At 38.4% G+C, this 115,343-nt stretch carries 114 protein-coding genes, 3 tRNA genes, 1 pseudogene and 1 riboswitch (2 of these 119 cut by a window edge); of the genes and pseudogenes, 29 read left to right on the top strand and 89 right to left on the bottom strand.

Annotation, left to right across the window (positions count from 1 at the left end):
- Both rpoZ and gmk read right to left on the bottom strand, forming a co-directional pair.
- On the bottom strand, positions 1–211 hold the 5' portion of the coding sequence (gene rpoZ, locus ACT2CV_RS04900) for a DNA-directed RNA polymerase subunit omega (protein WP_464973673.1). It extends 53 nt beyond the left edge of the window; only the first 211 of its 264 coding nucleotides appear in the window; the start codon lies at positions 209–211; its stop codon lies off the left edge, out of view.
- Between the two features lie 60 nt (positions 212–271).
- Positions 272–898, bottom strand: a complete 627-nt coding sequence (gmk, locus tag ACT2CV_RS04895; protein ID WP_464973672.1) for a guanylate kinase — start codon at positions 896–898, stop codon at positions 272–274.
- Positions 899–1,216: 318 nt separating this feature from the next.
- Between gmk and gap the strand changes: the two genes are divergently transcribed.
- The 4 genes from gap (at position 1,217) to ACT2CV_RS04875 (ending at position 4,152) form a co-directional block, all read left to right on the top strand.
- Complete coding sequence (gene gap / locus ACT2CV_RS04890; RefSeq protein ID WP_464973671.1) at positions 1,217–2,236, top strand: type I glyceraldehyde-3-phosphate dehydrogenase; 1,020 nt, start codon at positions 1,217–1,219, stop codon at positions 2,234–2,236.
- A 111-nt stretch (positions 2,237–2,347) separates the two neighbouring features.
- A riboswitch (PreQ1 riboswitch) is annotated at positions 2,348–2,392 on the top strand.
- 2 nt (positions 2,393–2,394) lie between these two features.
- Positions 2,395–3,063: a 7-cyano-7-deazaguanine synthase QueC gene (queC, locus tag ACT2CV_RS04885; RefSeq protein ID WP_464973670.1), complete on the top strand. Its 669-nt coding sequence runs from the start codon at positions 2,395–2,397 to the stop codon at positions 3,061–3,063.
- 13 nt (positions 3,064–3,076) lie between these two features.
- The gene (gene queD / locus ACT2CV_RS04880) at positions 3,077–3,496 is read left to right on the top strand and encodes a 6-carboxytetrahydropterin synthase QueD (RefSeq protein ID WP_464973985.1); all 420 of its coding nucleotides are present in this window, start codon (positions 3,077–3,079) and stop codon (positions 3,494–3,496) included.
- A gap of 5 nt (positions 3,497–3,501) precedes the next feature.
- Positions 3,502–4,152, top strand: coding sequence for a 7-carboxy-7-deazaguanine synthase QueE (locus tag ACT2CV_RS04875; RefSeq protein WP_464973669.1), 651 nt, complete (start codon positions 3,502–3,504; stop codon positions 4,150–4,152).
- Positions 4,153–4,194: 42 nt separating this feature from the next.
- Here ACT2CV_RS04875 and pfkA read toward each other — a convergent pair whose 3' ends face one another.
- The 4 genes from pfkA to ung form a co-directional block, all read right to left on the bottom strand.
- A complete protein-coding gene (gene pfkA / locus ACT2CV_RS04870) occupies positions 4,195–5,160 on the bottom strand; it encodes a 6-phosphofructokinase (RefSeq protein WP_464973668.1) in 966 nt (321 codons plus the stop codon).
- Between the two features lie 127 nt (positions 5,161–5,287).
- Positions 5,288–5,890, bottom strand: a complete 603-nt coding sequence (locus tag ACT2CV_RS04865) for a 6-phosphofructokinase (RefSeq protein ID WP_464973667.1) — start codon at positions 5,888–5,890, stop codon at positions 5,288–5,290.
- A 1-nt stretch (position 5,891) separates the two neighbouring features.
- Positions 5,892–6,668 carry a peroxide stress protein YaaA gene (yaaA, locus tag ACT2CV_RS04860; RefSeq protein ID WP_464973666.1) on the bottom strand — a complete coding sequence of 259 codons (777 nt, stop codon included), beginning with the start codon at positions 6,666–6,668 and terminating at the stop codon, positions 5,892–5,894.
- An 8-nt stretch (positions 6,669–6,676) separates the two neighbouring features.
- The gene (gene ung / locus ACT2CV_RS04855; protein WP_464973665.1) at positions 6,677–7,345 is read right to left on the bottom strand and encodes a uracil-DNA glycosylase; all 669 of its coding nucleotides are present in this window, start codon (positions 7,343–7,345) and stop codon (positions 6,677–6,679) included.
- 123 nt (positions 7,346–7,468) lie between these two features.
- On the opposite strand from ung, the gene ACT2CV_RS04850 reads away from it, so the two are divergent.
- A complete protein-coding gene (locus ACT2CV_RS04850) occupies positions 7,469–9,286 on the top strand; it encodes an AMP-dependent synthetase/ligase (protein WP_464973664.1) in 1,818 nt (605 codons plus the stop codon).
- Between the two features lie 43 nt (positions 9,287–9,329).
- On the opposite strand, the gene ACT2CV_RS04845 is transcribed toward ACT2CV_RS04850, so the two are convergent.
- The 4 genes from ACT2CV_RS04845 to ACT2CV_RS04830 all read right to left on the bottom strand — a co-directional run bounded on the left by ACT2CV_RS04845 (position 9,330) and on the right by ACT2CV_RS04830 (position 10,524).
- Positions 9,330–9,611 carry a hypothetical protein gene (locus tag ACT2CV_RS04845; RefSeq protein WP_464973663.1) on the bottom strand — a complete coding sequence of 94 codons (282 nt, stop codon included), beginning with the start codon at positions 9,609–9,611 and terminating at the stop codon, positions 9,330–9,332.
- A gap of 11 nt (positions 9,612–9,622) precedes the next feature.
- Positions 9,623–10,198, bottom strand: a complete 576-nt coding sequence (locus tag ACT2CV_RS04840) for a DUF8095 domain-containing protein (RefSeq protein ID WP_464973662.1) — start codon at positions 10,196–10,198, stop codon at positions 9,623–9,625.
- Positions 10,199–10,346: 148 nt separating this feature from the next.
- Positions 10,347–10,423, bottom strand: a tRNA-Arg gene (locus tag ACT2CV_RS04835).
- Positions 10,424–10,447: 24 nt separating this feature from the next.
- Positions 10,448–10,524, bottom strand: a tRNA-Pro gene (locus ACT2CV_RS04830).
- Positions 10,525–10,693: 169 nt separating this feature from the next.
- Between ACT2CV_RS04830 and folD the strand changes: the two genes are divergently transcribed.
- Positions 10,694–11,542, top strand: coding sequence for a bifunctional methylenetetrahydrofolate dehydrogenase/methenyltetrahydrofolate cyclohydrolase FolD (gene folD, locus ACT2CV_RS04825; protein ID WP_464973661.1), 849 nt, complete (start codon positions 10,694–10,696; stop codon positions 11,540–11,542).
- A gap of 89 nt (positions 11,543–11,631) precedes the next feature.
- Here folD and ACT2CV_RS04820 read toward each other — a convergent pair whose 3' ends face one another.
- The 6 genes from ACT2CV_RS04820 to ACT2CV_RS04795 all read right to left on the bottom strand — a co-directional run bounded on the left by ACT2CV_RS04820 (position 11,632) and on the right by ACT2CV_RS04795 (position 19,071).
- Complete coding sequence (locus ACT2CV_RS04820; protein ID WP_464973660.1) at positions 11,632–12,972, bottom strand: anaerobic C4-dicarboxylate transporter; 1,341 nt, start codon at positions 12,970–12,972, stop codon at positions 11,632–11,634.
- Between the two features lie 140 nt (positions 12,973–13,112).
- Positions 13,113–14,150, bottom strand: a complete 1,038-nt coding sequence (holA, locus tag ACT2CV_RS04815) for a DNA polymerase III subunit delta (RefSeq protein WP_464973659.1) — start codon at positions 14,148–14,150, stop codon at positions 13,113–13,115.
- A gap of 12 nt (positions 14,151–14,162) precedes the next feature.
- On the bottom strand, positions 14,163–14,657 hold the full coding sequence (locus tag ACT2CV_RS04810; RefSeq protein WP_464973658.1) for an LPS-assembly lipoprotein LptE: 495 nt from the start codon (positions 14,655–14,657) through the stop codon (positions 14,163–14,165).
- An 11-nt stretch (positions 14,658–14,668) separates the two neighbouring features.
- Positions 14,669–15,367, bottom strand: a complete 699-nt coding sequence (locus ACT2CV_RS04805) for a DUF8095 domain-containing protein (protein ID WP_464973657.1) — start codon at positions 15,365–15,367, stop codon at positions 14,669–14,671.
- Between the two features lie 53 nt (positions 15,368–15,420).
- Positions 15,421–18,003: a leucine--tRNA ligase gene (gene leuS / locus ACT2CV_RS04800; protein ID WP_464973656.1), complete on the bottom strand. Its 2,583-nt coding sequence runs from the start codon at positions 18,001–18,003 to the stop codon at positions 15,421–15,423.
- A 120-nt stretch (positions 18,004–18,123) separates the two neighbouring features.
- Entirely contained in the window at positions 18,124–19,071 is a 948-nt protein-coding gene (locus ACT2CV_RS04795) for a LysR family transcriptional regulator (protein ID WP_464973655.1), read from the bottom strand.
- 114 nt (positions 19,072–19,185) lie between these two features.
- Here ACT2CV_RS04795 and ACT2CV_RS04790 point away from each other — a divergent pair, with 114 nt between their 5' ends.
- Complete coding sequence (locus ACT2CV_RS04790; protein ID WP_464973654.1) at positions 19,186–19,872, top strand: RraA family protein; 687 nt, start codon at positions 19,186–19,188, stop codon at positions 19,870–19,872.
- A 1-nt stretch (position 19,873) separates the two neighbouring features.
- Complete coding sequence (gltS, locus tag ACT2CV_RS04785) at positions 19,874–21,052, top strand: sodium/glutamate symporter (RefSeq protein ID WP_464973653.1); 1,179 nt, start codon at positions 19,874–19,876, stop codon at positions 21,050–21,052.
- 69 nt (positions 21,053–21,121) lie between these two features.
- Here the strand turns inward: gltS and ACT2CV_RS04780 are convergent, their stop codons facing one another.
- Genes ACT2CV_RS04780 through ACT2CV_RS04770 form a run of 3 tightly spaced genes read right to left on the bottom strand, consistent with a single transcriptional unit; the run spans position 21,122 to position 22,843 of the window.
- Positions 21,122–21,412, bottom strand: a complete 291-nt coding sequence (locus ACT2CV_RS04780; protein ID WP_464973652.1) for a heavy-metal-associated domain-containing protein — start codon at positions 21,410–21,412, stop codon at positions 21,122–21,124.
- Positions 21,409–21,762: a hypothetical protein gene (locus ACT2CV_RS04775; protein WP_464973651.1), complete on the bottom strand. Its 354-nt coding sequence runs from the start codon at positions 21,760–21,762 to the stop codon at positions 21,409–21,411. The genes ACT2CV_RS04780 and ACT2CV_RS04775 overlap by 4 nt, the downstream gene beginning before the upstream one ends.
- Positions 21,737–22,843: a transglutaminase-like domain-containing protein gene (locus ACT2CV_RS04770; RefSeq protein ID WP_464973650.1), complete on the bottom strand. Its 1,107-nt coding sequence runs from the start codon at positions 22,841–22,843 to the stop codon at positions 21,737–21,739. Before ACT2CV_RS04770 ends, ACT2CV_RS04775 begins: the two co-directional genes overlap by 26 nt.
- 247 nt (positions 22,844–23,090) lie before the next feature.
- On the opposite strand from ACT2CV_RS04770, the gene ACT2CV_RS04765 reads away from it, so the two are divergent.
- Entirely contained in the window at positions 23,091–23,426 is a 336-nt protein-coding gene (locus ACT2CV_RS04765; RefSeq protein WP_464973649.1) for a helix-hairpin-helix domain-containing protein, read from the top strand.
- Positions 23,427–23,456: 30 nt separating this feature from the next.
- On the opposite strand, the gene purN is transcribed toward ACT2CV_RS04765, so the two are convergent.
- The 9 genes from purN to ACT2CV_RS04720 all read right to left on the bottom strand — a co-directional run bounded on the left by purN (position 23,457) and on the right by ACT2CV_RS04720 (position 35,045).
- On the bottom strand, positions 23,457–24,095 hold the full coding sequence (gene purN / locus ACT2CV_RS04760) for a phosphoribosylglycinamide formyltransferase (RefSeq protein WP_464973648.1): 639 nt from the start codon (positions 24,093–24,095) through the stop codon (positions 23,457–23,459).
- Positions 24,096–24,152: 57 nt separating this feature from the next.
- Positions 24,153–25,190: a phosphoribosylformylglycinamidine cyclo-ligase gene (gene purM, locus ACT2CV_RS04755; RefSeq protein WP_464973647.1), complete on the bottom strand. Its 1,038-nt coding sequence runs from the start codon at positions 25,188–25,190 to the stop codon at positions 24,153–24,155.
- Positions 25,191–25,279: 89 nt separating this feature from the next.
- Complete coding sequence (gene dnaE, locus ACT2CV_RS04750; protein ID WP_464973646.1) at positions 25,280–28,756, bottom strand: DNA polymerase III subunit alpha; 3,477 nt, start codon at positions 28,754–28,756, stop codon at positions 25,280–25,282.
- A 73-nt stretch (positions 28,757–28,829) separates the two neighbouring features.
- Complete coding sequence (locus ACT2CV_RS04745; protein WP_464973645.1) at positions 28,830–29,399, bottom strand: Crp/Fnr family transcriptional regulator; 570 nt, start codon at positions 29,397–29,399, stop codon at positions 28,830–28,832.
- A 58-nt stretch (positions 29,400–29,457) separates the two neighbouring features.
- Positions 29,458–30,828 carry a sulfatase-like hydrolase/transferase gene (locus ACT2CV_RS04740; protein ID WP_464973644.1) on the bottom strand — a complete coding sequence of 457 codons (1,371 nt, stop codon included), beginning with the start codon at positions 30,826–30,828 and terminating at the stop codon, positions 29,458–29,460.
- Between the two features lie 34 nt (positions 30,829–30,862).
- Complete coding sequence (locus ACT2CV_RS04735; RefSeq protein WP_464973643.1) at positions 30,863–32,353, bottom strand: tripartite tricarboxylate transporter permease; 1,491 nt, start codon at positions 32,351–32,353, stop codon at positions 30,863–30,865.
- 21 nt (positions 32,354–32,374) lie between these two features.
- Entirely contained in the window at positions 32,375–32,830 is a 456-nt protein-coding gene (locus tag ACT2CV_RS04730) for a tripartite tricarboxylate transporter TctB family protein (RefSeq protein ID WP_464973642.1), read from the bottom strand.
- Positions 32,831–32,895: 65 nt separating this feature from the next.
- Positions 32,896–33,855: a tripartite tricarboxylate transporter substrate binding protein gene (locus ACT2CV_RS04725; RefSeq protein ID WP_464973641.1), complete on the bottom strand. Its 960-nt coding sequence runs from the start codon at positions 33,853–33,855 to the stop codon at positions 32,896–32,898.
- A 104-nt stretch (positions 33,856–33,959) separates the two neighbouring features.
- Positions 33,960–35,045, bottom strand: a complete 1,086-nt coding sequence (locus ACT2CV_RS04720) for an anaerobic sulfatase maturase (protein WP_464973640.1) — start codon at positions 35,043–35,045, stop codon at positions 33,960–33,962.
- Positions 35,046–35,172: 127 nt separating this feature from the next.
- Between ACT2CV_RS04720 and ACT2CV_RS04715 the strand changes: the two genes are divergently transcribed.
- The 3 genes from ACT2CV_RS04715 (at position 35,173) to ACT2CV_RS04705 (ending at position 38,734) form a co-directional block, all read left to right on the top strand.
- A complete protein-coding gene (locus tag ACT2CV_RS04715; protein ID WP_464973639.1) occupies positions 35,173–35,988 on the top strand; it encodes a sulfite exporter TauE/SafE family protein in 816 nt (271 codons plus the stop codon).
- A gap of 140 nt (positions 35,989–36,128) precedes the next feature.
- The gene (locus ACT2CV_RS04710) at positions 36,129–36,260 is read left to right on the top strand and encodes an ESPR domain-containing protein (protein WP_464974046.1); all 132 of its coding nucleotides are present in this window, start codon (positions 36,129–36,131) and stop codon (positions 36,258–36,260) included.
- Between the two features lie 41 nt (positions 36,261–36,301).
- Positions 36,302–38,734, top strand: a complete 2,433-nt coding sequence (locus ACT2CV_RS04705; protein WP_464973637.1) for a hypothetical protein — start codon at positions 36,302–36,304, stop codon at positions 38,732–38,734.
- Positions 38,735–38,887: 153 nt separating this feature from the next.
- Here ACT2CV_RS04705 and ACT2CV_RS04700 read toward each other — a convergent pair whose 3' ends face one another.
- The 20 genes and pseudogenes from ACT2CV_RS04700 to ACT2CV_RS04605 all read right to left on the bottom strand — a co-directional run bounded on the left by ACT2CV_RS04700 (position 38,888) and on the right by ACT2CV_RS04605 (position 57,532).
- Positions 38,888–40,336 carry a catalase gene (locus ACT2CV_RS04700; RefSeq protein WP_464973636.1) on the bottom strand — a complete coding sequence of 483 codons (1,449 nt, stop codon included), beginning with the start codon at positions 40,334–40,336 and terminating at the stop codon, positions 38,888–38,890.
- A gap of 154 nt (positions 40,337–40,490) precedes the next feature.
- Positions 40,491–41,696 carry a BaiN/RdsA family NAD(P)/FAD-dependent oxidoreductase gene (locus ACT2CV_RS04695; protein ID WP_464973984.1) on the bottom strand — a complete coding sequence of 402 codons (1,206 nt, stop codon included), beginning with the start codon at positions 41,694–41,696 and terminating at the stop codon, positions 40,491–40,493.
- Positions 41,693–42,541, bottom strand: coding sequence for a TPR domain-containing protein (locus ACT2CV_RS04690; protein ID WP_464973635.1), 849 nt, complete (start codon positions 42,539–42,541; stop codon positions 41,693–41,695). The genes ACT2CV_RS04695 and ACT2CV_RS04690 overlap by 4 nt, the downstream gene beginning before the upstream one ends.
- Before the next feature lie 62 nt (positions 42,542–42,603).
- Positions 42,604–42,999 (bottom strand): annotated as a pseudogene (nrfF, locus tag ACT2CV_RS04685) (heme lyase NrfEFG subunit NrfF); the annotation flags it as partial.
- Between the two features lie 7 nt (positions 43,000–43,006).
- On the bottom strand, positions 43,007–43,534 hold the full coding sequence (locus ACT2CV_RS04680) for a DsbE family thiol:disulfide interchange protein (RefSeq protein WP_464973634.1): 528 nt from the start codon (positions 43,532–43,534) through the stop codon (positions 43,007–43,009).
- Positions 43,527–45,443 carry a heme lyase NrfEFG subunit NrfE gene (gene nrfE / locus ACT2CV_RS04675; protein WP_464973633.1) on the bottom strand — a complete coding sequence of 639 codons (1,917 nt, stop codon included), beginning with the start codon at positions 45,441–45,443 and terminating at the stop codon, positions 43,527–43,529. Before nrfE ends, ACT2CV_RS04680 begins: the two co-directional genes overlap by 8 nt.
- Before the next feature lie 79 nt (positions 45,444–45,522).
- The gene (nrfD, locus tag ACT2CV_RS04670) at positions 45,523–46,461 is read right to left on the bottom strand and encodes a cytochrome c nitrite reductase subunit NrfD (RefSeq protein WP_464973632.1); all 939 of its coding nucleotides are present in this window, start codon (positions 46,459–46,461) and stop codon (positions 45,523–45,525) included.
- Positions 46,458–47,141 carry a cytochrome c nitrite reductase Fe-S protein gene (gene nrfC / locus ACT2CV_RS04665; RefSeq protein WP_464973631.1) on the bottom strand — a complete coding sequence of 228 codons (684 nt, stop codon included), beginning with the start codon at positions 47,139–47,141 and terminating at the stop codon, positions 46,458–46,460. Before nrfC ends, nrfD begins: the two co-directional genes overlap by 4 nt.
- A complete protein-coding gene (nrfB, locus tag ACT2CV_RS04660; protein WP_464973630.1) occupies positions 47,138–47,761 on the bottom strand; it encodes a cytochrome c nitrite reductase pentaheme subunit in 624 nt (207 codons plus the stop codon). Before nrfB ends, nrfC begins: the two co-directional genes overlap by 4 nt.
- A gap of 74 nt (positions 47,762–47,835) precedes the next feature.
- The gene (gene nrfA / locus ACT2CV_RS04655) at positions 47,836–49,302 is read right to left on the bottom strand and encodes an ammonia-forming nitrite reductase cytochrome c552 subunit (RefSeq protein ID WP_464973983.1); all 1,467 of its coding nucleotides are present in this window, start codon (positions 49,300–49,302) and stop codon (positions 47,836–47,838) included.
- Between the two features lie 366 nt (positions 49,303–49,668).
- Positions 49,669–50,631 (bottom strand): lipoyl synthase, encoded by a 963-nt coding sequence (lipA, locus tag ACT2CV_RS04650; RefSeq protein WP_464973629.1) that lies wholly within the window; start codon positions 50,629–50,631, stop codon positions 49,669–49,671.
- A gap of 66 nt (positions 50,632–50,697) precedes the next feature.
- Positions 50,698–51,354 carry a lipoyl(octanoyl) transferase LipB gene (gene lipB / locus ACT2CV_RS04645; RefSeq protein WP_464973628.1) on the bottom strand — a complete coding sequence of 219 codons (657 nt, stop codon included), beginning with the start codon at positions 51,352–51,354 and terminating at the stop codon, positions 50,698–50,700.
- 12 nt (positions 51,355–51,366) lie between these two features.
- Complete coding sequence (gene ybeD / locus ACT2CV_RS04640) at positions 51,367–51,666, bottom strand: DUF493 family protein YbeD (RefSeq protein WP_464973627.1); 300 nt, start codon at positions 51,664–51,666, stop codon at positions 51,367–51,369.
- Between the two features lie 76 nt (positions 51,667–51,742).
- A complete protein-coding gene (locus ACT2CV_RS04635) occupies positions 51,743–52,927 on the bottom strand; it encodes a serine hydrolase (RefSeq protein WP_464973626.1) in 1,185 nt (394 codons plus the stop codon).
- A 28-nt stretch (positions 52,928–52,955) separates the two neighbouring features.
- Positions 52,956–53,441, bottom strand: coding sequence for a septal ring lytic transglycosylase RlpA family protein (locus tag ACT2CV_RS04630; protein ID WP_464973625.1), 486 nt, complete (start codon positions 53,439–53,441; stop codon positions 52,956–52,958).
- Between the two features lie 57 nt (positions 53,442–53,498).
- Positions 53,499–54,620 (bottom strand): rod shape-determining protein RodA, encoded by a 1,122-nt coding sequence (gene rodA, locus ACT2CV_RS04625; RefSeq protein WP_464973624.1) that lies wholly within the window; start codon positions 54,618–54,620, stop codon positions 53,499–53,501.
- Positions 54,617–56,572 (bottom strand): penicillin-binding protein 2, encoded by a 1,956-nt coding sequence (gene mrdA, locus ACT2CV_RS04620; RefSeq protein WP_464973623.1) that lies wholly within the window; start codon positions 56,570–56,572, stop codon positions 54,617–54,619. The genes rodA and mrdA overlap by 4 nt, the downstream gene beginning before the upstream one ends.
- A gap of 12 nt (positions 56,573–56,584) precedes the next feature.
- The gene (gene rlmH, locus ACT2CV_RS04615; protein WP_464973622.1) at positions 56,585–57,052 is read right to left on the bottom strand and encodes a 23S rRNA (pseudouridine(1915)-N(3))-methyltransferase RlmH; all 468 of its coding nucleotides are present in this window, start codon (positions 57,050–57,052) and stop codon (positions 56,585–56,587) included.
- Positions 57,053–57,078: 26 nt separating this feature from the next.
- Positions 57,079–57,387: a ribosome silencing factor gene (gene rsfS / locus ACT2CV_RS04610; protein ID WP_464973621.1), complete on the bottom strand. Its 309-nt coding sequence runs from the start codon at positions 57,385–57,387 to the stop codon at positions 57,079–57,081.
- Between the two features lie 69 nt (positions 57,388–57,456).
- Positions 57,457–57,532 (bottom strand) — tRNA-Ile (locus ACT2CV_RS04605).
- Between the two features lie 179 nt (positions 57,533–57,711).
- On the opposite strand from ACT2CV_RS04605, the gene mltF reads away from it, so the two are divergent.
- The 7 genes from mltF to rplI all read left to right on the top strand — a co-directional run bounded on the left by mltF (position 57,712) and on the right by rplI (position 61,282).
- A complete protein-coding gene (gene mltF, locus ACT2CV_RS04600; RefSeq protein WP_464973620.1) occupies positions 57,712–59,136 on the top strand; it encodes a membrane-bound lytic murein transglycosylase MltF in 1,425 nt (474 codons plus the stop codon).
- Positions 59,133–59,486, top strand: coding sequence for a hypothetical protein (locus ACT2CV_RS04595; protein WP_464973619.1), 354 nt, complete (start codon positions 59,133–59,135; stop codon positions 59,484–59,486). The genes mltF and ACT2CV_RS04595 overlap by 4 nt, the downstream gene beginning before the upstream one ends.
- Before the next feature lie 24 nt (positions 59,487–59,510).
- The gene (locus ACT2CV_RS04590; protein WP_464973618.1) at positions 59,511–59,663 is read left to right on the top strand and encodes a hypothetical protein; all 153 of its coding nucleotides are present in this window, start codon (positions 59,511–59,513) and stop codon (positions 59,661–59,663) included.
- Between the two features lie 219 nt (positions 59,664–59,882).
- Positions 59,883–60,263: a 30S ribosomal protein S6 gene (gene rpsF, locus ACT2CV_RS04585; RefSeq protein ID WP_464973617.1), complete on the top strand. Its 381-nt coding sequence runs from the start codon at positions 59,883–59,885 to the stop codon at positions 60,261–60,263.
- Positions 60,250–60,576, top strand: coding sequence for a primosomal replication protein N (priB, locus tag ACT2CV_RS04580; protein ID WP_464973616.1), 327 nt, complete (start codon positions 60,250–60,252; stop codon positions 60,574–60,576). The genes rpsF and priB overlap by 14 nt, the downstream gene beginning before the upstream one ends.
- Positions 60,577–60,588: 12 nt before the next feature.
- Complete coding sequence (gene rpsR / locus ACT2CV_RS04575; RefSeq protein ID WP_005759927.1) at positions 60,589–60,816, top strand: 30S ribosomal protein S18; 228 nt, start codon at positions 60,589–60,591, stop codon at positions 60,814–60,816.
- Between the two features lie 16 nt (positions 60,817–60,832).
- Entirely contained in the window at positions 60,833–61,282 is a 450-nt protein-coding gene (gene rplI / locus ACT2CV_RS04570; protein ID WP_464973615.1) for a 50S ribosomal protein L9, read from the top strand.
- A gap of 48 nt (positions 61,283–61,330) precedes the next feature.
- Here the strand turns inward: rplI and ispH are convergent, their stop codons facing one another.
- The 13 genes from ispH to ACT2CV_RS04505 form a co-directional block, all read right to left on the bottom strand.
- Entirely contained in the window at positions 61,331–62,275 is a 945-nt protein-coding gene (gene ispH, locus ACT2CV_RS04565) for a 4-hydroxy-3-methylbut-2-enyl diphosphate reductase (protein WP_464973614.1), read from the bottom strand.
- A gap of 26 nt (positions 62,276–62,301) precedes the next feature.
- Positions 62,302–62,787, bottom strand: a complete 486-nt coding sequence (gene lspA, locus ACT2CV_RS04560; RefSeq protein WP_464973613.1) for a signal peptidase II — start codon at positions 62,785–62,787, stop codon at positions 62,302–62,304.
- A 77-nt stretch (positions 62,788–62,864) separates the two neighbouring features.
- A complete protein-coding gene (gene ileS / locus ACT2CV_RS04555; protein WP_464973612.1) occupies positions 62,865–65,687 on the bottom strand; it encodes an isoleucine--tRNA ligase in 2,823 nt (940 codons plus the stop codon).
- A 101-nt stretch (positions 65,688–65,788) separates the two neighbouring features.
- A complete protein-coding gene (gene tadA, locus ACT2CV_RS04550; RefSeq protein WP_464973611.1) occupies positions 65,789–66,292 on the bottom strand; it encodes a tRNA adenosine(34) deaminase TadA in 504 nt (167 codons plus the stop codon).
- A 2-nt stretch (positions 66,293–66,294) separates the two neighbouring features.
- Positions 66,295–67,146, bottom strand: a complete 852-nt coding sequence (locus ACT2CV_RS04545; RefSeq protein ID WP_464973610.1) for a thymidylate synthase — start codon at positions 67,144–67,146, stop codon at positions 66,295–66,297.
- Positions 67,147–67,155: 9 nt separating this feature from the next.
- A complete protein-coding gene (lgt, locus tag ACT2CV_RS04540) occupies positions 67,156–67,971 on the bottom strand; it encodes a prolipoprotein diacylglyceryl transferase (protein ID WP_464973609.1) in 816 nt (271 codons plus the stop codon).
- Positions 67,972–67,994: 23 nt separating this feature from the next.
- Positions 67,995–68,786, bottom strand: a complete 792-nt coding sequence (locus tag ACT2CV_RS04535; protein ID WP_464973608.1) for a sulfite exporter TauE/SafE family protein — start codon at positions 68,784–68,786, stop codon at positions 67,995–67,997.
- Positions 68,783–69,376: an RNA pyrophosphohydrolase gene (gene rppH / locus ACT2CV_RS04530; protein WP_464973607.1), complete on the bottom strand. Its 594-nt coding sequence runs from the start codon at positions 69,374–69,376 to the stop codon at positions 68,783–68,785. Before rppH ends, ACT2CV_RS04535 begins: the two co-directional genes overlap by 4 nt.
- Before the next feature lie 581 nt (positions 69,377–69,957).
- Complete coding sequence (locus tag ACT2CV_RS04525; RefSeq protein WP_464973606.1) at positions 69,958–70,785, bottom strand: class II glutamine amidotransferase; 828 nt, start codon at positions 70,783–70,785, stop codon at positions 69,958–69,960.
- Positions 70,786–70,976: 191 nt separating this feature from the next.
- Positions 70,977–72,326: an NADP-specific glutamate dehydrogenase gene (gdhA, locus tag ACT2CV_RS04520; RefSeq protein WP_464973605.1), complete on the bottom strand. Its 1,350-nt coding sequence runs from the start codon at positions 72,324–72,326 to the stop codon at positions 70,977–70,979.
- A 275-nt stretch (positions 72,327–72,601) separates the two neighbouring features.
- Entirely contained in the window at positions 72,602–73,234 is a 633-nt protein-coding gene (locus tag ACT2CV_RS04515; RefSeq protein WP_464973604.1) for a YchE family NAAT transporter, read from the bottom strand.
- Between the two features lie 69 nt (positions 73,235–73,303).
- The gene (locus ACT2CV_RS04510; RefSeq protein ID WP_464973603.1) at positions 73,304–75,283 is read right to left on the bottom strand and encodes a site-specific recombinase; all 1,980 of its coding nucleotides are present in this window, start codon (positions 75,281–75,283) and stop codon (positions 73,304–73,306) included.
- 123 nt (positions 75,284–75,406) lie between these two features.
- On the bottom strand, positions 75,407–76,225 hold the full coding sequence (locus tag ACT2CV_RS04505) for a glycosyltransferase family 8 protein (protein ID WP_464973602.1): 819 nt from the start codon (positions 76,223–76,225) through the stop codon (positions 75,407–75,409).
- A gap of 201 nt (positions 76,226–76,426) precedes the next feature.
- On the opposite strand from ACT2CV_RS04505, the gene argF reads away from it, so the two are divergent.
- On the top strand, positions 76,427–77,437 hold the full coding sequence (gene argF / locus ACT2CV_RS04500) for an ornithine carbamoyltransferase (protein ID WP_464973601.1): 1,011 nt from the start codon (positions 76,427–76,429) through the stop codon (positions 77,435–77,437).
- A gap of 94 nt (positions 77,438–77,531) precedes the next feature.
- Here the strand turns inward: argF and groL are convergent, their stop codons facing one another.
- From groL to argC, 10 genes are all read right to left on the bottom strand, one after another.
- The gene (groL, locus tag ACT2CV_RS04495) at positions 77,532–79,175 is read right to left on the bottom strand and encodes a chaperonin GroEL (protein WP_464973600.1); all 1,644 of its coding nucleotides are present in this window, start codon (positions 79,173–79,175) and stop codon (positions 77,532–77,534) included.
- A gap of 73 nt (positions 79,176–79,248) precedes the next feature.
- Positions 79,249–79,539 carry a co-chaperone GroES gene (locus ACT2CV_RS04490; protein ID WP_464973599.1) on the bottom strand — a complete coding sequence of 97 codons (291 nt, stop codon included), beginning with the start codon at positions 79,537–79,539 and terminating at the stop codon, positions 79,249–79,251.
- A 202-nt stretch (positions 79,540–79,741) separates the two neighbouring features.
- The gene (gene fis / locus ACT2CV_RS04485) at positions 79,742–80,041 is read right to left on the bottom strand and encodes a DNA-binding transcriptional regulator Fis (RefSeq protein ID WP_464973598.1); all 300 of its coding nucleotides are present in this window, start codon (positions 80,039–80,041) and stop codon (positions 79,742–79,744) included.
- Entirely contained in the window at positions 80,034–81,017 is a 984-nt protein-coding gene (dusB, locus tag ACT2CV_RS04480; RefSeq protein WP_464973597.1) for a tRNA dihydrouridine synthase DusB, read from the bottom strand. The genes fis and dusB overlap by 8 nt, the downstream gene beginning before the upstream one ends.
- Positions 81,018–81,190: 173 nt before the next feature.
- Positions 81,191–82,072 (bottom strand): 50S ribosomal protein L11 methyltransferase, encoded by an 882-nt coding sequence (gene prmA, locus ACT2CV_RS04475; RefSeq protein ID WP_464973596.1) that lies wholly within the window; start codon positions 82,070–82,072, stop codon positions 81,191–81,193.
- 57 nt (positions 82,073–82,129) lie between these two features.
- Positions 82,130–83,530, bottom strand: coding sequence for a multicopper oxidase domain-containing protein (locus ACT2CV_RS04470; RefSeq protein ID WP_464973595.1), 1,401 nt, complete (start codon positions 83,528–83,530; stop codon positions 82,130–82,132).
- 3 nt (positions 83,531–83,533) lie between these two features.
- The gene (locus tag ACT2CV_RS04465) at positions 83,534–84,262 is read right to left on the bottom strand and encodes a 1-acylglycerol-3-phosphate O-acyltransferase (RefSeq protein ID WP_464973594.1); all 729 of its coding nucleotides are present in this window, start codon (positions 84,260–84,262) and stop codon (positions 83,534–83,536) included.
- 146 nt (positions 84,263–84,408) lie between these two features.
- Positions 84,409–85,785, bottom strand: coding sequence for an argininosuccinate lyase (gene argH, locus ACT2CV_RS04460; protein WP_464973593.1), 1,377 nt, complete (start codon positions 85,783–85,785; stop codon positions 84,409–84,411).
- A 48-nt stretch (positions 85,786–85,833) separates the two neighbouring features.
- Entirely contained in the window at positions 85,834–86,607 is a 774-nt protein-coding gene (gene argB / locus ACT2CV_RS04455) for an acetylglutamate kinase (RefSeq protein ID WP_464973592.1), read from the bottom strand.
- Between the two features lie 10 nt (positions 86,608–86,617).
- On the bottom strand, positions 86,618–87,628 hold the full coding sequence (gene argC / locus ACT2CV_RS04450; RefSeq protein ID WP_464973591.1) for an N-acetyl-gamma-glutamyl-phosphate reductase: 1,011 nt from the start codon (positions 87,626–87,628) through the stop codon (positions 86,618–86,620).
- 98 nt (positions 87,629–87,726) lie between these two features.
- On the opposite strand from argC, the gene argE reads away from it, so the two are divergent.
- Complete coding sequence (argE, locus tag ACT2CV_RS04445; protein ID WP_464973590.1) at positions 87,727–88,866, top strand: acetylornithine deacetylase; 1,140 nt, start codon at positions 87,727–87,729, stop codon at positions 88,864–88,866.
- A 19-nt stretch (positions 88,867–88,885) separates the two neighbouring features.
- Here argE and ribF read toward each other — a convergent pair whose 3' ends face one another.
- From ribF to focA, 3 genes are all read right to left on the bottom strand, one after another.
- The gene (gene ribF, locus ACT2CV_RS04440) at positions 88,886–89,830 is read right to left on the bottom strand and encodes a bifunctional riboflavin kinase/FAD synthetase (protein WP_464973589.1); all 945 of its coding nucleotides are present in this window, start codon (positions 89,828–89,830) and stop codon (positions 88,886–88,888) included.
- 112 nt (positions 89,831–89,942) lie between these two features.
- Complete coding sequence (gene pflB, locus ACT2CV_RS04435; protein ID WP_464973588.1) at positions 89,943–92,255, bottom strand: formate C-acetyltransferase; 2,313 nt, start codon at positions 92,253–92,255, stop codon at positions 89,943–89,945.
- A gap of 110 nt (positions 92,256–92,365) precedes the next feature.
- A complete protein-coding gene (gene focA / locus ACT2CV_RS04430) occupies positions 92,366–93,229 on the bottom strand; it encodes a formate transporter FocA (RefSeq protein ID WP_464973587.1) in 864 nt (287 codons plus the stop codon).
- 255 nt (positions 93,230–93,484) lie between these two features.
- Here focA and hinT point away from each other — a divergent pair, with 255 nt between their 5' ends.
- From hinT to rlmC, 4 genes are read left to right on the top strand one after another with little or no spacing between them, the layout of a single operon-like run.
- Positions 93,485–93,835 (top strand): purine nucleoside phosphoramidase, encoded by a 351-nt coding sequence (gene hinT, locus ACT2CV_RS04425; protein ID WP_464973586.1) that lies wholly within the window; start codon positions 93,485–93,487, stop codon positions 93,833–93,835.
- Between the two features lie 2 nt (positions 93,836–93,837).
- Complete coding sequence (locus ACT2CV_RS04420) at positions 93,838–94,194, top strand: putative periplasmic lipoprotein (protein ID WP_464973585.1); 357 nt, start codon at positions 93,838–93,840, stop codon at positions 94,192–94,194.
- Positions 94,194–95,243 carry a beta-N-acetylhexosaminidase gene (nagZ, locus tag ACT2CV_RS04415; protein WP_464973584.1) on the top strand — a complete coding sequence of 350 codons (1,050 nt, stop codon included), beginning with the start codon at positions 94,194–94,196 and terminating at the stop codon, positions 95,241–95,243. The genes ACT2CV_RS04420 and nagZ overlap by 1 nt, the downstream gene beginning before the upstream one ends.
- 1 nt (position 95,244) lies before the next feature.
- The gene (gene rlmC, locus ACT2CV_RS04410; RefSeq protein WP_464973583.1) at positions 95,245–96,399 is read left to right on the top strand and encodes a 23S rRNA (uracil(747)-C(5))-methyltransferase RlmC; all 1,155 of its coding nucleotides are present in this window, start codon (positions 95,245–95,247) and stop codon (positions 96,397–96,399) included.
- 4 nt (positions 96,400–96,403) lie between these two features.
- Here the strand turns inward: rlmC and ACT2CV_RS04405 are convergent, their stop codons facing one another.
- On the bottom strand, positions 96,404–97,789 hold the full coding sequence (locus ACT2CV_RS04405; RefSeq protein ID WP_464973582.1) for a WG repeat-containing protein: 1,386 nt from the start codon (positions 97,787–97,789) through the stop codon (positions 96,404–96,406).
- Positions 97,790–97,804: 15 nt separating this feature from the next.
- Positions 97,805–99,376, bottom strand: coding sequence for a murein biosynthesis integral membrane protein MurJ (gene murJ / locus ACT2CV_RS04400; RefSeq protein WP_464973581.1), 1,572 nt, complete (start codon positions 99,374–99,376; stop codon positions 97,805–97,807).
- 239 nt (positions 99,377–99,615) lie between these two features.
- Between murJ and rpsT the strand changes: the two genes are divergently transcribed.
- Positions 99,616–99,879, top strand: a complete 264-nt coding sequence (gene rpsT / locus ACT2CV_RS04395; protein ID WP_464973580.1) for a 30S ribosomal protein S20 — start codon at positions 99,616–99,618, stop codon at positions 99,877–99,879.
- A 74-nt stretch (positions 99,880–99,953) separates the two neighbouring features.
- Here rpsT and galU read toward each other — a convergent pair whose 3' ends face one another.
- From galU to tpiA, 7 genes are all read right to left on the bottom strand, one after another.
- Positions 99,954–100,841: a UTP--glucose-1-phosphate uridylyltransferase GalU gene (gene galU / locus ACT2CV_RS04390; protein ID WP_464973579.1), complete on the bottom strand. Its 888-nt coding sequence runs from the start codon at positions 100,839–100,841 to the stop codon at positions 99,954–99,956.
- A gap of 59 nt (positions 100,842–100,900) precedes the next feature.
- Positions 100,901–102,265, bottom strand: a complete 1,365-nt coding sequence (locus tag ACT2CV_RS04385) for a phosphohexomutase domain-containing protein (protein WP_464973578.1) — start codon at positions 102,263–102,265, stop codon at positions 100,901–100,903.
- 10 nt (positions 102,266–102,275) lie between these two features.
- The gene (gene csrA / locus ACT2CV_RS04380; RefSeq protein WP_464973577.1) at positions 102,276–102,464 is read right to left on the bottom strand and encodes a carbon storage regulator CsrA; all 189 of its coding nucleotides are present in this window, start codon (positions 102,462–102,464) and stop codon (positions 102,276–102,278) included.
- 108 nt (positions 102,465–102,572) lie between these two features.
- Positions 102,573–105,197 (bottom strand): alanine--tRNA ligase, encoded by a 2,625-nt coding sequence (alaS, locus tag ACT2CV_RS04375; RefSeq protein WP_464973576.1) that lies wholly within the window; start codon positions 105,195–105,197, stop codon positions 102,573–102,575.
- Between the two features lie 67 nt (positions 105,198–105,264).
- Positions 105,265–105,744 carry a pantetheine-phosphate adenylyltransferase gene (gene coaD / locus ACT2CV_RS04370; protein ID WP_464973575.1) on the bottom strand — a complete coding sequence of 160 codons (480 nt, stop codon included), beginning with the start codon at positions 105,742–105,744 and terminating at the stop codon, positions 105,265–105,267.
- Position 105,745: 1 nt separating this feature from the next.
- Positions 105,746–107,023 (bottom strand): lipid IV(A) 3-deoxy-D-manno-octulosonic acid transferase, encoded by a 1,278-nt coding sequence (waaA, locus tag ACT2CV_RS04365; protein WP_464973574.1) that lies wholly within the window; start codon positions 107,021–107,023, stop codon positions 105,746–105,748.
- A 105-nt stretch (positions 107,024–107,128) separates the two neighbouring features.
- Positions 107,129–107,923 carry a triose-phosphate isomerase gene (tpiA, locus tag ACT2CV_RS04360; RefSeq protein ID WP_464973573.1) on the bottom strand — a complete coding sequence of 265 codons (795 nt, stop codon included), beginning with the start codon at positions 107,921–107,923 and terminating at the stop codon, positions 107,129–107,131.
- A gap of 183 nt (positions 107,924–108,106) precedes the next feature.
- On the opposite strand from tpiA, the gene ACT2CV_RS04355 reads away from it, so the two are divergent.
- Positions 108,107–108,544, top strand: coding sequence for a GNAT family N-acetyltransferase (locus ACT2CV_RS04355; RefSeq protein WP_464973572.1), 438 nt, complete (start codon positions 108,107–108,109; stop codon positions 108,542–108,544).
- Here the strand turns inward: ACT2CV_RS04355 and yggU are convergent.
- The 5 genes from yggU to ACT2CV_RS04330 all read right to left on the bottom strand — a co-directional run bounded on the left by yggU (position 108,536) and on the right by ACT2CV_RS04330 (position 113,191).
- Entirely contained in the window at positions 108,536–108,835 is a 300-nt protein-coding gene (gene yggU / locus ACT2CV_RS04350; RefSeq protein ID WP_464973571.1) for a DUF167 family protein YggU, read from the bottom strand. The genes ACT2CV_RS04355 and yggU overlap by 9 nt on opposite strands.
- Before the next feature lie 29 nt (positions 108,836–108,864).
- Complete coding sequence (locus ACT2CV_RS04345) at positions 108,865–109,434, bottom strand: YggT family protein (protein WP_464973570.1); 570 nt, start codon at positions 109,432–109,434, stop codon at positions 108,865–108,867.
- A 68-nt stretch (positions 109,435–109,502) separates the two neighbouring features.
- The gene (locus ACT2CV_RS04340) at positions 109,503–110,018 is read right to left on the bottom strand and encodes an MltR family transcriptional regulator (RefSeq protein WP_464973569.1); all 516 of its coding nucleotides are present in this window, start codon (positions 110,016–110,018) and stop codon (positions 109,503–109,505) included.
- Positions 110,019–110,103: 85 nt separating this feature from the next.
- Positions 110,104–111,255 (bottom strand): mannitol-1-phosphate 5-dehydrogenase, encoded by a 1,152-nt coding sequence (locus ACT2CV_RS04335; protein ID WP_464973568.1) that lies wholly within the window; start codon positions 111,253–111,255, stop codon positions 110,104–110,106.
- A 58-nt stretch (positions 111,256–111,313) separates the two neighbouring features.
- Positions 111,314–113,191 (bottom strand): PTS mannitol transporter subunit IICBA, encoded by a 1,878-nt coding sequence (locus tag ACT2CV_RS04330; RefSeq protein WP_464973567.1) that lies wholly within the window; start codon positions 113,189–113,191, stop codon positions 111,314–111,316.
- A 365-nt stretch (positions 113,192–113,556) separates the two neighbouring features.
- Here ACT2CV_RS04330 and ACT2CV_RS04325 point away from each other — a divergent pair, with 365 nt between their 5' ends.
- Both ACT2CV_RS04325 and ACT2CV_RS04320 read left to right on the top strand, forming a co-directional pair.
- Complete coding sequence (locus ACT2CV_RS04325; RefSeq protein ID WP_464973566.1) at positions 113,557–114,609, top strand: rod shape-determining protein; 1,053 nt, start codon at positions 113,557–113,559, stop codon at positions 114,607–114,609.
- Positions 114,610–114,732: 123 nt separating this feature from the next.
- On the top strand, positions 114,733–115,167 hold the full coding sequence (locus ACT2CV_RS04320; protein WP_464973565.1) for a hypothetical protein: 435 nt from the start codon (positions 114,733–114,735) through the stop codon (positions 115,165–115,167).
- Here the strand turns inward: ACT2CV_RS04320 and ACT2CV_RS04315 are convergent.
- On the bottom strand, positions 115,134–115,343 hold the end of the coding sequence (locus ACT2CV_RS04315) for a hypothetical protein (protein WP_464973564.1). The gene runs 222 nt beyond the window's last position; the window shows 210 of its 432 coding nt (coding positions 223–432); the start codon falls outside the window, past its right edge; its stop codon occupies positions 115,134–115,136. The two genes, ACT2CV_RS04320 and ACT2CV_RS04315, sit on opposite strands and share 34 nt — an antisense overlap.

Below are 115,343 nucleotides of genomic sequence, written 5' to 3'. Positions count from 1 at the left end.
CTTGACGCTCTTGCGCATTCATAATGTCATTGTTAATTAAACCTTTTTCAATCTCACGCAACGCAATCACTGTTGGTTTGTCGTTATCTTCTGGCACCAAAGGTTCACTTTGATGAAGTTGTAATTGTCTTGCACGACGAGCTGCAACTAAAATTAAATCAAAACGGTTGCCAATTTTTTCTACTGCATCTTGCACAGTAACACGAGCCATATTTTACTCCAATTCATTCGTATTTTTAAAATAAGGGGAAATATAATACTAAAGTGTGGTCTATTTTGCTAGCAATTCTGCGATTAAGCACTGATTTTCCCGTTGTTGATAATTCATCGTCAATTTTTCAGCAGTTAAAATCGCTTTTAATTCGCATAATGCCTGTTCAAAATCATCATTTACAATCACATAATCATATTCATTGTAATGCGAAATTTCACTTATTGCTTTTGACATACGATCGGCAATCACTTCCGCACTATCTTGACCTCGACCAATCAAACGACGCTCTAATTCAGTCAATGAAGGGGGTAAAATAAAAATACTTTTGACTGAAGGCACTTTCTCTCGAATTTGTTGCGCACCTTGCCAGTCAATATCAAGGAAAACATCAATACCTTGGGCCAAATTTTGCTCAATAGCTCGCAATGAAGTGCCATAATAATTGCCACCGAAAACCTTGGCATATTCTAAAAACACATTTTGTGCGATCAGCTGTTCAAATTCATCCACCGATACAAAATAATAATGTACGCCATCTTCCTCTCCAGGTCTGGGTTGACGCGTTGTATGCGAAACCGACACCATCGTTTTTTTCTGCTCGTCTTGTTTTAACAAAGCTGAAATTAATGAAGATTTTCCCGCGCCACTTGGTGCTGACAGAATATAAAGATTCCCTTGTGACATAATTTGCTCCCACTTATTTAATTTCACCATCTTATTATGCCTCATAAAAAGGATAAATTTCATCAAAAGTGCGGTGAAAAATATAATTTTTTTATAAAAAACTGGTTTCTTATTTTTATTCGTTAATAGATTTAAAATTTCTTGTTATTCATCCACTAAAAATTTGATATAGATCACAAAATCATTGTGTTGTATTATGTCTTTCCGTTTCGTTATAAACTGAAATCGTGCTATAATCTCGACGTGACAGCAAGTTGACTTTTAAAAGCGACAAACTGTAATAAATTTTGTTTAACTTTAAATATAGGTGAAAAACTTATGGCAATTAAAATTGGTATCAATGGTTTTGGTCGTATCGGCCGTATCGTATTCCGCGCTGCACAACTTCGTGATGATATCGAAGTTGTAGGTATCAACGACTTAATCGACGTTGATTACATGGCTTACATGTTAAAATACGATTCAACTCATGGTCGTTTTGACGGTTCTGTTGAAGTTAAAGATGGTAACCTAATCGTTAACGGTAAAACTATCCGTGTAACTGCAGAGCGCGATCCAGCAAACTTAAAATGGAACGAAATCGGTGTTGATATCGCAGTTGAAGCAACTGGTATCTTCTTAACTGATGAAACAGCTCGCAAACACATCACAGCTGGTGCGAAAAAAGTTGTTTTAACTGGTCCATCTAAAGACAGCACACCAATGTTCGTTCGTGGTGTAAACTTCCAAGATTATGCAGGTCAAGACATCGTTTCTAACGCTTCTTGTACAACTAACTGTTTAGCACCTTTAGCACGTGTTATCCACGAAACTTTCGGTATCAAAGATGGTTTAATGACAACTGTTCACGCAACTACAGCAACTCAAAAAACTGTAGATGGTCCATCTGCTAAAGACTGGCGCGGTGGTCGTGGTGCGTCACAAAACATCATCCCATCTTCAACTGGTGCTGCAAAAGCTGTAGGTAAAGTATTACCAGCATTAAACGGCAAATTAACAGGTATGGCGTTCCGCGTTCCTACTCCAAACGTATCTGTAGTTGACTTAACTGTAAACTTAGAAAAAGCAGCAAGCTATGAAGAAATCAAGAAAGCAGTTAAAGATGCAGCTGAAGGTAAAACTTTCAACGGCGAATTAAAAGGCGTTTTAGGTTACACTGAAGATGCTGTTGTTTCTACAGACTTCAACGGTGCAGTTGAAACTTCTGTATTCGACGCAGACGCAGGTATCGCATTAACTGATACATTCGTTAAATTAGTTTCTTGGTATGACAACGAAACTGGTTACTCAAACAAAGTATTAGACTTAGTTGCTTTAGTTCACAACTACAAAGGCTAATCTAAGCTTATTCTAATCGCAGACCGTACTGCAAAGTGCGGTCTGTTTTTATTTGATTTTATTGAAAACTTTGCTAAAATCCACCGCACATTTATTAATCAATAATTCAACATCTTCGTGGTTCGAAAACCTCCCACGTAAAAAAACTAAGGAAAATTATGCAACTCTTTAACCCAAACCGCGATCGTAAAGCGGTTGTTATCTTTTCTGGCGGACAAGATTCCACCACTTGTTTAATTCAAGCTATTCAAGAATATGGCACAGAAAATGTTGAAGCAGTCACTTTCCAATATGGTCAACGTCATCATATTGAATTAGAAAAAGCGCGTTGGATAGCGCAAGATCTCGGCGTGAAGCAAACTCTTATCGATACGAGTGTTATTAAAGCCATCACTCATAATGCGATGATGAGCGACAGTGAAATTAAGACAGATGATAAAGGCATGCCAAATACTTTTGTGGACGGCCGCAATGCCTTGTTTTTACTTTACGCGGCTATTTATGCCAAAGGGCAAGGTATTAGCGATATTATTACGGGCGTATGCGAAACGGATTTCAGCGGTTATCCCGATTGTCGAGACATATTTATCAAATCAATGAATGTCACGCTTAATCTTGCAATGGATTATAATTTCAACATTCGCACTCCGTTAATGTATCTTACCAAAGCTCAAACGTGGCAACTCGCGGATGAATTAGGGGCGTTAGATTATGTCCGTCGTTATTCACATACTTGCTACATTGGGGTTGATGGTGGCTGCGGGGAATGCCCAAGCTGCGTGCTGCGTGAAAATGGCTTAAATGAATATTTACAATCTAAAAAATAAAAGTGCGGTGAAAATGTTTAAAGTTTCTAAAGAATTTAGTTTTGATATGGCTCACATCTTGGACGGACATGATGGGAAATGCCAAAATTTACATGGTCATACTTATAAACTACAAGTAGAAGTCAGTGGTGATTTAGTTGCCGATGGTGCCAAAAAAGGCATGGTGATTGATTTTTCTGATCTCAAATCTGTTGTACAAAAAGCAATTTTAGACCCTATGGATCATGCTTTTATTTACGATACTACCAGCGAAAGAGAATGTAAAATTGCCAATTTACTCAATGAGTTAAATTCTAAAACATTTGGTATCCCAACACGCACAACCGCAGAAGAGATGGCTCGCTTTATGTTTAACCGATTAAAAGCTGAATTGCCTATTTCCGCTATTCGTTTATGGGAAACTCCCACTTCATTCTGTGAATACCGCGAATAATAACAATGACTTATTCTACATCAAATCATAAAGTGGCGCTGATTTCTAATCCAAGTTATCCAATTGTGGAGATTTTTGAAAGTTTACAAGGCGAAGGTTTCAATACAGGGATGCCTAGCATTTTTGTACGTTTTGGTAAATGTAATCTCACTTGTCCTTGGTGTGATACTAACTACAACCAATTTAAACAATGGACATTGCAAGCCATTTTACAAAAAGTGCGGTCATTTTCAGCAAAGAATATTATTATTACCGGTGGAGAACCGACCATTCAGCCAAGCTTATCCTTATTGCTTGATCAGCTGAAAACTGAAGGCTATTTTCTCGCCATTGAAACCAATGGATTAAAAGAGATCCCGCCACAAATTGATTACATTGCGACTAGCCCAAAGCGAATGTATCAAGAAAAATATCAACAACGTTGTATTCCTTTTGCCCATGAAGTACGCATTGTAGCTGATGGCGATGTACTAACATTTTGTGAGCAAATCGAACAGAAAATTCAGGCTAATCACTATTACCTTTCCCCTTGTGAAATCAATGGTGAAATGAATTTGTTAGAAACAATTAGCCAATTAGGGATGCTTAATCAACGCCCAAATAAACAAAAATGGCAACTCAGTATTCAGACACATAAGCTGATTGGTATTGAATAAAAAAATCCCACTAATAAGTGGGATTTTTGTTGCTGAATAGAATTAAACTAAACGTTTTGATACTTCTAATAATTCAGCTTTGAATGGACGACGCATATTATCAATTGCATCAATAATGTCGTGATGAACTAAATGTTCATTTTGAATACCAATACAACGACCTTTTTCACCTTGTAGTAATAATTCCACTGCATAGACCCCCATGCGAGAAGCAAGGATACGGTCAAATGCACAAGGTGAACCACCACGTTGAATATGGCCCAATACGGTTGCACGTGTTTCATTGCCCACGCGTGCTTCAATATCTTTTGCCAATTGATGAACATCTGTGATTAATTCTGTGATCGCAATGATTGCATGGCTTTTACCATTGGCAAAACTGCGCTCAATTTCTTCAATTAATTCTTCTTTATCAAAACCCACTTCTGGTGCAATCGCATATTCACAACCACCAGCAATCGCTGCGTTAATTGTTAAATCGCTACAATGACGCCCCATGATTTCTAAAATAGAAATACGATGGTGTGAGCTACTTGTATCACGTAAACGGTCAATTGCAAGTACTGCGGTTTCTAATGCGGTTTGATAGCCAATAGTATAGTCTGTACCAGGAATATCATTATCAATGGTGCCAGGAATACCAATACAAGGGAAACCATGTTCTTCAGTTAATAATTTAGCACCAGTATAAGAACCATCACCGCCAATAACCACTAATGCATCAATACCATGAGAACGTAAAATTTCCGCACATTTTGCACGCACTTCTGGCTTTTTAAACTCAGGAAAACGCGCAGAACCTAAGAACGTACCACCATGAGTAATAATATCAGATACACTAAAGCGGTTTAATTGAGTAATTTTGTTATGGTATAAACCTTGATAACCATCACGAATACCATAAACTTCTAAGCCTTCATGTAAAGCGGTACGCACAACAGCACGAATTGCGGCATTCATACCTGGTGCATCGCCACCACTTGTTAAGACTGCAATTTTTTTGATCATAATATTTACCTTTAAACTTAAATGAAATCCGAGAAAATCGTGTCGCTAAGCTTACACTATTCAGCGGTTAGCCTCTACTATATTTTAGCAGATTTTCATCATTTTTTGCTAAAAATCAAAGATTATTCTACCCTTCAGGCATTGCACATTGCCAATCCCATTTTAATTCATGTAAACGCGCCAATTCTTTATCTATGGCGTATTTTTTCAGATAACCAATGAGTTTAACTTTCCCCATTTGCATCAGCTTATGAGATTGTGGCACTTTCACTGAATATTGGAACTGCACGAATCCACAGCCTTTAACATCAGCACCTCGTGCTACTTCAACTTGCCAGTTCGCTTGATTTGGATTAGGTGAATAAATCACAAAAGCGTATAAATCATCCCCTTCTAAATTAAGATTAAAATGCTCAACACCATTAGTTCTGTACACTTTCTCTCTTAACTGAATACGATCGGATAATGCCATCTTTTCTGCATTACGATCATGTAATAATTCCACCGCACTTTTCCAATTTTGATTATTCTCTTTTTTCTCAAAATACACATAGCGTGCCATACTGCCTAAATCTTTTTGATTTCTTAACTGATAGCTCGACTCATGATATTTAATAACTTTCGGCACATTCAATTTTACCATTTCAGAAATCACTTCTGGCTTGCTTGACTTTATAGCGCAACCTGATAGCAATAAGATGGAAAAAAGTGCGGTGCATTTTTTTAACATTTTATTCTCCTCTATCACGTTTGAAGATCCATTCCTGTGCAGTTGATGACTCTTCATCGAACCAATAACCTTCTAAATTAAATGCTTTGAGCTGTTCCGGTTTTGTTAACGCATTTTGGATCATATAGCGGCACATCAAACCTCGGGCTTTTTTAGCATAAAAACTAATCACTTTAAACTTACCAGCTTTCGCATCTAAAAACACAGGTTTAATAATGTTTGCGTTCAACAAATGAGGTTTTACGACTTTATAATATTCATCAGAAGCTAAATTAATCAACACATTATCGCCTTGTTGATCTAATGCTTGTTGTAAATGCTCAGTTACGATATCGCCCCAGAATTGATACAAATCCTTACCTCTTGTATTAGCCAGTTTCGTGCCCATTTCTAAACGATAAGGCTGCATTAGATCCAAAGGACGCAACAAGCCATATAATCCCGATAACATGCGCAGATGTTGTTGCGCAAAGGCAATATCTTGTGAGTTCAACTCTTCAACTGATAATCCAGTATAAACATCGCCTTTGAATGCATAAATCGCAGCGCGTGAATTTTGCTCATTGTGTTCCACTGCCCATTCAGCAAAACGTGCGGTATTTAGTGTTGCCAATTTATCACTAATAGACATTAAAGAGGCAATCTGAGCTGGCGATAAGTCACGACAAACTGCCATTAACTCAGCACTATGAGCCGTCAACTGCGGTTGTGAAAATTCAAATTTTGGCACCGCACTTTCATAATCCAATGTTTTCGCGGGCGAAATAATAGCTAACATATCTATCCTCAAATATTATTCAAATGCCAATTAATTTCCGTCAATTGATGTTGACGCAAATATTCATTGGCTTTCATAAAATGACCGCACCCCAGAAAACCACGATGTGCTGAAAGTGGCGAAGGATGTGGCGCAGTCAATACTAAATGTTTTTTACGATCAATGAACCGACCTTTTTTCTGTGCGTGACTTCCCCACAATAGAAAGACCAAGTTTTCACGCTGTTCATTTAACACTGCAATGACACGATCAGTAAAAGTTTCCCAACCAAAATTCGCATGAGAATTGGCATTTCCCTCTTCAACAGTTAAAACGGTATTGAGTAGCAACACGCCTTGTTCTGCCCATGAAATCAGCGAACCATGATTAGGAATTTGGAAATCAGCATATTCTAACTGCAGTTCTTTATACATATTCTGCAATGAAGGGGGTGCTGGCACTGGTGGTCGAACAGAAAAAGCTAAACCATGAGCCTGATTTGGGCGATGATAAGGATCTTGTCCTAGAATCACCACTTTGACCTGGCCAAATTCTGTTAATTTAAAAGCATTAAAAATATCAGCCTGTGGCGGATAAACAACTTTTCCTTCAGAACGAGCTTGCTGTACCTTGGCCAAAATCTGTTGAAAATAGGGCTGCTCTTTTTCAGCACCAATCGCCATTTTCCAAGTATCCATTGCGCTTTCCTATACCGATTTCAATTGTGCTAAGTATAGTAATTTTCTTGTCTTTTCTCTAGCTTTTATTAGTAAAAGTGTTTATATTAGCGAACACTTGTACGCTAGAAACAGGAACAATACATGAACTTGGATTTTCATTTTATTCAACGAGTTCGACAACAAGCAAAAACTCAAGCCAAACGCACCGCACTTCGTTATAAAAAAGAGGGACAATGGCAAGATATTTGTTGGACAGATTTTCAACAACAAATAGATAATATCAGCTTAGCCTTAATTCACTCAGGTATTCAAGTTCAGGATAAAATCGGTATTTTTGCACAAAATATGCCTAACTGGACGATTGCTGATATCGGCGGTTTACAAATTCGCGCAGTCACAGTGCCGATTTATGCTACCAATACCGCAAACCAAGCCGCATTTATTGTCAACAATTCAGATATGAAAATTTTGTTTGTGGGTGACCAAGAACAATATGATCATATGCTTGAAGTCATAGAAAAATGCCCACGTTTAGAAAAAATTGTGGCAATGAAAGACAGCATTGAATTACACAATTGCTCAATTGCTTACCACTGGCAAGATTTTATTCAAAATACGTCAGAACAAGCAGAAGCAGAGTTACAACAACGTCTCACACAAATTAGTTTAGATGATCTCTTCACGATCATTTATACATCAGGTACCACTGGCGAACCTAAAGGGGTAATGCTCGATTATGCAAACTTAGCCCATCAACTTTGGGCACATGATCAATTACTTGATGTTACTCCTGAGGACGTGTCTTTATCTTTCCTTCCTTTCTCACATATTTTTGAGCGCGCTTGGGTAGCTTATGTGTTACATAAAGGTGCAACCAATGCGTATTTGGAAGACACTAACCAAGTAAGAGAAACGCTGGCGGAAGTTCGTCCAACGCTGATGTGTGCGGTACCTCGCTTTTATGAGAAAATTTACACCGCGGTTTGGGATAAAGTACAACAAGCACCAGCGTATCGCAGAAAATTATTTAATTGGGCAATCAAGGTCGGCGAAATGCATCTCCATGCAAAAGCTCAAAAGCAGTCGATTTCATGGTGGTTAAAAACACAATATCGCTTAGCGGATAAATTAGTACTAAGTAAATTACGTCAACTATTAGGTGGACGCATTAGAATGATGCCTTGCGGTGGCGCCAAACTGGAATCCACTATTGGTTTATTTTTTCATAGCATTGGCTTAAATGTAAAACTGGGTTATGGCATGACAGAGACTACCGCAACCGTTTCTTGTTGGAATGACTTAGTCTTTAACCCAAATTCTATTGGGACATTAATGCCTGGTGCAGAAGTAAAAATCGGCGAAAATAATGAAATTTTAGTCAAAGGCGGCATGGTCATGCGTGGCTATTATAAAAATCCACAGCAAACAGCGGAAAGCTTTACAGAAGATGGTTTCCTCAAAACAGGGGACGCTGGAGAATTTGATGCGGAAGGTAACCTTTATATTACAGATCGTATTAAAGAACTAATGAAAACTTCCAATGGCAAATATATTGCCCCGCAATTGATTGAAGGCACTGTTGGCAAGGATAAATTCATTGAGCAAATTGCAGTGATTGCTGATGCTAAGAAATACGTGTCCGCCCTTATCGTACCTTGTTTTGAGAGTTTAGAATCTTACGCTAAACAATTGAATATTAAGTACCAAGATCGATTAGAATTAATCAAACATTCTGACATTGTACAAATGTTTGAAAAACGCATTAATGATTTGCAAAAAGAATTGGCGCATTTTGAACAAATTAAGAAATTTACCCTATTGCCAAAGGCATTTAGTACAAAAATGGAAGAAATCACGCCAACCTTAAAATTACGACGCAAAGTCATTTTACAGCGTTATCGTGAACAAATTGAAGCCATGTACAATTCAAAGAAAAACAGCAAGAGCGACAATGAATAAAACAAAACCGCACTGAAAAGTGCGGTCTTTTTTTAATTAATTTTTAACGATAATATCCGTAGTGATAGCCAATAGACGGCATCAATACAACAGGATATCTGGATGAGCCTCTTGTAGAAACTTTTGGTTGAGAATCACTTGCGTTTATTGGCATATCAACCGCAGTTTCTTTTACTTGCTTATGCTGCACTGTTTTACCGCTATATACTTTTGCATTATAAGCTTCTACAGCTTTCATATCCAATGGCGCTTGTGGTTCACCGACAGTTTGATGGCTACTACAAGCAGCTAAAAATAGAGATAAAATAATAACAACTTTCTTCATTTTAAATACCTTTAATTTGTATGACAGACATCATTGGATAGCATATTACCTCTATCCTTTAAATTCTGTTCTGCAATTTTTCTACCTTTCAATTTATCTTGTTCTTTTAGACGATTTGATAAGGCTTCATCATTGACATTAAACACCGACGCATATTGCACTTTCCTCGCAATGCCCTTGTCATTCAACACTCCACCAGAAACATTAGCATAATATTCGTCTTTAGAATCATCTTTTATATAATAAGTCGCTGAGTCCGTTACTTCAACTCCTCTATTTTTGTAGCCATCACATACGCCTTCTCCAGCTAAAAAAACTGTATGAGTTTGACTATCCTCATTGATCCGATAAACTTCAAATTCAATACTATTTGCTAATTTATTAGCATCTTGTTGATTCTTAGGATCTAATGTTTTTAAATTATCCTCATTAATATAAATCTTTTTTGCATTATCAGCCTTAACTGGTGTTTGAGGAGTACTTATAATACCATCTTCTGAAATATGAATAGATACAGAATTATTTGCAATAACATTCAAACTGCAAAAACTAGCCAAAATGATAGCCACAAACAATTGATATTTCATAAATAAAAATTCCCTTATTAAGTTATGCACAAAATAAAAAACAATCCTATTAGAGAGATAAAATTACAACCATAGATCATTATATAATGACTTTTGGTCAAATTTAAAGCTAAATATATAAAATCGGATCAGTAAGAATAGTAAACAATGGCACGCCCTATTGGATTCGAACCAATGACCTACGGCTTAGAAGGCCGTTGCTCTATCCAGCTGAGCTAAGGGCGCATTTCAAATGGATATGATAAGAAGTGGTCGGCGAGATAGGATTTGAACCTACGACCCACTGGTCCCAAACCAGTTGCGCTACCAAGCTGCGCTACTCGCCGACGAATGTTGGTAATTATAGATGGCTTTCTGTTTCAGTCAATCATTTTTTTTGCTTTTTAACTCAATCGATTAAAATTATCTCAATTTAATAAATTTATTCGCATTTCCATATGTTTTCTGACAAAATAGCAAACGTTTCCGTAACTTCTTGAATGAAAGGTAAATCGAATGACTGCACAAGTAATTTCTGGCACAGAACTTGCTAAAAAGATCAAATCTGAAGTAGCGCAAAAAATAGAGAGCTATGTTACTCAAGGAAAACGAAATCCAGGTTTAGCCGTAATCTTAGTGGGTTCAGATCCTGCTTCTCAAGTCTATGTAGGCAGCAAACGTAAAAGTTGTGCTGAGATTGGTATTCAATCAAAATCTTATGACTTAGCCGAAAGTACATCAGAGCAAGAATTGCTGAGCTTAATTGATCAACTCAATAATGATGAAAGTATCGATGGTATTTTGGTTCAATTACCTCTCCCCGCTCATATTGATAGCACAAAAGTCATTGAACGCATTGCACCAAATAAGGATGTTGATGGTTTCCACCCATACAATGTTGGCCGTTTATGCCAACGTATCCCTACGCTACGTGCATGCACCCCCTACGGCGTGATGAAACTACTAGAAACTACGGGGGTAGATTTATATGGTCAACATGCAGTGGTTGTTGGCGCCTCTAATATTGTAGGGCGCCCAATGGCGTTGGAATTACTGCTCGCTGGCTGTACAGTAACAGTAACACATCGTTTCACGAAAGATTTAGAAAGCCATGTTCGCCAAGCGGATATTCTCGTTGTAGCGGTGGGTAAACCTGAATTTATCCCTGGCGATTGGGTTAAGTCGGGTGCTATTGTAATTGATGTCGGTATAAATCGTGGAGCAGACGGCAAACTCAAAGGCGATATTGAATATGATAAAGCCACTGAAAAAGCAAAATTCATCACACCTGTTCCGGGCGGTGTCGGTCCAATGACTGTAGCAATGCTAATGCATAATACCTTAGCTGCTTACGAAACCCATTAAGAACAAACAAAAAAACGCTCAATATATTGAGCGTTTTTTTATGAGAAGCGCGGTGAAAAAATTCAACGTTTTTTAACCGCACTTTTTGATTATTGAATAATTAATTCGGCAATCGCTACACCCACGACACAGGCTGTAATCACACCGATTAAACCAGGCATCATGAAACTGTGGTTAAAATAGTATTTACCAATCTTCGTTGTACCTGATACGTCAAAGTTAACCGTTGCAATATCCGATGGGTAATTAGGAATAAAGAAGTACGCATAGGTTGCTGGCATTAAACCCACTAAAATTGGCGCTGGAATACCTAACTCTAATCCCACCGGCAAGAGCATGACTGCAGTTGCTGCTTGGCTATTAATTACCACAGACACGACAAATAATGCTAATGCAAAGGTCCAAGGGTAAGTTTTCACCATATCCATAATTGCTGTTTTAAATGTTGGCATCGCGAATTGGAAGTAAGTATCACTCATCCAAGCAATACCAAAGATTGCGATAGCCGCAACCATACCTGATTTAAACACCACACCATTTGGTACAGTTTGTGGATTTGTTTTTGTCACTAACAAAATGATACCGCCAAAACACAACATCATCATTTGAATAATCAATGACATTGAAATTGGTTTAATTTTTTCACCGATACCAACCGTACGAATCTCAGGTAGCATTGCAATGATAGTAATCACTACGAAAGACAATAGGAAAAGATATACCGATTGTTTTGCTGAGGCAGGTAATTTTTCATTTAAAGTTGTACTTGTTGTATTTAAAATACGCTCACGCCAAACAGGATCTTGTAAACGACGTTGATATTCAGGATCATCTTCTAATTCTTTACCGCGACGAATACTATATAAAGATAATGCAATAGTACCCACAAACGTAGCTGGTACAGTCACACCAATAATATGCAGTAATGAGATATGCTCAAAACCTGGAATTTGAATGATCTTACCTAAATAGAATACTACTGCTGCTGATAATGGGCTTGAGGTAATTGCCAATTGAGAAGCAACAGAAGCGGCAGCCATCGGACGCTCTGGACGAATTTTATTTTTTAACGCAACGTCACCAATAATTGGCATGATGGAATAAACTGAGTGGCCCGTACCAAGCATAAATGTCATTAAATAGGTGACGATTGGACCTAATAAAGTCACGCGTTTTGGATTGCTACGCAGTACTTTTTCCGCAATTTGAAGCATAAATTTTAAGCCACCCGCGGCTTCAAGTACAGAAGCACAGGTCACTACCGCTAAAATAATTAGCATCACATCAACGGGTGCTTTACCAACTGGCATACGGAAAATGAATACTTCAATCACTAAACCAATACCAGAGACGACACCAAGGCCGACACCACCGAAACGGCTCCCTACATACAACATTAATAGTAGGAATAAAAATTCTAAATAGAGCATAAATATACCTTTAAAGAGTTAATTGATTCAGGTCGGGAATGATACTGAATTTATAAAAATTTACAATCTTTTTAACTAAAAGATAGGAAAATCTTTATCTAAATCAAACTTTAACTTAAATATAAAAGAATAAAGGAAATTTATGCACAGAATTGTGCAGAAAGTTCAGTTAATTGTGACCAAGAATCTGCGGAAAAGTCCATTTTGGTTTGGCGTTCAATTTCGGCTAGTTGTTGAATAATTAAATAGAGTCTTTGATAAGTTAGGCGTTGGAAAGCTGCTACATAAAAAGTGCGTCGATTTTGCCAGATCTTCATGCGATCAAAATTCTGGCGCAATTGCTCAACGGGTAACTTCTGAGTTAAATCAGCGATGGATTGTTGTGGTTTGGACAACTCAAGCATGATCATCAATTCACGTTGGAAAATACGTAGCAAGACGACAGGCTGCACATCTTCCATTTTCAGACCTTGCAACACGCGTTTTGCACGTTGAAATTTACCCTCTAACAATGCATCAATCCATTGAAAAGGGGTAAAAATAGAAGATTGCTCCACCACTTGTTGAACTTTCTGCAAACTCAGTTTTTTATCTTGATGCAATAAAAACAACAAATCTAAACTTTGTTTTAGGGCAAGTAAATTATTTTCATGGCTATAACATAGGAACTGAATGGCATCTTGTTCCAAATTCATTCCCATATTTTTGGTTCGGTGGGTAAGCCATTTGGGTAATTGTTCAATGGTTGGTGTTTGGCAGTTGACTAAGACTAAGTGCGGTTCAAATTCGAGGGATTTTTTTACCCAAGCTTGTTTTTCCGCTGTTTTAGGAAATTTCGCCATTTGGAAAACGAAAAGCAAATCTTCATTGATTAATGAAATCAATTCATCCAATTTACTTTGTAAAGCAACGGTGAGGTTTTCTGGCAGATTAAGATAAATAATCTGCTTATTAAAAAATAAACCTAAGGATTGGCAACGTTCAAGTAAATCATCCCAATCCGTATTATTATCAATATCGGCTTCGATCTTTTCATCAAAGCCTTGTTGATTAGCCACTTTCCAAATTAAATCTGCACTTTCACTCAGCAATAAAGGATCTTGCCCAACCAAATAATAAATTTGCTGTAACCTATTATTTAGTGAAGCCGCCAATTGCTCAGTAAAGATACGATTCATATTTGCCAATAACTATTGAACTTGGTGCTGTAACGCTACCATTTTGCTGATAATTTGACGAGCAGCTTGCTCATTCATATCACGTAAAATAATCTCTTTTTCCGCTGATTTTGCCAAAGCTGCACGTGGGTTATCAAAGAAAGTGCGGTTAACTTTTACAGAGATTGGATAAGCATCTTTATGCGGAAATTTCACGCTTGCCTCAACTTGTAAAAACAACATTTTCTCTGCTTCACGACCATATTTAAATACAGAAACGACGCTATCGTTGCTAGCAATTTTATTAATACGCAATACAGGCACATCATTTTGTTCCACTACAGTAATATTATTGACTTGTAGCTGTTTGCGCATTGCTAATGACATATCGCTATAAGGATCGCTACTTTCTAGTTTGATCACTTGCAAACTTTTTGGTACTAATTGCCCATTTTGGAAATGAAAACCACAAGCGCTTAGTAATAAAATGCCCGTAGTGATAAAAGCGACTTTAACTTGTTTTAACATAGATTAAACCTTTATTTACAAAGAATATTAAATAAAATACTGGCTTTTTCTAACACATTATCTTGTGCTATTTTTTTACCCTTTTTTTGTTCCGAAGTCCGTATTTCCTGCTGCAAACGATCATTATTACCCGTAAAACTTGGTGTGTAGCCAATTTCTTTTGGTGCGGACTGCGCATGCAATTTTACATTGATTAAACTTGTATAAAAATCTGTAAAGCTATTTTCAGGGTAATAATTGGTGGTCATAATTAAATCTACACCATTTTTTCCCTTGAAATCTTGGCAAACCGCTTGTTTACCACTGAATCTCGCATGCCCTAATCGAAATTGCCCAAACTCATAAAAATCAACTATTTTTGCCTTCGCTAAGTTTGCCAAATCATCAGGACGTTGAGGATTAAGGGATTGACCTTGCACATTAAAAATCGTTGCCATATATCCCTCGGCATTACGCAATAATGCAAGGTAGCCAATGCGTTGTTCCACACCTTCATTACGACTTACCGCATAACCTTGAAAATGCGTAAGATCGCGTTTTTCTGCGGGTTGCTCATATTCCATCGCAGTTGTTTCTTCTGCAAAACGCATTTGTTTGATGACACCATCAATATCTTTATAAGGGCGCCATTCAAACTCCTCTACACCACTCGTACAACCTAAAAGTGCGGTGCAAATAAGGCTAATTTTTGCGGTTCTAAGCCAATTCATAACAATATCCCGTAATAATGGGCGGAAGAGCTTTTCCTGCCCATTCTAACAAATTATTTTGCTACAAAGCTGAATAATTTGCCCGGCACATAAATGGTTTTCACAATGGTTAAACCTTCAAGGAATTTCTGTACATTGACATCAGCAAGTGCCACAGCTTTAATATCTTCTTCAGACATATCCGCAGGCACAGTCACTTTGCCACGCACTTTACCATTTACTTGAACCACGACGAGTTTTTCGTCTTCCACCATCGCTTTTTCATCGGCTTGCACCCAAGGTGCGAAGTCGATGCTGTCTTGGTTGCCCAAATTTTTCCACAATTCAAAGCAGATGTGCGGTGTGATTGGGTAAAGCATACGCACTACAGCACTTAAGGCTTCCGCCATAATCGCTTTATCTTGATCGCCTGTAAGTGGTGCTTTGGTCAATTTGTTCATCAACTCCATAATCGCTGCAATTGCAGTGTTGAAAGTTTGACGGCGACCAATATCATCACTCACTTTAGCGATGGTTTTATGCACTTCACGACGAAGATTTTTCTGATCAGCTGAAAGTGCGGTTGGATCTAACGCAGTTTTTGCAGGATCTTTTTGGTATTCAAACGCTAAATTCCATAAACGACCTAAGAAGCGTTTTGCCCCTTCCACGCCTGATTCTTGCCATTCCAACGTCATTTCAGCCGGAGAAGCGAACATCATAAACAGACGAACCGTGTCCGCACCGTATTTTTCCACCATTTCTTGTGGATCGATACCGTTGTTTTTCGATTTGGACATTTTGGTCATACCCGAATGCACCAACTCACGTCCTTCTTTATCAAAGGCTTTGACGATACGGCCTTTTTCATCACGCTCAAGAGTCACTTCCGTTGGGCTGACCCAAATACGTTCGTTAGTTGGGCTGGTGTAGTAAAATGCATCAGCAAGCACCATACCTTGACAGAGTAATTTATCCGCTGGTTCATCACTGCTGACTAAACCCGCATCACGCAACAATTTGTGGAAGAAACGGAAGTAGAGCAAGTGCATTGTAGCGTGTTCGATACCGCCGATATATTGATCCACTGGCAACCAGTAATTCGCTTCTTCGCTGTCTAACATACCTTGTTGATATTGTGGGCTGGTGTAGCGTGCATAATACCAAGACGACTCCATAAAGGTGTCGAAAGTGTCCGTTTCTTTTAACGCAGGTTGTCCGTTGTAAGTGGTTTTCGCCCAATTTGTATCGGCTTTGATTGGGCTCTTCACGCCGTCCATTACCACATCTTCAGGCAATACAATCGGTAAATCTTGGATTGGGGCTGGCACTACGTCGCCATTTTCAAGGGTTAGCATTGGAATTGGAGCCCCCCAATAACGTTGGCGAGACACGCCCCAGTCACGTAAGCGGAAATTCACTTGGCGTTTACCCACGCCTAGTGCGGTCAATTTATCCGCAATAGCGTTGAATGCACCGTCAAATTCCAAGCCATCAAATTCCGCAGAATTTACTAATTTACCGTATTCAGTAAAGGCTGCTTGGCTGAAATCCCACTCGCTGTTATCAAGCGGTGCGATCACTTGTTTAATTTGCAAATCGTATTTTTGTGCAAATTCAAAGTCACGCTGGTCGTGTGCAGGCACTGCCATTACTGCACCCGTACCGTAGTGCATTAACACAAAATTTGCCACCCAAATTGGCACCGCTTGTTTTGTGAGTGGATGAATAGCGTATAAACCGGTCGCCATTCCTTTTTTCTCCATTGTGGCTAATTCGGCTTCTGCCACTTTGGTGTTTTTGCATTCTTGAATAAATTGAGCTAAATCAGGATTATTTTCTGCTGCTAAAGTTGCTAATGGATGCGCTGCTGCCACTGCCACATAGCTCACACCTAAGAACGTATCAGGACGCGTGGTGTAGACCGCTAATTTTTCTTGGCTGTCTTGAATATCAAAGGTAATTTCCACCCCTTCAGAGCGACCGATCCAGTTGCGTTGCATCGTTTTCACTTGATCAGGCCAGTTCGGAAGGTGATCTAAATCACCTAAAAGTTGTTCAGCGTAATCCGTGATTTTGATGAACCATTGCGGAATTTCTTTTTGCTCCACAGGCGTATCACAACGCCAGCAACAACCTTCGTGCACTTGTTCATTCGCCAACACGGTTTCATCGTTCGGACACCAGTTTACTGTGGATGTTTTTTTGTACACTAAACCTTTTTTATACAACTCGGTAAAGAACCACTGTTCCCATTTGTAGTAATCAGGTTTGCAGGTGGCAATTTCACGATCCCAGTCGAAGCCAAAACCTAAGGATTGCAACTGTTTCTTCATATAGGCAATGTTTTCGTATGTCCATTTTGCTGGTGCAGTTTTGTTTTTAATCGCTGCCCCTTCCGCAGGCAAACCGAACGCATCCCAACCCATTGGTTGCAACACATTTTTCCCGTTCATTCGTTGGTAGCGAGAAATCACATCGCCAATGGTGTAGTTACGCACGTGTCCCATATGCAGACGACCTGACGGATACGGGAACATAGAAAGACAATAGTATTTCTCTTTTGAAGTATCTTTAATCGCTTTGAACACCTTGTTTTCAGCCCAAAATTGCTGAATGCGAGGTTCAATTTCGCTTGGATTATATTGTTGTTGCATAAAATCACCTTAAATTTAACCGCACTTGCGGTAAAAAACTAAATTAGAAAATGTGGTATAGGATAGCCTAAAATCGTAAAAATTGCATTAAGCTTCAAGTAATTTTGCTGATTTAATCGACTAAAATAAAATTGGCTCTTTCGCTAATTCATTGCTTTCAAACATCCATGGCTCAAAACGGCAAATATTATCATTGGAATTGATAAAATTTTGTAATGATTGTTCAAATTGGTTAATAGTCTCAATATAGCTCGGTTTAGCGTAACGATGGGTGAGTTGATAGCACACTCGCGGAGTTGGTGGTTCTTGGATTCGATAGCAAGAAATATCTAAATATTGGCGTAAAAAAGAAACTAGCGACATAGGAGCAATCGCCCAATGCTCTTTTTTTGTTAAATATCTTGAGATTAATGAGCCGGTATTCACAGTAATAAATGGGTGTTCATAAGGACTCCAATGCGCATCATGCCATTGTCGAAAATCAGGTCCCCATGCAAGAAATATCTCATTTTTCACAGACAATTCATTTGGATGAATAAAATCATAATAAGGGCTATTTTTGTTACAAATCAAGTACATCTGCTCACGATAAACAGGCTTAGAAATAATGTCGTTATATTTCATCTGACTAAAAACAAACCCAATATCCATTTGCCGACTTTCGACTAAATTATGAATTTCAGAAGAATGAAAGGTATGAATACCCAATTTAACATTTGGATGCTCTGTCGCGTAACGCTGAAAGAATGGTACAAAAGTAAAATTATTCACTAAATCTACACTACCAATATTTAACGTTTTAATATCCTGTATTTGCTGTAATTGCCTCGTATCTTTCCACAAAGACATCCATTGCTGAGCAATGGGAACAAACGCTTTCCCTTGGGAAGTTAATTCAATATTTCTTATTCCTTTACTGCGCACCATTAAACAAACATCTAATTCTTGCTCTAAAGATTGTAAGCGACTACTGATTGTTGATTGGGTGACAAACAAACTGTCAGAAGCGGCTGAAATATTGCCAAATTCAACAACAGTTAAAAAGGTTTTTATCTGATCAAATGTCATATCCCCTCCGAAAATATCGAATATATCGATATTATATATCTAAAATATTCGTTTTACTATAATTTACAAGCTTGCTATTTTTAAGCCGATTTTAAGTAAATAGTGGAGAAAAAAATGCAAAATCCTGGTTTTAAAATTGTGAAAGACTTTTCAAGAGTTGAAAAAGACAAAATTGAACAGCTGCGTAGCATTCCTGTCACTATTCTAGGTGACAGCTCAAATCGTACTGCTTGCTGTTCAAATAATATGTTTGCAACAAGCAAAAACCGCTTATTAGGTAGCGCTTATACTGTGCGTGTACCAGCAGGTGATAATCTGCTATTTTATTATGCGATTGAAAACGCTAAAGCTGGCGATGTCATCGTAGTTGATGGGGAAGGATATACAGGCAGAGCTCTTTGTGGAGAGATTATGGTTGAATATGCGAAACAACGGGGCATAGCAGGTATTGTCGTATATGGCGCAATTCGTGATAAACAAGATGTGAGTGATATTGGCTTACCCGTTTTTGCGTGCGCAACAAATCCAAATGGTCCATATAAAAATGGTCCAGGAGAAATCAATGTACCCGTCAATATTGCAGGAAAAACCATTTGTCCTGGCGATATTCTCGTTGGCGATGAAAATGGTGTAATCGCGATTAAACCAGAATATCTAGATACCGTTTTAGTTCGTTCTAAAGAAATTATCGAAAAAGAAAAACAAATGTTAGATGAAATCCGAACACATAAAAAATTAAATCTAAGTTGGTTACATAAAAAATTAGCCGATAGCCAATGCGAGTTTATTGAGGAAGCATAATATGACTATTACTTTTGATCTATTACAAACCGTAGGTTTAGCCGCAATTGTATTTTTATTAGGTAGCTATATCAAAACAAAAGTGCGGTTCTTTCAAATCTATTTTATTCCAGCACCAGTTATTGGTGGATTAATATTTAGTTTTCTCACATTTATAGTCTTAAAATTAGGCTTATTTGAGATTAAGTTAACTGGAACTTTACAAAATTTCTTTATGAACCTCTTCTTTACTTGTACTGGCTTTACTTGCAGTATTAATGTAATGAAAAAGAGTGGGCGTTTAGGTGCTATTCTTGCTATTGGCGCAGTATTATTCCTCTTTGTTCAAAATCTTGTTGGTGTAGGTTTAGCTTCACTCTTTGGTTTAAATAAACTACTAGGTGTTGCAATGGGTTCTATTTCAATGTCAGGTGGTATTGGATCTGGTGCAGCATTTGGTCCAACGCTAGAATCATTTGGTGCAGAAGGTGGAACAACCGTAGGTATCGCTGCAGCAACCTTTGGTTTACTATTAGGCAGTATTATTGGTGGACCTGTTGCTAAACGTTTAATCGCAAAACATAATCTGAAAAGTGAAGATCTCGCTGATGATAATCAAAAGAAATCAGAAATCTTTGAGCTAAACAGTAAAAATATGTTCAATAGTGTCGTAATGATTTTAATTGCTGCATTGATAGGATCCTATATTTCTATTTTATTAAACAAGACAGGATTAACATTCCCATACTATGTGGGCTGTTTATTTGGCGGTGCAATCATTCGTAATATCGCAGATTTAAATATTCTAAAAATTAGAATGAAAGAAATTGATGTGATTGGCGATATTTCACTTAATTTATTCTTATCAATGGCATTAATGACATTAAATATCAATAAATTATTAGATCTCGCACTCCCAATGATTGTGATCCTCATTGCGCAAGCTGTGGTAATGATGCTATGGGCATATTTCATCACATTCCGTACAATGGGTGGCAATTATAATGCTGCAGTTATGGCAGCAGGACATTGCGGCGTTGGTTTAGGTCAAACGCCAAATGCGATGGCAAATATGGCAGCAGTTATTGAGAAAAACGGTCCCGCACCAACTGCTTGGTTTATATTGCCTGTAATTACTGTTATCTTTATCAATATCAGTAATCCATTAATCATTACATTATTTATTAACCTATTCAAATAACTTAAAAGGGAGCATAAAGCTCCCTTTTTTCACATATAAAAACTCACCGAAAATGTACCGCACTTTTCCCTACTCTACAATCTCTGCGGAATAGTTGAGCTTATAAATGGCTTGTTTTAGGCTTTCATTATCAACGGAATTTTTAGCGAGAATATTCACATTTCGTTCTTTAATATTTGCTTTGGTATGCAGCACGCCTTCCACATTTCGTAGTTCTTTGTTCACCAAGTAAACGCAAAGTTGGCACGTCATTTCTTTAATATGCATAACCACTTTTTTCTCATCATTTTGTAACGTAGTGGCTTGGACAGAACCAATAAGCAAGCCCCACATTGTGAGCAGTTGAATTAATTTTTTCATTCTAAAAACCAAGGTAAAATTGTCGGGTACAGTAAGAAAAATAAAATAACGATAAACATTATCCAATATAAGACTAACAATTGGCGATGCGGAAGGTATTTAGTACAAATAATGCGCTTAGAAAATACCAATAACCAAAAGCCGTAGCCAAAAGCCCCCAAAGAGAGAATTAGCATGGGAATACGTAAATATTCATATTCGCCAAACCCAATCAACCACGTGGAAGAAACGCCAAATAATAAGTAAATGAGCGGTCCAATACAACACAGGGTTGAAGTTACTGCTGCAACGACAGCAGTAACACAGCTTACAATAAAACGTCGATTAGCGTTGTTTTGAGATAAATTCATATTTGAACTCTTTTGGATCGAATGAATTTAATGGGTCACCGCCAATTTCTGCATAAGGATAGCCAAAATTATTTAATGGTGCGATTTCTGGTAACGGGAAAAGATCGAAATCACGCGCATAATTAAAGCCAATCCAGTTCATTTCCCAGTTACCAAATAAATAATTCGCCACTTGCTGCACATCAGGATCTTGTACCGCTTTTTTCTCTGCTAAACGCATTTTAGCTACATCAGCAGAATCCACTGGCACCCAACCAAAACCCGCTAAATAAAATTCTGCGCGGCAATGTTGTCCACCTCTGACATCAGCAACACCTTTATCATCTGCTTTCCCAAAAGCCCCTTTTGAATATTTCCCCATTTTTATCGCTTGACCTAAACGGATACCAAACACTTCTCGAGCAGGAATTCCCGAAGCGCGAGCCAAAGCAACAAAGACAGAATTAATATCCGTACATTTACCTTTTAGTACGCCTGTGGTAAGAATTTTTTCTACATCTCCATCACCGCAACCTAACACTGAATTATCACGTTCCATATTGTTCACAATCCAACGATGAATCAATTCCGCTTTTTTCAATGGATTCGTTTCAGTACCGACAATTTTATCGGCATATTGCTTAACAATACCGTCAGTTTTTATATGATCCGTTGCTTGTAAATAAGGCAACACATCAACAGGATAAGTAATTTTTTCTGGTGTTTGATAAGCAGATAACGCCTTTTGTAACATAGGTTCGCGATCTTTCGTCTGCACTAACAAAGTCACTTTTAATTCACGTTTATCCGCATTTTTATCCCAAGTTGCAAATAAGGTTTTCGCACCATAGGCATTATTTTCTGTAATATAAGCCTGCTGATAATTGCCTTCAAACTGAATGGACTCCACTTCTTGATATTCATTATTAAAAGGCAAAGGCACCCATAATTTCATTTCGCCTTGTGATCCTTTCGGCACTTGGAGATCATAATTTTGTGTTAATTCATATTTATGTGAAGTCGTGTGATAATTTGGAAGCGTATCCGCTTGCACAAAGAGAGGTGCACATAAAAGTGCGGTGGATAAAAACCATTTTTTCATAGGAAAACTCCATGTGATAAATAAACAAACTTGCTATATTTTTATACTTTCTCGCAGTAAGAAAATATGTTTTAAGCATACGCTCAAATCAGCAAAATAGAAAGTGCTATTTTTGACGAAATTTTGTTTCCTTTTGTGATGTAAATTCCAAAAGTGCGGTGAAATAATTGCAAGATTTTATGCCTTCGACAAAAGTAACCTCGTTGAGCAAACTCAACAGTTCTATATTAATGAAAGGAAAAAATCTATGAAATTAATCAAAACCTTATTAGGTTCTGCCATTTTATTGGGAACCTTATTAAATAGCCAATCCTTGTTTGCAGAAACTCAGACGGCAAATTCTGAATCCAATAGCGCAGTGAAAACAGAAATGCCCATTGTCGTTGGAGAAAAGCTGAATATTAACACAGCAACTGCAAGTGAAATTCAAAAAGCATTGCTTGGTATTGGAGCAAAGAAAGCTGAAGCCATTGTGCAATATCGTGAGAAGCATGGCGCTTTTACCGCAGCAGAACAGTTACTTGAAGTTCAAGGTATTGGCAAAGCCACATTAGAAAAAAATAGAGATCGTATTGTGTTCTAAAAAACAAAATGGCGGAATAACCGCCATTTTTTATTCATTAGCATAACCGTTATCTGGTAGCTGTTGATTATCCAAATAAGCTTTACCATTAATTTGTTGTAAACGATCATCTACAAACCACTTAACCACCAATGGATAAATTTGCGTTTCTTGAATTTTGACCCGTTGTTCAATGTCTTCAACTGTATCTTCTGGAAAAATAGGTACTTTGGCTTGCAAAACAATTGCGCCACCATCCACTTCTTCATTCACAAAATGAACTGTCGTGCCATGTTCAGTATCGCCCGCCTCTAATGCACGCTGATAGGTATTTAACCCCGGATATTTTGGCAGAAGTGAAGGATGAATATTTAGAATTTTTCCGTCAAAACGTTGAGTAAATGCCGAGGTCAAGATTTTCATATAACCAGCTAAGACAATTAAATCCGCCTCAAGATGATCAATATAATCAGCAATCGCCTTATCCATTTCAAGATTATTGTCATAATCTTTACGCTCAAAAACTGCGGTGGGAATTTTTGCAGTTTTTGCTCTTTCTAAACCTAGTACACCCGCTTTATTACTGATCACCGCGCAAATTTCGGCATTGATCATTTTGGTTTCACAAGCGTCCATAATGGCTTGTAAGTTAATGCCCGTTCCAGAAATTAAAATAACAATTTTTTTCATAAAATTTACATAAAAATAGGGTGAGCCATATCTATAAATCACTCACCCTATATTTAATTAAGCAATAATAACTTGTTTCTCGCCTGCGTTTAATGGCTCAACTTGACCAATTAACCAAGCGTCTTCACCTGCTGCACGCAATACAGATAATGCTTTCTCCACATCTGCTTGTGGTAATGCAATAACCATACCAACACCACAGTTAAATGTGCGATACATTTCATAGGTTTCGATATTGCCTTTTTCTTGTAACCATTTGAAAACAGGTTGCCATTCCCAGCTTTTCTCATTAATCACTGCTTTCACGTTATCTGGTAATACGCGAGGGATATTTTCCCAGAAACCACCACCGGTTAAATGCGCAATCGCGTGAACATCAACATTTTCAATTAATTCTAAAACAGATTTCACATAAATTTTGGTTGGTGCAAGCACTTGCTCAGCCAAAGGTTTACCCGCTAATTGTTCTGTTGCAGGATTAACGCCTGCTACTTCAATCACTTTGCGAACTAAAGAATAACCATTAGAATGTGGACCGCTAGACGCCAATGCAATTAACGCATCGCCTGATTGCACTTTAGAACCATCTAAAATTTTTGATTTTTCTACCACGCCAACACAAAAACCTGCTAAGTCATAGTCACCTTCGTGATACATACCCGGCATTTCAGCAGTTTCACCACCAACTAATGCACAACCAGATTGAACACAGCCTTCAGCAATGCCTTTTACCACATCAGAAGCTACATCCACTTCTAATTTCCCGGTTGCATAATAATCAAGGAAGAATAAAGGTTCAGCACCTTGTACAACCAAGTCATTCACGCACATAGCAACTAAATCAATGCCGATGGTATCATGTTTTTTCAAATCAATCGCTAAACGTAATTTAGTACCCACACCATCAGTGCCTGAAACTAAAATTGGTTCTTTATATTTAGTTGGCAAAGCACATAATGCACCGAAGCCACCTAATCCGCCAATCACTTCAGGGCGAGTAGTACGTTTAACGTGCGGTTTGATACGTTCAACCAGTTCATTGCCAGCATTAATATCTACACCAGCGTCTTTATAACTTAAAGATTGTTTGCTCACAGTTCTGTCCTTTACAGTTCAAAATTTTGCGTATTATACAAGGTTACGTAATCGTTTGCGATAGTTTTATGTTGTACATTCAAGCTATTTTACTCAAACTCCAATTCCACTGCGTTATCACCAAGCAAGTCCACCAAAGCAGAAAGCAATTCATCTTGAGGATGAATACTCCATTGCACACCTAATTTCAGCAAAGCTCGCCCTTTTGGACTGTCGTAATACATATTAATCGGAATGGTTCCACCACTATAAGGCTCAATAATATCCTTTAATTGTCGGATAAAGTGCGGTGTAATTTGCGCTTGTTTTATACTTAGTGCCAGACTCTTCGCATATCGGCTGCGCGCTTCGTCTAAGGTTTCTAATTCGCGGACAGACATTCGCAAGCCTTGGGTAAACTCATCAAAACTCACTTGTCCTGAAACAATAACAATGGCATCTTTTTGTAGTTTCTCACCATATTTTTCCAACGCTTCGGCAAATAACGTAATATCGAGTTTGCCCGAACGATCATCTAAGGTCGCAATACCCAAACGACTGCCTTTTTTGGTTACCGCAAATCGAGAAGCGATAATTAAGCCACAGGCTTTGCTGGTTTTGCCTCTTTGATTTGGTGTTAAATCTGCCAAACGTGAGGAGCTGTAATGGGAAAGCTCTTTTAAATAAGGACTGATCGGATGGCTACTCAAATAAAGCCCAAGGGTTTCACGCTCGCCCTCTAAAATTTGTTTTTCACTCCATCGCGCCGTTTTCGCGTATTTACGTTCCACATCTTCATGACTTTCCGTCAACACGCCAAACATATCCGCCTGACCAATTTCCTCATCTTTTGCAAATTGATTTGAGGAATGTAACGCGTCTTCTAAATTCTTCGCCAATGCTGCGCGATGAGGACCTAATTTATCAAATGCCCCTGATTTAATTAAACTTTCAAAAGTTCGGCGGTTAATTTGTTTCAAATCTACACGCGCACAAAGATCAAATAAATCTTTAAAAATTCCACCGCGGTTACGTGCTGAAACTAAGGCTTCAATTGGACCTTCGCCCACACCTTTAATAGCACCAATGCCATAAACAATTTCGCCATTCTCGTTAACGCTAAAATGATGTTTACCCAAATTAATATCAGGTGGTAACACCTTTAATCCCATGCGCAAACATTCATCATAAAGCCCAACGATTTTATCAGTGTTATCCATCTCCGAGGTCATTACTGCTGCCATAAACTCTGCAGGGTAATGGGTTTTCAACCAAAGTGTTTGGTAAGACACCAAAGCATAAGCTGCAGAGTGCGATTTGTTAAAGCCATAGCCTGCGAATTTTTCTACCAAGTCGAAGATTTTCAACGCAAGATCGCCCTTTATTCCTTTTTTAACCGCTCCTGCTTCAAAAATGTCACGTTGAGCCGCCATTTCTTCTGGCTTTTTCTTACCCATTGCACGTCGCAGCAAGTCCGCTCCACCAAGCGTGTAACCTGCCAATTCTTGCGCAATTTGCATCACTTGCTCTTGATAAACAATTACACCATAGGTTGGATCTAAAATAGGTTTTAAACTTTCGTGTTGATATTCAGGATCTGGATAAGCAACTGGCTCATGCCCATGTTTTCGGTCAATAAAGTTTTGCACCATGCCCGATTCTAATGGACCTGGGCGGAATAATGCCACCAAAGCGATGATATCTTCAAAACAGTCAGGTTGAAGGCGTTTAATCAGATCTTTCATCCCGCGCGATTCCAACTGGAAGACCGCTGTGGTTTCAGCTCGTTTCAATAAAGCAAAGGAATCAGGATCATCCAATGGAATTGCAGAAATATCCACCGCACTTTTTCCTTCTTTGGCTAAACGTGCATTGATCATATCTAACGCCCATTTAATAATGGTCAGCGTGCGCAGACCTAAGAAGTCGAACTTCACTAAGCCCGCATATTCCACGTCATTTTTATCAAAATGCGTAACAGGATGTAACCCTTCAGAATCGCAATAAAGTGGTGAGAAATCCGTAATTAAGGTCGGCGAAATTACTACGCCCCCCGCATGTTTCCCTGCATTTCGTGTCACCCCTTCCAATTTACGCGCCATGTCTATTAAGGCTTTGACCTCTTCATCTGCATCATAGGCTGCTTGTAATTGTGGTTCAGCATCAAAGGCTTTGGCTAAAGTCATGCCGGGATCCGGTGGAATCATTTTAGAAATGCGATCCACAAAGCCATAAGGATGCCCAAGCACGCGCCCTACATCTCGAATTACCGCTTTCGCTGCCATGGTTCCGAAGGTAATAATCTGTGAAACCGCGCCACGCCCATAGGTTTCTGCCACGTGTTCAATCACGCGATCTCGCCCATCCATGCAGAAATCCACATCAAAATCGGGCATGGAAACACGTTCAGGATTCAAGAAACGCTCAAATAGCAAATCAAATTCTAAGGGATCTAAATCGGTAATTCTTAACGCATAAGCCACCAAAGAACCCGCACCAGAACCACGCCCTGGTCCCACCGGAATATCATTATCTTTCGACCATTGGATAAACTCCATCACGATCAAAAAGTAACCAGGAAAACCCATTTGGTTAATCACATCTAATTCCACTTGCAAGCGATCATCATATTCTTTACGTTTTTCTAACCGCACTTTTTCATCAGGAAAGAGCACTAATAAACGTTCTTCTAATCCCTCTTTCGCTTTTTTAATCAAGAAATCTTCAGTGCTCAGTTCACCTGTTGGGAATTGTGGCAAGAAATACTCGCCTAGACGAATGGTTACATTGCAACGTTGCGCAATTAACAAACTATTTTCCAACGCAGAAGGAATGTCCGCGAACAAATCGCACATTTCTTGCTCAGAACGGAAATATTGTTGCGTGGTATAGCGCTTCGGGCGTTTTGGATCATCCAAGGTATAACCATCATGAATTGCCACCCGAATTTCATGAGCTTCAAAATCGCTCGGTTGTAAAAACAACACATCGTTGGTAGCGACAACGGGAATTTGGTGGGTTTTGGCTAACTCCAACGCTGCTTGAATATAAATCTCATCTTCAGGATGACCAATTCGGGATAGGGTTAAATAAAAATGGTCAGGGAAAAATTCTTGATAAAAATGCACCGCACTTGTGACATCAGCAGCATTTGATTTTAATAGTTTTTTGCCAATATCACCATTTCGCCCACCAGAAAGCACAATAATGCCCTCTCGCAATTCAGCAAGCCATTCTTGATCAATATAGGGCAAGTCATCATAACCTCGCTGGTAAGCCTTTGATAATAAAAGCGTTATATTTTTATAACCCTCATTATTTTTAGCTAACAAGGTTAATTCAAATAATTCATCACCGCATAATGCACTTTTTACTAATACATCGGCACCAACAATAGGTTTAACGCCAGAACTCAAGGCTTCGCCATAAAAACGCACTAACCCACAAAAATTCGTAAAATCCGTTATTCCCAAGGCAACCATTTGATTTTGCACACAGGCTTTTACCAATGGTTTCACTTTGGCAATACCATTGATCATAGAAAAATCACTGTGAGTACGAAGATGAACGAAACGAGGGGATGACATGCTTATTCCTTGAAAATAAAAAGTGCGGTCTATTTTAGCGAGATTTTAAAACTCGGTCGAGTATCTCGCTCAGTTAATCATTCTGTAACAGACCTTGGCTTTTTAACTTACGACTAATACGAATGGCAGTTTCTGTCTCACAACCAGCAAATTCAGCAATTTCACGATAAGTCCAATGATAATTGGGGTAATTATCTGTTAAAAAACGAATACTCGAAGCGATACGTTCAGTGCTACGCTGATAAGAAACCTGTGATAAACGATGCTCTGCATCCTGTAATTCAATGGCTAATTGTTTAATCAAAAACGTGGCTAAATGCGGATTTTTTGACAGAAACTGCGGTAAATCTTGCGGTTTAATACGAATAATTTCCGCAGGTTGCAAAATACGGGCAGTACAATGATAAAAATGATCACCAAAGAAAGTACGGAAACCAAAATATTGATGATGTTGATAAAGGCGAACTAAACTTTCTTTACCATTTTCCAGCATATGATAAAGACCAATTAACCCGCTTTTAAGATAATAAAAATCCTGTGCTTGCTCCCCTTGGGAGTACACAATGAGTCCTTTATCAAGATGAATATGTGTTAATTGACAATTAATTAAGTTCTCAGGCTGAAGTAATTCAATCGCATCCATACTGTCTCCTTGCGAAGCTACTATACAATTTTTTCAATATGGATGCGATGATTATCCGCTAAATTTGTGATCCTGCTGGCAAAATTTGTGGTCGTTGTTCTTTAGCAATCACCATTTGATCACCCAATTTTTGACGCAATTCTATACGTACTGCTTCATAATTTGGATCACTCACAAGATTTGTTAATTCATAAGGATCTTTTTCTAAATCATATAAAAAGTCCTCTACATATAAATCACTGCCCGAGTGCTCACCACCATTTTTATTCGGTGCGGTAACCGCGTAAAGATACTTATCGGTACGTAATGCTCGCCCTACTCGACTTTCACTGATTTGAATAAAGACTTCATTTAAACGTTGCGGATTGGTGTTCTCAATAACTTGGTATAGATCCTCACCAACCATATTATCACCCACATCAATCCCCGCCATCGCTAAGAATGTTTTTGGTAAACTCGCGGTACTAACCAGTTGCTTAATCCGTTTTCCGCCCACATATTTTCCGCCTGTAATCACCAATGGCACATGGCAAGCGGAAGAATGGCAAGAACGTTTATAATCGTCGTAACCATTTAAATTAGCATCACGATTACGCGTCATAAAATGCGAACCATGATCGGAAGCAAACACAATAATGGTATTCTCGTATAACCCTTTTTCTTTCAATTTATCAATGAGTCTTGCTAAATTATCATCAAGACTACGACAACAACCGAGATAGTCTGGATACATTTCATCTGCATTGCCCTTTAGCACCGCCAAATCATGCGGAAGTTGATAATTTTTAAACCGCACTTTTGAACCATTAGGGCCTTCATAACAGTGGCGATCATTTTGATGATGTGGCTCAATATGTGAAATTGTCATAAAGAAAGGTTTATCGCCTTGATATTGATCGAGATATTCGAGCGCATAGTCCGTAATACAATCCACACGATAGCCTTTAAACTCACATTTATTCATATTTTCATCAAACACAAAGCCATCGTAACCATGGGAAGTAAACTCTAATACATCTGCTGCACGCCAGAAGCCTTTATAACCACCTCGTCGTTCAGGCGGAATTGCTGTAACAGTGTAATCAATAGTTGGCGTTTCTTCTAATTCCCCATCGCTCGCTAAATGCCATTTACCAATGTAAGCGGTGTCATAGCCATTTTCAGTAAAATAGTCAGCGACGGTTTTGATATCTAAAGGCAAAGCAACATTATTGCGGAAACAGCCTGTTTCTGTTGGATATAAGCCACTTTGGAAAATTGAACGACAAGGACCACATACAGGCTGAGAAGAAAAGGCTTCCTCAAATAATACTCCTTCCTCTGCCATTTTATCTAGTGTTGGCGTAATATCTAAAGGCTGTCCATAAGCACCAACAGTATCCCAACGTTGTTGATCGGTAAAATAAAATACAATATTCGGTCTGTTCATTATTTATCCTTATTGACACAAAGTGCGGTCAAAATTAGCGTAGTTTTTTATAATTGGTATAAAGAATACTAATGATGGTCAGTAAAATTAGTATGCAAAAAGCCAATGAGAATGGGCGTTCAAGAAAAATGCTCCATTCACCGTCCGAAATCATTAAAGAGCGGCGTAAATTTTTCTCTGTTAATGCTCCCAATACTAAGCCTAATAAAGTCGGCACCGCAGAGAAACCTAATTTATCCATAATGTAAGAAATCACGCCAAAGGCAATAGCTGTGCCCACATCAAACATACTTTCTTTTAACGAATAAGCCCCTGCAAAACAGAAAATAGCAATACATGGAATTAAAATTTGCTGCGGAATACGAACCACGCGAGCAAATAATTTCACTAAATATTTTCCTTGAATTAGCATAAAGATATTAACGAAAATTAAGCCAATCATAATGGCATAAACCGCTGTGCTATGGGTTGTGAATAGATTTGGTCCTGGTGTTAAGCCATTGATCATTAGTGCCCCTAACATCAACGCCACTGCGGCATCGCCTGGGATACCTAAGGTTAACAATGGAATTAGGGTTGTACCGGTAATCGCATTATTTGCACATTCCGCAGCAGCAATGCCCTCAATAGAGCCATTCCCAAATTCTTTTGGTTTTTTTGATACTTTACGAGTAAAGTCATAGCTTAAAAAAGACGCAATAGACGCCCCTGTGCCAGGGATAATTCCGACTAAAATACCTGATAATGATCCAATTGAAATCGGCTTAGTCAAACGTCCCCATTCTGATTTAGATAAACGTCCTTTATCCAATGGCAGATTTTGTGGTTTATCCTTATCTTGCTGATTAGTTAGTGCAATGCTTTTATGAATAATTTCAATTAAAGCAAATAAACCTATAAGGACCACCACCAAATCGAATCCGCTATACAAATTAATATTATCAAAGGCAAAACGCATAGTGTCGCCACTCATTAAATCCATACCAATAAAGGATAAAAACAAGCCAACACAACCTGAAATAATGCCTTTTAGTAGGCTTTCACCACTGACACCCGCAATAATGGTTAAGCCGAAAGCACAAATTAAGAAATATTCGGGCGATCCCATTTTCATCGCCACTTTGGCAACTTCAGGGGCTAAAAATAACAACACTAATGCACTGATAATGCCTCCCGCAAAAGAAGCATAAAGGGCAACATTTAGCGCTTTTTGTGCTTGTCCTCGTAAGGCTAAAGGGTGACCATCCATCATCGTTGCGGCAGCATGTGGTGTGCCAGGTGTTTTAATTAAAATAGCTGAAATCGATCCCCCGTAACTACCAGCACAATAGATCCCAAGTAAAAACATGAAAGAATGGATTGCATCGAGGGAGTAGGTAATAGGTAAAAATAAGACTAAGCACAGCATGACGGTTAAACCAGGTACAGATCCGAATACAATACCGAGGAATAACCCCAAATTCATGTAGAAAAAACTACCCCAATTGAAAAAAGCAGAAAAGCCAGACAGGATTTGATCAAGCATAATTCACTTCCTTATTTCCTTTTAAGGCAACGAAACATTGAGCACATATTGAAAGAAAACAGATACAGAAATAACAACACTGATCACAATGGCATAATATATCCAATTCTTACAACGAAAAAACAGCAATAATAAAATAGAGAAAATCATTGAGGCTATCATAAAAGGCAGCCAGTTTAACATTGCCCAATATAACAGCAATAAAGCAATAACGATCAAACTACGAAGTTCTTGATCAAATCGTAATTCCACCATTTTTACTGGTTGTTTACGAAACCACTTAACCAACTCTTTCACCAATAAAATGAAACTACAAATTCCCATTAAACCAATCACTAAGCGAGGGAAAGTTTGTGCCGTAATAACTTCCTCATCATCAGTTACCATAATTTGATAAGGTATTAATAACCAAAGGCTAATTGATAAAATGAGAAAAACGACTGCACCGACTAAATCTTGGCGAAAGCTAATTTTCATATCAACCTCTTAATAAAAAAGTGCGGTGAGATTTTCAGTTATTTTACACCGCACTTTATGCCTATTTATTTCACTAATTTAGAATATTTTTCCGCTTTTGACATGGTTGAATCGATATAATCTTTTACCCATTTACCATCGCGAATATCCAATCTTAAACCAATATTTTTTGCAGTTTGTTGTAATTTTGGATTTTCTAAAATGGTTTTAAGTGCGGTGTAATTTTTCTCTACAATCGCAGGATCAGTTCCAGCACGAATAAATACCGCGCAGGTATTGGTCATCCAAGTATCTAAACCATAATCACCCACACTTTCTAAGTTATACACTTCATCAACGAGTTTTTTCTCATCAAACGCAATGACTGGTTTTACGTTACCGGCTTTAACGAATTCACGTGCTAAAGAAGCATGTGTAGTTGCGAAAGTCACTTCACCAGAAACTACTGCTGTTAAGGCTTCATTTGCACCTTCATAAGGAATTAATTTGAATTTAGCGCCTAATTCAGTTAATAAAGCTGCAGTTTGTAAAGCTTCAGAAGAGTTGGTACCATTTACCCCTACTTTTACTGTTTTGCCTTTAGCAATATAGTCTTTTAAAGTCGCCATTCCATCTACTTTTGCTTTTGGATTCGCTAAGAACACAAAGGTAGAAGAATAAATATTAATCACAGGTACAAAATCATCAAATTTGTACGCGACTTTCATTGTGAGTGGCGCGATAGCAAAACTACCTTCACCACCTAAAATTAATTTATGTGTATTTGGTGCTTCTTTTACATATTCTGTTAAAGCCACAGCACCGCCAGATCCTAAAATATTATCCGCTAACAATGGCTGACCATATTGCTCTTTTCCGTATTCAGACATCGCGCGGTTAATTTGGTCAGCTAATCCCCCAACTGCCCAAGGGGTAATAATTGTAACAGGTCCTGTAGGCCAATTAGGTTGCGCTTGTGATGTGATCGCACAAAGTCCTAGTAACCCCACTAAACAACTCTTAATTGCAGTTTTCCAATTTTTCATAATAATCTCCCAAGTTATGATTAATTTCAGCTTTAGCATACAAATCATTTAGGCTAATGAAATATGATAATTGTCATATCTACGCTGTGAGCTAGATCACAAATTTAAAAACTTCTTTGCTTTAACTGTTGTGCAAGCTTCTGTAAATAAGGTGACATATAAGAAAGTGCGGTGTAATACGCCTCACATAATTGATTATGTGGTTCACCAAAACCCTGTACAGTACGATGTTTTGGGCAACCTCCATGACAAGCAAAGCGAAATTGGCATTGCTGACAACGCTCGGACAACTTGGATTTCAATAACGAAAACTGTTGTTGTTTCGTTGAGTTGGTAATATCTAATAAAGGTGTTTCAATTAAATTACCGATTTTATAATGTGGATAGACATAATGATCGCAGCTATAAATATCACCATTTTGCTCTATGACCATTTGATCACCACAGTCTTTGCGGAAAATGCATAAGCTCGGTTGAAAGCCTAAAAAAGCCATTAACCATTGTTCAATAAATTGCACACCAATTTTACCAATATCCTGTGGATACCATTGGTTAAAAATATCAATCATTAATTGCCCATAATCTTTCGCACTAGCTTGCTGAGCATAATCACCCATTAATGGAATAAATTGTAGATAGGTTGAGCCAATGGATTTTAAGAATTGGTAAATATCAGCACCATGCAGCACATTTTTTTGATGGATAACCGTTAAGGTATTAAAAGACACTTGATATTTAATTAAATTTTCCAGTCCTTGCATCACTTGCTTAAAACTGCCTTTTTGACTTTTAGTGACACGATAAGCATCATGTAGTGGTTGCGGTCCGTCAATTGATAATCCCACTAAAAACTGTTGTTCCTTTAAAAATTCACACCACTGTTGATCAAGCAAAATACCGTTAGTTTGTAAGGCATTATAAATTTTCTTTCCGTTCGCATATTTTTGCTGAAAATGCACCGCACTTTGATAAAAGTCTAATCCTGCTAGTGTCGGTTCACCACCCTGCCAAAGAAACGTAACTTCTTTTTGTGGTGCAAATTGCAAATATTGTTGAATATAACGTTCTAAGACTTCATCCGTCATTCGACGTTGATTTAAATGAGGTTTTTCTAAATAAAAGCAATAGTGACAATCTAAATTACAAATCGACCCTGTGGGTTTTGCCATTAATTGAAATGCCTTATTCATACTGCCTCCTACTCTATTTATCTCATCATATAAAAAAGATTTTTTAATAGATATGATAATGATCATAACCGAATAAGAACAGAAGTTGGCAGAATAAAAATCTCTTATTATCCACTGAGCATTTGTAATGGCATTAACGACCCTTTGTATTCTGATTGTTTGTGGTATCATCGTGAATATGGTGTCCGCCCTATTTGGTATTGGCGGCGGCGTACTCATGGTGCCGATTTTGCGCACACTCTTTCCACAATTCCCCATTCAAATGGTCGCAGCTACTTCATTAACCATTGTGATGGCAAGTTCACTTATTAATTTGCTTTCATTTCGGCGTCAACATATTCAAATTGATATAAAAAGTCTGCTATTTTGGTCGCTCGGCATGGTGATAGGCGTACAATTAGGTTTTGAACTCAGCTTTCTATTGTCTGATCTCGCAATTACTTTAGTGTTCACCATTACCCTTACACTACTTGCGCTAAAAACCCTTTTTATTAAAAGCAAAGCCAATCTCCACCAATATCAAGCAAACGCAAAAGAAAGAATATATGGTGCACTCACTTGTGCCTCTGGCGGCTTTGTTGCCGGCATTACAGGCATTGGCGGCGGCTCAATTATGGCGCCATTAGTTGCACAATTAAAATCCGTACAAACGAAGCAAATCGCCGTTTACACAAACTATATGATGGTGATTGGTGGAATTGGTAATTTATATGGTTATCTGTCAAAAAGTGCGGTCATTTCTGAGCCTATTTTCCCGCAATGGCAATATGGTTATGTCAATTTTGCAATTGTCGGTATTGTGACTTTTAGTTCATTTCTCACCAGCTTTTTCTCTATGAAATTACGGGGAAAATTAAGCCCTCATCTCACGACAAAATTATTAGGTGTAATCCTCTTACTAATTGCCTCTTACACCTTTATTTTACAGATGTATTTTAAATAAGCAGATAAATGGAGCATGGCATAGGTAAAACTGGTCTAACTTGTAGCCTGATTAACAATTATTTGATCTATATCGTTGATTAATTATACTAAATAAATAAACTCACTACAGTTTTCTACTATTATTTCTAGGAGTGTCTTATGTTAAATCGTAGTTATCGCATTATTTGGAACGCAGTGCAACAAACGTGGCAAGTGGCTTCCGAACTCGCCAAAGGCAAGGTAAAATCCCACCAATCAATCAATCAATCAAAACATTTAAACCGTCTTTAATCTCTCTTTCAATCCTTTCTATTTTTCTTTTTCCCCTTTCTGTGGAGGCTTATACCGCTTCAATTATCAATGAAAGAGCAAATAGCTATGTAACAGCCTTAAATCATGATGGTTCCATCGTGGGCACCTTTAATACAAATCCATTAGATACCATTTGGAGTGGTGCAAATTGGGCAAACAGAGCGGATCTTCCTGTAGCTCCAAATAAAAACCATAATAGAAACCGCACTTACATTGAGGCTCTTAATAAAAATGGTGATATTGCAGCTGGATCATCTTATCATCCTATTGGATTATATATTGGTCAGCAAGCGACTATCTGGATAGGTAATAATTGGAGTTTTGCAATCAATTTAGAAGAGGGTAGAAAGGGAGAATCTAACACTTCTTTTGTTTCTGCGTTAAGTGCGGATGGTCGAGTTGCTGCAGGATCACTTAGAGATGAAGGATCGCCAGTAGAATGGAATAGAGCGACTATTTGGTATGGAAAAAACTGGCAAGATCGAGAAATTTTAGGTTCAGGACAAGTATTTGCTCTCAATCATAATGGTGATATTGCTGGTGGACGCAGTTATGATCCTCAGAAAACCAATATGCCTAAAGTGGAGTATTCAACAGCAGCGATTTGGTCTGGTGAGTATTGGCAAACGGAAACCTTGCTCCCCACACCAAATAGTAAACCCAATTCTTTAGTATTTGCTTTAAGTGCTGATGGTCGTATTGCAGGGGGGATATTTGGTACTGTCTCACATCTTGAATCAGGTAAAGAGAAGAATGACAAAACGGGGGATTACTGGAAGAATGATCATCAAGCGATCCTTTGGGTGGGAGATAATTGGCAAACGCCCGTAACGCTCGGCACACTACGACAAGATAACCGAGGTGAATCAAGTGTTAGAGCATTAAGTGCTGACGGCTCTGTGGCTGCTGGCTATGCAGCAAATGAAGAATGGGAAACTTCTGCGACATTGTGGTCAAACGTCAATACTAGTAAATTTAACTACTATTTAGAAAGACCTGAAGATTATTGGCAAGTAAAAACCAATTTAGGTTCATTAAGACCAGATAAAAAAGGATATTCTGCCGCTTATACGTTAAGTGATGATGGAACTGTTGTAGGGGGAAGAGCACAGGCGGCTAAAAATGGACCAACCTATGCTACCTTATGGCGTGTTAAATATGATAATTTTAGTGAAAGAGTGTTAAGTGAAGTCTTAACCCAAGAAATTGCTGACTTTGGCATTAATGGCAGCGGTGTAACTATAGAACTTCCAATTTTTGATATTTCAACATTAAAACAACCAAGCACACTTCCAGAAGAACCAACAAATGGCACAACGAATCCAACAAATGGTGCTAATGATCCAACAACGTCAGTGGACAATACAACTACACCAACGACAGAGCCAACCATTCCCCAAAAAACAGTGGAAATGGGCAAAGGTGTAACGATTGAATTACCAATTTATGATATTTCTAAACTGAAAAAAGCGGCTGAGAAAAATCAAAGTAATAGTGCTGTTGCAAACAATTCTCCTACCTCTGATACATCCAAACCAAAATCACCAGTAGAAGTGTTAGGAGCGATTAATTTAGATTTCACCATTAACGCCTTGCAACAATTCGGGACAGATAGTATTAAACTGATGGCAATGCAACAACATGCTTTGAGCCGTTTGCAACAAGGTTGCCACACCAACCAAACTTTCTGTTATGACGTTCGTACGGACATAGCAAAAAGTGGTGAGACCAAAGATACCGCAGCAAGTTTTACAGCTGGTTATCACTTTGGTAATGGCTTAACGCTAGGCGTAAGCTTTGATCGCTCACTACGTCGCAATTTACCAGACACCTACAAACGCAATAGCAGTAATTTAGGTTGGGGTGTGTTTGGTCGTTGGCAAAGCGAAAATTGGTATGTACAACCAGCGGTGGCTTGGGATTACTACAATGCGCAAGTTAAACGCCCGGTTTATGACAACACAGAATCTGAACAACATGTTAGTCGAATCAAAGGTTTAGGAGCTAGTTTAACTATTGGACAAGATTTTGCGTTAGACAATGCAGAATTGGGTTGGTATGTATCAGGACGTTACAACCGCATTTCTCGCACAGGTTATACCGAGAAAAATCTATTATTCCCTGTGAAATTTGGTGATTTAAGCCTCACTGATACCACTGTGGCGTTAGGAACTAAACTTGCCTTACCAGTAACAGATAAGTTGAAATTCTTAGCCAAAGCGGAAGTTGAACAGCGTGTCGGTGGTAAGAATCCAACCTACACCGCAGCGGGGCAATATATCGGTAATTTCCGCTACGAAGGCAAGCTAAACAAAACTCGTGCGAAATTCAGCACTGGCGTGAGCTATGCATTTAGCCCTGCGTTCAAAGTGGAAGTTAGCCCTTATGTTGAACGTAATACATTCGGCAAAACTCGCTATGGCGGAATGTTATCGTTCAATGGAGAATTCTAATTTGCTCTGATTGGCAAAATTGAAAAAATACCCCGTTGTAAACTCACAACGGGGTATTTTTTGCGTGAAATTTGCAAGTTAAGTGATTTCAATTTGATTGGAGGACTCTAGTTTTTTTGCCCTAATGCTCCCCAAGCTTTTACTAATGAAATCTTACTTCGCTAATTTTGCACGAATAGCATTTGCTAATTCAGAACTTACTTTTTCGAAATGAACCATTTGTTTTTCAACGATTTCAGGGAAAGTTACACCTGATAACGCTGCAGCGAAGTTACCTGCCAAGCGGTCTTTTTCTTCAGCAGTGAAGATGTTGTAAAGTGCCGCTGGTTGTGAGTAGTAATCTTGATCGTACTCACGGAAATCAAAGTGTGCCGCTTCACGTTCAATTTGTAATGGTAATTGGTCGTGAGTTGGAACATAAGTATCGAAACGGTTTGGCGCGTAGTTCGGGTGGTTACCACCATTGTTGTCAACACGCATTGCACCATCACGATGAGTTGTGTGGTATGGGCATTTTGGTGCGTTAACAGGGATTTGGTGGTGGTTCACGCCTAAACGGTAACGTTGTGCATCTTGGTAAGAGAACAAACGACCTTGTAACATACGGTCTGGTGAGAAACCAATTCCCGGTACGATGTTGCTTGGTGCGAATGCCGCTTGCTCAACTTCCGCAAAGTAGTTTACTGGGTTACGGTTTAACTCTAACACACCCACTTCGATACAAGGGTAGTCCGCGTGTGGCCATACTTTAGTTAAGTCGAATGCATAGTTGTGTTTGTGTGCATCTGCTTCTGGCATAATTTGCACTTGAACAGTCCAACGTGGGAATTCACCACGCTCGATTGCTTCGTATAAATCTTGTTGGCTTGATTCACGATTTTCACCTACAACTTTAGCTGCTTCTTCGTTGGTGAAGAATTTGTGACCTTGTTGAGTTTTTAAGTGGAATTTCACCCAGAAACGCTCGTTTGCTTCGTTTACAAAGCTATAAGTGTGGCTGCCGTAACCGTTCATATTACGTAAAGTCGCAGGAATACCACGATCTGAGAATAAAATCATGATTTGATGCATTGATTCAGGGTGACGTGACCAGAAATCCCATGCTGCATTTGCATCACGTAAGTTTGTTTGTGGGTTACGTTTTTGTGTGTGAATAAAATCTGGGAATTTTAATGGATCACGAATAAAGAATACTGGTGTGTTGTTACCTACTAAGTCCCAGTTACCTTGCTCAGTATAGAATTTGATTGAGAAACCACGCACATCACGTTCAGCATCTGCTGCACCACGCTCACCAGCAACAGTTGAGAAACGTAATAAAACTTCAGTTTCTGCGCCTGGTTTGAATACTGCTGCTTTAGTGTATTTAGTGATGTCTGCTGTTACAGTGAATTTACCGTAAGCTGCAGAACCTTTAGCGTGAACCACACGCTCAGGAATACGCTCGCGAGCAAAGTGAGCTAATTTCTCTTGGAACCAAACATCTTGTAAAAGTAATGGACCACGTGGACCTGCTGACATTGTATTGTCGTTTTCAACAACAGGTGCACCTGCTGCGTTAGTTAAGGTTTTTGAGCCATGATCAAATGGACATTTAGACATAATTCCCCCCCATAGGAATGTGATATAGAATATGAAACAAACATAATATTTCTTTGAGTTGGAGGAAATTATATAAAATTGCAACCAAATAGCAATTGATTAATTTAATAGAAATTAACTATCGAAACATTAAATTTAATAGATTAAATTAGATTTAATGTTTTGTAATCGCTTTAGCACAAGCAAAAGCTGAACTCCACGCCCATTGGAAATTATAACCACCAAGCCAACCTGTCACATCCAGTACTTCACCAATAAAATAAAGCCCTTTGTTCTGATTTGCTTCCATAGTTTTCGATGAAATTTGTCTGGTATCCACTCCGCCCATGGTGACTTCAGCAGTACGATAACCCTCAGTACCATTAGGTTGGAATTGCCAATGATGAATCAAAAAAGTTAATTTTTCTAACCGCGCTTTGCTCAGATTCGCCAGTATTTCATCTTGTAACAATCCTTGTTCTAGCCATAATTCAATCAGTTTTTTAGGAAGAAATCTCGCCAAGGCAGTTTTAAGTTGCAATTTTGGCGATTCCATTCGGAGCTGTTGTAGCACCTCGCTAATTGAATCTGTTGGCAATAAATCAATTTCTAAACCTTCATTAGGCTGCCAATAGTTCGATATTTGCAACATAGCGGGGCCTGACAGCCCTCTATGAGTAAACAGCATAGAATTCGTAAAAATTTGACCGCACTTTGCTTTAACTGAAACGGGCAGCGCTACGCCCGAAAGTGCGGTGTAAAATTTATCTGTTTCTCGCCAAGTAAAAGGGACCAGGCTTGCACGTGGTGCAATCACATTTAAATCAAATTGTTCAGCGACTTGGTAACCAAATGGCGTTGCTCCCAAGCCCGGCATAGAAAGCCCGCCCGTTGCAATCACAAGGGAATGACAGCTCCAACGTTCGCCATTGGCAAATAATGTAAATCGAACATTATCATCATTTTCCACCGCTTCAATTTGGCTAACTTGCTGACGTAAGTGGATATTCACTGCATATTTATCACATTCGCTTTCGAGCATAGCAACGATTTGTTCCGCGCCTTCATCACAAAAAAGCTGCCCTAACTCTTTTTCATGATAAGCAATACCATATTGCGCCACCATGGCGATAAAATCCCATTGATTAAATTGTGCTAATGCGGATTTAACGAAATGCGGATTTTGCGACAGATAATGTTGAGCAGTCACCTCCAAATTAGTGAAATTACAAAATCCACCACCCGACATTAAAATCTTACGCCCAATCTTTTTCCCATTGTCAAAGACCGTAACTTGTTTGCCTTGTTTTGCTGTTTGGCTTGCGCAGAATAACCCCGCAGCACCGGCACCAATAATAATGACTTCACTGTATCGCATTATGGATTACCTTTCGCATTCAATAAACGCTCTGCCAATTGCATACTTTCAATAGTTTTGCGACGATCTACTTCGGAACGCTCACTATCTAATATTTTTTGCCATAACATCAATGCATTAGCATAATCATTACGTAAAAATGCATCTGAAGCGAGCAAAGACAAACTAGCAATTTCATAGCCATCTTGTTGTAACGCCGTATCAATTAACGTCTGCGCTTTTGGTGTGATTTTTTGTCCTGCCTGATAATACAACGCAGTCGCCGCTAAACCTAAAATAGCAGGTTTGCTGCCCGACAATTGTTCCGCATTACCATAAGCAATGAGGGCATGATCAAATTCACTATTCAACGCATAAGCCTGCCCTAATTCAAGCCAAAGATTGCTATCGTTTGGGTCTGCCTTTAATTTGTTTTGAATGGACAAAATATAATCATCATTTTTTTCGCTTGAGGAAGCGGTGCGCAATTGATGTTGCTTTTGTTTGAATGCTTGCTCGCCTTGTTGAATGTAATCCAAACGGTTTAAGGAAAAATAATAAACAAGAGGCACAATAATTAAACTGCCCCATAGCGCCAAAGATAAAAAAGGTGAAAAAGACACCGCACTTTTTATCTGTTTTTGGTTGGATTGTAAGCACTGTTCATCATCCAGCAAGCGTTGGCTTAATTCATCAGCTAAATCGGCAGAAGGCTGAGATGCCATTTGTTGTTGATACAATTCAATATTTTTATTTTGACGATAATTTTTCTGCCAATTGATTTTACGCCCAAAAGGTATAAAAACAATCAAGCTAATTAGCGCAAAAAGAGCAATGCCCCAATATAAAATATCTTGATTAAAACTCATTGTTTTTTCTCTAATAGTTCTGCTAATGCCTGCTTCTGTTCAGTTGAAAGTGCGGTCTGTTTTTTTTCAGTTTTTGCACGTTGGCGCACATAATTAATCATTAACATAAATGCCAACAGGAATAATAAAACGGGCAATCCCCATAATAATGCGGTGGTCCATTGAAATGGCGGCTTATACAACACGAAATGTCCAAAACGAGAGGTCATCACTTCTACAATTTGCTCATTAGTTTTGCCTTCATTCACCATATTGTAAACTTCAATACGCAAATCATAGGCAATCGGCGAATTCGATTCCACAAGGTTTTGGTTTTGGCATTGAGGACAACGCAAAGACTTCGCCAATTCAACCGCTCGAGTGCGATCTTGAACATTCTTAAATGCGAAAGTATCGACCATTTCCGCAAAAGAAGAAGTGGAAAAAAGAAGTAAAAATAACAAGATGACTTTTTTCATTTTCTTGTTATCTCCATTTTTCTAACTCAGGCAAAATGATCTTTTGTACGGTTTCACGATCAAATGCGCCAGAATAGCGGTAACGAATAACGCCATATTTATCAACAATATAGGTTTCTGGTGCACCATCAACGCCTAATTGCATGGCTAGCTTGCCTTGGCTATCATCGATACTAAACACAAAAGGATTTCCTGAATGTTGTAAGTATTCCAACGCATTTTGTTTTTTATCGCGATAATTTAAACCAACAATTTTTACACCTTGTTGAGCAAGTTCAAGTAACAAAGGATGTTCCTGTTTGCAATAATAACACCAACTTCCCCATACATTGATCAAGTGCGGTTCTTTTGGTAACTGTTTGTTATTACGAATAATATTATTATCTTGCAAATCTGCTTGGAAAAATTCGGGTACGGGTTTGTCAATTAATGCAGACGCAATTTTTTTGGGATCTTGCTGTAATCCCACTAACAACAAGGCACAAATGCCCAAAATCAACACCAATGGAATGAAAAAGAAAATCTTTTTATTCATATTTCTTCCTTAATCCTAAACAAGCCAATAGCGCCCCTAATGCCATAAGAACACCACCAATCCATAACCAACGTACGAAAGGTTTATAATGTAAACGGAAGGTGAATTCGCCATTAATTCCGCTGTTATGTGTGAGTTTATCGCCCATCACAATATAAATATCGCCGAACCATCCCCATTCAATACCGACTTCGGACATATTCATTGTTCTCACGTCGTAATAGCGGCGTTCAGGGAAAAGTGCGGTCACTTTTTTGCCATTTTTTAGTACATCAAAATGCGCTTTTTCACTGGTGTAGTTTGGTCCAATTTCATTGCTAAAGCCAAGGTAGCGGAATTCATATCCACTTAAATGCTGGCTTTGTTGTGGTGCTAATCGCACACCAATTTCAGAGCCAAAATAGCTCGACATCACTGCGCCAATAACCGTCACCGCCACACCACAATGCGCCAATATCATACCGAATTGCTTTAAATTGAGTTTTAACCAGTTGGTGTAAATTGTTGCTAACAACAACCAAATCGCTAAAGTCAGCAAAAGATAAGCAGTAAAATGGAAGCCTAAGCTTTCTTCTTGTGCGACCGTATATGCAATTAATCCATAAGCAATGGCAGCAGCGGGCAATAGCATGATTACGCGTTTAATAAATTGTGCAAAATGGAAACGTTGCCATCTTGTCGCTAAAACCACCACCATGGCAATTAATAACACAATAATTAACGGCAGGAAAATGCTATTAAAATAAGGCGCACCAACAGAAATCGAACCCCATCCTAAACTGGTAAATAACATTGGATAGAATGTACCAATGAACACACTGACCGTTGCAATGGTTAATAGCACATTAACAAGTAACATAGCACTTTCTTTAGAAACGATGGCAAAACGCACCGCACTTTGTTGTAAATTAGTCTTAAAAGCGAACAGACTTAGTGAGCTAACAGTAAGCAAAAAGAAAAGCACTAATAGTACGGTTCCACGTTCGCCATCAACAGCAAACGCATGCACAGAAGTCAGTACGCCAGATCGGACAATGAAAGTACCTAGCACACTAAATGCAAAAGCGAACAGTGAAAATAGAATGGTCCAATAGCTGAAAATCCCGCGTTGTTCTGTAACAGATAAACTATGTAATAAAGCAAGACTTAACAACCAAGGCATTAAAGATGCATTTTCAACAGGATCCCAGAACCACCAACCGCCCCAGCCTAATTCATAATATGCCCACCAAGAGCCCAGCATAATACCAAGGGTTAAAAATAACCAAGACGTGAGAATCCAAGGTCGCATCCAACGTGCCATAGCTGCATCTAAATGCCCGCTTAATAAGGCTGCAATAGTTAAAGCAAAATTAACCGCGAAACCCACATAACCAAGATATAACAAAGGCGGATGAAAAATGAGTCCAACATCTTGCAACATTGGGTTTAAATCTCGCCCTTCTGGTGGAATGGGAAATTGACGGATAAACGGATTTGAAAAATAAATGATAAAAATGGCAAGACCAACACAAATTAAACCTAAAACAGATAGCGTTCTGCTGGCAATAATAGGATCGATTTTTCGACTGAAAAAGGCAAATAACATTACCCAAATGCTGATTGAAAACAGCCAAAATAGCATGGAACCTTCATGCCCGCCCCAAGTGGCAGCTAACTTAAAGAAAAGCGGTAATTGCGAATTAGAATGTGCGGCGACATAATCAACAGAAAAGTCATCAACTGCAAAAGAATAAGCTAATAAGCTGATTGATATAATGCTAAATATTCCCAACGCATAGCTCAACTGCCATGAAGTGCGGATCAAATTAACATTGTTTTTCGCAATGCCGATCTGTGGCAAAATTGCCAATAATAAGGAACTAAAAAACGCAAAGAGTAACGCAATAAAGCCAAGTTCAGGAATCATAAAGTGCTTTTAAATTTAACAAATAATACAATAAAAAGGGCGTTATAAAACGCCCTCATTTTACAATATCTTAACTAAATTATGCGACTGTTAATTGACCTGCGTACAAAATAAAGTAACGCAAGCAAAGTACACCAATTAAGTCAAAAATAGAAACCCAGATAATAAAACCGCGGTTATATTTAAATCTATCAGAAGCAAACATATTTGCTGCCAACGGAATTAAAATACCAATTAAGAATACGCCTATCCAGAAAATCGCTCCCCAGAAACCACTTAATGCATTTTGTAGCGCCAGTAATTTTTGACCACCACCAAAGTATAGTCCCACAAAGAAGCAAACTAATAGACCTAATTCAGTGATCATAATAGGTACTTCAAATTTATGGATAAAATGAACTTCTTCACTATCGCCAGCTAATTTACCTGCAATCAGGATGATTAGGAAGGTAGCTGCGATACCTGATGATGTACCAGAAGCCAAGAATAAAGCTGGTAATACAGGGTTATTCAACATTGGATAACTGATTAATGCCGAGAGTAAGAAACCAGTATAAGCCCCTAATACTGCTGCAAGAACGAATAATACGAACTCTAATGGTTTTAAGAAACGCTCAACAAATTCAATCCATTTCACCGCAAACTTCAATGGCGAGTTTGCTATCCAGTCTTTAAACATAACAGCGGCCCATACCACAAGCACTGCCATATATACTTGGAATAACATTACCCCCATCGACATCACAGAATTGAATTGATAATTAAACATCAATTTCCAGAATGTCCAAGGACGAGCTAAATGGAAAATCAGCAACGTTAAACCAATTAAAGTTGGAACTATCCCTAAAATCACCGCACTTCGAATAACCCAGTTTGCACTTGGTTTTTCGAATTTCACATGATTGCGGTAAGCAATACCTAATTGTACTGCACCAGAGGAAATACCTAAGAGAAATAAGTAAATCGCAATGGTGCCATCCCATACAAGATTTGGGGTTTGAAATGCGACTTCATTCATGATCTGTGCTCCCCTTTACCGAATGGAACGTGATATAAATTCGGTTCTGTACCTAATTGAACTTTTGTACGATAAACTGGATTCTCACGTACTTTACGAGCGACAGCACTGCTTGGGTCATTCATATCACCAAAGGTTAATGATTTGGTTGGGCAAGCCTCAACACAAGCAGGTTGTTTACCATTTGCTAAGTTCGTATCACGACAGAAATTACATTTATCCGCTGTTTTATGAATTGGATGAATAAAACGGACACGATACGGACAAACTGCCACACAATATTGACAGCCAACACATAAATCTTTTTCAACATCCACAATACCTGTTTTCGGATCAATGAAAGAAGCGCCCGTAGGACAAACCGAAACACAAGGGGCGTTGCTACAATGTTGACAAGATTGGCGGAAAAATTCATATTCCACGTCAGGAAATTCGCCAATAGGTTTACTACGAATAATTTCCAAACGAGAAACACCTTCTGGCACTTGGTTTACTTCACGACAAGCATCCATACAAGCGGTACAACCGATACAAGAGGTTTCATCATGCACCATTGCATAGCGAATGGTTTTTTCTTGCTTATCGGATTCACCTTGTGCCGTTAAACTAACTGTTGTTCCGGTCGTTAGGATTAACGCTCCCATACCAGAAACAAAGTTTCGGCGTGAGCAAGCGGTCATTTTTTATCCTTTTGTTCAGTAGAAAGTTGTTTTTCACGTGCTTCTTTCTGTTTTTGTTGTTCGCTATGGCAATCAACACAAAGTTTCACACGCTCTTTTGGCTTAATTTCTTTCATTTTATCTTTTGCTGGGTGCAAGGTATGGCAATCAGCACAAGGTAATTTGATAGAGTGAACATCATGTGCCCAGAATTTTTCTTTTAATTTCTCAGGTTGGTGACATGAAAAACAAACCTGGTTTTGTTCTGCTGGCGTAAATTTAATGGTCTGCTCTTTATCCCATAATCCATGGAAACGCATCACATCTTTCACGCCACGACGATGCTCTTCACTAATATTGCCATGACAAGTTACACAGTTAATTGGCTTGCCTGTTGTTGGATTTGTTTTCGTTAAGTGCGTACCATGGAACTTACCAGTATGAAATTCGCCTTTTGCTTGATCCGCATTGGTATCCAAATTATGACACTTCGCACAATACTGATTTGGATCTCGCACGTTTTCAATGGTTGGTTCATACGTCAATTTACTTTCATTTGCTGACGCTGTCATTGGCACTGCAACTAACATCACACCACAAAGTGCGGTCAATTTTGCAAGTGTTTTTAATACAGAGTTCATTTTTGTTACCTCAATTCTTGATTTAAAGTGACCGCACTTAAGCAAGTTTCACAAAAGTGCGGTTGCTTTTTTCATTATTTTGCAGGTGGTACGTCGTTGATGAGTAGACCTTTCGCTTTCGCTTCTTTATTCCACTCAGGAACCACTTTATTCAAGAACTCTGCTTTTTCTCTACGTTCTTTTTCGATATCAACACCAATGACTTTCCATGCTTTTTCTGCTGTTGAAGTATCTGGATAGTTAATTGGTTGTTTAACATCATGTTTAGCTAACACAACTGCTAATTTTGCACGAGCATCTGCAATACGATCTAAACCAGATGCAATCACTTTTAAGGTGATATCAGGTGCGTGCATGTGGTTACCATGACCTGCTGCTGAGTAATCCCAACGCCATTGTGCGTGACGAATACCTTTTAATGCATCAGCCATTTCTTCTTTCGTTGCACCTGCATCCCAAGCAGCTTTCGCTTCAAAGTGTGCTTTCACGATTTGATCTTCTAATTTAAGCATCACTTCTTTCACGTCATGTTTATGACCAGCAACGATTTTTTGTAAGGTTTCTTTGCTTTGGTCATGACATTTCGCACAAGTATGTTCAAATTGATCAAATGGGTTGCCAATTTTGTGGTCGGTATAGACTTTGCCATCCGCACCTTGAACTTTAGGCATGTGACAGTCAATACAGGTTACGCCATTTTTACCATGGGTACCTTGCATCCAAATTTCATAATCAGGATGCTGTGTTTTCAACATTGGTGCTTTAGAAATGGCGTGTTGCCAGTCAACGAAGTCGATCTCATCATAGTATTTTTCGATACTATCTACATCAACACCTTTGAACCATGGGAACACCACGTTATTCACATTATCTTTATCAAAATAATATTCTACATGGCAGTTCGCACAGATTGCTGCACGCTTATCAGTACGATCTAAATCGGCAAATTTTTTGTCAATCGCTTCTAATGCACGTAATGCATTTGGACGTGCGATGCGTAATGCTGGTTTACCTTCTTCAAAATCTTTTGAAGTAGTATCGTGACAGTCAGCACAACCAATCGCATTGACAATTTCTGCCCCTGCTTTCACCCATTTGCCGTTGAAGTAACCTTCTTCGCCCCATTCAGCCATTAAGCGTGCCACATCTGGACCTTTACAAGTCCAACAAGCCATTGGCATACCGCTGTTAAGGTCTTTTGGTGCGCCTGTACGTAAAATATTGCGCACATCAGTAACAGAATAGAAGTGGCCACGTGGTTTGTTATACTCTTTTGAGAATGCATAACCCGCCCACATAACAATCATTCTTGGATCTAATTCAATTGCAGGGGAAATTTCTGTTGAATTTGAGGTTGCTTTCCAGCTTTTATATTGGCTTGGATATTTTTCCGCAAAACTTTCATTCACAGACTCAATTTTTAAATTAGGATTTGCTGGTGCTAACTCACCTTTTTTAGGTGCGTATTGCATTTTCTCTACTTTAGCTTCAGCAGAAGGTTGCTCACTCGCCGAAGCCGTTTGCAACATAACCAAGCTCATTCCAGCAATCGCTAGAGAAGATAATGTTTTTTTGAGGATGTTCACGATAATCACTCCATTAAAAATTAATTAACCAAGGTTAAAATTGTATATACAAGTTTGAATTTGCTTTATTAATCTAGTCATTACAAATGAGAATTTTTATCATTAATAACAACAAGATAATTAATAAAAAGCTAAAAAATCAATGGTAAATTAACAAATTGAAAAAACCTTTGCTGAGCTTTCACACTTTTTCTTGCGTTTGATCAAGCAAAATACTTCTTTAGGGGTAGAGGGTATAAATACCTCTTTTTGAGAACGGAAAAAGAATAAACAAAGTGCGGTGAAAACATCGACAATTTCCACCGCACTTTTAGAAAGGAATTACTTCACAAGTCCACCGCTCGCTTGTAAATCCGCATGATAAGAAGAACGAACAAAAGGACCACAAGCTGCATGTTCAAATCCCATTTCTTCGGCTTTCTGACGCATTTCATCAAACTCCTCAGGTGGAACATAACGCGCAACAGGCAAATGGTGACGACTTGGTTGTAAATATTGCCCTAATGTCAACATTGTCACACCATGATCCCGTAGATCTTGCATAACCGCTAAAATTTCTTCATTTGTTTCACCTAATCCCACCATTAATCCAGATTTTGTTGGAATATTAGGGAACATCGCTTTGAAGTCTTTTAATAATTTTAACGACCATTGATAGTCAGCACCCGGACGAATTTCACGATATAGGCGAGGCACATTTTCCAAATTATGATTAAACACATCTGGTGGATTTTCTTTCAGAATTTCAAGGGCTTGCTCAATTCTGCCTCGAAAGTCAGGAACGAGAATTTCAACTTTGGTATTTGGATTTAAAGCGCGAATTTCACGTACAGTGGCTGCAAAATGTGCGGCACCACGATCAGGTAAATCATCACGATCCACCGAAGTAATCACCACATATTTTAATTTCATATCCTGTACGGTTTCCGCCACTTTACGTGGTTCATCAGGATCTAGAGCAAGTGGTTTACCATGTGCCACATCACAGAATGGACAGCGGCGAGTACAAATTGCCCCCATAATCATAAATGTAGCAGTACCATGATTAAAACATTCATGCAAATTAGGGCAAGAGGCTTCTTCACATACCGAATGTAGACCATGGCGACGCATACCATTTTTAATACTATTAATTTTCTCAGAATTTGCAGGTAATTTGATTTTCATCCATTCTGGTTTTTTTAATAATTCCTGATCTGGATTGATATTTTTTACCGGAATAATGGATGTTTTTGCAGCATCACGATATTTTACTCCGGGTTCCATTTTGAAGGGTTTACCCATTTTATTCCTTATTCATTGCTAAACTAACTGTTACACTCAAATAAAAGTGCAATTTTTAAAAAAATTTTAGATATTATAGCCTAAAAGTTGACAGAAATGTGTAACTAATTGAGGAGATACCTTGTCGCATTCCGCTTCTTGTACAGGGATAAAATCTGCTAACTGGCACATTTCTAATCCAATGTAGCCACAAGGATTGATCATGCGAAAAGGGCTGAGATCCATATTGATATTCAAAGCTAAACCATGAAATGAACAACCTTTGCGAATGCGTAATCCTAAAGAACAAATCTTTTTCTCAATACCATCACAATTTATATATACGCCTGGTGCATCGGCCTTGGCATAGGATTGAATACCATAATCAGCCAACGTCAACACAACTGTTTGTTCCAATGCAGTAACTAATTGTCGTACATTAAAATCTCTACCTTCCGCTTTATGACGTTTAATATCAATCAACACATACATCACTTGCTGCCCAGGTCCATGATAGGTAATTTGTCCACCACGATCGGACTGCACAACAGGAATATCACTACGTTGTAATAAATGTTCCGCTTTACCTGCTTGACCTTGCGTAAATACAGGATAATGTTGCACTAACCAAATTTCATCAGCGGTATTTTCACTGCGATTATCAGTAAAATCCTGCATTTTTTGCCAAATTTGTTGGTAATCTTGCATACCCAATTGGCGAATAATTAAAGGAATATTGTGCATATTCAGCCCTGATTAAAGCACCATTCTCACGCCATTAATTTTCGCTAATTCAGCATAAAGCGTTTCTACTTGTTCAATATTTTCTGCAACAATATCAATGGAGATAGAATTATAAGTGCCTTTGCTACTCACATTTTCACGAGGATTATAATCCCCCTTGGCATATTTTTGCACCACGACTACAACATCATCAACCAGATGTTCTCTGTTTTGCCCAACCACTTTGAATGTAAAAGGGCAAGGAAACTCCAACAGATCTTTTAATTGTTTTTGTGGTACTTCTGCGAGATTAACTTGTTTTTTATCCGACATAATCTTTTCCTAAAATAAGCTAAAAAAGTACCGCACTTTATAAAAAGTGCGGTGAAAATAAATTGAGTTTTCTAACTTAGAATAAACCTTTGATAGTGAGCACTAACCAATCCCAAGCACGCCCGAAAATGCCAGCTTCTTGCACATCTTGCATAACTTGGAGATTTACCGTCGCAATATCTTTTCCATCCAATTGATAAACGACTTTACCCACATTTTGTCCCTTGGCTAATGGCGCTTCTAAATATTTTTTATCATATTCAACTCGTGCTTTTAAATCCGCCTGGCGACCTTTGGAAACAGTAATAAAACCATCTTGTAGCACACCAATTACGACTTTATTGGCATCACCATAATATACTGATTTTTCTTCAACTCCTTTGCCTGCTTCTAAGGTTTTGAAAGTCTCAAAGCTATTAAATCCCCATTGGAGTAATTTTTTGCTCTCAACTTCACGACCTTTATAAGTTGGCACGCCCATCACCACAGAAATTAAACGCATATTGTTGCCATTGGTTGCTGAAGCCACCAAGTTATAGCCTGCATTATCAGTATGACCTGTTTTCATCCCATCAACATTAAGGGTTTTATCCCAAAGTAAACCATTGCGGTTAGGTTGTTTAATTTTATTGAAGGTAAATTCTTTTTCTGCATACACTTTATATTTTTCTGGCAAATCACGAATGATATGGGCACCAATAATTGCCATATCTCTTGCTGAAGAATATTGTTGAGGATCATCCAATCCATGCGGTGTCGTAAAATGCGTATTTTTTAAGCCAAATTGTTCAACATATTTATTCATCAATTCAACAAATTTATCTGTTGAGCCAGACACATGTTCTGCCATCGCAACGCAAGCATCATTCCCGGATACGACAATAATGCCTCGGTTTAAATCGGCAACTGAAACCTGTTGATTGAGATTTAAGAACATTTTTGATGAACCAGGGAAATTTTTACCCCAAGCACTTTCACCAATAGTCACCGTATCCGTTAAATTGATTTTCCCCTGTTTGATCGCATCACCTACCACATAACTTGTCATCATTTTCGTTAACGACGCTGGATATTGACGCTGATCTGGATTGAAAGATGCCAACACTGCACCTGAATGATAATCCATTAAAACATAGGTTGCGGCATTAACTTGAGGTGGCGAAATACCAAAATTTACGTCTTCCGCAAAGCTTGATAAAGAAAATGACAACAAACCTGCCATTAATGCAAGCTTGGGCTTTTTAACAGAAACATTCAACATAAAAAATCCTTAAATATGTGCAATTAAGTTATTGTGCAAGATGTAATTTTTCAACTCTTACATTCGCAATTCCAGAAGAAATCATACCAATATCCGCTGCTGCTGCGCGCGAAAGATCAATGATTCGGCCTCGAACAAAAGGACCACGATCATTAATACGTACCACAACTTTTCGATTATTGCGTAAATTGGTGACTAATACATGGGTGCCTAATGGCAAACTTCTATGTGCTGCGGTATATTTCTTGCCGCTATAAGGCTCACCGCTCGCTGTGCGACGACCATTAAATTTAGAATGATAGTAACTGGCACCACCGCGTTTATCATAATGATAAGATTTATTTTTATGCTCCGTCGTATATGAACGACCGTTCACCTTATAAGTATTTGGCTTATCCACTTGCTTTTGGACAATCTGTGGATTTTTCGTTGCTCTTTTGGCTTCTGCATGAGAAGTACAAGCCGTAAGTACAACAGCAAATATCATCAAGAATATGTATTTTGCTATTTTCATAAATAATGTTATATCCTGTTTTTATGATTACCTTTTATAAGAGTAATCAAATTCAAATTAGTTCCGTTGCGTATATAAACCTGTTCGTTTATGCGTATGAATTGACATGACCAAACCGAATCCAGCCATTAAAGCGACAAATGATGTGCCGCCATAGCTAATAAGAGGAAGTGGCACGCCCACCACAGGTAAAATACCGCTTACCATACCAATATTCACGAAAATATATACAAAGAAAATAAGGAAAGTCGCACCAGTTAAAATACGCCCAAAGGCATTTTCTGCTTGCGCTCCAATCATCAACCCACGAATAATAATAAAGAAATAAATGGCTAATAAAATTAATACACCAATCATACCATGCTCTTCACTCAATACGGCAAAAATAAAATCTGTATGAGGTTCTGGTACAAATTCTAACTGAGATTGCGTCCCCGCCATCCAACCTTTACCTGTAATGCCACCTGAGCCAATCGCAATTTTCGATTGTAGAATATGGTAACCCGCACCTAAGGGATCTTTTTCTGGATCAAGTAAAGTCAACACCCTAGTGCGTTGATAATCATGCATTAAATATAGCCACATAATTGGAATAAATGCAGCAAGGCCAACAACTGCTGCTAAAATAATCCACCAGCTCATTCCTGCAAGGAAAACCACAAAAATACCGGAAGCACTGACCAATATGGATGTTCCCAAATCAGGCTGAATTGCCACTAATAATGTTGGCACTAAAATCATTGCAAGGGCGATAAAGGTTTGCTTCCAATTAATCGGTTGCTGCTTATTACCTAAATATACCGCTACCATCAAAGGCACAGCTAATTTCACAATTTCTGAGGGTTGAAAACGAATAACCCCTAAATCAAGCCAACGTTGCGCACCTTTACTTGTGGTACCAATCAAATCTACCAAAATCAACATCACTAAACCTGCCAAATAAAGCAAAGGCGCAATTTGTTGATAAAAACGTGGCGGTAGCTGCGCCATCACAAACATGACAAAAAAGCCTAATGTCACCTGAATGATACGGTTACGAAACATGACTTCACTACCACCAGAAGCACTGTATAACACCAACAAGCCATAACCTGAAATCACCACTAAGCCGACAAAAAGCCATAAATCGAGGTGCAGTTTAGACCATAAGGAAAAAATCAAAGGACGTTTTTCTTTCATTCTGTCACCTCAGATTCTATCGTTTTTTCCACCGCACTTTTCTCATCAACATTGTCTGACTTTTTCATTTTCGGCAAACGTACATTCAAATAATAATCCATTACTTTACGCACCACCGGCGCCGCAGCACTCGAACCACCACCTGCATTTTCTAAAATAACAGCCACCACCACTTTTGGATCTTGATACGGTGCATACCCCATAAACCAAGCATGGTCATGTAAGTATTTTTTTAAATTACGCGCATCATATTTTTGCCCTTCTTTTAGGCTAAAAACTTGCGCTGTTCCAGATTTTCCTGCTGCATCATAAGCTGCGCCAGCAAAAGCTTTTCGTCCCGTACCAGCAGCTGAATGCACCACACCAAACATACCTCTTTTTGCTGCTGCCCAAGCGGCTTCATTTGGTTCTTTAATATCTTCATAAAGCAATGGATCTTTATAAGGCTCAATAACCGAACCATGTAATGCTTTCATTAAGTGCGGTGTATTTACGCGTCCATTATTCACTAAAACTGCGGTGGCTTTAGCTAACTGTAATGGCGTCGCCGTCCAATAACCTTGCCCAATCCCCACTGGAATCGTATCTCCCATCACCCATGGTTTCTTATGACGTTTTTGCTTCCAAGTTCGATCAGGCATAATCGCAGCGGTTTCCTCTTTAATATCAACGCCTGTTGGCAAACCAAAACCAAACTTTTTCATCCAAAGAGAAAGCTTATCAATGCCCAGCTTATAAGCCACTTGATAAAAATAGGTATCTGAAGATTCCACGATTGCTTTCTGTAAATCCGTATTACCATGTCCTGATTTTTTCCAATCGCGGAAACGCTTTGTGGTATTTGGCAAAACCCAATAACCCGGGTCTGAAATCGTGGTACTTGGTGTAACAACCGATTCTGTTAACGCAGCTACTGCAACAAAAGGTTTTACTGTAGAAGCTGGAGGATACGCCCCTTGGGTTGCACGACTATATAAAGGACGATCCTCATCTTGTAATAAACGTTTATAATCCGCCCCTGAAATACCACCCACAAATAAATTATTATCGTAACTTGGGCTGGAAACCATCGCCAAAATACTGCTATCTTTTGGGTCTAGCACCACAACGGAGCCTTTTTGCTTACCCAATAAATCCGTAATATATTGTTGTAGAGGTAAATCAATGGTGAGATGGATACTCTTTCCAGCAATAGGTTCTTGCTCGCTTAATTTGCGAATAACCTTGCCTCGATTATTGATTTCTACCTGTTCATAGCCCGCAATACCATGCAATTCATCTTCATAATAGCGTTCAATGCCCAGTTTACCAATATCGGTTGTCCCTGCATAATTCGCTGATTTTTCTTCTTTTTTTAATCTGGCTTCATCTTTGTCATTAATTTTAGATACATAACCTAAAATATGCGTCATTGCCTCGCCATATAAATAATTGCGTTTAAAATAAGGACGAACATCTGCACTTGGATAGGCATATTGATTAACAGAAAAACGCGCGATTTGCTCTTCATTCAAATTCGGTTTAAGCAAAATCGGGGTGTAGCGAGTGGAACGGCGACGCTCTTTTTTGAATTGCTCAATATCTTCATCTGTCAAGCCGACGATATATCTTAGCTCATCAAAAGTGCGGTCTAAATCTTCGACTTTTTCAGGCACCAAATACAAACCAAAAAAAGTGAGGTTTTCCGCTAATAAGGTGCCATTACGATCGTAGATTAACCCTCGGGTAGGCGGCACTGGCAATAATTTAATACGGTTGCCGTTGGAACGCGTTTGATATTTATCGAACTCAACAACCTGTAAATGATATAAATTAGCCAATAAAATCGCAGCGAGTACTAAAGTCCCCAGAAAAGCAACCAACGCCCGACGTACGAACAGATTCCGTTCCGCTTTATTATCGCGAATCGGTTCATGCTTCGGTGGGGCAAAAAGCTTGCTTAAAAGACGCATAGAATTGATTTCTTATTCTCGATGATAGGGATGATTAGTCGTCAACGACCAAGCACGATATAAACTTTCCGCCACAACAACACGCACCAGCGGATGTGGCAAAGTTAAAGGAGACAATGACCAGCTTTGTTCTGCCAATGCTTTACATTCTGGTGACAAGCCTTCAGGCCCACCAATTAAGAGGCACACATCTCTCCCATCATTTTTCCAACTTTCTAATTGCTGTGCTAATTGCGCTGTCGTCCAAGGCTTACCAGGAATATCTAAAGTCACAATCTTGCCTTTACCACAGCTTGTTAGCATCGCTTTGCCTTCTTGCTCTAAAATGCGTTTAATATCCGCATTTTTACCGCGTTTTCCGGCAGGAATTTCCACTAACTCTAATGGCATATCTTTCGGAAAGCGGCGCTGATATTCTTCAAACCCTGTTTTTACCCAATCAGGCATTTTGGTACCAACAGCAATTAATTGTATTTTCATAAAGTGCGGTCAAATTTATTAAAGTTTTACGCCCACAATTTCTCAAGTTGATACATATCACGACTATCTTGTTGCATGATATGCACAATTGCTTGACCAAAATCCACCACAATCCAATCTGCCGTTGCTTTGCCTTCTTCACCAAAAGTCGCAAAACCGGCTTGTTTGCTTTCATCAATCAGCTTTTGCGCTAAGGAAGCCACATGGCGACTCGAAGTACCAGTGCAGATTATCATATCATCGGTAATTGAAGACTTACCACGCACATCAATGGCTTGAATTTCGGTGGCTTTTAAATCATCTAATTTGTTCACTAAAAAATCGACTAAATTCATATTCTCTTATTTGTTTTTGGATATTCGAACGTGGAATTTTAGCATAGGATGAGAAAGATAGGAAATAATTGGTGCCCCCAGCTGGGATTGAACCAGCGACCAAACGATTATGAGTCGTCTGCTCTGACCGCTGAGCTATGGGGGCAACAGAAAAGTGCGGTCGATTATATGCAAATATTGAAATGAAGTCTAGTTTTTCCCCTCATATTCCTTTTTAGTTGTAGAATTTTTGCCAAATTCCATCGAGATTATAGTATGATGCCAATCATTCCCTATAAATCACAGATTGAACAACAGATTAAATAACAATTTCATTTATTCATTATGAAAGGATTATTTTTACGCATTATCGCAGCAGTTGCCTTATTACTTTGGGCAATTGATATGGTTTTCCCTTGGCAACAAATTATGCGTTCCGAGGCAAATCATTACACAGCTATAAAAGAACGCAAAACCTTGGTTGTTGGCACTATTAACAACCCAGTGTCCTATTTTATTCATGCCAATGGACAAGCAGGTTTAGAATATGAGTTAAGCAAAGCCTTTGCTGATTATTTAGACGTGAATTTAGAAATTAAAACGTTGGATAACAGCCAATCTTTATTTGACGCTTTGAATAAAAATGAAATTGATATTGCTGCCGCTAACTTGTTTTATCAACCACAAAGAACAGATCACTTCCAAATTGGTCCAGCCTATTATTCAGCTTCTTGGCAACTGGTTTACCGAAAAGGTGAAGCGCGTCCAACCTCTTTAGACCAATTAAATGGTCGCCTCGTTATTGCAGGTGGTTCTGAATTAGAACAATTATTACAAAACAAACAGGAAAAACACCCTCAACTCACTTGGAAAGTTGAAAATAAATACACGCAAGAAGAACTCTTATTACAACTTGCGGAAGGAAAAATTGATTATACTATTGCAAATTCCATTGATGTATCAGCCGCTAAACAAATTAAACCCCAGTTAGGTGTTGCCTTTGATGTTACCGATGAATCCACTGTGCATTGGTATTTACCCAATAGCTCTTACAGTGAATTACAAGCTGCGTTGCTCGATTTTATGAATAACGCCTTAGAAAGCGGACTCATTGCCAAAATTGAAGAAAAATACTTTAACCATTTCTCCAAATTTGATTATGTGGATATGCGTTCTTATACCAACGCCATTGAGACAATTTTGCCAAAATACACCGCACTTTTTCAGAAATATCAAGGCGATTTAAATTGGCAACTTCTTGCTGCTATTGCTTATCAAGAATCCCATTGGGACAAAGATGCCACTTCTCCGACAGGCGTTCGAGGCATAATGATGCTGACAAAAGCAACCGCAGATCGAATGAAAATTACGGATCGAACCGATCCTGAACAAAGCATTAAGGCAGGTTCAGGCTATTTACATTGGCTAATTTCTCAAGTGCCGGATACTGTGCCACAAGAAGATCGTATTTGGTTTGCTTTGAGTGCTTATAATATGGGGCTTGGGCATATGTTAGATGCCCGCCGTTTAACTAAAAATCTCGGTGGCGATCCTGATAATTGGCTAGATGTGAAGAAAAATTTACCGCTTCTCGCTGAAAAACGCTATTATGCAAATTTGAAATATGGTTATGCTAGAGGATATGAAGCCTTTCAATATGTTGAAAATATTCGCCGCTATATGAATAGCATCATTAACTACTATCGCGTGCAAGAAAATCAACAAACAAACGCTGAACAAACTCAACTTTCTATCGAGAAATCAGAATGAAGAAACTATTCGCTATTTTTACCGCTATATTCCTATTAGCAACCTCAGCTCATGCTCAGGTTAATCATACAATCAAAGGCAACATAAAAAGATACCAGGTTACTGAGCATTATTTAAAAGTAAAGAAAGGTGAACAATTAAAAATAGATCTAACAAGTCATAACCGTTTCATCTATTTTAGCTTGTTCGAACCAAATCATGCTCAAGCTATTTTTTCAAATATGGAAAATGAACATTTTCAAGGAAAAGCCAAATATAATGGAAAATATAAAATTCGAGTCTATTTAGTCAGAGCTGCTGCACGACGTAATGAAAGTGCGAGCTATCAATTAAATATTCGTCAACATTAAAATCAATCATAAAAGGGGAGCATTATGGCTGTTAGACGTACAAAACATTTAAAAAAGAACCGTTCATTTGCATTATCACAGGCACGTCGTTCTGTGCGTATCCGTAGTTTAAAGCAAGCTAAAAGTCGCTTAGCTGCTCGCCACGCCCTCTTTTTTGTGGTGCAAGAAAAAAATTAATCAGGTAAAACACATCAAATTATCACCGCACTTTTAGACGTTCATCAAATGAATGAAAAGTGCGGTGTTTTTTTTACTGATTTTTACTATCTTTTGCTTGAGTTTCTGCGCTAAATCTGTATAATCCGCACCCTACAGTCACATCCATTTTTAGTTCCTTGCTTCCGCAGATTGGTGACTGGTCTATCCCGGAGGCTGATTAACCCGTAAGGAGCAGTAATGCGTCACTACGAAATCGTGTTTATGGTTCACCCGGACCAAAGCGAACAAGTACCAGGCATGATTGAACGTTACACAGGTTCTATTAAAGAAGCTGGCGGTCAAATTCATCGCTTAGAAGATTGGGGTCGTCGTCAATTAGCGTACCCAATTAATAAATTACACAAAGCACATTATGTGTTAATGAATGTAGAAGCGCCTCAACAAGTCATCGACGAGCTTGAAACAACTTTCCGTTACAATGACGCAGTTCTTCGTAACGTAATTATTCGTACTAAGCACGCCGTAACAGAAGCGTCCCCAATGGTTAAAGCAAAAGACGAACGTCGTCCAGCTTTAGCTGAAGTTGAAACCAACGATTTTGAGGATGCTGAGGAGTAATTTGAATATTGATAATCGTTTGTCGCTCATCGGTAAAGTTGCCGAAAAGCCCAAACGAAGTATAAGCCCTAATGGCGTACAACACTGCCAATTTTTACTCGAACATCGTTCCAATAAAATAGAAGCAGATTTAACGCGCCAAGCTTGGTGTAAACTACCAGTTCAAATTAGTGGCAATGCATTAATTCAAAAAACTCAAAGCATTACGGTCGGCAGTCAACTTTTGGTCGTGGGATTTATTAATACTCACAGAACCGCAAAAGGTTCATACCAATTAGTATTACATGCCGAGCAAATCGAATTTATAGATTAGGAGACTAGCCAAATGGCACGTTATTTCCGTCGTCGTAAGTTCTGCCGTTTCACAGCGGAAAACGTAGTTGAAATCGATTACAAAGATATCGCTACATTAAAGAACTATATCACAGAGAGCGGCAAAATTGTTCCAAGCCGTATTACCGGTACTCGTGCGAAGTATCAACGTCAATTAGCTCGTGCTATCAAACGCGCACGCTATTTAGCGTTACTTCCATACACTGACAATCATCAGTAATTAAGGAGACTCGGTAATGCAAGTTATTTTATTAGATAAAATTGCTCACCTAGGTAATGTAGGTGATCAAGTTGAAGTGAAATCAGGTTTTGCTCGTAACTTCTTAATCCCACAAGGTAAAGCAGTTATGGCAACTAAAGCAAACATTGAACACTTTGAAGCACGTCGTGCAGAACTTGAAGCAAAAGCAGCAGCTTCTTTAGCAGAAGCACAAGCTCGTGCAGCACAAATCGCAGCGTTAGAAAATGTAACTATCGTTTCTAAAGCAGGTGATGAAGGTCGTTTATTCGGTTCTATCACTACTCGCGATGTAGCTGAAGCTGTAACAGCAGCAGGCGTTCAAGTAGCGAAATCTGAAGTTCGTTTATCAACAGGTCCATTACGTACTACTGGTGATCACGAAGTTCGTTTCCAACTTCATGGCGAAGTATTCGCAACATTAAATGTTGTAGTTGTTGCAGAATAATAGCTAAACATATAGATAAAACCCAGCATATGCTGGGTTTTTTATTATTTAATGTACTTCTTTAATACGTAATTCTTTAGGTACTTCAAAAACCGTATTTTCTTCACACCCCTGTAATTCTTCTACTACGGTCGCACCCAATTCTTTTAATCGGCTTATCACTGATTGCACTAGAACTTCTGGTGCAGAGGCACCCGCAGTTAAACCAATTGTTTTCACATTTTGCAACCAATCAGGATCAATATCATTTGCCTCGTCGAGTAACTTAGCAGGCGTTCCCAAACGTTCCGCCAATTCGGCTAATCGATTAGAATTTGAAGAGTTCTTTGAGCCAACAACAATCACTAAATCCGATTGCTGTGCTAATTCGCGCACAGCTTGCTGACGGTTTGTTGTTGCATAGCAAATGTCATTCTTACGTGGACCTTGAATATTAGGATATTTTAATTTCAGCGCCTCAATCACATCTGCAGTATCATCAATGGATAAGGTTGTTTGTGTCATAAACGTAAGATCATCGTCATTTCCTAAGGCTAACTTTGCAATATCCTCCACATTCTCAACCAAAAAGATACCCCCTTCTTGATTATCATATTGCCCCATAGTGCCTTCTACTTCTGGATGCCCTTCATGACCGATTAAAATAGCTTTAGTCCCTTTACGGCTTGCTCTTGCTACTTGCATATGCACCTTTGTAACCAAAGGGCAAGTTGCATCAAACACTTTAAGATTACGGCGTTTTGCTTCTTGGCGAACCGCCTGTGACACCCCATGAGCAGAGAAGATCACGATAGAATCATCTGGCACTTCGTCTAATTCTTCTACAAAGATTGCCCCTCGTTCACGTAAACTGTTCACTACGAAACGATTATGCACCACTTCATGACGAACATAAATTGGCGAACCATGGATTTCCAGTGCTAATTCCACAATGCTAATTGCTCTATCCACTCCCGCACAAAAACCTCGCGGGTTTGCTAAAATGATTTTCATATTTTAATTACAATAAATTCGTTAAGTTATTTTTGTTTTTTCGGATCATTTTTAAAAGCATCGAGCGCCAATAATCCTGCACCAATACAAATAGCAATATCCGCGACATTGAAAATTGGATAGTGCCAATCTTGCCAATAAAAATCAAAGAAATCGACAACAAATCCATGATATGCACGATCAGCCATATTCGCTAATGCACCACCAATAATCAGCGCATAAGCTGCATTTTGTAATTTCTGAAGTGCGGTATTTTTTTTCAGAAAATAAATTAATATGGCTGAAATTACCAATGCTAAAGCGATAAAGAAATACTTCTGCCAACCTGCATGATCAGCTAAAAAGCTAAATGCCGCTCCTGTATTACGAGCGTAAGTTAAGTTAAAAAATGGCAGAACATTGACACTTTCATAAAGAGCAAAGTTCTTTACCACTAAGTACTTTGTCCCTAAGTCTAAAACAAAAGTGATTATACTTAGCCATAAAAAAGATAATCCAGTTCGATTATTCATAATTTCCTAAAATAGAGAGAAATCAGATTTTTATTAGATAAAAAGTGCGGTCAATTTCACCGCACTTTTTCTACTTATTAAGCAAATTGACGTTTTTCACCTTCGCCAGCCACATTCTCCACACAACGTCCGCAAATATGTGGATGTTCTGCATTGGCACCAATATCTGTCGCAAAGTGCCAACAACGTGGGCATTTTTCGCCGTCAGCTCGTTCAACTTTTACTGCTAAACCAGCTAGTTCACCTTCAGCAACGTCTGCTTCTGATAATGGTTTCACAACGGCTTGTGAAGTAATGAGCACAAAACGTAATTCATTGCCCAATTGTTCTAATAATGGACGAATGTCATCGTTTGCATAAACCGTTACTTTCGCTTCTAAGCCAGCACCGATAAGTTTCTCATTACGAGCCACTTCTAAAACGCGGTTCACTTCTGAACGCACTTTTAACAGTTGCTGCCAGTAGTTGTCGTCTAATTTTTCGCTCTCGCCTAAGCCAAATAAGCCATCATAGAACTCTTCTGTAAAGACAAACTCTGAACGACCATCTACTTTCGGTAAGTAGTTCCAAATTTCATCTGCTGTGAATGAAAGAATTGGGGCAATCCAACGTACTAAGGCTTCGCTAATATGCCATAACGCCGTTTGGCAGCTACGGCGAGCCAAGCTATCCGCTTTGGTTGTATATTGACGGTCTTTGATAATATCCAAATAGAATGAGCCCATTTCAATAGAGCAGAAACGCATTAAACGTTGTACAACCGTATGGAATTGGTAATTATCATAAGCTTCTTTAATTTCATTTTGTGCATCTAACGCACAGCTAACTGCCCAACGGTCTAAGCTAATCATCTCTTCTGGTTTCACTAAGTCACGTTTTGGATCGAAACCGTTTAAGTTCGCCAATAAGAAACGTGCTGTGTTACGGATACGACGGTAAGTGTCGCCCGCACTGTCTAAAATTTTGTGAGAAACAGCGATTTCACCCGTATAGTCTGTTGAAGCAACCCATAAACGTAAAATATCAGCACCGTTTTTGTTCCACACTTCGCTTGGTAAAATCACATTACCAAGGGATTTCGACATTTTGTAGCCTTTTTCATCCACAGTGAAACCGTGAGTTAATACCTGTTTATAAGGTGCTTTGTTATCTGTTGCCGTTGAAAGCATTAATGAAGACATAAACCAGCCACGATGTTGGTCTGAACCTTCAAGGTACATATCCGTTTCATTGCCGTTAAATTCAGGGCGATCTTTTACTACGGTGAAATAAGTAGCCCCAGAGTCAAACCATACATCTAAAGTATCTGGCACTTTCATATATTGGTCTGCATCTGCACCTAATAATTCTTTTGGATCAAGATCCCACCAAGCCTGAATACCTTTCTGTTCAACACGTTTCGCAACTTCTTCCACTAATTCTACTGTACGTGGATGTAGTTCTTCGGTTTCTTTATTGATAAATAACGCAACAGGCACACCCCAAGTACGCTGACGAGAGATACACCAATCTGGGCGATTTTCTACCATCTTCTCAATACGAGCCTGACCCCAGCTTGGAATCCAACGCACTTTTTTGATTTCACTTAACGCTTGTTGGCGTAAGCCTTGTTTTTCCATACCAATGAACCATTGTGGTGTCGCACGGAAAATAATAGGTGTTTTATGTCGCCAGCAATGTGGATAGCTATGTTTCAGTTTACTGAATTTCAGTAATGCACCCACTTCTTTGAGTTTTTCAACCACAAGATCATTCGATTCAAACACGCCTTTGCCTGCAAAGAATGGCACATCCGCTTTAAATAAACCGTCGTTACCAATTAATCCAGCCATTTCAATGCCATTTTTCATTGAAATCACATAGTCGTCTTGACCGTGGTCTGGTGCAGTATGAACTAAACCGGTACCACCATCCGTAGTAACGTGATCACCTAAAATAAATGGTACGCTGAACTCATAGAATGGATGGTTAAAACGCAACCAAGTTAAATCAGCACCTTTTGCTTCACCAAGCACTTCAAATTGTTCAACGCCAACCGCTTTAGCGACATCTTCAACCAGATCTTTAGCTAAAATCACTCGTTCATCATTAAATTGAACAACTTGGTAATCTAAATTTTCGTGAATTGCAATCGCTCGGTTTGAAGGCAATGTCCAAGGAGTTGTTGTCCAGATAACTGCTGAAAGCTTGCCGTTACCTTTACCCGTTGCATTGAATTTTGCTAAAACTTCTTCAGAATCGACCGCTTGGAAACGCACATAAATTGAAGGAGAAACTTTATCTTCATATTCCACTTCTGCTTCTGCTAAAGAAGATGCACAGTCTAAACACCAGTGAACAGGTTTTGAGCCTTTGTATAAATGCCCATTTTCTACCGCTTTACCAAAGGCACGAATGATGTTCGCTTCGGTACGGAAATTCATCGTCAAATACGGATTATCCCAGTCACCTAAAACGCCCATACGAATAAAGTCCGCTTTTTGACCTTCTACTTGTTCAGCCGCATATTTACGACAAGCATCACGGAATTCTGCCGCAGAAATTTTCTCATTCGGTTTACCCACAATACTTTCTACTTTTAATTCAATCGGCAAACCATGGCAGTCCCAACCAGGAATAAATGGTGAATCAAAACCCGCTGCAGTTTTAGATTTAATAATAATATCTTTTAGAATTTTATTAACCGCGTGGCCTAAGTGAAGGGAACCATTCGCATACGGAGGGCCATCGTGAAGAATAAAGGTTTTTCTGCCTTTACGTGCATCACGTACTTGTTGGTAAAGATTTTTATCATACCAATTTTTCAACATTGCAGGCTCACGCTTAGCTAAATCTCCACGCATAGGGAAGCCTGTAGCTGGAAGGTTTAATGTGTTTTTGTAATCAAATTGTTCAGACATATTTTGTACCAAATGATAAATTAAAATACTGAGTTTGCTTAGCGCAAAAAATCTTAAATATTATACGCTTAAATGCAAAAAGATTAAAGAAAAGGAATAGCTTAGCCCGAGTTTTTCTCAGCTTTTTTCTGCTCACGACGTTGCTTGAAAAAATCACTTAATTTTTGACCGCACTTTTCCGCCAAAATCCCGCCAGTGATGGTGAGAAAATGGTTCATTTTGTAATCATCAAAGAAATGGAAACGCGATCCCACTGCACCTGTTTTGTAATCATAAGCACCAAAAACTAAGCGTTTAATTCGACTATGCAGAATGGCGCCAGCGCACATGGTGCAGGGTTCAAGCGTGACATATAAGGTGGTATTTAATAAACGATAGTTTTGGATTTTAGCCGCGCCTTTGCGTAAGGCAATAATTTCAGCATGCGCGGTAGGATCATGTTGTGAGATTGAGCAATTCCACCCTTCCGCAATGATGTCACCATTTTCATCAACAAGCACAGCGCCAACAGGAATCTCGCCCAAGGACTGTGCTTTATCTGCGAGCGATAATGCATATTGCATCATTTGCTCATCAAATTGTTGTTGGGAAAATTGCTGTTCCATGCTTAAACAGAAAACGGATATTTAATGGGCTCATGACATTCATAGCCAATCACTTTGAAGTCATCCATGGTTACCCAAGTTTCTAAATCTTCCAAGGTTTTAATATCTGGGTTAATTTCTAAACGCGGGGACGGAAAAGGCTCACGCTTTAATTGCACATCTCGCATTAAGGCAAGCTGATCTTCATAAATATGCGCATTGACAATTTTATGATAGGCTTGTCCCGCTTTTTTGCCAGTAATTTGTGCCATTAATGCTAAGAAGGTAAATACTTGAATTTGATTGAAATTCAAGCCCAAAGGCACATCACAAGAACGTTGGTAACTGGTTAAGTAAAGGGTGTCACCTAATAATGAAAAAGTATGGCTATACATGCAGGGGCGCAAACAACCTAACTCAAATTCACCAGGATTAAGGAAAGTCAGAATTTCACCACGATCATCAATACCTTTACTGAGGTTATTCACAATTTTTCGCAACTGATCGACAGTTTCGCCATTAGGTTTACGCCAAGCACGCCCTTGTACACCATAAACGCGTCCCATATCATCAGTGCCTTTACGCGCGGGATTATTGAGCCAAGCTTCATTTTCATTGGCATTGGCGTCCCAAGTTTTTGTGCCTAACTGACGAAAATCTGCAGCATTATCATAGCCTCGAATATAGCCTAAAAATTCAGCAATAGCCGCTTTCCAATAGCTTTTACGTGTGGTAATCAGTGGAAATTGGTTGTTCGCCACATCATAGGTCAAATCGGCATTAATCACCGTTAAACAACGTTTACCTGTGCGCTCATTTTCTACCCAAACACCTTCATCAACAATACGTTGGCATAAATCTAAATATTGACGCATAAAAACTCCCTATTTTTGCACCGCACTTTGACGGCGATATGCCCAGATCATAATCCCAATACCCGCAATAATCATCGGTAAAGATAACATTTGACCACGAGTAATCAGATCTGTTGCACTATTTACGTTATGGTCAATTTCACGTACATATTCAACAAGGAAACGGAAAAGACCATAGCCTAATAAAAATAATCCTGACACCGCGCCCATAGGTCGAGAGCGACGAATAAAGAGGTTAAGAATAAGGAATAACAACACGCCTTCAAGTAACATTTCATATAATTGGGAAGGATGTAATGGCAAACTTCCTTGGTAACCATAAGGATACATTGCCCAAGGTACCGCATCTAAGTTTTCGACAGGACGTCCCCAAAGTTCATTGTTAATAAAATTGCCTAAACGCCCTAGACCTAAACCAAAAGGAACCAGTGGCGCAATTAAATCTGAAGTCTGCCAGAAAGAGCGTTTTTGACGGAAAGAAGTCCACAACATTGCAACAATGACGCCAATTAAGCCACCATGAAAAGACATTCCCCCTTCCCAAATACGGAATAAATACAAAGGATCTTGTATAAATTGATCAATATTGTAGAAGAACACATCGCCAATACGTCCACCTAAAATCACGCCAACAAAACCGTTATAAAGGAGTTGTTCAAATTGCTCTTCAGTCCATTGTCCATGTGAATGTTTAACGCGACGTGAGCCTAGCCAATAAGCAAAACCAAAGCCTAATAAATACATTAATCCGTACCAGCGCAAGCTTAAAGGGCCGATGGAAAAAATAACAGGATCAATATAAGGCAAATGGATAAATTGTTGCATATAAAATGAAGTTTCCTTTTAAATTAACTAAATAACATTTTAATCGCCATAATAATTAAAAATACGGCAAAGTAGCGTTTTAATGTTGGCACCGGCAGACGAGTGGCGGTTCTTACACCAATTTTCGTTGTAAACATAGAGGTTAAAGTTATACCTAGTACTGCGGGTAAATAAATGTAACCGATTGACCATTCTGGCATTTCTGTATTACCCCAACCGCTGTAAATATAACTCGCTACACCAGCAGTGGCTAATAGCATGCCACAAAAGGAAGAAGAACCAATGGCTTGTCTCATTTCATATCCTCTTGCATTTAAAAAAGGCACAATAAAACTGCCACCACCAATACCTGCACCACTTGAAGCTAAGCCAATTAGACTACCACCAACAACCGCTGAAGTAGTGGTAAAAGGTTTGTTACCTGTTTTTAATTTAACGGATAAAATCATTTTCGTGGCAAGATACACCACCAATACAGCAAAAATTTTACTTGAATATTCTTTTGGTAGCTTACTAACAAACAAACTAGCAATATAGGTTGAAACCATCACAACAGGAGCAAAAACTTTTAGGGATTGCCAAATAATATTGCCCACTTTGTAATGATTGTAAGCAGAAGACGCGCCGGTAATAATAATAGTGGCAAAAGACGTACCTAGCGCTACTTTCATTAACATATGTTCAGGTACGCCCACCATTGGCAGCAAATGAACAAGGACTGGCACGATGACCAATCCACCACCAATACCAAACAAACCTGCTAAAAAACCAGCCAAACATCCTACAACTAAACAAATGAGAAATAATGTGATCATCGGAATTTTCTCTCTTTTTTATGTGATTTTGATGGGTATTTATGATAATAAGGTGCTTTTTTCGCTGCTTCTGCTGGCTTATGAGAGGCTGCTGTCAAATTTTGAGCTGCACGATCTGTATCAAATAAGAAACTCGCAAATTCTTTCATCGCTTTACGATACACATCTTGTTTAAAAGAAACCACTTGACGAACAGGATACCAAAAACTCACCCAACGCCAACCGTCAAATTCTGGCGATTTACTGCAATTCATATTAATGGCCTTTTCATCGCTCACTAATTGCAATAAAAACCAACGTTGTTTTTGCCCAATGCACATGGGTTTGCTGTCATAACGTAATAAACGCTTAGGTAATTTATAACGCAACCAATGCTTTGAAGCATAAAGCAAACGAACGTCTTTTTTAGACAGGCCTACTTCTTCATATAATTCGCGGTACATCGCCTGCTCGGGTGTTTCATTTTCATTAATTCCCCCTTGCGGAAATTGCCAAGAATTTTGTCCGTACCTTTTTGCCCATAGCACTTGTCCCTGCGTATTACAAATGACAATGCCCACATTAGGACGGTAGCCATCGAAATCGATCACTATCGTTCACCTTAACTTTAAAAACAATCTCAATAATAACCGGAGATTATGGCACAGTATGCTATTTTCGCCAATAGTTATTCCCAATATAGAACTCCTTATTGTCAATAAGTGCGGTGAAAAATAGATACTTTTTGTATAACTCTGTGGATAACCTAGGTATAAATCAAGGATAATCTGAGATAACATTGACATTTATCGCAAAGTCGCCTGAAAAGACTTAATCCATTGAAGGCTGTTTAAAGATCAGGCAAGAAAAAAGTCGTTCCAAATACACCGCACTTTTCCACAGAATCTTCCACAATGAATTGAATATAACTGTTCTAAATACAGACAAAAATTACTCATGTAGGATTTATCCAAATGTTATGTGGATAAATTTGTGACTGAAGACAGAATAAATGAGGAGAAAAGATAATTAACAATAAGACAAGATAAATTTTCATATATAAATCAATAATATAAATACAATAATCTAACTAAAACTATTCAGTAGAAAAAAGTGGAAGAAAATTGTCTAATTATTAAACGCGTTGGAAAATAAAAAAATCCCTCTACATCATAGAAGGATTTTATTTAGGTTATAACGATCTGCAATTTCCCAAAGTGCCGTCATCAATAAATTCACTCTCCACACCCTGTACTTCATATTGCTTTTCGCCGTCTTTAAAAAAGACAAAACCACCTTTACCCATTTTCACCCAATGTTCATTTTTAGTTAAAGGGAAGGTGGTGATAATGGTGACTTTATCATTACTCTTAGTGTAATCATTGAAATCAATGACACCATCATCATCAACGCGCTGTGCTTTACCAAAAGGCGCTTGACGAGTAATGTAATGCAAATTGGTTGAGCAATGGGCAATCATCCATTTTCCATTGGATAAAATAAAATTAAAGGTGCCATACTGCACTAATATTTGGGTTACCTCCTGAATCGCCTGAAAAAGCTCTGCATCTGCCGGCTTAGTAGGAAAATGTGTTTTTAAATATTCCGCAATATAACAAAATGCCGCTTCTGAATCGGTATCACCAATAGGTTGCATAAAATGAGTGGAAAGCTCTGGCAACTGCGTTAAGTTGCCATTATGTGCAAAAACCCAATTTTCTCCCCAAATTTCACGAATAAAAGGGTGGGTGTTTTCAATACTCACTTCACCTTGTGTCGCTTTGCGAATATGCGCAATCACGTTCAATGATTTAATGTTGTATTGCTTTACACAATCAGCAATCGGTGATAATGCAGCAGGTCGATTATCGCGGAAAATTCTGACACCTTTACCCTCAAAAAAAGCAATACCAAAACCATCTGAATGACAGTCTGTCAGTCCTGCTCGGCGGCGGAATCCTTCAAAAGAAAACACAATATCTGTTGGCGTATTACAATTCATTCCGAGTAATTGACACATAATAAAACTCACATAAAAACGACATAATGCTGATGATTTAACACCATCAGAACAAAAATAACAATCGATTTTAACAAATTGCTTAGAGCAAAATGCTATAAGATCAAACAAAACTATCTAAAAATAGACCGCACTTTTTTCACAAAATAAAAACCCTCGCGATTCACGAGGGTTGAAAGCAATGATTTTCGTTATAGCACGCCTTGCGCTAGCATTGCATCCGCCACTTTAACGAAACCTGCAACATTGGCGCCAACAACATAGTTAATATTGCCTTTTTCGTCGCTGCCGTATTTTTTACAGTTCGCGTGAATATCTAACATAATATTATGTAATTTTTTATCCACTTCTTCAGCCGACCAATATAAACGTTGTGAGCTTTGCGCCATTTCTAAACCTGAAGTTGCCACACCACCTGCGTTCGCTGCTTTACCAGGTCCAAATAAGACACCAGCTTCTAAGAAAGCATCTGTTGCTTCAATGGTAGTTGGCATATTTGCACCTTCCGCTACAAGCTGTACGCCATTTGCGATCAAAGCTTTTGCATTGTCTAAATCAAGCTCATTTTGAGTTGCACAAGGTAAAGCAATATCCACTTTTACTTCCCAAGGGCGTTTACCTTCCACATATTTTAAGCCAAATTGTTCTGCGTATTCTTTTACACGACCACGTTTAACGTTTTTGATTTCCATTAATGCCGCTAATTTTTCAGGGGTAAATCCTGCTTCATCATAAACATAACCCGCTGAATCCGAACAAGTCACCACTTTTGCACCTAATTGCAGTGCTTTTTCGATTGCGTATTGCGCAACGTTACCTGAGCCAGAAACTGACACTGTTTTGCCTGCAAAAGATTGTCCTTTTTCAGCTAACATCGCTTGAGCAAAATAAACTAAACCATAACCCGTTGCTTCTGGGCGAATTAAGCTACCACCAAATGACAAACCACGACCGGTAAAGACACAAGCAGCTTGGTTAGATAATTTTTTCATATAGCCAGATAAGTAGCCCACTTCACGACCACCAACACCGATATCGCCCGCTGGCACGTCAGTATCTGCGCCAATATGGCGATATAATTCGGTCATTAATGCTTGACAGAAACGCATAACTTCGCCTTCTGATTTGCCTTTTGGATCAAAATCAGAACCGCCTTTACCACCACCCATAGGTAATGTAGTTAAGGCATTTTTGAAAATTTGTTCAAAGCCTAAGAATTTTAAAATAGATAAGTTTACTGATGGGTGGAAACGCATTCCGCCTTTAAATGGACCAATTGCACTATTGAATTGAACGCGGAACGCGCGGTTGACTTGAGTTTGACCTTTATCATCAGTCCATGCTACACGAAATTGGATAACTCGCTCCGGTTCAACTAAACGTTCAAGTAAGGCTTGTGAACGGTATTTAGGATTTTTTTCTAAGAATGGCCATAATGAAGTTAATACTTCACGCACAGCTTGTAAAAATTCAGGTTGGTGTCCGTCACGCTGAGCCACATAACTCAGGAATTCCTCTAAAGAAGCAAGTTGGTTAGACATAATTTGTTTCCCTTTTTATTTTAATCATTGTGTTTGCATATCATAGCCAATCGTTTGGCTCCCAGATAATATGCAATAATTCTCAATAAAATCACAAATATTTTTTTGATGAATTAATAAAAAAATAGAGAGAATGAATATTTTTCAAAATTTTATTCAATTAAATAAATTTAATTTAACTTTAGAGCAAAAGAGAAAGTTTGAAAATGATTTAGAGAAGATTTTGTTAAACCACATATACAAAAAGTGCGGTAGAATTTACCGCAATTTTTTGTTTAGAACACGCCAATATTTCGCAACCCAGAGGTAATAATTTCTACACCTAAGGACATAAGCAACAAACCCATAATACGAGTGATGACGTTTGAACCTGTGGTACCTAGCTTATTAATCACTGGTTTGGAATAACGGAATAAGATGTAACAACAGAGTCCAAATAAGCTGATTGTAATAGAAGAATAAACATAATCGATAAATTCATGTTGGCTAGAACCAAAAACAATAGTCGCACTGATTGAACCCGGCCCCGCCATAATTGGCATGGCTAATGGCACGACCGCAATATTATTATAATCTGCGATATGCGCATGCTCTGTTTTTTCTTCTTTATTGATTTTATGTTCACCAATTTTACCGTTAATCATAGTAAGCGCAATGAGTACAACAATAATCCCGCCAGCGATACGGAAAGAATCAATGGAAATACTAAAAGATTTCAGAATAAAATTACCGAAATAGAAACTCACCAATAAAATCACAACGATAGAAAAACAAGTGACCATTGCAGTACGATTTTGCTGTTCTTTCGTCAGATCTGATGTCATTGTATAGAAAATGGGCACAACACCAATAGGGTTAACCAACGCTATTAACCCAATAAAGAATTGCAAATAGGTGGATAAATCCATATTTTCTCCATTAAACTGAAATAATCAGGCGTATGCTAAGAAAAATAAGCCGCACTGTCAATTTGTGTATTAACGCTCTTTAGATGAATCTAATTGTATTGGCAAAAATAAACTTAACGGTCTTTGCTTAATAATTTGACATAACGATTGCCCAATGTTTTTCCAACTGTCAATTTCTGTTCCAAGGGATCTTAATGCGACCCATAATGTTAATGAAAAACTGACCACTAAATTCACCAATCCAATAAGTAACACATATAGCAATCCTTGTAAAAAAACAGCTGAAGATAAATCACCGCTAACAGTCGCATAGCCTAAATTCGCAGAGGAAAAAGCAACATGACGAATGTCTAGTGGTAATCCCGTCCAATAACCAACTAACCCTGTTAAACCAAGTAATAAACCGAAACATAGGTTACCCATAATTGAGCCATAATTATCATGTACATAATCGGCAAAAACTTCACGCACTTTTTTAGTCATAATGCGTTTTAATAAAGGATGATGTCTTAAGCGCATTTTTAAATTCAGGTAATTTGTTCGGTTATCAAAGAAACCAGAAATAATGCCCGAACAAAAGAGCCATACGCCAGCAATTGCCGCAAACCAAAGTGTTCCTGAGAAAAGATCAATTGAATGTAATTGGTAAGCAACGGCTTCACTATTGAGTAATGGGGTTCCACTTATGGATTGGTAAAGGATCGCGATAATCATCGCCAAACTGATCGCAATAGAAATATTACCTAATACCGCAATACTTTGTGAACGAAATACATCCACTAACAGCTGCGCAAGCTTCATATCAACGATCTTACCCTGTGGATTTTTCTCTACGGCTTCTGCAAAACGGGCAGCAGTCATTGCTGGCTGTTTTGTTGCAACGGTACAATGCAACATAAAGATCACCACAAACCCAATGCCATAATTTAACACATACAGCAGACTTTTTAGTACCTTTCCATCAACCACATTACCAATGTAAATTTTAATTAACGCCATAAAGGCAATTAAAACACCGCCAGCTGCCGCGGAATAAAACATAGAAAAATATTCTTTCTTATTACGCGTAATATAATGTTCGCCATGATCACTGGTATTTTGCGTAATACTACGGGCCAACATTCGCACACTTTGTTTCCATAAACGAGAAACACTATGCTGATCTGCTGAAGCTATAGCTAAATTCCCTGTTAAATGAATTAAGCGACGAGGCAGAAAACGATTTGAACCAAAGGCATCCATTAATTCAGCTAAACGAACTAAGGTCTGCGATAAACGTTCTAATAAATGTGCCACACCTAAAGACGATCCCTCTGTGCTACCTTTCTTTTGTAAACGCTCAATCAACTCTTGGCTTTGCTCAAACATCACTTCTAAATGGTCAGTATCATAATTCTCATTATTCCGTTGTGCATTGACCCAATTATGTACTTCACGTTGTAAGCTTACAAATGGACTATCAGCCTCTAATAATTCAGGATCAAGACGCATTAATTCTGGATCCATATCTTCCGCAGCAATCCAAATAGAAAGCATTTCAATCGCAAATAGGCCTTCATAACGCAGATGATTGTATAAGGTTTCTCGCTCATGGGCGCTGGCATAGCGACTTAATAAACTCACTAAAAATTGCCAATATTGATTGGGAATATGGTTTATCCAATCTGCATCATTTTTATCATTGAACAATAAGAAAAATACATCTCGCAAATCTGTTGGGTCTTTATAAGAAGGATTAATTTTCTCATAAATACGATTTTTCATTTCTCGTCCAAATCCTTCGCGCGCCAGAATTCCACAGCTAATAAGCAGCGGATAAATGCGCATACTGCAAATCCAACGACACAATTGAGAAGCAAATTTTTGTCCTAAATCTTCATTGTGTTTTAGCGTTTTTATAATGAAATAAAAACGAGGTTGAGCATCATCTTTCCCCTGTCGTAACCAAGTGAATAATTCATCAAATAACCCAAAAACATCCTGCTGTGCTAATTTCTGTTCAATTAATTTTTCCAGTTGATGATGGTCTTGAAAATCGTTATGTAACAAAATCGTTTCCTATCGTAAATATTTATTCTGCTCAATTATAGAGAAATCCGAAGAAAGAAAAAAGTGCGGTAGATTTTGAGCAACTTTTAAGCATCGCCATTTCTATTAACCATCCCAAGACAGCTACATCATTTGGTGATGTTGATAAATCTCATTCCAATCTAAATTAGCATAATCCCAATACAATGAGCGGAAACGGGTTAAATTTTCTAATAACCAAGGTTTGGCTTCTGTATTAAAATGCACAATTAGTGGGAGCTCCTCCCCTAAATCTTCAATGTATTGAGCCATATTAAACCGTTGAAAGAGATAATCACAACCAATTAAATAATTGAATCCTCTATTTAATCGTAGCCAATGGTGTTGATTAAAAATCAAATTTAAAATGCTTTGGTCAGCATCGGGCATTTGATCAATATATTTATTAGATAAATCAATCGCCAATTCGGAAATGTTGTTCTTCCGCCATGCTTCAACATTAATAAGCATGACACCAGCGTTAAAATCAGTTTTCTGATGTATTTTTTCTGCAACATTATCTTTTACCGCAGCTAAAAAATAATTTTCAATATCAATCTGATATAACGACATTAAGTCGCCATTTACAACCAAATCACAGTCAAGATAAAGTGCTTTGGGTTCAATCACATAATCAGCAATAAAATAACGAAAAAAAGTGGAAGCGGAACTAATATGTTGATAGGTTCGATATTGCGCAATTTGCTGATTATTAATTTTTATATCAATAATTTCACTATTCAGGTGAGCTAACTTTTGGTTTAAATGATTAAAGGTTTCTGATGGAATATCTTTATTAAATAAGTAAAATTTAATGTTACGATTATGGTAACAGATAGACTTTATTACTGTGTAAATTTGCGGTAAATAGCGATTATCAGCGCCAAGAACAATAGGCAAACGAAATGGTTGTGAAGATGGCATGGTTTTATCCAATTAATTAGCTATAGATTTGACCAAAGTATAGCAGAATACTCTTCTGTGAGCGCTGATAAAAGAAAAAAGTGCGGTGGATTTTTACAGCGTTTTTACCTCAAAACCAATTTGGCGATAAAACTTTTGAAAAGATCCGATAAATGACTATAATTTTGATTAACAATCATTCATCAATAATAAGGAAGCGCTATGCTTGCAAATACACCTAATCTAAAAAATCGTCATTTCCTACGCTTAATGGATTTTACTCCCAATGAAATTCGTTATTTGCTTGATTTATCTGCGAAATTAAAAGCAGATAAAAAGGCAGGTACAGAAAAACAAACAATGAAGGGTAAAAATATAGCACTCATTTTTGAGAAAAGCTCAACACGTACTCGTTGTGCTTTTGAAGTAGCCGCATTTGATCAGGGTGCAAAAGTGAGTTATATCGGACCGAGCGGCTCACAAATTGGGCATAAAGAATCAATGAAAGATACAGCACGTGTGCTAGGCAGAATGTATGACGGTATTCAATATCGTGGCTTTGGACAAGAATTAGTACAGTTCTTGGCTGATTTCTCAGGCGTGCCGGTGTGGAATGGTTTAACGGATGAATTCCATCCAACGCAAATTTTAGCTGACTTTTTAACCATGCTTGAATATAGCGATAAACCGTTAAATCAAATTAAAATGGCTTATTTAGGCGATGCGCGCAACAATATGGGCAATTCTTTTGTTGAAGGCGCAGCATTAATGGGAATGGATTTACGATTGGTTGCACCAAAACAATTTTTCCCAGAACAAAAATTGTTAGATGAAGTTGCTGAACTTGCTACACAAACAGGGGCAAAAATTACTTGTACAGAAGATGTCGCAGAAGGCGTAAAAGATGTTGATTTCGTTTATACTGATGTTTGGGTATCAATGGGCGAGCCAGAATCAGCTTGGGAAGCAAGAATTAATCTGATGAAGCCTTATCAAGTCAATGCAGAATTAATGAAATTAACGCAAAATCCGAAAGTGAAATTCTTACATTGTTTACCTGCATTCCATGATTCAGAAACCACAGTAGGGAAAGAAATTGCAGAAAAATATGGAATGAATGGTTTGGAAGTAACAGATGAAGTATTTGAATCTGAGGCATCCATTGTGTTTGACGAAGCTGAAAATAGAATGCATACCATTAAAGCTGTGATGGTCGCTACATTAGGTGAATAAGACCATAAAAAGATAACTTTCACCGCCAAAAATAAAAGGACTGTTGCTGATATATTCAGAAACAGTCCTTTAAATTGTGGATTGTTGGGGGGAATTACATCATTCCGCCCATGCCTCCCATTCCGCCCATGCCAGCACCTAGGTCAGCTTTTTCATCTTTCGGTAATTCTGTTACCATACATTCTGTAGTAATCATTAAACCAGCAACAGAAGCTGCGAATTGTAATGCAGAACGAGTCACTTTAGTTGGATCTAAAATACCCATTTCAATCATATCGCCATATTGTTCTGTGCTTGCATTATAACCGAAGTTACCTTCACCAGCTTTAACTGCACTTGCCACAACAGAACCTTCTTCACCTGCATTTTCAACGATTTGACGTAATGGCGATTCCATCGCGCGTAATGCTAAACGAATACCCACATTTTGTTCTTCATTGTCACCGGTTAAGTGCGTTGCAACTTTGCTTGCTGCACGAACTAATGCAACACCACCACCCGCAACGATACCTTCTTCAACCGCTGCACGCGTTGCGTGTAGTGCATCTTCCACACGATCTTTCTTCTCTTTCATTTCAACTTCAGTTGCAGCACCTACTTTGATAACAGCAACACCGCCAGCTAATTTAGCTACGCGTTCTTGTAATTTTTCTTTATCGTAATCAGAAGTAGTTTCTTCAATTTGTTGACGAATTTGAGCTACGCGACCTTTGATTTGTGCTTCATCGCCGATACCATCAATAATAGTGGTATTATCTTTGTTAATTACAACACGTTTAGCTTGACCAAGATCTTCTAAAGTTGCTTTTTCTAACTCCATACCGATTTCTTCTGAAATCACTGTACCTGCAGTAAGAATCGCGATATCTTGTAACATCGCTTTACGACGATCACCAAAACCTGGTGCTTTCACAGCTGCTACTTTTACGATACCACGCATGGTATTCACAACTAAAGTTGCAAGTGCTTCACCTTCCACATCTTCTGCGATGATCAATAATGGTTTACCCGCTTTCGCCACACCTTCTAATACAGGTAATAATTCGCGAATATTAGAGATTTTTTTATCCACTAATAAAATAAATGGATTATCTAATTCAACAGTCGCTGTTTCAGGTTTGTTGATAAAATATGGTGATAAATAACCGCGGTCGAATTGCATACCTTCTACAACCGCTAATTCATCTTCTAACCCCGTACCATCTTCAACAGTGATAACGCCTTCTTTGCCCACTTTTTCCATTGCTTGAGCGATTAATTTACCCACAATGTTGTCAGAGTTTGCAGAAATCGTACCCACTTGCTCAATTTCTTTTGAAGTTTCACATGGTTTTGAAAGTGCTTTTAATTCTGCAACAACTGCAGTAACCGCTTTATCAATACCACGTTTTAGATCCATTGGATTCATGCCTGCAGCAACCGCTTTCAAGCCTTCGTTAACAATAGCTTGCGCTAAAACTGTCGCTGTTGTTGTACCATCACCAGCAGCATCATTGGCTTTAGAAGCAACTTCTTTCACCATTTGTGCCCCCATGTTTTCGAATTTATCCGCTAATTCAATTTCACGAGCAACTGACACACCATCTTTTGTAATGGTTGGCGCGCCAAAGGCTTTATCTAATACCACATTACGACCTTTAGGACCTAAAGTTACTTTCACTGCATCTGCTAATACATTCACGCCTGCTAACATTTTTACACGAGCATCGTTACCAAATTTTACGTCTTTTGCTGCCATTTTATTTTTCCTTTTTTAACGGACGCCAATATGACATCCCTATAAATTTAAACCAAAGTATTTGAGGGACAAATTATTCTACAATCGCTAAAATATCGTTCTCAGAAACGATTAATACTTCTTCGCCATCAATTTTTTCGCTTTTTACGCCGTAACCATCATTGAAAATCACAGTATCGCCAACTTTTACATCTAAAGGTTGCACTGTGCCATTTTCTAAAATGCGACCTTTGCCCACTGCAATCACTTTAGCGCGGGTTGATTTGGTTGCTGCTGAGCCGGTTAATACGATACCGCCTGCTGACTTAGTTTCAACTTCTTCACGTTTGATAATTACACGATCGTGTAAAGGACGAATTGCCATTTTGAATTTCCTCTAAAGTAAGATTTGTAACAAATGTGAGGATTATATGGGGAAGAAATTTATGCTTTCAAGAGTGAAATGTAAAATAATTTGATTTTAATAAAAGAAAGTACAAAAAGTGCGGTGCATTTTGAAGACTTTTTTGAGAGAAAGAAAAAATGGCTCACAACGAGCCATTTAGAAGAGATCTTAAGCCAATCAATTAGCCCATACCATATTGTTTTAATTTTTTGCGTAATGTGCCACGATTGATACCCAACATTAATGCTGCACGAGTTTGGTTACCACGAGTATGTTGCATAACCATGTCTAACATCGGTTGTTCAACTTCTGCTAAAACCAGTTCATAAAGATCGTTAACATCTTGCCCATCAAGTTGTACTAAGTAATTTTTTAATGCACGTTTTACTGAATCACGTAAAGGTTTGCTCACAGTTTGAGATTGTGCATTTAATTCTGGCACGATAAACATATTTGTAGAAGTTGTAGTTTGTTCAAACATTGTTGTTTCCATAGCGAATAAAATTAAAAAAATCTTCCAATGCAACTAATTGTTCATCCGCAGATGTAATCGCATTAAAAGTCTGTTTAAAATCGGAATCAGGAAAAATTCCTTGTAAATACCAACCCACATGTTTGCGCGCAATTCTGTAGCCTTTTTCAGCACCATAGAATTGATGTAATGCCGCAATATGTTGCAAAATTACACCGCACTTTTCTGCTAGGTCAGGTTCCGATAATAATGAATTTGTTTCAATTAAGCTGACCATCGACCGAAATAGCCAAGGCTGACCTAATGCCCCACGCCCAATCATTATGGCATCCGCTCCCGTATAATCGAGAACAAATTTTGCTTTTTCTACGGTTGTAATATCACCATTAGCAATGATTGGAATCGAAACTGCTTGTTTAACCGCTTTAATATTGTCGTATTCTGCCTCACCTTCAAATAAACATTCTCTTGTGCGTCCATGAATAGTGAGTGCTTGAATACCGCTTTGTTGTGCGATTTTAGCAATTTCTACGCAATTCCGATGTTGGCGATCCCAACCTGTGCGAATTTTTAATGTGACAGGCACGTCCACTGCATTGACCACCGCCTCAAGTATTTTTGCGACCAAATCGGGATATTGTAACAAGGCAGAACCTGCCAGTTTTTTATTTACCTTTTTAGCTGGACAACCCATATTAATATCAATAATTTGAGCGCCATATTCCACATTTACTTGAGCCGCTAACGCCATTTCTTCAGGGTCTGCGCCTGCAATTTGTACCGCATTTATACCCGCATCTTGATGATGAGATAAACGCAGTTTTGATTTTTCTGTATGCCAAACCTGAGGATTTGTGGACATCATTTCAGAGAAGGTCAACCCTGCACCATAACTTGCACAAAGTTTACGAAATGGTTGATCCGTAATCCCCGCCATTGGTGCCAACAAAATGCGATTTTTTAATTGATATTGACCAATTCGCATTATGGACTCCAATGTAAACAAAACAGAAAAAAGAAACCGAATATTATTGGTTAAATATTCGGCTATCGTTACCGACAAGGGATGCTATGATACGCACTTTTGAAGGGTTTGAAAAGCATAATTTTTAAACAAAACACAGAAAAATATGCCTTTCTCTAGTTGACTTTTACGAATTAAGCCAATTTCCCTGTAATTCGGCACCATTCCTCACGTTCTACCACAGGATCAAGACTGAATTTTTGTTGGTAAGTTTCACATACTGAAGGCGCTTGACTCGCTAAAATCCCTGATAAACCTAAATCACCATTGTCATTTGCCAGTTGGCTAATAATCGGGTAAAGCTCTTTTAGTGGCCCTGCCAAAATGTTCGCCACCACAATATCGGCTTTTAAATCTTCTGATTTTTCGTGCGATAAGAAAAGTTGTAGGCGATCTGCTACACCATTTTGTTCCGCATTATTGCGGCTCGCTAAAATTGCTTGCGGATCAATATCAATTCCCACCGCACTTTTCGCGCCTAATTTGAGTGCAGCAATCGCTAAAATACCTGAGCCACAACCAAAATCAATCACTGTTTTTCCTTCAAGATCTAAACTATCCAACCATTCTAAACAAAGCGCTGTAGTGGGATGTGTGCCTGTACCAAATGCCAAACCGGGATCAAGCATCACATTAACCGCATTTTCATCGGGCACTTCACGCCAAGTTGGGCAAATCCATAAACGCTTGCCGAATTGCATTGGATGGAAATTATCCATCCACTCACGTTCCCAATCCTTATCTTCAATTTGCTCAATTTTATAAGCAAAATCAGTTTCCAATAAGCCACTCTGCTGAAGTGCGGTTAAAATAGGCTGCATATCTGTTTCTGCATCAAATAACGCCATTACATCTGTATTGCCCCAAAGACGTGTTTCGCCCGGTAATGGCTCGAAAATCGGGGTATCTTGGCTGTCCATAAAGGTAACAGATACGGAACCTAATTCTTCCAAAAAATCGCTAATTTTTTCTGCTTTTTCATTGGTGCTATTCAAACGAATTTGTACCCAAGCCATAATCATTCCTTCTTATTCAAGTAAAAAGTGCGGTTATTTCCACCGCACTTTTGTTTGTTACTGTACTACAATCAACCCAATCGCGCCTTTATCTGCCTGCATTAAATCTGCCGCGCCAAAAATAAAGGGCTGCGAATTGGAGGATAAATTATCAAATTTCACTAATAATGAGGCTTGTTTTTCAATCCAAACCGCATCTTTCCACACCAGCTCATCACTTGTCGTTTGCACATTGTCTTTGCTTTCAATCAGGAATTTTGCCCCTTGAATACGAAAGCCAGTCGCGGACGAAACAGACAACGTCCAACGTTCCACTGAACCTTGTTTCGCATTCACATCAATGCGGCGAGGATCAAAACGTTTTTGATTAATCATTGAGTTGAGCGTATCCAAATGGAATTGGCGCTCTTGTGCAATTTCCGTTGGTAAACTAGCATACTGACTAAATTGGTAATCAGGTTTATTGGTGAAAACAGAAAGTAAACCTTCTGGACGCAATTCTAATACGGTATTGTCGCTAAGTTGGTTATCACTATCGAAGAAAAGTCCCACTTTATCAATAAAACCACGTTTTTTACCCACAATTAAACTAACGTTGCCACCTTCATTGAGATCCACCAATAATTCAATACGTTCACTTATTCCAAGCATGACAGAAGTCACTTTTTTAGGCTGTGGAAGAAATCCTTGATCCTGTGCAATAACGAAAAACTCGCGATCATCATCTAAACGTAATTCATAGGCTCTGGATAACGAAGCATTGACTAAGCGTAAGCGAACCCAACCACGTGCCACATTTAAATAAGGAGCTTCTTGCCCATTAACCAACAAACGATTACCGAAAAAGTGCGGTTCATTTTGTTGAAATAATTGCGTTCCCTCATCATTGAGTTGTACATCCTGCAGAATTAGCGGAATATCGTTGACACCATATTTATTCGGTAAATTAGCTTTGCGGCTTTCATCATCTTCAATAATCCACATCCCAACTAAACCGCGGTAATTTTGATAAGCGGAGCTCGCAAGGGAACAAGATTGATAATAACAAGTCGCGGCTGATTGCGTAATTGGCACAATAGGGGCCCAATGTTGCCCTGTTTTTAAGCCATGACCAATACCGCCGAGGATATCACTACTTACTTGCAATCCCTGAATATTCATCGCCACAAGTTGTGGCAATAAATTGCGATAATTCAGCTTAACAAAATCCCCTTTTCTCACCTTAACAGTTGGTCCTAAATATTGTCCGTTAAAACCCCAAAGTTCTACGATTTTTTCATTGTTGACCTTAACTTGCGTGCTTTCTAAGCTAAGAAAAATAGGTTTACCTCGACGACTTTCTAACAATGGTGGAATACGCAAAGCCTCTCTGCTTGCCGCAATTAACGACATTGGCAATAGACTAATTGCTGAAGCAATAGCGGTTTGACGAAATAATTGGCGACGAGATAGCTTCATAGATTAACTCTGCTGTGATTGCGCAATTTCTTGATCTAATTCATTAATACGTTGTAGCATAATCTGATGGCAATAGCCGGCAAATTCACGTACATTTTCTTTGCTAAATTGACGACTATCAATAGGCGGCAACATTTCGCAAATCACCTTGCCATTATCCCAACGATTAAGATCAATTTTTCCTTGTGTCGTCGAACAAACCACAGGCACAATAGGCACATCTGCTGCTAAAGCTGCGTGAAATGCACCCGTTTTAAATGGTAGTAAACCTCGACCGCGACTACGAGTACCTTCAGGGAACATCCAAACGGATAAATCATCTTCATTGATACGACGAGCCAATTCGCCCATTGTATTATGCGCTTTATTACGATTATCTCGATCTAAAAGAATATTCCCCGTTGCCCAATACACTAAACCAAAAAAGGGAATCCAAATCAGGCTTTTTTTGCCCACACTAACAGTTCGAGGTCTCATCATATAAGCGATGGTCACCATATCATAATTATTTTGGTGATTGCCGATGTAAATACAACGCCCAAATTCCTCCACGTTATCAGGAAAACGATGTTCCACTTTTAAGCCAAACAAAGGATATAAACGTCCAAACCAACGCGCGACTACACTGACATTATTCGGGTTTCTAAAATGAATAAGCGAATAAATTGTGCCTAATAAACAAATCAAAATACAACAAAGCACAACAACAATAATTCTCGCAATTTTTAGCATAATAAAGTCCTTACAAAAATTTTAGCCAGTATAGCGGAAATCATGACTACTGTGTAGGATTTCGGATAAATGAAATAAAAAGTGCGGTTAAAAATAAATGAGTTTTAAAAGCCCCAATCGCAAGATTAGGGCTTTGATAAAGAAAATTAGATTTGAACTCTCTCTTTTGCTTCCGCAATGGCTTCGGCAACACGAATTGGAGAGACACCACCTTTTGCACAACGTTTATCAAGACAAGATTGTAATGAGAGAATGTCGTAAACATCTTCATCAACTACATCGCTGAATTGACGGAATTCGGCAACACTGAGATCTTCTAAACCTTTTTGTACTTTGATTGCATATACCACTGTTTCACCAACAATATGGTGTGAATCGCGGAATGGTACGCCTTTCGCCACTAAGTAATCGGCTAATTCTGTTGCATTTGAATAGCCTTTTAATGCTGCTTCGCGTGTACGTTCTACATTCACTTTGATATCTTCAAGTACAAAAACAGCCATGCCTAAACAATCATGCCAAGTGTCTAAGGCATCAAAAATGCCTTCTTTATCCTCTTGCATATCTTTGTTGTAAGCGAGAGGCAAGCCTTTTACTGTGGTTAACATACCCATTAACGAGCCGATTACACGCCCTGTTTTACCACGAATGAGTTCACATGCATCGGGGTTTTTCTTCTGTGGCATTAATGAAGAGCCTGAAGTAACACGATCAGATAATTCGACAAAATCTGCTTCCCCGCTGTTAAAAATAATCATATCTTCTGCAAAACGCGAAAGGTGCGCCATACTTAAAGACGCTGCGGAAAGTAATTCAATAATATGATCGCGATCAGATACGCTATCTAAACTGTTACGTGTCGCGCTACTAAAACCTAAGTCTTTTGCTAATAATTCACGATCAATCGGATAAGCCGTCCCTGCTAAGGCACCACTCCCCAATGGACAAGTATTCATTCGGTTATAAGCATCTGTTAAACGAGAATAATCACGTTCTAACATTTCCACATAAGCCATGCACCAATGAGCAAAACTAATGGGTTGTGCACGTTGTAAATGCGTATATCCTGGCATAACTGCATGTTGATTCTGCTCAGCTGTTTGCACTAATTTGGCTTGAAATTCACGAATAGCATATTTCAAATCAATCACTTGCTGTTTGCACCACATTTTGATATCAAGTGCAACTTGGTCATTTCGGCTACGACCTGTGTGCAATTTTTTACCAAGATTGCCCACTTTATCAATTAACTTACTTTCAACCCAGCTATGAATATCTTCCGCGTCATCTTGCAAAATCGCTTGTGGATTTGACCGCACTTCGATTAATAATTCATTGAGCGCTTTCTCTAATTGTTGTTGTTCCTCTTGGCTCAGCACATTTACGGTGACTAAAGCCTTTGACCAACCAATCGAGCCTTCAATATCTTGTTCTGCTAAACGATAATCAAAACGTAGTGAATCATTAAAATCTTTAAAACGTTTATCTGCCGCTTGGGTAAAACGACCGCCCCATAGAGCCATATGTTATTCCTTTTATATTTTAAGTTATTTAATTAGGTGAAAGCGAAGTTAAGGTGTAATTCGGGTACCAATGATTTCGCCTGCAAAAAGTGCGGTGAGTTTTTCAGGATATTTCCAATTAGCAATATCAACCCCACTATTAAGCATTTTTGCTGCTTCCAATGCGGCATTCACTTTAACAATCATACCATCAGTAATCACTTTATCTGCGATTAACTGCTCAATTTGTGCGGCATTTAATTGCGGAATAAGTTGTTTATTGCCATCAAGCACGCCATTTACATCAGAAAGCATAACTAAATCAGCACCAATCAATGCAGCAATCGCAGTTGCGGCTTGATCTGCATTAACATTCATCAATCGACCTTGTTCATCAACAGCAATGGAGGTAATGATCGGTAAAAATGCGCCAGCGAGTAAATTGTCTAATAAAGTAGGATCATTTGGCACAACGTTCGCCACATGACCTAATTCTTCGTCTAATTGAGAGGCTTTGGTCATGTTACCATCGGCTAAGCAAAGCCCCACAGGATTGAGGTTAAATTTTGCAGCCTGCGCGACCAAAGTTTTGTTCGCGGTTCCCGCTAAGGCACCAACAATAATGTCGATTTGATCACTTGGTGTAACGCGCAATCCATTTTTCTTTTGCACTGGTAGATTTAAGCGTTTCATTAAATCATCCACTAGGCAGCCACCACCATGAACAATAAGCAGTGGACGAGCAAAATCTTTCGCATAATTAGCTAAAGCAGTGAATAAATTTTCCATTGCAACAGGTGTATCGAGCAATACACCACCAAGTTTTATCACTAAAGGTTTCATCTTATTTTCCTTATATTAATGCCAAGGCTTCAGGGTAACCAAAACGAATATTAGCACATTGGACTGCTTGCGCTGCCGCCCCTTTTAATAAATTGTCCTCTGCGCCCACAATAATAATGTGACCATTTTGGGTTGCAAAACCAATATCGCAATAAGGCGTGAATTCAACCGCTTTAATGCTAGGTAAACCCTGCTCATATAAACGCACTAATGGGCGATGATTATAATATTGTTGATAAGCCGATTTGATTTGTTCATCTGTTACGCCCGCTTTTAATTTAGCTGTAATGGTCGCGAGAATGCCACGTTTGAAATTCCCTAAGTGCGGTGTAAAAATCACTTCCGTTCCTAAATGTGTGGCTATTTCAGGTTGATGACGATGATTAAATACGCCATAAGCATTTAAGCTCACCTCACAGAAACTGCTAGTTAAAGAAGCCTTACGCCCCGCGCCACTAACACCACTCACCGCATTAATAACAGGCAAATGTGTTAACTCTAATAAATGATTTTCAATCAGAGGTTTGAGGCAAAGTTGAGAAACCGTCGGATAACACCCCGCCACAGCAACCAAATCCGTTTCTTCAATTTGTTTATAATTCCATTCCGCTAACCCATAAACTGCTTGCGCTAATAATTCAGGATATTTATGTTCAAAGCCATAGAATTGCTGATAAAACTCTGGGTTATTTACGCGGAATGCACCTGATAAATCAAAGACTTGGCAGCCATTTTGCAAGAAAATAGGTGCAATATTATGGCTGACTTCATGTGCAGTAGCTAAAAATACCATATCCGTCTGAATCGCTAAGTTTTCTAATTGCTCAGGCAAAGGCTGTAACACAAGATCACAAATTGAACGCAGCTGAGGATATAAATGAGAAATCGGTTTATGCGCATCTTGGCTTTGGCTCGACACATAAAGTCCGGCTAAGTCAAAATGGGGATGGCGAGTGAGAATTTGTGCAAGTTCTGCGCCAGTATAACCACTTGCGCCAATAATGATTGCTTTTTGTGTCATGATTTATCCCGTATAATATAAGAAACAGCCATTCTATTGATTATTTATGCTATTATTCTGCATAAATATTTAAAAATCAACCATTATAGGTTAATGCAATGAAAAAATTTCCATCATTTCTTAATATGTATGCTGACCTCATCGCTTCACCAACGATTAGTAGCCTCTCACAAAACGAAGATCAATCTAACCGCGCTTTAATTGAATTGCTCGCGACTTGGTTGCAAGATTTAGGTTTCCGAGTGGATATTTTACCCATTGAGAATACGCATAAGTATAATCTACTTGCTACTTATGGTGAAGGTGAAGGAGGATTATTGCTATCTGGGCATACGGACACCGTTCCTTTCGATGAAGGACGTTGGCAATTCAATCCCTTCAAACTTACCGAAAAAGACGGAAAATTATATGGGCTTGGTACAGCGGATATGAAAGGCTTTTTTGCTTTTGTATTGGATGCTATTCAACAAATTGACCTAACTAAATTAACTAAGCCATTGCGCATATTAGCTACCGCAGATGAGGAAACTTCTATGCTCGGCATTCGCACTTTTGTACAACATAGCCATATTCGTCCTGATTGTGCCATTGTGGGCGAGCCGACCTCCTTACGTCCTGTACGAGCGCACAAAGGGCATTTAGCCAAAGGGCTGCGCATTATTGGTAAAAGTGGACATTCAAGCGATCCTGCTCGTGGCATTAACGCCATTGATATCATGCACCAAGCAACAGGTTATTTGATTGAAATGCGCAATGAATTACAACAAAAATATCATCATGCTGGTTTTGAAGTGCCTTATCCAACCATGAATTTTGGTTCAATTCAAGGAGGAGATGCGGTCAATCGTATTTGTGCTTGTTGTGAATTACATTTTGATTTACGTCCTTTGCCTGCGATGACCGTCAATGATTTGGATGATATGTTACGTGAAAAACTGGCCCCACTCTTTGAACAATATGGCGATCGATTGAGTTTACAAAATTTGCATGAACCAACTCCAGGTTATGAATGTGAACATTCTGCCCAAGTGGTGCAAGTGGTCGAAAAATTACTAGGTGAGAAATGTGAAATTGTGAATTACTGCACAGAAGCACCATTTATCCAACAACTTTGCCCAACATTAGTGCTTGGACCGGGTTCAATAGAACAAGCTCATCAACCAGATGAATACCTGTCCACTGAATTTATTCAACCAACAAGAGACTTGTTGACCAAATTAATCGCTCACTTCTGCTAATCAAAAAGTGCGGTGAATTTCACCGCACTTTTGTTTTTTCTGACTCAAACCACTGCCTTGCTTCTCGTTCATCTTGCTGAATTTGTTCTTTAAGCGCCTCAAGTGAAGGGAATTTCATTTCATCCCTTAGCTTATGGCAAAATTCAACTTGAATATTTTCACCATATAAATTCTGATTGAAATCAAAGAGATGCACTTCCAACAATTGACGAACACCATTTACTGTTGGGCGTAATCCTATATTCGCAACGCCTTGTACTAACAATCCATTTTTCAATATCACTTGTACCGCATACACGCCTTTAATTGGTGTAACTTGCCGTTGTAAGCGGATGTTCGCAGTGGGAAAACCAATGGTGCGTCCCAATTTTTTACCATGAATCACTTTGCCCCAAATGCGATAAGGACGCCCCAATAAAGTCTGTGCTTGTGCCAACTGATTGTCGGCTAATGCTTCTCGAATCGCAGTGCTACTAACACGCAGTTCATTTAGACAAAAAGTGCGGTTATTTTCTACCTCAAATCCATATTTATTGCCGACCTCTTGCAACAAGACGAAATTACCTTGCCTCATTGCGCCAAAATGAAAATCATCGCCAATACTGAGAAACTTCACTTTTAATTTTTCAACTAATAAGGTATCAATAAAGGCCTGAGCTGTTTGTTCAGCAAAAGTGCGGTCAAATTTAGCGCAAATCACATAATCTACACCGGCTTGCTGTAAATAATGCAATTTATCACGTAACCGCATTAAACGAGCAGGCGCTTTTTCCCCCAGAAAATATTCTCGAGGTTGTGGCTCAAATATCATTACCGCTGTAGGCAAATTGAGCGTTTTCGCCTTTTGTGTTAGATGGCGCAAAATAGCTTGATGACCTAAATGGACACCATCAAAATTACCAATCGTTAGCGCACAAGCAGGAAAGTCTGAGGGAATTTGTCTTATTCCACGAATAAGCTGCATATTAATCTAAGATAAAATCTGTTTTATAAAAATGTGTCGACATTTTAATTAAAAATAATAAAAAATCCACTCAACTTTTCAGTTGAGTGGATAATTCATTAGTGAAAACTAATTACATCGCTTGAGTAAAGGTACGAGTAATTACGTCTTGTTGTTGCTCTTTAGTTAAAGAGTTGAAACGAACTGCGTAACCAGATACACGAATGGTTAATTGAGGATATTTCTCTGGATTTTCCATTGCGTCTAGTAACATTTCGCGGTTCATTACGTTAACATTTAAGTGTTGACCACCTTCTACTGTTGCTTCGTGGTGGAAATAACCATCCATTAAGCCCGCAAGGTTACGTTTTTGTGCTTCATAATCTTTACCTAACGCATTTGGTACGATTGAGAAGGTATAAGAAATACCGTCTTTCGCATAAGCAAATGGCAATTTAGCAACTGAGGTTAATGAAGCTACCGCACCTTTTTGGTCACGACCATGCATTGGGTTAGCACCTGGTCCAAATGGTGCACCTGAACGACGACCATCTGGAGTATTACCTGTTTTCTTACCATAAACCACGTTAGAAGTAATAGTAAGTACTGATTGTGTAGGTACTGCATTACGATAAGTTTTGTGAGTTTGAATTTTCTTCATGAAACGTTCAACTAAATCTACCGCAATATCATCTACACGTGGGTCGTTATTACCGAATTGTGGATATTCGCCTTCGATTTCGAAGTCAATTGCAACATTAGATGCAATAACATTGCCTTCTTTATCTTTGATATCGCCACGAATTGGTTTTACTTTCGCATATTTAATCGCAGATAATGAGTCAGCCGCAACAGAAAGACCTGCGATACCACAAGCCATTGTGCGATAAACATCGCGATCATGGAATGCCATTAACGCAGCTTCATAGCTGTATTTATCATGCATAAAGTGGATGATATTTAATGCAGTAACATACTGAGTTGCTAACCAATCCATAAAATTATCTAAACGAGGCATTACATCGTCAAAGCTTAATACTTCGTCTTTGATTAGATCTGTTTTTGGACCAACTTGTAAGCCTGATTTTTCATCAATACCACCGTTGATTGCGTATAATAATGTTTTCGCTAAGTTTGCACGTGCACCGAAGAATTGCATCATTTTACCTACAATCATTGGGCTCACGCAGCAAGCAATTGCGTAGTCATCATTATTGAAGTCTGGGCGCATTAAGTCATCGTTTTCATATTGAACTGATGAAGTATCAATAGATACTTTCGCACAATAACGTTTGAATGCTTCAGGTAATTGTTCAGACCATAAAATAGTTAAGTTTGGCTCTGGTGATGGCCCCATTGTGTAAAGGGTGTGTAAGATACGGAAGCTGTTTTTAGTTACTAAAGTACGACCGTCTAAACCCATACCCGCTAAGGTTTCTGTTGCCCACATTGGGTCGCCTGAGAATAATTGATCATATTCTGGTGTACGTAAGAAACGAACCATACGTAATTTCATTACTAAGTGGTCAATTAATTCTTGTGCTTCTTGTTCAGTGATAACACCTTTTTGTAAGTCACGTTCGATGTAAATATCTAAGAAGCTAGATACACGACCGAATGACATAGCTGCACCATTTTGAGATTTAACCGCTGATAAATACGCAAAATAGGTCCATTGAACCGCTTCTTGTGCATTTGTTGCTGGATTTGAAATATCAAAACCATAAGATGCAGCCATTTCTTTCATTTTGCCTAAAGCGCGGTGTTGTTCAGCAATTTCTTCACGTAATTGAATTGTTGCTTGGATATCTTCACCCGCTTCTAAGCGAGGTTGTAATGAAGCAAATTGTTTTTTCTTATCTGCCATCAAGAAATCTGCGCCATATACAGCTAAACGACGGTAGTCACCGATAATACGGCCACGACCATAAGCATCTGGTAAACCAGTGATTACGCCAGATTTGCGGCAGCGTAAAATGTCTGGGGTGTAAACATCAAATACACCTTGGTTATGCGTTTTACGATATTCAGTAAAAATATGTTCAACTTGTGGATCAAGTTTACGACCATAAACTTCACAAGACCCTTTAACCATTTTGATACCACCAAATGGCATGATAGCGCGTTTTAATGGCGCATCAGTTTGTAAACCAACAATCTTTTCAAGATCTTTATTGATGTAACCAGGTTTGTGTGAAGTAATTGTTGATGGGTTGTCTGTATCGAAATCTAACGGCTCATGCGTTTTATTTTCGATTTTGATGCCTTCCATCACTTGAGCCCACAACGCTTGAGTTGCAGGAGTCACTTCAGCTAAAAAAGACTCGTCGCCTTCATATGGGGTGTAGTTTGTTTGAATGAAGTCACGTAAGTTAACTTCTTCTTGCCAAACACCAGGTTTAAAACCTTCCCATGCTTTTTTTTGCGCTTCAGTTAATTGAGCCATAATACTTCCTTTAGTACTAATAATTGAAAGAAAAACGTTTATAAGTGCGGTCAAAACCCATACAGTTTTGACCGCACTTTTGAACTAAAATTCAGCAGTATTTGTTACTATTAATGATGATCATGTGGTCTATTAGTATACCACTGCATTAACGCAACACAAACACCGCCACCGACAATATTACCAAGGGTAACTGGAATTAAATTTTTCACTACAAAGTGATATACATCCAAATCCGCATATTGTTCTGGATTAATCCCTAGTGCTTGCCAAAACTCTGGGGTACTAAAATGTGCGGTAACCATGCCCATTGGGATCATAAACATATTCGCCACACTGTGTTCAAAACCAGCTGATACAAATAAGCCGATTGGTAAAATCTGAACTAAAATTTTATCCGTTAAGGTTTTACCTGCATATGTCATATATACAGCTAAACACACCATGATGTTACACAAAATACCTAAGCAGAATGCTTCATACCAAGTATCATGATGAATTTTATGTTGTGCGGTTTTTAATATTGTTAAACCCCATTGACCATTCGCTGCCATCGTCTGACCAGCAAACCAGATCAACATGACAATAAATAACGCTCCAACAAAATTACCAAAATAAACAACTACCCAGTTGCGAAGCATTTGGAAAAGAGAAATTTTTCCTTCTGCTTTTGCTACCATGGTCATGGTTGATGATGTAAATAATTCACATCCCAAAATAACAACCATAATTACCCCAACAGAGAAAACTAATCCCCCAACTAATTTAGTTAATCCCCAAGGAGCACCTGCACTGGCAGTTTGAGTAGTAGTATAGAAAACAAAGGCTAGAGCAATTAATGCACCGGCAGTAATTGCAGATAGGAAAGAATAGAATTGATGTTTTTTGGCTTTATACGCACCAGCTGATGAACAAATTTCCGCCATGGTAGCAGGTGTCGCCATTACCGTTGATACATTTTCTTCGTTTTTCATAGTTTAGTACCTTTTATGAATTATATTAATTAAGCACCCTAAACGACAGAGTAAAACTAAAATTTTTTTGAAAATTTACAACTTTTTTTAGGTCTCTAATTATAATCCTCTCGCCACTGAATGCCAAATAGATTTTTAATATAATACGCCCAAAAAATTGAGCTGGGTCAAAAGTTAGTGATTAAATTGCTATTTTAGCTATTTTCTGATAAAAAAGCGGAAAATGATGGCTATCTTATATTGAGGAATATTGTTATGGCAGAAGAAACTATTTTCAGTAAAATCATTCGTAAAGAAATTCCAGCGGATATTGTATATCAAGACGATTTGGTCACCGCATTTCGCGATATTGCACCACAAGCTAAAACCCATATTTTAATCATTCCGAACAAGCTTATTCCAACCGTTAATGATGTGACGCAAGAAGATGAAGCCATATTAGGTCGCCTTTTCACTGTTGCAGCAAAAATTGCCAAACAAGAAGGCATTGCCGAAGACGGTTACCGTTTAATTATGAATTGCAACAAACATGGCGGACAAGAAGTTTTCCATATTCATATGCATTTAGTTGGTGGCGAGCCATTAGGCAGAATGTTAGCAAAATAACGATGATGAAAAAAATTACCTTAATTTTAACCGCACTTTTACTGGCTGCTTGTTCGAGTAAACCCAATTTAGTGCACACTCAGCAACCTATACTCAATATTTCAGCGGAATTACATCCGCTGATTGAGGCTGAGGTATCAAGTCATTCAGCTTGGATAAAAAATAAAACCGGCCAAAATCTAGGCGTTAAATACGATTTATTTTGGTATACAGAAAATGGGGTAACTCAGCCTGTCAGCACAACACAGGATCAATATAGCGCAACACTATTATTAACCCCTTTACAAAAACAGGCAATTTCGCTTACTCGTCCAACACCTGAAAGTGTAAATTATCGTCTATATTTAAGATTACAATAATGTCAACTTTGCTTATCGACCTTAAGGGTCAACAACTAGAATCGCAAGAAATTGAATTACTTGAACACCCTTTGGTTGCAGGATTAATTCTTTTTAGTCGCAATTTTTACGATCGCGAACAAATTCAAGCCTTAATAAAAGAAGTTCGCCAGCGCGTCAAGAAACCCTTATTAATAACAGTGGATCAAGAGGGAGGACGTGTTCAGCGTTTTCGCGAAGGCTTTACTGCACTACCAGCTATGCAATCCTTCGCTGAAATTTATGATGATCCATTTCAGCAAGAAATACTTGCTCAACAAGCGGGTTGGCAAATGGCCGCGGAAATGACCGCACTTGATATTGATTTAAGTTTCGCTCCAGTGCTTGATATGGGGCACCAATGTAAAGCTATTGGTGATAGAAGCTTTCATTGCGAATTACAACATACCCTTCGTTTAGCCACTGCTTTTATTAAAGGCATGAAACAAGTAGGAATGGCAAGTACGGGAAAACATTTTCCGGGTCATGGGCATGTCATTGCAGATAGCCACCTAGAAACGCCTTATGATGAACGTCCAAGCGCGGTGATTTTTGCGCAAGATATTCAGCCTTTCCAACAATTAATCCAGCAAAATTTGCTTGATGCAATTATGCCAGCTCATGTGATCTATACGAATTGCCATGATCAACCTGCCAGTGGTTCAACATTCTGGTTGCAACAAATTTTACGCCAACAATTAGGCTTTAATGGTGCGATTTTCTCCGATGATTTAGGTATGAAAGGCGCAAGTTTTATGGGTGATTTTGTTTCACGTTGTGAAAAGGCTTTATCTGCAGGTTGTGATTTATTGTTGCTCTGTAATGAGCCTGAAGGGGTTGAGCAAGTATTGGATAATTTAAAACTTGCTGAAAATCCACCGCACTTTGCTGCTCGCCAACAGCGTTTACAAACATTATTCAAAAAACAGCACTGCACTTGGTCCGAATTAACCAAAACACAACGTTGGTTGGATAATCATAAATCCTTGGCAGCATTGCAAGAACAATGGCTAGAGAAAAAAGCGAGCTAACATGCATTGCCCTCATTATCAAAATGGCCGCTGTCGTTCATGTGCTTGGTTAGAAAAAGACTACGCACAACAACTTGAAGAAAAACAACAGCATTTAAAACAACAATTGTCTGAACTGGATTTAACTGAAGTTGAATGGCAGATGCCTTTTCAATCTGAACAACACGCTTTCCGCAATAAAGCGAAAATGGTGGTCAGCAACAGTGTTGAACGCCCGATTTTAGGCATTGTCAATGCGGATAATAAAGCCGTTGATTTAACCGATTGTCCGCTTTACCCCACAACTTTTTCCGCATTATTCCCTGTGCTAAAAGATTTTATTGCTCGTGCAGGTTTGGTACCTTACAACATCATTAAACAAAAAGGTGAATTAAAATATATTCTGCTCACAGAAAGCCGTTATTCTGGGCATTTTCTATTGCGTTTCGTGTTAGCCTCAGAAAAGAAAATCCCGTTGATTCAACGAGAATTAGCCGGATTATTGACAAAATTACCGCAATTGAAAGTCGTCACTGCCAACATTCAACCACAACACGCTGCCATTTTAGAAGGTGAAAAAGAAATATTTTTGACAGAGCAAACTGTACTAGAAGAACAGTTTAACCAAATTCCGCTATTTATTCGCCCACAAGGCTTTTTCCAAACTAACCCTCGCGTTGCTGAAGCCCTATATTCCAGTGCACAACAATGGGTGAAAGATTTGCCTATTCATTCATTGTGGGATTTATTTTGTGGTGTAGGAGGATTTGGCTTACATTGTGCACAAGCATTATCAACCCAAAATTCTCATATTGAATTAACTGGCATTGAAATTTCCCCATCAGCTATTTATTCCGCCAATTTATCAGCGCAAAAATTAGGGTTAAATAATGTCAGATTTCAATCCTTGGATGCTGCACATTTTGCGCTTCATCAACAGAACAAACCCGATTTGGTTATTGTAAACCCACCTCGCAGGGGAATTGGTAAGGCCCTAGCAGAGTTTCTCAATCAATTACAACCGCAGTTTATTTTATATTCCAGTTGTAATGCCACAACGATGGGCGATGATCTACAATATCTGACCGACTATCGTATGCAGAAGATTCAACTGTTTGATATGTTTCCACATACGAGTCATTATGAAGTGCTCAGTCTATTGAAATTAAAGAATTGATTTTTTAATTAACCCAATTACCATTTCTATCTATATATCCAGTATAGCCTTTGTAAGTAACTTTAGCTTTTCCTTTAATAAATCTTTCTGCATAATCTAATTCTGGTCTAATTACCCAATTCCCTTGCAAATCAATAAACCCCCATTTTCCATCTAGACATTTACCATTCGAAATATACCCTCCACTATATACTCCAGCCAGCCCATCACTTTCACTAAATGCAGCAACACTACAAAAATGAGGAGGAAGAATATATTCCCCAGTTTGATTAATAAATCCCCATAAACCATTATCAATTTGCACCGCGGCTCTTCCTCTTGAAAAACGACCTACATTTGCGAATTGAGGTGTAATGACTATATTTCCTTTTTTATCAATAAATCCCCAAAGACCATTTTGTTCGAATTTAGCTAAACCATCATAATATTTACTCTTTTGAGCAATTCGTTTACTTCGCTTTTCTCTCATTTCATCAAATAAATACAAATTCTCAATAAAAAGTTTTGTATTTTTACTAATAATCTCGTCCATGACATTTCCATTCAATCCTTGGAACTCAGGTACAAATTGCAGTGCTCTATTTATAACATTTGGATAATTAAAAAATGTAACATTTTCATGTTGCGGATCTGTTTCTACTAAAGAATAATTAATAAAAGAACTTAACATATCAAAATCAAAACATCCCTTTTTATTATTAGATCTAGAGTAGCAATTATTTACCCATCTTGATAATTCAGAAAAATCTTTCACTTTATAGGATTCATGAACGAAGTCACTTATAGTTTGACGCAATTGCTCATTTGTCATAACAAACTTATCTAACTCTACATTATGAGAATTTGTAGATGGTTCAATTACAGTGTCTATATTATCAACTCTATCTGCTTTGATGTGGTTATATACAAACATACTAATTATTGTAATCAATATAATACTAATCAACGCTATATTTGGGGAAATAGAAAACTTCCTTTTTTTTGGCAAGCCCAGTTCATTAGGAATAGGAGAATTCCAATCTATGTTATCTAACTCAATCGGGTAAAAAATTAATTTTGTATTTTTCCATTGATATAATAACCAAAATAAAACAGCAGTACCGACTATATCCAATCGATAATGATTGGAAAATTTCCAACTACCTAAACCAAAAGCAGCTCCAGAAATAATTGCTAATATAACAACTAAGAACAAAATAAAAATAAAATTACACCAATAAGCAAATTTGAATTTTTTATATAAACTGTAAGTATGTACTATAAAAATAAATGATAATATCCATCCATCATGTTCAAGTTTAAACATAGATAAAATAATGAGAGAAGGATAAAAGAGATATGTAAAAAAACGATAAATATAAAGGTTAAGACGTGAATAAAGCTGTTCCATAAAATTATTCTCCGATCAATTAACTACTATCAAATGACGCTTACGAATTCCAGTAAACGCCAACATTGAAAAATAGCTGATTGCAGCGAGGCTGATTAACCACACTAACCAATGTACACGTTTAATAAAACCCATTGCATTCCATTGTTCAAGGTTTGGACTGAAATAATAGACTAAGCTTCCCATCACAATCGCAGCTAGCAAAACTTTCGCAAAAAACACCGCACTTTGACGGCTAAAATGATAGATATCATCTTTAACCAAGCCGCGATAAAGCAAATAAGCATTTAGGGTCGCCGACATCACTGATGCCATAGCCAAACCAACATAGCTGAACCAATAAGCAAGAATGTTAAAACCCATATTGCTTATCATAGCGATAATACCAATTTTTACCGGCGTTTTAGTATCTTGGCGCGCATAGTAACCATTCGCCAAAATCTTAATCAGCATAAAACTGAGTAAACCCGTATTAAACGCCCACAATGATAAGGAAGCCGATTTTACATCAGTTAGTGTAAACTCACCACGCATAAATAAGGTGAGTAACATAGGTTGTGCAAGCACCGCAATACCGATCATTGCTGGTACGCCTAGCAATAAAATCATTCGCACGCCCCAATCCATTGTATGACGAAAATCAACGACACTTTGTGGATTGTCGCTTTGATTAACATGCTGTCTGGCCAAAGTTGGTAGAATTACAGTAGAAATAGCGATACCGAATAAGCCGAGAGGAAATTCTAATAGACGATCGGAATAATATAGCCAGCTAATTGAACCTGTCATTAAGAAACTGGCAATAAAAGTATCAAGCAATAAATTAATTTGGCTAACGGATACGCCAAATAAAGCGGGAATCATCAGTGTTCTGATTTTTTTCACTCCCGGATCATTCCATGCCCATTTGGGTTTGACTAATAAACCCGCTTTTTTTAAGAAAGGGATTTGGAATAAAAATTGCAGTAAACCACCAATAAAAATACCTATGGCTAACGCTAAATCAGGGCTTTCTAATTGAGGTGCTAAAAAAAGTGCGGTGGAAATCATCGCAATATTTAGCAATACTGGTGAGAAAGACATGACGCCAAATTTCCCTAAAGTATTTAGAATAGCGCCAGATAGAGCAACAAAGGTGATAAACCACAAATAAGGGAAAGTAATTTTGAGTAGCAAAGAGGCTTGTTCAAATTTGGCTGCGTTGGGTCCATCATTTAACCAATCCATAAACCAGCCAGTACCAAAAATCGCCGCAACAACAGGGGAAAAGAACATAGCGAACAAAGTCACTATAGTTACTAAACCACCCAATGTGCCAGATACTTTAGCAATAAATTGCTGCGTTTTGCTTAAATCACCTGATTTTTGATATTCAGCTAGAACGGGAACAAACGCCTGTGAAAATGCCCCTTCAGCAAATAATCGGCGCAAAAAATTGGGAATACGGTTGGCAAATAAAAATACATCTGCGGCAGCTCCTGCCCCAATAATATTAGCTATCACTACATCACGCACCAAACCTAAAATACGTGATAATAAGGTCATTGTACTAACAATAATGCCTGATTTTAAAAGTCGTTTACTCAAAATAAAAGTCCGCTGTATAAAAAATTAGCTTAATTTTATAGAAATTTCACATTTTAGCTATATTCTAATGAAAAAAACTGATAAAATCTCGCCCACATCGTTATTTTGATCGCTTAACGGCTTATAGCGAAACCCAAAACGGTGGAAACATTCGGTTGTGTCTCACCGAAACCAACAAATTTTGTAGAGCCGATAATCGGTAATTCGTTTAATTAACACAGATTTTTAGGAGTTTGACCTTGGCTAATATCAAGTCAGCAAAAAAACGTGCGATTCAATCTGAAAAACGCCGTCAACATAACGCAAGCCAACGCTCAATGATGCGTACATTCATCAAAAAAGTTTACGCAGCAATCGCAGCAGGTGATAAAGCAGTAGCAGAAACAGCATTCGTTGAAATGCAAAAAGTTGTGGATCGTATGGCATCTAAAGGCTTAATCCACGCAAACAAAGCTGCAAACCACAAATCAAAATTAAGTGCTCGTATCAAACAATTAGCATAATTATTTGATTTAAAATTGCATAAAAAGAAACCGCAGTTCAAATGAATTGCGGTTTTTTTATTGCTAAGCAATCACTATAATGTTTTGACTAACTTTTTCAAGTATTCTTTAAACTCTTTACCTAACACATTATGTTGCAAACCATATTCAACAAAGGCTTGCATATAGCCTAATTTATCTCCACAGTCAAAAGATTCGCCTGTCATTTGGAAAGCTTCGACTGTTTCTTGATTAATAAGCATATCAATGGCATCTGTTAGCTGGATCTCATCGCCAACACCAACAGGTGTTTTCTCTAATAAATCCCAAATTGCTGCAGAGAATACATAACGCCCTACAACAGCAAGATTTGATGGTGCTTCTTCTACACTTGGTTTTTCTACCATACGAACAATTTTAGCACTCTCACCATTTTTAAAATCTACGCCATCACAATCAGCAATCCCGTAGCTACTCACATCTTTAGGATCGACCGCTGCAACCATAATCTGACTTGCCTGAGTTTGTTTAAAACGCTGAATCATCGCCGCTAAGTTCTCTGTTTTTTGGTTTGCGGTAAAATCAGCAAGTAACACGTCAGGTAAAACAACAGCAAATGGCTCACGACCAACCACAGGCAAGGCGCATAATACAGCATGTCCTAAACCTTTCGCATTACCTTGTCTAACGTGCATAATAGTCACATCTTTCGGGCAAATAGAACGTACTTCTTCTAAAAGCTGACGCTTAACGCGCTTTTCTAGCATGGTTTCCAGCTCAAAAGAAGTATCAAAATGGTTTTCGATCGCATTTTTTGATGAATGAGTAACAAGGACAATTTCTTTCACCCCTGCATTAATACATTCATTTACCACATATTGAATTAAAGGTTTATCAACCAAAGTTAGCATTTCTTTTGGAATCGCTTTGGTTGCAGGCAACATACGTGTTCCTAAACCCGCAACAGGAATAACAACTTTCATTTCTTTTTCCTTAAAAAAGACCGCACTTTGTATAAAGTGCGGTGTGTTTTATACTTATTTTATTGGCGTAATAACGCTAAAATTTCATCGGTTTTTTCTTTCATCAGCGCTTTATCACCGCGTGTTTCAAGATTCAAACGAACGACTGGTTCTGTATTAGAGCTACGTAAATTAAAGCGCCAATTTGGATATTCAATACTGATACCATCAATTTCATTCACATCTACTGCATCTTTCTCATAAGCTGCACGTACACGAGCAATAGAGGCTTTTGCATCCGTTAATTTACTATTGATTTCACCTGGTGATGGGTAAGTATCAATACTTTCATTCACTAATTCGCCTAATGTTTTACCGGAAGTGCACACTAATTCCATCACTAATAACCATGGAATCATACCACTATCACAATAGTAGAAATCGCGGAAATAATGGTGTGCTGACATTTCACCACCATATACTGCATCCACTTCACGCATTTTTTCTTTAATGAAAGAGTGACCGGATTTAGACATAACAGGTACACCGCCATTTCCTTCCACTAATTTAATCGTATTCCAAATTAAGCGTGGATCGTAAATAATTTTCGCACCTTGTTGTTTTTGGCTAAATGCTTGTCCCAATAAACCAACTACATAATAGCCTTCAATAAATCCGCCTTTCTCATCAAAGAAGAAACAGCGGTCAAAGTCACCATCAAACGCAATACCCATATCTGCTTTATGCGCTAACACCGCATCAATGGTGTCTTGACGGTTCTCATGCAAAATTGGATTAGGGATACCATGAGGGAAAGTACCATCTGGATTGTTATGGACTTTAATAAATTCCACAGGCACACGACGAGCTTTAAATTGTGCTTCGATCGCATCAATAACATGACCTGCCGCACCATTACCCGAATTGATCACTAATTTTAATGGTTTAATGTTGTCCAAATTAACATAGGAAAGTAAACGTTCAACATATTCGCCAATCACAGATTGTTGTTTGTAAGTACCGCGTTGCGTAACGGCTGGGAAATTATTTTCTTCCGCTAAGCGTTGAATATCAGCAAGACCTGTTTCAGAACTAATTGGACGAGATCCCTCGCGAACTAATTTCATACCATTGTAGTCCATTGGGTTATGGCTTGCGGTAACTTCAATACCACCATCTGTATTCAAGAAAGACGTTGCGAAATAAACTTCCTCTGTTCCCACTTCGCCTAAATCGATCACATTTACGCCTGAATCTAACAAACCATTTGTTACCGCACTTTTTAGCTCTTTACTTGTTAAGCGGACATCGCCGCCTACAACAATTGTTTTTGGTTTTAAGTATTGACCAAAAGCACGACCAATGCGATATGCAATATCAACATTTAATTCGTCACCTAAACGACCACGAATATCATAGGCTTTAAAACAAGTTAATTTAGACATAGGGATCTCCTTATTCAATCTCAGGCTGCTCGGCATGTTGAGATTTGATTCGTTGATAAATTTCTTTCCGATGAACGGAAATATCTTTTGGCGCTCTCACACCAATTTTTACTTGATTGCCACGTACATTTAATACAGTAACTTCAATATCATCGCCAATGAGCAAGCTCTCACCAATTTTGCGTGTCAAAATCAGCATACAAACCCTCCTTATATGATTTTAATAAGTGTTTGTAACATCCTTATTTGATAACACTCACTACCATATCCCTTACGTCTCCTTTAATATGGTAGCTTTTCGTTAAAATTACAGATTCCCTGTTAACCATTCCTGTGCAACACTTAATGCAGATGCAACATTCTCAGGTTGTGAGCCACCAGCCATTGCCATATCAGGACGACCACCGCCTTTACCACCCACATGCTGAGCCATCAAATTAACCAATTCTCCAGCTTTCACTTTATTGGTAAGATCAGAAGTCACCCCAACAATTAAATTCACTTTATCTTCTACAACAGAAGCAAAGACCACAACTGCGGATCCTAATTGATTTTTCAGATCATCCACCATTACACGTAATGCTTTCGCATCCAAACCATCAAGTTGCTGTACAATAGTTGAAACACCATTTATTTTCACCGCACTTTGCGCTAAATTTGCACCCGCCTGCATTGCGGCTTTTTCTTTCAATTGTTGCAACTCTTTTTCTGCTTTTTTCGCTTTATCTTGTAGCTGATGAATTTTCTCAGGCAGTGAAACCACATCAGATTTCAATAAGTCAGCGGCTTGCTGCAAAATAGATTGTTGTTCATGTAACCATGCCAATGCTTGCTCACCTGTCACCGCTTCCACACGACGAATGCCAGCAGCAACAGCCCCTTCAGATACTAGCTTAAATAGCCCAATTTCCCCTGTTTGTGTCACGTGTAAGCCACCACAGAGTTCAATAGAGAAAGGACTCATAGACACAACGCGCACCACATCACCATATTTCTCACCAAACAATGCCATTGCACCTTTTGCTTTCGCCTCATCAATGCTCATTTCTTCGGTGATCACAGGATGATTTGCACGAATATGATGATTAACAATACGTTCAACTTCCGCCAATTGCTCTTTTGTAACAGCCTCAGGTTGCACAAAGTCAAAACGCAATCCTGAATCTGTAACCAATGAACCTTTTTGTGCTACATGATCGCCTAACACTTGGCGTAATGCCGCGTGCAATAAATGGGTAGCACTGTGATTTAGTTTTATGTTCTGGCGTCTTACCACATTCACTGTCGCCGTCACTGTTTGTCCAACCGCTAAGTTGCCTTGCGCTAATTCACCAATATGTCCAACAACTTGACCATATTTTTGTGTATCTTTCACATCAAATTGCATACCAGATGCGATAATTTCGCCGCTATCGCCAATTTGACCTCCCATTTCTGCATAAAATGGCGTGTTATCTAAAATGATAACAGCACTTTGTCCCGCAGAAATAGATTCAACTGCTTCGCCACCTTGGAAAAGTGCGGCGACTTTTGCTTGAGTTTCTGATGCAGTATAACCTTCGAATTGTGTTTCGCCATCAACTCGAATGACATTATTGTAATCCATACCAAATTGGCTGGCAGATTGAGCGCGTAAACGTTGTGCTTCCATTTCTTTTTGGAAACCATCTTCATCAATACGGATATTACGTTCGCGACAAACATCTGCGGTTAAATCCAATGGAAACCCATAGGTATCGTACAATTTAAATGCTACTTGCCCAGACAGCTCACCGTTCTTCACATTGGCTAGCGCTTCATCTAACAGGGTTAAACCACGTTCTAACGTACGTGCAAATTGTTCTTCTTCTAAACGCAATAATTTTTCAACGTTGGCTTGTTTTTCTTTAACTTGTTTACCCGCTTCCGCCATAACCTCAATTAAGGTTGGCACAAGCTTATAGAAAAAGGTTTCTTTAGCACCTAATAAGTGACCATGACGTACCGCACGACGAATAATGCGACGTAATACATAACCACGACCTTCATTTGATGGAATCACTCCATCTGCAATTAAATAGGCACAAGAACGAATATGGTCGGCAATCACGCGTAATGATTTATTATCTAAATCTTTTACGCCGAGAATTTCTGCGGTCTTCGCAATTAATTTTTGGAAGATATCAATTTCATAGTTGGAATTAACGTGCTGCATAACAGCAGTCATACGCTCTAAGCCCATGCCAGTATCCACTGATGGTTTTGGTAATTTTTCCAAAGTCCCATCAGCCAAACGGTTAAATTGCATGAACACGATATTCCAAACTTCGATATAACGATCGCCATCTTCTTCAGGTGTACCCGGCAGACCGCCCCAATGTTGTTCACCATGGTCATAGAAAATTTCAGTACAAGGACCACAAGGGCCAGTATCACCCATAGCCCAGAAATTATCTGAAGCATAAGGTGCACCTTTGTTATCGCCAATACGAATAATATGCTCTGCAGGCACGCCTACTTCGTTATGCCAAATGTTATAGGCTTCGTCATCTGTTGCATAAACAGTGACATATAATTTTTCTTTTGGTAATCCCAGCCATTGTGGCGATGTTAAATATTCCCAACCGAATTGAATCGCATCATGTTTAAAATAATCACCAAAACTAAAGTTACCCATCATTTCAAAGAATGTGTGGTGACGAGCGGTGTAACCTACATTTTCTAAGTCATTATGTTTACCACCAGCACGAACACAACGCTGTGCAGTTGTCGCTCTAGTGTATGAACGTTTTTCTAAACCTAAAAAAACATCTTTAAATTGGTTCATACCAGCATTGGTAAAAAGTAAGGTAGGATCGTTTTCAGGAACTAAGGAACTACTTTCCACAATTTGATGACCTTTACTGTGGAAAAAGTCTAAAAAGGATTGTCTAATTTCTGCAGTTGTTTTCATAAATGTTATGATTTTTTTATTAATAATTTTTCATACCTATTTTGGCATAAATTTCACTTTTATAGAATTATTTTTTTATTCTATTTTTAAAGGCTTCCAACACAGGCGGAGGCACGAAATTATTCACATCTCCACCATGCAAATAAATTTCACGCACGATGGTAGAAGACACGTAAGACCACTGCTCCGTCGTTGGTAAAAATAAACTTTCAACACCTTTGGTCAGCACGCGGTTTAAATGCGCTAATTGTAACTCATACTCGAAATCCATGGTGGTTCGCATACCACGAATAATCACTGTCGCATTATGTTCTTGTACCACATTCGCCAATAAATTGGAAAAGCCAAGCACTTGAACATTAGGTAAATGCTGCACCGATTTTTGTACCAACTCAATCCGCTGCGCCAAATCAAATAAGGGTTTCTTACTTGGATTTGCCGCCACTGCGACAATAACTTTGGAAAAAAGCACCGCACTTCGCTCAATAATATCTAAATGCCCATTGGTTATAGGATCGAAAGTACCAGGATAAATTACTGTTGCCATATTATTTCTCTAAATAAGGTGTTAATAGCACTAATAAACGCTGCAATGCGCCTCTGTTTTCAATTAACACTTCATAGCCTGCCTGACCAAAGCGTTCGCACAAACTTGGTGAAGATAAAAAGCATTCCACTGCATCTGCAAGTGAATTCGAGTCAGAATTGACTTCCAATACAGCATTAACCATCAGCAATTTATGGAAAACTTCAGGAAAGTTGAAAGTATGCTGACCACTGATCACTGGTAACTTGAAAGCTAATGGTTCTAAAGGATTGTGCCCACCATGTTTAACTAAACTACCCCCCACAAACGCAATATCTGAGACACCATACATCAACATGAGTTCACCCATACTGTCTCCCAGTAAAACTTGGCTTTGCGCGCAATCCTTCAAATTTTGACTACGTCGACAATAAGTTAATTTTTCTTTCTCAATAAAGCCTGCAACTTGATTAAATCGTTCTGGGTGGCGTGGCGCTAAAATCAATAATAAATCAGGATATTTGTTTAGCAAAGTGCGGTGTGTTTCTAATATAATTTTTTCTTCACCTTCATGCGTACTTGCTGCGATCCATACGGGACGTGAACCTATCCATTCTTGCTTAAATTCCGTAATTTTTTGACGTAATTCATCAGTAATGACTAAATCATATTTTATATTACCAGTTAAGGTAAGCTGTCCTTTGTAGCCGAGATCTAAATAGCGCTGACCACTAATATCATCCTGTGGTGCAATTAAACGAATTTCATTTAAAACATTAGTTAAATATTGTTTAACCCAACCATAACGGCGCGCAGAACGTGCAGATAATCGCGCGTTAGCAATAATAAATGGCGCATTACGCAAATTCAATTGGCGAATTAAATTAGGCCAAATCTCTGTTTCAATCACAATGCAAGCTTTAGGTTGTATAAATGCTAAAAAGCGTTTTAATGCATCGGGCAAATCATAGGGCAAATAAAAATGTGCAACTGAATCACCAAATGCTGATTTAACCCTATCAGATCCTGTCGGCGTAACCGTTGTGACTGTAATGGCTAAATTGGGATATTCTGCTTGAATACGTCGAACTAATGGCGTTGCTGCAATAACTTCGCCTACCGAAGCAGCATGAACAATAATCCCATTCGGTTTTGTTTTTTGCTGCGTTGCATAAAAAAGTCCATAGCGTTCATTTAAACGTTTACGATAATTAGGTGATTTAATACTACGACCTAACATAAAAAGTAAAATGAACGGCTGCAATGCATACATTGCTAACGTATAACAAAGACGTAACATAAGTTAATTCAATTATTGATTGGCGTTAAGCATAGTATAAAGAATTTGGAAGCAATATCAAAAAAATGCGGTCAAATAGACCGCACTTTTTATCTCATTATTGAATTAAGCTTTCGCAGCTGCCGCTGCTTTTACGATCACTGCGAATGCAGGTGCTTTTAATGAAGCGCCGCCCACTAATGCACCATCAATATCAGGTTGAGTAAATAATTCCGCAGCATTTGCGTCATTTACAGAACCACCGTATTGAATAATCACTTGATCCGCTACTGCTTGCGATTTTGCCGCGATGTGATCACGAATGAATTTATGCACTGCTTGAGCTTGTGCTGGAGTTGCAGATTTACCTGTACCGATCGCCCAAATTGGCTCATAAGCAATAACCGCGCCGTTGAATGCATCCACACCTAATGCATTAATCACCGCATCGATTTGACGCGCACACACTTCTTGTGTTTTACCCGCTTCGTTTTCTGCTTCACTTTCACCGATACATAATACAGGGACTAAACCGGCTTCTTTTAACGCAGCAAATTTTTTCACGATGAATTCATCACTTTCATTGTGATAAGTACGGCGTTCTGAGTGACCAATAATAATATATTTCGCACCAAAATCTTTTAACATCGCAGTTGAAATATCGCCAGTAAATGCACCCTGTACATTCACATCAACGTTTTGTGCACCTAATTGGATTAAATCTTTACTGCCACAGCAGCAACTGCAACTTGCTAATGCTGCTTCTGCTTCAGCTAAATACATAACCGGTGGGGCAATTGCCACATCACAACCAGTTACGCCATGTAATTCTTCTTTTAAACCAGCAATTAATTCTTTAGTAAACGCTTTACTACCGTTTAATTTCCAGTTTCCCATCACTAATGGTTTACGCGCTGCCATTTGAGTTCTCCATAGTTAAATTAATAAAAAATAAACAGCATTAATATAGCAAATTTTCTCTTGCTGTTTTGATTTTTTTTATAGTTTTTTGATCTAGTAGATGATTATTTTATGTTTAACAGGTAAAATCTACTGTATAAATTTGTTATTTTTTAATCAATTCAACCTAAGACCAAGTTAATTATGCGTATCTTTAAAGCTGAACAATGGAACCTTGCTGTATTGCTTCCACTATTCGAAGAATATCGTTTATCCCATGGCATGGCAGAAAATCCCGATCGGACATTAACTTTTCTCAATAACCGTATTCGTTTCAGCGAAAGTATTTTTTTCATCGCATTTGACGATCAACAAAAAGCCGTTGGTTTCATCCAACTTTATCCTCGTCTCTCTTCTTTACAATTACAACGTTATTGGCAACTTACAGACATTTTCGTGCAAGAAGGCAGCAAAAAAACCGAAATTTACACCGCACTTATTGAAAAAGCGAAAGAATTTGTCAGTTTTACTCAATCCAATATGCTGACGGTTGAGCAAGATGAGAAGCAACGTCAAATGCTAGAAATGGAGGGCTTTCAACTTAATCCGAAGAAAGCCGTATTTGAATTAATCTTAAATTGATGAATTGATGAGATCCCTCACTTGTTGAGGGATTTGTTTTGGCGAAGGGATAAAAAGTTGTTTATGTCGTTGTAATTCGCCTTTTTCTAATTGAATACTGCTTTTCGGAACCTTAAATAGCTTACTCAAAAATTTCAATAAATGGGCGTTTGCAGCACCATCGATAGGCGGTGCAGTAATGCAAATTTTTAATTCACCATCATGCAAACCCACAATCGCATCTTTACTGGACTTAGGTTGTAAAAAAATGCGCAACCTTAATCCCTCTTGTAATTGTTCAACTGCAACCATAAAAAACGTCTTTTTATTTCACCGCACTTTTACACTAATTGCCACAAATGTGGAATAAGATCAAACATCACTTTATTTAACCAGAAGAGTAAGAATGCAACGACCATTGGCGAGAAATCAATCATTCCTGTTCTTGGTAAAAGGCGACGGATCGGGTTTAAAATAGGTTCACCTAATTGATATAACAAATAAGAAAGCGGATCATTGCCCCTTCTAAACCAACTTAAAATCGCACCAATAAACAACACATAAAGCAACATTTCACCAAATACTTTCAGCACGCTTAATACACCAACCAATGCTAATGTACTGATATTGGCAAGCATACCGTCCAACGACCAATTCCCGCCTAAAAAAGATAAAATTGGAAATTTGAAAAAACCGATTAAAAATACAAGCACTAATGCGGCAATATCAATGCCCTTTTTCGCATTTAAATATTTGCGCAACGGATTTAATACAGGATCAGTCATTTTCACTACTGATTGTGAAATAGGATTATAAAAATCAGCCTTGCAATATTGTAACCACATCCGCAACATTACCAACAGCATATATATGCCCAATATCGTATTTACCAAATATTGAATAGAATTCATACATTTTCCTCTAATCGAATCATATTTAGGCTAAAGATGGGGGTAAATGACAAGAAAATCAAGAAAAATTACAATGGACTTTCCACTTGTAACTTTTGATAAATATCACTAATAGTCAGAGTTAGGCAAGAACGTAACAATTTTTCGTGACGTAATTGTTTCATTTGAAAAACTAAAGAATCTGCACTTTCTTGGTTAGGTGGAAAATTCAAGAGTACTTTGTCCTGTAATAAATTTAACGAACGAGCAAACTCAACGATCACATCATCTGCAAACTCGTATTCTTTCTCATCATTATTTAATTTCTCTTTCATATGAATGAAAGTAAAAATATCTTCAAAAATGTCATGAGAAATCACACCTAGTCCTAATAAGACTTTTAGGCGGATAGAAAGATCGCATAAGGGACCTGAGGTTTCAAATAAACTATCCACCACTGATTTAACGGCAAAATCACTTTTGCGAAAAACGCGATTAATTAATTGATCCACAGCTTCATCGAAAATAGCGACAGTAGCGGTGATAAAACCCCGAATAGAAATGGATTCGTTTAATTTTTCATAAATTGGATCATCAGACAACACAACTTAAATCCCTAAAATACAAAGTGCGGTGTAAATTTCGTCTTTTTTAATTTAAAACTATATTAAAATACACCGCACTTTTTTATTATGCTAATTTATTATAAGCTTCAACGATTTTCGCTACAATTTCTGGCTGTTGTAACTCAGTGTATTTTTCCACCGTCGCCAATACGCCATTTTGCGCTAAAGATTGTTCTAATTCTAACGCTTGAGGATCATCTTGATTACGATAAGTTAAGGCATAAGCAATGGCTTGAATTAAGTTATCATGAGGTAAAACATACTCTAGAGTACCACGTAAAGGTTTAATTAAACGATCATTAAAACTTAATTTACGCAATGGTTGACGACCTACGCGATCCACATCATCCACTAAGTAAGGGTTAGCAAAACGTTTTAAAATCTTCTCAATATAAGCTGCATGTGCTTGAGCATCAAAACCATAACGTTGAATTAATACAGCACCACTTTCTTGCATAACCGATTTTACGAAATCCTTCACTTCAGCATCTTCAATACTTTCTTTCACAAATTGATGGCCTTTGAACTTGCCATAATAAGAAGTAATTGCATGACCAGTATTTAAAGTGAATAATTTTCGCTCAACAAATGCCATTAAATTATCCGTTAATTCCATGCCTTTGATATCAGGAATGGCACCTTTGAATTGTGTTTTATCCACAATCCATTCACTAAATTCCTCTACAGTAACCAATAATGGATCGCTATCATCCGCTTGTACAGGAGGAACAATACGATCTACTGCACTATCAACAAAACCAACGAATTGTTCGACTTGATCTTTTAACTCAGGTTTTAAATGACTGAACACCTCTTCTTTTAAAAAAGTTGTTCCACGTACCATATTTTCACAAGCAATGATATTTAATGGTTTGGTATTACCTGACGATAAACGCAATTCCAGCCCTTTAGCAATAGTGCTAGCAATTAATTTCAACACTGTTGGACCAACTGCTGTCGTCACAAAATCAACCTCATTAAATAATGCAACAACGCCAGCTTCATCTTTTGAATTAACACCCGTCACATTTTTCACTTGCTCAATTTGGTTGAGGCTATCACCAACAATTTTTACATTATAAGCTTGTTGGTTTTTTAATAGCTCAATGACTTTATCATTCACATCAGCAAAAATCACTTGTACACCACTATCAGCAAGTAGTTTACCAATAAAACCACGTCCGATATTACCTGCACCAAAATGTAATGCTTTCATATTTATTCCCTCTAGTAAGATGAATGGCGTGAAAATCACGCCATTTTTAACCGCACTTTTATGCTTTGAGTAATTCTAATACTTTATTTACATCATTGGTAGATGTGAGCAAATGAATTGCTTCTTCACTATCCAAGGCATTTGTAATTGCGGATACCACTTGAACATGCTCATTATTACGCGCTGCAATACCAATAACCAATTTCGCAACACCATCTTCATCTTCGGTAAAGCGAACACCTTCAGGATATTGACATACCACCACACCGGTTTTAATTACTGCATCTTTCGCTTCACTTGTACCATGAGGAACTGCCACACCCTCGCCCAAATAGGTAGAAACTAACTCTTCACGAGCAAACATTGCATCTACATAGCTTGGTTGAACAAAGCCGAATTTCACTAATTGCTCACCAGCAAAACGAATAGCATCTGCTTTATTATCTGCTTTTAAGCCCAAGAAGATTTGATCTTGCGTTAACGTAAATTTAGTACCATTTACTTCTACTTCATTTTCAACCGCACTTTCTGCTTTCTTATCACCTGAGAAATGCGCTTTTAAGTCATCCACTAAACCATCATAGAATTTGTTATCTAAGAAGTTATGTAATGAATAATGCATTGCAGTAGGAACTTGTTTTTGCGCACGTGGTGTTAAGTCTTGGTGAGTAATGACCATGCGTGCATCTGCTGGTAAATCATTAATTGCACAGTTAGTCACTTCAAGTGGTAAGCCAGCATCTTTTACTTTTTTACGTAACATGCTTGCACCCATTGCACTTGAACCCATACCGGCGTCGCAAGATACGAAGATTTTTTGTAAGCCATTAAAGTCAGTGACAACTGGTTGTGTCGCTTGGTTACCTTTCATTGCTTTTGATGCTGCTTGCATATCTTCTAATGAATTACCTTCACCTTCTTTTTGAATTTTTAAGAAAAATGCTGATACCACAAAAGAGACTACAGAAGCAGCAATAACAGAGCAGATTACCCCAACAAATGATGCTTTAGGTGTCATTGCTAACACAGCGATGATAGAACCTGGCGATGCTGGCGCTTGTAAACCTGCATTAAACATCACTAAAGTAAATACGCCTGTTGCACCACCTGCGATCACTGCAAGGATTAAACGAGGATTCATTAACACATAAGGGAAATAAATTTCGTGGATACCACCAAAGAAGTGGATGATCGCTGCACCACCAGAAGTTTGTTTTGCAGAACCTTTACCAAACAACATGTAAGCTAATAACACCCCTAAACCTGGACCTGGGTTTGCTTCAATTAAGAAGAAAATTGATTGTCCAAATTCTTGTGATTGTTGGATACCTAAAGGTGAGAAAATACCATGGTTAATCGCATTGTTTAAGAATAGAATTTTCGCTGGTTCAACAAAAACAGATGTTAATGGTAATAAGTGATTTTGTACTAATACATCTACACCTGAAGCAAGTACTTGGGAAATCACTTTTACAGCCGGACCCACTACCCAGAAGAACAGGATAGCTAAAATCATACCAATAATACCAGATGAGAAGTTATTAACTAACATCTCAAATCCGCTCTTGATTTTACCTTCTGACCATTTATCAAAAGATTTGATTGCCCATCCACCTGTAGGACCTGCGATCATTGCCCCTAAGAACATAGGAATATCAGTACCAACTATTACACCTGCTGTGGTAATCGCACCAACAACAGCACCACGTTCACCACCGACTAATTTACCACCAGTATAACCAATAAGTAATGGTAATAAGAAAGTGATCATTGGCCCTACTAGCTTAGCTAGCATTTCATTTGGTAACCAACCTGTAGGAATGAAAAGTGCGGTAATAAAACCCCACGCAATAAATGCCCCAATATTAGGCATCACCATATTTGATAGGAAACGTCCAAAACCTTGGATTTTCACTTTTGCATTTGCTGATAGCATATATAACCTCAATAAGAATTGACTGATTAAAATTGACGCAAAAATAGCATAGTGGCTATGTAATGCAAATTTTTTAATCAATAATTGTGAAGTTGATCACAAAATATTTTCAAACACAAAAAATCAAAATGTGATCAAGATCACATATTTACACTCAAGAAATTTATTGTGTGACAAAGATCACATTTTCATCCTTAATTTTTAATACATAATGAATTATGAACATTTCACTGATTTTTTCTGCCAACGTATAAAATTTACTGTAACAACTGATGATTTTTTGGTACATTAAGCACAATTTTTGCTATGCCTAAAATTAGGGCAAATTATCACCAAATATATCACCCAATAGTAGTGGAACACTTATGTTATTTAAAAAAATTCGCGGTTTATTCTCAAACGATCTTTCTATTGATTTAGGTACAGCCAACACCTTAATTTATGTAAAAGGTCAAGGTATTGTATTAGATGAGCCTTCTGTGGTGGCTATTCGTCAAGGAAAAGCAGGACAAAAAAGCCTCGCTGCAGTGGGTAAAGACGCCAAAATGATGTTAGGTCGTACATCAAATAATATTGAAGCTATTCGTCCAATGAAAGATGGCGTTATCGCTGACTTTTCTGTGACAGAAAAAATGCTACAACATTTTATTAAGCAAGTGCATAGTGGCAACTTTTTACGCCCAAGCCCTCGTGTGTTGGTTTGTGTTCCAGCCGGTGCAACACAAGTTGAACGCCGCGCAATTAAAGAATCTGCCATTGGTGCAGGCGCACGTGAAGTCTATTTAATTGAAGAACCAATGGCAGCAGCAATTGGTGCTGGCTTACCTGTTTCTACTCCTATCGGTTCAATGGTAATTGACATTGGTGGTGGTACCACAGAAATAGCGGTTATCGCCTTAAATGGTGTATCTTATTCTTCTTCTGTACGTGTTGGAGGCGATAAATTAGACGAAGCCATTATTTCTTATGTGCGCAAAACCTTTGGTTCAATCATTGGTGAAGCAACAGCTGAACGTATCAAACATGAGATTGGTACCGCTTATATTGAAAATGATGCTGATGTTTTATCAATGGAAGTGCATGGTTTAAACCTTTCTGAAGGGGTACCAAGACCATTTACTTTAACCTCGAAAGATGTATTAGAAGCGATTCAACAACCATTAAAAGATATTGTCGGCGCAATGCGTACCGCATTAGAAGAATGTAAACCTGAACACGCCGCAGATATTTATGAGCGCGGTATGGTATTAACAGGCGGTGGCGCGTTATTACGCAATATTGAAGTGTTATTAGCAAAAGAATCAGGCGTACCTGTGGTTATTGCTAAAGATCCGCTCACTTGCGTTGCACGCGGTGGTGGCGAAGCTTTAGATATGATCGACATGCACGGTGGCGATATTTTTAGCGACGACCTTTAATTAACGAAATCATAAAGTGCGGTCAAAAAATCCGGTATTATGTAGCAGTTGCACAAAGATTTAACTCACTAAAAATCATACAATCCTTATCAATATTCATCATTTGATAAGGATTTTTTTATTATGATAGATTCTGATGTCATTACAAGGTTAAGACAAGAAATTAAACGCTCTCAGAAAGCACATAAATCTGTCACTCAACAGATTAAATCATTGCAACAACAAGAAGAAAGATTAACTCGTATCATTGTAGCATTGAAAACGGTCGTAAAAAACTTTCAAGACTTCAATGAGCGTTTTGCACCCCCTCACCGCTCATATCAAAAAATCTTTTCACAACATGTCTGTGGTTTAATTGCTCAGGTGTTCAAGCAAGATAATGATTGGAAGGATGTTGAGAAGATTACTGAAATGGCAATAGCCTTAGACAAGCAAGAAGGGATAGCTTACAACAAGGCAAAACATGCGGTTTACACCGCACTTTGTCGATTGCATAAGAAAGGAATTGTTGAGCGGTCAGGCTCTCATTGGCGGTTAAAAGCAACGATTTGCCAATGAACTTCTCTACGGCTCACTTGCGTACGAGTGATTAAACCGTTTTGATGGAATACATTGAGTTGCTTGCGAACAGAATCAAGATGTTTTTCGGAAGGTGTATCGGTATTCCCTTCAATCTTAAAAATTCGTAGTGTGAGTTCGGCAATAGTAAAACCTTTGGTGGGTTCATTTCGCAT

Origin of the sequence: Reella acinonychis (genome assembly GCF_052384575.1) — a bacterium.
GTDB lineage: Bacteria > Pseudomonadota > Gammaproteobacteria > Enterobacterales > Pasteurellaceae > JBQSUQ01.
Note: the sequence above shows the minus strand (reverse complement) of the source record. Positions and strands in the feature narration are given on the sequence as shown.

Coding starts and splice junctions, on each gene's coding strand:
- holA (WP_464973659.1), bottom strand. CDS start 14,150: ATGAATCGTATCTTTACTGAGCAATTGGCGGCTTCACTAAATAATAGG.
- ACT2CV_RS04740 (WP_464973644.1), bottom strand. CDS start 30,828: ATGAACAGACCGAATATTGTATTTTATTTTACCGATCAACAACGTTGG.
- ACT2CV_RS04795 (WP_464973655.1), bottom strand. CDS start 19,071: ATGACATTTGATCAGATAAAAACCTTTTTAACTGTTGTTGAATTTGGC.
- ACT2CV_RS04810 (WP_464973658.1), bottom strand. CDS start 14,657: ATGTTAAAACAAGTTAAAGTCGCTTTTATCACTACGGGCATTTTATTA.
- nagZ (WP_464973584.1), top strand. CDS start 94,194: ATGTCAACTTTGCTTATCGACCTTAAGGGTCAACAACTAGAATCGCAA.
- ACT2CV_RS04465 (WP_464973594.1), bottom strand. CDS start 84,262: ATGCTAAAAATTGCGAGAATTATTGTTGTTGTGCTTTGTTGTATTTTG.
- ACT2CV_RS04590 (WP_464973618.1), top strand. CDS start 59,511: ATGGCTGTTAGACGTACAAAACATTTAAAAAAGAACCGTTCATTTGCA.
- argC (WP_464973591.1), bottom strand. CDS start 87,628: ATGACACAAAAAGCAATCATTATTGGCGCAAGTGGTTATACTGGCGCA.
- ACT2CV_RS04545 (WP_464973610.1), bottom strand. CDS start 67,146: ATGCGTCAATATTTAGATTTATGCCAACGTATTGTTGATGAAGGTGTT.
- mrdA (WP_464973623.1), bottom strand. CDS start 56,572: ATGCGTCTTTTAAGCAAGCTTTTTGCCCCACCGAAGCATGAACCGATT.
- gltS (WP_464973653.1), top strand. CDS start 19,874: ATGACTATTACTTTTGATCTATTACAAACCGTAGGTTTAGCCGCAATT.
- tadA (WP_464973611.1), bottom strand. CDS start 66,292: ATGGAACAGCAATTTTCCCAACAACAATTTGATGAGCAAATGATGCAA.
- yaaA (WP_464973666.1), bottom strand. CDS start 6,668: ATGTTAGCTATTATTTCGCCCGCGAAAACATTGGATTATGAAAGTGCG.
- galU (WP_464973579.1), bottom strand. CDS start 100,841: ATGAAAGTTGTTATTCCTGTTGCGGGTTTAGGAACACGTATGTTGCCT.
- ACT2CV_RS04470 (WP_464973595.1), bottom strand. CDS start 83,530: ATGAAGCTATCTCGTCGCCAATTATTTCGTCAAACCGCTATTGCTTCA.
- nrfB (WP_464973630.1), bottom strand. CDS start 47,761: ATGAACTCTGTATTAAAAACACTTGCAAAATTGACCGCACTTTGTGGT.
- ileS (WP_464973612.1), bottom strand. CDS start 65,687: ATGTCTGAACAATTTGATTACAAAAACACATTAAACCTTCCAGCTACA.
- ACT2CV_RS04805 (WP_464973657.1), bottom strand. CDS start 15,367: ATGAATTGGCTTAGAACCGCAAAAATTAGCCTTATTTGCACCGCACTT.
- queD (WP_464973985.1), top strand. CDS start 3,077: ATGTTTAAAGTTTCTAAAGAATTTAGTTTTGATATGGCTCACATCTTG.
- ACT2CV_RS04355 (WP_464973572.1), top strand. CDS start 108,107: ATGCGTATCTTTAAAGCTGAACAATGGAACCTTGCTGTATTGCTTCCA.
- folD (WP_464973661.1), top strand. CDS start 10,694: ATGACTGCACAAGTAATTTCTGGCACAGAACTTGCTAAAAAGATCAAA.
- ACT2CV_RS04840 (WP_464973662.1), bottom strand. CDS start 10,198: ATGAAATATCAATTGTTTGTGGCTATCATTTTGGCTAGTTTTTGCAGT.
- yggU (WP_464973571.1), bottom strand. CDS start 108,835: ATGGTTGCAGTTGAACAATTACAAGAGGGATTAAGGTTGCGCATTTTT.
- nrfC (WP_464973631.1), bottom strand. CDS start 47,141: ATGACCGCTTGCTCACGCCGAAACTTTGTTTCTGGTATGGGAGCGTTA.
- ACT2CV_RS04850 (WP_464973664.1), top strand. CDS start 7,469: ATGAACTTGGATTTTCATTTTATTCAACGAGTTCGACAACAAGCAAAA.
- ybeD (WP_464973627.1), bottom strand. CDS start 51,666: ATGTCGGATAAAAAACAAGTTAATCTCGCAGAAGTACCACAAAAACAA.
- ACT2CV_RS04710 (WP_464974046.1), top strand. CDS start 36,129: ATGTTAAATCGTAGTTATCGCATTATTTGGAACGCAGTGCAACAAACG.
- nrfA (WP_464973983.1), bottom strand. CDS start 49,302: ATGAGCTTGGTTATGTTGCAAACGGCTTCGGCGAGTGAGCAACCTTCT.
- focA (WP_464973587.1), bottom strand. CDS start 93,229: ATGAAAAACGAAGAAAATGTATCAACGGTAATGGCGACACCTGCTACC.
- gap (WP_464973671.1), top strand. CDS start 1,217: ATGGCAATTAAAATTGGTATCAATGGTTTTGGTCGTATCGGCCGTATC.
- nrfE (WP_464973633.1), bottom strand. CDS start 45,443: ATGATTCCTGAACTTGGCTTTATTGCGTTACTCTTTGCGTTTTTTAGT.
- ACT2CV_RS04865 (WP_464973667.1), bottom strand. CDS start 5,890: ATGTTAAAAAAATGCACCGCACTTTTTTCCATCTTATTGCTATCAGGT.
- ACT2CV_RS04385 (WP_464973578.1), bottom strand. CDS start 102,265: ATGTCTAAATTAACTTGTTTTAAAGCCTATGATATTCGTGGTCGTTTA.
- rpsR (WP_005759927.1), top strand. CDS start 60,589: ATGGCACGTTATTTCCGTCGTCGTAAGTTCTGCCGTTTCACAGCGGAA.
- ACT2CV_RS04525 (WP_464973606.1), bottom strand. CDS start 70,785: ATGTGTCAATTACTCGGAATGAATTGTAATACGCCAACAGATATTGTG.
- queC (WP_464973670.1), top strand. CDS start 2,395: ATGCAACTCTTTAACCCAAACCGCGATCGTAAAGCGGTTGTTATCTTT.
- ACT2CV_RS04735 (WP_464973643.1), bottom strand. CDS start 32,353: ATGCTTGATCAAATCCTGTCTGGCTTTTCTGCTTTTTTCAATTGGGGT.
- ACT2CV_RS04420 (WP_464973585.1), top strand. CDS start 93,838: ATGATGAAAAAAATTACCTTAATTTTAACCGCACTTTTACTGGCTGCT.
- gdhA (WP_464973605.1), bottom strand. CDS start 72,326: ATGTCTAACCAACTTGCTTCTTTAGAGGAATTCCTGAGTTATGTGGCT.
- ACT2CV_RS04335 (WP_464973568.1), bottom strand. CDS start 111,255: ATGAAAGCATTACATTTTGGTGCAGGTAATATCGGACGTGGTTTTATT.
- ACT2CV_RS04790 (WP_464973654.1), top strand. CDS start 19,186: ATGCAAAATCCTGGTTTTAAAATTGTGAAAGACTTTTCAAGAGTTGAA.
- mltF (WP_464973620.1), top strand. CDS start 57,712: ATGAAAGGATTATTTTTACGCATTATCGCAGCAGTTGCCTTATTACTT.
- rpsF (WP_464973617.1), top strand. CDS start 59,883: ATGCGTCACTACGAAATCGTGTTTATGGTTCACCCGGACCAAAGCGAA.
- waaA (WP_464973574.1), bottom strand. CDS start 107,023: ATGTTACGTCTTTGTTATACGTTAGCAATGTATGCATTGCAGCCGTTC.
- nrfD (WP_464973632.1), bottom strand. CDS start 46,461: ATGAATGAAGTCGCATTTCAAACCCCAAATCTTGTATGGGATGGCACC.
- ACT2CV_RS04595 (WP_464973619.1), top strand. CDS start 59,133: ATGAAGAAACTATTCGCTATTTTTACCGCTATATTCCTATTAGCAACC.
- ACT2CV_RS04745 (WP_464973645.1), bottom strand. CDS start 29,399: ATGGATGCGATTGAATTACTTCAGCCTGAGAACTTAATTAATTGTCAA.
- ACT2CV_RS04345 (WP_464973570.1), bottom strand. CDS start 109,434: ATGAATTCTATTCAATATTTGGTAAATACGATATTGGGCATATATATG.
- ACT2CV_RS04845 (WP_464973663.1), bottom strand. CDS start 9,611: ATGAAGAAAGTTGTTATTATTTTATCTCTATTTTTAGCTGCTTGTAGT.
- ACT2CV_RS04770 (WP_464973650.1), bottom strand. CDS start 22,843: ATGAAAAAATGGTTTTTATCCACCGCACTTTTATGTGCACCTCTCTTT.
- pfkA (WP_464973668.1), bottom strand. CDS start 5,160: ATGATCAAAAAAATTGCAGTCTTAACAAGTGGTGGCGATGCACCAGGT.
- ACT2CV_RS04635 (WP_464973626.1), bottom strand. CDS start 52,927: ATGTTGAATGTTTCTGTTAAAAAGCCCAAGCTTGCATTAATGGCAGGT.
- argE (WP_464973590.1), top strand. CDS start 87,727: ATGAAAAAATTTCCATCATTTCTTAATATGTATGCTGACCTCATCGCT.
- lipA (WP_464973629.1), bottom strand. CDS start 50,631: ATGGGTAAACCCTTCAAAATGGAACCCGGAGTAAAATATCGTGATGCT.
- groL (WP_464973600.1), bottom strand. CDS start 79,175: ATGGCAGCAAAAGACGTAAAATTTGGTAACGATGCTCGTGTAAAAATG.
- dnaE (WP_464973646.1), bottom strand. CDS start 28,756: ATGTCATCCCCTCGTTTCGTTCATCTTCGTACTCACAGTGATTTTTCT.
- gmk (WP_464973672.1), bottom strand. CDS start 898: ATGTCACAAGGGAATCTTTATATTCTGTCAGCACCAAGTGGCGCGGGA.
- ACT2CV_RS04325 (WP_464973566.1), top strand. CDS start 113,557: ATGTTATTTAAAAAAATTCGCGGTTTATTCTCAAACGATCTTTCTATT.
- ACT2CV_RS04535 (WP_464973608.1), bottom strand. CDS start 68,786: ATGATCACATTATTTCTCATTTGTTTAGTTGTAGGATGTTTGGCTGGT.
- rodA (WP_464973624.1), bottom strand. CDS start 54,620: ATGAAAGAAAAACGTCCTTTGATTTTTTCCTTATGGTCTAAACTGCAC.
- dusB (WP_464973597.1), bottom strand. CDS start 81,017: ATGCGAATTGGTCAATATCAATTAAAAAATCGCATTTTGTTGGCACCA.
- hinT (WP_464973586.1), top strand. CDS start 93,485: ATGGCAGAAGAAACTATTTTCAGTAAAATCATTCGTAAAGAAATTCCA.
- coaD (WP_464973575.1), bottom strand. CDS start 105,744: ATGGCAACAGTAATTTATCCTGGTACTTTCGATCCTATAACCAATGGG.
- ACT2CV_RS04700 (WP_464973636.1), bottom strand. CDS start 40,336: ATGTCTAAATGTCCATTTGATCATGGCTCAAAAACCTTAACTAACGCA.
- argB (WP_464973592.1), bottom strand. CDS start 86,607: ATGAAACCTTTAGTGATAAAACTTGGTGGTGTATTGCTCGATACACCT.
- rlmH (WP_464973622.1), bottom strand. CDS start 57,052: ATGAAAATACAATTAATTGCTGTTGGTACCAAAATGCCTGATTGGGTA.
- ACT2CV_RS04505 (WP_464973602.1), bottom strand. CDS start 76,225: ATGCCATCTTCACAACCATTTCGTTTGCCTATTGTTCTTGGCGCTGAT.
- ACT2CV_RS04780 (WP_464973652.1), bottom strand. CDS start 21,412: ATGAAAAAATTAATTCAACTGCTCACAATGTGGGGCTTGCTTATTGGT.
- argF (WP_464973601.1), top strand. CDS start 76,427: ATGCTTGCAAATACACCTAATCTAAAAAATCGTCATTTCCTACGCTTA.
- pflB (WP_464973588.1), bottom strand. CDS start 92,255: ATGGCTCAATTAACTGAAGCGCAAAAAAAAGCATGGGAAGGTTTTAAA.
- ACT2CV_RS04715 (WP_464973639.1), top strand. CDS start 35,173: ATGGCATTAACGACCCTTTGTATTCTGATTGTTTGTGGTATCATCGTG.
- rsfS (WP_464973621.1), bottom strand. CDS start 57,387: ATGAATTTAGTCGATTTTTTAGTGAACAAATTAGATGATTTAAAAGCC.
- ACT2CV_RS04630 (WP_464973625.1), bottom strand. CDS start 53,441: ATGAAAATAGCAAAATACATATTCTTGATGATATTTGCTGTTGTACTT.
- rlmC (WP_464973583.1), top strand. CDS start 95,245: ATGCATTGCCCTCATTATCAAAATGGCCGCTGTCGTTCATGTGCTTGG.
- priB (WP_464973616.1), top strand. CDS start 60,250: ATGCTGAGGAGTAATTTGAATATTGATAATCGTTTGTCGCTCATCGGT.
- ACT2CV_RS04720 (WP_464973640.1), bottom strand. CDS start 35,045: ATGAATAAGGCATTTCAATTAATGGCAAAACCCACAGGGTCGATTTGT.
- lspA (WP_464973613.1), bottom strand. CDS start 62,787: ATGAATAATCGAACTGGATTATCTTTTTTATGGCTAAGTATAATCACT.
- ACT2CV_RS04320 (WP_464973565.1), top strand. CDS start 114,733: ATGATAGATTCTGATGTCATTACAAGGTTAAGACAAGAAATTAAACGC.
- ACT2CV_RS04515 (WP_464973604.1), bottom strand. CDS start 73,234: ATGGATTTATCCACCTATTTGCAATTCTTTATTGGGTTAATAGCGTTG.
- ACT2CV_RS04765 (WP_464973649.1), top strand. CDS start 23,091: ATGAAATTAATCAAAACCTTATTAGGTTCTGCCATTTTATTGGGAACC.
- ACT2CV_RS04775 (WP_464973651.1), bottom strand. CDS start 21,762: ATGAATTTATCTCAAAACAACGCTAATCGACGTTTTATTGTAAGCTGT.
- fis (WP_464973598.1), bottom strand. CDS start 80,041: ATGTTTGAACAAACTACAACTTCTACAAATATGTTTATCGTGCCAGAA.
- alaS (WP_464973576.1), bottom strand. CDS start 105,197: ATGAAAACAACTGCAGAAATTAGACAATCCTTTTTAGACTTTTTCCAC.
- ACT2CV_RS04725 (WP_464973641.1), bottom strand. CDS start 33,855: ATGAAAAATTGGAAAACTGCAATTAAGAGTTGTTTAGTGGGGTTACTA.
- ACT2CV_RS04730 (WP_464973642.1), bottom strand. CDS start 32,830: ATGAAAATTAGCTTTCGCCAAGATTTAGTCGGTGCAGTCGTTTTTCTC.
- ACT2CV_RS04680 (WP_464973634.1), bottom strand. CDS start 43,534: ATGAATAAAAAGATTTTCTTTTTCATTCCATTGGTGTTGATTTTGGGC.
- purN (WP_464973648.1), bottom strand. CDS start 24,095: ATGAAAAAAATTGTTATTTTAATTTCTGGAACGGGCATTAACTTACAA.
- ACT2CV_RS04820 (WP_464973660.1), bottom strand. CDS start 12,972: ATGCTCTATTTAGAATTTTTATTCCTACTATTAATGTTGTATGTAGGG.
- ACT2CV_RS04330 (WP_464973567.1), bottom strand. CDS start 113,191: ATGCTATCAGCAAATGCAAAAGTGAAAATCCAAGGTTTTGGACGTTTC.
- csrA (WP_464973577.1), bottom strand. CDS start 102,464: ATGCTGATTTTGACACGCAAAATTGGTGAGAGCTTGCTCATTGGCGAT.
- lipB (WP_464973628.1), bottom strand. CDS start 51,354: ATGCACAATATTCCTTTAATTATTCGCCAATTGGGTATGCAAGATTAC.
- lgt (WP_464973609.1), bottom strand. CDS start 67,971: ATGCAACAATTTATCCATTTGCCTTATATTGATCCTGTTATTTTTTCC.
- ACT2CV_RS04875 (WP_464973669.1), top strand. CDS start 3,502: ATGACTTATTCTACATCAAATCATAAAGTGGCGCTGATTTCTAATCCA.
- ACT2CV_RS04690 (WP_464973635.1), bottom strand. CDS start 42,541: ATGAGTTTTAATCAAGATATTTTATATTGGGGCATTGCTCTTTTTGCG.
- tpiA (WP_464973573.1), bottom strand. CDS start 107,923: ATGGCAGCGCGTAAACCATTAGTGATGGGAAACTGGAAATTAAACGGT.
- prmA (WP_464973596.1), bottom strand. CDS start 82,072: ATGGCTTGGGTACAAATTCGTTTGAATAGCACCAATGAAAAAGCAGAA.
- argH (WP_464973593.1), bottom strand. CDS start 85,785: ATGGCTCTATGGGGCGGTCGTTTTACCCAAGCGGCAGATAAACGTTTT.
- ACT2CV_RS04490 (WP_464973599.1), bottom strand. CDS start 79,539: ATGGCAATTCGTCCTTTACACGATCGTGTAATTATCAAACGTGAAGAA.
- rplI (WP_464973615.1), top strand. CDS start 60,833: ATGCAAGTTATTTTATTAGATAAAATTGCTCACCTAGGTAATGTAGGT.
- ispH (WP_464973614.1), bottom strand. CDS start 62,275: ATGAAAATCATTTTAGCAAACCCGCGAGGTTTTTGTGCGGGAGTGGAT.
- ribF (WP_464973589.1), bottom strand. CDS start 89,830: ATGCAGCTTATTCGTGGAATAAGACAAATTCCCTCAGACTTTCCTGCT.
- ung (WP_464973665.1), bottom strand. CDS start 7,345: ATGGATACTTGGAAAATGGCGATTGGTGCTGAAAAAGAGCAGCCCTAT.
- ACT2CV_RS04405 (WP_464973582.1), bottom strand. CDS start 97,789: ATGGAACAGCTTTATTCACGTCTTAACCTTTATATTTATCGTTTTTTT.
- leuS (WP_464973656.1), bottom strand. CDS start 18,003: ATGCAACAACAATATAATCCAAGCGAAATTGAACCTCGCATTCAGCAA.